General features: G+C 65.6%; 106 protein-coding genes (2 of these 106 cut by a window edge). 41 read left to right on the plus strand and 65 right to left on the minus strand.

Translation table 11 applies throughout. From position 1 onward, the window contains the following. On the minus strand, nt 1-117 hold the 5' portion of the coding sequence (gene ubiE / locus ACSYHF_RS17340) for a bifunctional demethylmenaquinone methyltransferase/2-methoxy-6-polyprenyl-1,4-benzoquinol methylase UbiE (RefSeq protein ID WP_005419407.1). It extends 645 nt beyond the left edge of the window; only the first 117 of its 762 coding nucleotides appear in the window; the start codon lies at nt 115-117; the stop codon falls past the left edge of the window. An 81-nt stretch (nt 118-198) separates the two neighbouring features. On the opposite strand from ubiE, the gene ACSYHF_RS17345 reads away from it, so the two are divergent. The 4 genes from ACSYHF_RS17345 to ACSYHF_RS17360 all read left to right on the plus strand — a co-directional run bounded on the left by ACSYHF_RS17345 (nt 199) and on the right by ACSYHF_RS17360 (nt 2,015). After that, nucleotides 199-651: a nucleoside deaminase gene (locus ACSYHF_RS17345; protein WP_005419409.1), complete on the plus strand. Its 453-nt coding sequence runs from the start codon at nt 199-201 to the stop codon at nt 649-651. A 199-nt stretch (nt 652-850) separates the two neighbouring features. Beyond that, entirely contained in the window at nt 851-1,111 is a 261-nt protein-coding gene (locus ACSYHF_RS17350) for a hypothetical protein (protein ID WP_095378282.1), read from the plus strand. 75 nt (nt 1,112-1,186) lie between these two features. After that, nucleotides 1,187-1,522 carry a hypothetical protein gene (locus ACSYHF_RS17355; RefSeq protein WP_005411085.1) on the plus strand — a complete coding sequence of 112 codons (336 nt, stop codon included), beginning with the start codon at nt 1,187-1,189 and terminating at the stop codon, nt 1,520-1,522. 70 nt (nt 1,523-1,592) lie between these two features. Then, nucleotides 1,593-2,015, plus strand: coding sequence for a low affinity iron permease family protein (locus ACSYHF_RS17360; protein WP_069139167.1), 423 nt, complete (start codon nt 1,593-1,595; stop codon nt 2,013-2,015). A gap of 83 nt (nt 2,016-2,098) precedes the next feature. On the opposite strand, the gene smeF is transcribed toward ACSYHF_RS17360, so the two are convergent. The 3 genes from smeF to smeD are packed head-to-tail and all read right to left on the minus strand — an operon-like array spanning nt 2,099 to nt 7,876. Next, complete coding sequence (gene smeF / locus ACSYHF_RS17365) at nt 2,099-3,499, minus strand: multidrug efflux RND transporter outer membrane subunit SmeF (RefSeq protein ID WP_119706120.1); 1,401 nt, start codon at nt 3,497-3,499, stop codon at nt 2,099-2,101. Between the two features lie 57 nt (nt 3,500-3,556). Continuing rightward, a complete protein-coding gene (gene smeE, locus ACSYHF_RS17370; protein WP_447575851.1) occupies nt 3,557-6,679 on the minus strand; it encodes a multidrug efflux RND transporter permease subunit SmeE in 3,123 nt (1,040 codons plus the stop codon). 12 nt (nt 6,680-6,691) lie between these two features. Continuing rightward, on the minus strand, nt 6,692-7,876 hold the full coding sequence (gene smeD, locus ACSYHF_RS17375) for a multidrug efflux RND transporter periplasmic adaptor subunit SmeD (RefSeq protein ID WP_111128243.1): 1,185 nt from the start codon (nt 7,874-7,876) through the stop codon (nt 6,692-6,694). 207 nt (nt 7,877-8,083) lie between these two features. Here smeD and smeT point away from each other — a divergent pair, with 207 nt between their 5' ends. Together smeT and ACSYHF_RS17385 are read left to right on the plus strand one after the other, a co-directional pair. Continuing rightward, nucleotides 8,084-8,743: an efflux transporter SmeDEF transcriptional repressor SmeT gene (gene smeT / locus ACSYHF_RS17380; protein ID WP_095378278.1), complete on the plus strand. Its 660-nt coding sequence runs from the start codon at nt 8,084-8,086 to the stop codon at nt 8,741-8,743. A 45-nt stretch (nt 8,744-8,788) separates the two neighbouring features. Next, nucleotides 8,789-9,781 carry a Gfo/Idh/MocA family protein gene (locus ACSYHF_RS17385; RefSeq protein WP_262232732.1) on the plus strand — a complete coding sequence of 331 codons (993 nt, stop codon included), beginning with the start codon at nt 8,789-8,791 and terminating at the stop codon, nt 9,779-9,781. A 96-nt stretch (nt 9,782-9,877) separates the two neighbouring features. Here ACSYHF_RS17385 and hslU read toward each other — a convergent pair whose 3' ends face one another. The 8 genes from hslU to ACSYHF_RS17425 all read right to left on the minus strand — a co-directional run bounded on the left by hslU (nt 9,878) and on the right by ACSYHF_RS17425 (nt 17,368). Further along, complete coding sequence (gene hslU / locus ACSYHF_RS17390; protein ID WP_262232733.1) at nt 9,878-11,251, minus strand: ATP-dependent protease ATPase subunit HslU; 1,374 nt, start codon at nt 11,249-11,251, stop codon at nt 9,878-9,880. A gap of 102 nt (nt 11,252-11,353) precedes the next feature. After that, nucleotides 11,354-11,905: an ATP-dependent protease subunit HslV gene (gene hslV / locus ACSYHF_RS17395; RefSeq protein ID WP_005411093.1), complete on the minus strand. Its 552-nt coding sequence runs from the start codon at nt 11,903-11,905 to the stop codon at nt 11,354-11,356. Between the two features lie 85 nt (nt 11,906-11,990). Next, on the minus strand, nt 11,991-12,887 hold the full coding sequence (gene xerC / locus ACSYHF_RS17400) for a tyrosine recombinase XerC (protein WP_005419436.1): 897 nt from the start codon (nt 12,885-12,887) through the stop codon (nt 11,991-11,993). A 16-nt stretch (nt 12,888-12,903) separates the two neighbouring features. Beyond that, on the minus strand, nt 12,904-13,578 hold the full coding sequence (locus ACSYHF_RS17405) for a DUF484 family protein (protein WP_005419445.1): 675 nt from the start codon (nt 13,576-13,578) through the stop codon (nt 12,904-12,906). Further along, nucleotides 13,575-14,426 (minus strand): diaminopimelate epimerase, encoded by an 852-nt coding sequence (dapF, locus tag ACSYHF_RS17410; RefSeq protein WP_338167770.1) that lies wholly within the window; start codon nt 14,424-14,426, stop codon nt 13,575-13,577. Before dapF ends, ACSYHF_RS17405 begins: the two co-directional genes overlap by 4 nt. Next, nucleotides 14,419-14,691: an LPS translocon maturation chaperone LptM gene (gene lptM, locus ACSYHF_RS17415; RefSeq protein WP_065178023.1), complete on the minus strand. Its 273-nt coding sequence runs from the start codon at nt 14,689-14,691 to the stop codon at nt 14,419-14,421. Before lptM ends, dapF begins: the two co-directional genes overlap by 8 nt. Nucleotides 14,692-14,773: 82 nt before the next feature. Beyond that, nucleotides 14,774-15,202: a YbaN family protein gene (locus ACSYHF_RS17420; protein ID WP_005419450.1), complete on the minus strand. Its 429-nt coding sequence runs from the start codon at nt 15,200-15,202 to the stop codon at nt 14,774-14,776. 54 nt (nt 15,203-15,256) lie between these two features. After that, nucleotides 15,257-17,368 carry a S9 family peptidase gene (locus ACSYHF_RS17425; RefSeq protein ID WP_032954542.1) on the minus strand — a complete coding sequence of 704 codons (2,112 nt, stop codon included), beginning with the start codon at nt 17,366-17,368 and terminating at the stop codon, nt 15,257-15,259. A 143-nt stretch (nt 17,369-17,511) separates the two neighbouring features. Between ACSYHF_RS17425 and ACSYHF_RS17430 the strand changes: the two genes are divergently transcribed. Continuing rightward, nucleotides 17,512-18,705, plus strand: coding sequence for a pyridoxal phosphate-dependent aminotransferase (locus ACSYHF_RS17430; protein WP_005419455.1), 1,194 nt, complete (start codon nt 17,512-17,514; stop codon nt 18,703-18,705). A gap of 70 nt (nt 18,706-18,775) precedes the next feature. On the opposite strand, the gene ACSYHF_RS17435 is transcribed toward ACSYHF_RS17430, so the two are convergent. Next, nucleotides 18,776-20,872: a prolyl oligopeptidase family serine peptidase gene (locus tag ACSYHF_RS17435; RefSeq protein ID WP_095378273.1), complete on the minus strand. Its 2,097-nt coding sequence runs from the start codon at nt 20,870-20,872 to the stop codon at nt 18,776-18,778. 69 nt (nt 20,873-20,941) lie between these two features. Further along, nucleotides 20,942-21,241 (minus strand): hypothetical protein, encoded by a 300-nt coding sequence (locus tag ACSYHF_RS17440; RefSeq protein WP_095378272.1) that lies wholly within the window; start codon nt 21,239-21,241, stop codon nt 20,942-20,944. 128 nt (nt 21,242-21,369) lie between these two features. Here ACSYHF_RS17440 and ACSYHF_RS17445 point away from each other — a divergent pair, with 128 nt between their 5' ends. Continuing rightward, nucleotides 21,370-21,969 carry a lipocalin family protein gene (locus tag ACSYHF_RS17445; RefSeq protein ID WP_005419460.1) on the plus strand — a complete coding sequence of 200 codons (600 nt, stop codon included), beginning with the start codon at nt 21,370-21,372 and terminating at the stop codon, nt 21,967-21,969. Nucleotides 21,970-22,062: 93 nt separating this feature from the next. Here the strand turns inward: ACSYHF_RS17445 and ACSYHF_RS17450 are convergent, their stop codons facing one another. The 3 genes from ACSYHF_RS17450 to ACSYHF_RS17460 form a co-directional block, all read right to left on the minus strand. Next, entirely contained in the window at nt 22,063-22,752 is a 690-nt protein-coding gene (locus tag ACSYHF_RS17450; protein ID WP_014038544.1) for a methionine ABC transporter permease, read from the minus strand. After that, nucleotides 22,749-23,756: a methionine ABC transporter ATP-binding protein gene (locus tag ACSYHF_RS17455; protein ID WP_033834529.1), complete on the minus strand. Its 1,008-nt coding sequence runs from the start codon at nt 23,754-23,756 to the stop codon at nt 22,749-22,751. Before ACSYHF_RS17455 ends, ACSYHF_RS17450 begins: the two co-directional genes overlap by 4 nt. 179 nt (nt 23,757-23,935) lie before the next feature. Next, nucleotides 23,936-24,832 (minus strand): DMT family transporter, encoded by an 897-nt coding sequence (locus ACSYHF_RS17460; protein ID WP_005419466.1) that lies wholly within the window; start codon nt 24,830-24,832, stop codon nt 23,936-23,938. A 143-nt stretch (nt 24,833-24,975) separates the two neighbouring features. Here ACSYHF_RS17460 and ACSYHF_RS17465 point away from each other — a divergent pair, with 143 nt between their 5' ends. The 3 genes from ACSYHF_RS17465 to ACSYHF_RS17475 all read left to right on the plus strand — a co-directional run bounded on the left by ACSYHF_RS17465 (nt 24,976) and on the right by ACSYHF_RS17475 (nt 26,925). Beyond that, on the plus strand, nt 24,976-25,458 hold the full coding sequence (locus ACSYHF_RS17465) for a YajQ family cyclic di-GMP-binding protein (protein ID WP_005419468.1): 483 nt from the start codon (nt 24,976-24,978) through the stop codon (nt 25,456-25,458). A gap of 100 nt (nt 25,459-25,558) precedes the next feature. Beyond that, entirely contained in the window at nt 25,559-26,125 is a 567-nt protein-coding gene (locus ACSYHF_RS17470; protein ID WP_033834530.1) for a DUF1415 domain-containing protein, read from the plus strand. Next, on the plus strand, nt 26,122-26,925 hold the full coding sequence (locus ACSYHF_RS17475; protein ID WP_053497564.1) for an SDR family oxidoreductase: 804 nt from the start codon (nt 26,122-26,124) through the stop codon (nt 26,923-26,925). Before ACSYHF_RS17470 ends, ACSYHF_RS17475 begins: the two co-directional genes overlap by 4 nt. A gap of 102 nt (nt 26,926-27,027) precedes the next feature. Here ACSYHF_RS17475 and ACSYHF_RS17480 read toward each other — a convergent pair whose 3' ends face one another. Then, nucleotides 27,028-29,058 carry a M3 family metallopeptidase gene (locus ACSYHF_RS17480; RefSeq protein WP_329846015.1) on the minus strand — a complete coding sequence of 677 codons (2,031 nt, stop codon included), beginning with the start codon at nt 29,056-29,058 and terminating at the stop codon, nt 27,028-27,030. A gap of 165 nt (nt 29,059-29,223) precedes the next feature. Here ACSYHF_RS17480 and ACSYHF_RS17485 point away from each other — a divergent pair, with 165 nt between their 5' ends. Further along, nucleotides 29,224-29,628: a hypothetical protein gene (locus ACSYHF_RS17485; protein WP_005419475.1), complete on the plus strand. Its 405-nt coding sequence runs from the start codon at nt 29,224-29,226 to the stop codon at nt 29,626-29,628. Nucleotides 29,629-29,789: 161 nt separating this feature from the next. Here ACSYHF_RS17485 and ACSYHF_RS17490 read toward each other — a convergent pair whose 3' ends face one another. After that, complete coding sequence (locus ACSYHF_RS17490) at nt 29,790-30,902, minus strand: PLP-dependent cysteine synthase family protein (RefSeq protein WP_329846016.1); 1,113 nt, start codon at nt 30,900-30,902, stop codon at nt 29,790-29,792. A 125-nt stretch (nt 30,903-31,027) separates the two neighbouring features. Here ACSYHF_RS17490 and gloA point away from each other — a divergent pair, with 125 nt between their 5' ends. Both gloA and ACSYHF_RS17500 read left to right on the plus strand, forming a co-directional pair. Further along, nucleotides 31,028-31,546: a lactoylglutathione lyase gene (gene gloA, locus ACSYHF_RS17495; protein ID WP_134955650.1), complete on the plus strand. Its 519-nt coding sequence runs from the start codon at nt 31,028-31,030 to the stop codon at nt 31,544-31,546. Nucleotides 31,547-31,641: 95 nt separating this feature from the next. After that, on the plus strand, nt 31,642-32,070 hold the full coding sequence (locus ACSYHF_RS17500) for a VOC family protein (RefSeq protein WP_019660719.1): 429 nt from the start codon (nt 31,642-31,644) through the stop codon (nt 32,068-32,070). A 67-nt stretch (nt 32,071-32,137) separates the two neighbouring features. On the opposite strand, the gene ACSYHF_RS17505 is transcribed toward ACSYHF_RS17500, so the two are convergent. Then, a complete protein-coding gene (locus ACSYHF_RS17505; protein WP_005411115.1) occupies nt 32,138-32,569 on the minus strand; it encodes a CBS domain-containing protein in 432 nt (143 codons plus the stop codon). A gap of 447 nt (nt 32,570-33,016) precedes the next feature. Then, a complete protein-coding gene (gene glmS, locus ACSYHF_RS17510) occupies nt 33,017-34,855 on the minus strand; it encodes a glutamine--fructose-6-phosphate transaminase (isomerizing) (protein WP_447575852.1) in 1,839 nt (612 codons plus the stop codon). A gap of 203 nt (nt 34,856-35,058) precedes the next feature. Between glmS and ACSYHF_RS17515 the strand changes: the two genes are divergently transcribed. The 7 genes from ACSYHF_RS17515 (at nt 35,059) to ACSYHF_RS17545 (ending at nt 42,841) form a co-directional block, all read left to right on the plus strand. Further along, complete coding sequence (locus ACSYHF_RS17515) at nt 35,059-36,336, plus strand: efflux RND transporter periplasmic adaptor subunit (RefSeq protein WP_005419485.1); 1,278 nt, start codon at nt 35,059-35,061, stop codon at nt 36,334-36,336. Nucleotides 36,337-36,364: 28 nt separating this feature from the next. Beyond that, nucleotides 36,365-37,087: an ABC transporter ATP-binding protein gene (locus ACSYHF_RS17520; protein ID WP_447575853.1), complete on the plus strand. Its 723-nt coding sequence runs from the start codon at nt 36,365-36,367 to the stop codon at nt 37,085-37,087. 10 nt (nt 37,088-37,097) lie between these two features. After that, a complete protein-coding gene (locus tag ACSYHF_RS17525) occupies nt 37,098-38,396 on the plus strand; it encodes an ABC transporter permease (RefSeq protein ID WP_005419489.1) in 1,299 nt (432 codons plus the stop codon). A 20-nt stretch (nt 38,397-38,416) separates the two neighbouring features. Continuing rightward, a complete protein-coding gene (locus ACSYHF_RS17530) occupies nt 38,417-39,634 on the plus strand; it encodes an ABC transporter permease (protein WP_005419491.1) in 1,218 nt (405 codons plus the stop codon). Between the two features lie 16 nt (nt 39,635-39,650). Next, a complete protein-coding gene (locus tag ACSYHF_RS17535; protein WP_447575854.1) occupies nt 39,651-40,022 on the plus strand; it encodes a hypothetical protein in 372 nt (123 codons plus the stop codon). Between the two features lie 123 nt (nt 40,023-40,145). Beyond that, complete coding sequence (locus ACSYHF_RS17540) at nt 40,146-41,492, plus strand: sigma-54-dependent transcriptional regulator (protein ID WP_447575855.1); 1,347 nt, start codon at nt 40,146-40,148, stop codon at nt 41,490-41,492. Further along, nucleotides 41,489-42,841: a sensor histidine kinase gene (locus ACSYHF_RS17545; RefSeq protein ID WP_053497583.1), complete on the plus strand. Its 1,353-nt coding sequence runs from the start codon at nt 41,489-41,491 to the stop codon at nt 42,839-42,841. Before ACSYHF_RS17540 ends, ACSYHF_RS17545 begins: the two co-directional genes overlap by 4 nt. A gap of 56 nt (nt 42,842-42,897) precedes the next feature. Here ACSYHF_RS17545 and ACSYHF_RS17550 read toward each other — a convergent pair whose 3' ends face one another. Both ACSYHF_RS17550 and glmU read right to left on the minus strand, forming a co-directional pair. Then, the gene (locus tag ACSYHF_RS17550; protein WP_095378267.1) at nt 42,898-43,431 is read right to left on the minus strand and encodes a GNAT family N-acetyltransferase; all 534 of its coding nucleotides are present in this window, start codon (nt 43,429-43,431) and stop codon (nt 42,898-42,900) included. Next, a complete protein-coding gene (glmU, locus tag ACSYHF_RS17555) occupies nt 43,400-44,767 on the minus strand; it encodes a bifunctional UDP-N-acetylglucosamine diphosphorylase/glucosamine-1-phosphate N-acetyltransferase GlmU (RefSeq protein WP_065186211.1) in 1,368 nt (455 codons plus the stop codon). Before glmU ends, ACSYHF_RS17550 begins: the two co-directional genes overlap by 32 nt. A gap of 86 nt (nt 44,768-44,853) precedes the next feature. Here glmU and ACSYHF_RS17560 point away from each other — a divergent pair, with 86 nt between their 5' ends. Then, nucleotides 44,854-45,237 carry a GtrA family protein gene (locus ACSYHF_RS17560; protein ID WP_057496520.1) on the plus strand — a complete coding sequence of 128 codons (384 nt, stop codon included), beginning with the start codon at nt 44,854-44,856 and terminating at the stop codon, nt 45,235-45,237. A 101-nt stretch (nt 45,238-45,338) separates the two neighbouring features. On the opposite strand, the gene ACSYHF_RS17565 is transcribed toward ACSYHF_RS17560, so the two are convergent. The 9 genes from ACSYHF_RS17565 to ACSYHF_RS17605 all read right to left on the minus strand — a co-directional run bounded on the left by ACSYHF_RS17565 (nt 45,339) and on the right by ACSYHF_RS17605 (nt 52,555). Next, nucleotides 45,339-45,761, minus strand: coding sequence for a F0F1 ATP synthase subunit epsilon (locus tag ACSYHF_RS17565; RefSeq protein WP_005419509.1), 423 nt, complete (start codon nt 45,759-45,761; stop codon nt 45,339-45,341). A 113-nt stretch (nt 45,762-45,874) separates the two neighbouring features. Next, nucleotides 45,875-47,281: a F0F1 ATP synthase subunit beta gene (atpD, locus tag ACSYHF_RS17570; protein ID WP_005419510.1), complete on the minus strand. Its 1,407-nt coding sequence runs from the start codon at nt 47,279-47,281 to the stop codon at nt 45,875-45,877. Nucleotides 47,282-47,318: 37 nt separating this feature from the next. Beyond that, on the minus strand, nt 47,319-48,182 hold the full coding sequence (atpG, locus tag ACSYHF_RS17575) for a F0F1 ATP synthase subunit gamma (protein ID WP_005411129.1): 864 nt from the start codon (nt 48,180-48,182) through the stop codon (nt 47,319-47,321). A gap of 97 nt (nt 48,183-48,279) precedes the next feature. Then, nucleotides 48,280-49,827 (minus strand): F0F1 ATP synthase subunit alpha, encoded by a 1,548-nt coding sequence (gene atpA, locus ACSYHF_RS17580; RefSeq protein ID WP_005419511.1) that lies wholly within the window; start codon nt 49,825-49,827, stop codon nt 48,280-48,282. Nucleotides 49,828-49,871: 44 nt separating this feature from the next. Further along, nucleotides 49,872-50,399 (minus strand): F0F1 ATP synthase subunit delta, encoded by a 528-nt coding sequence (locus tag ACSYHF_RS17585; protein WP_005411131.1) that lies wholly within the window; start codon nt 50,397-50,399, stop codon nt 49,872-49,874. A gap of 2 nt (nt 50,400-50,401) precedes the next feature. After that, the gene (locus tag ACSYHF_RS17590) at nt 50,402-50,872 is read right to left on the minus strand and encodes a F0F1 ATP synthase subunit B (RefSeq protein ID WP_005419512.1); all 471 of its coding nucleotides are present in this window, start codon (nt 50,870-50,872) and stop codon (nt 50,402-50,404) included. A gap of 106 nt (nt 50,873-50,978) precedes the next feature. Beyond that, on the minus strand, nt 50,979-51,284 hold the full coding sequence (atpE, locus tag ACSYHF_RS17595; RefSeq protein WP_005411133.1) for a F0F1 ATP synthase subunit C: 306 nt from the start codon (nt 51,282-51,284) through the stop codon (nt 50,979-50,981). Between the two features lie 73 nt (nt 51,285-51,357). Then, nucleotides 51,358-52,158: a F0F1 ATP synthase subunit A gene (gene atpB / locus ACSYHF_RS17600; RefSeq protein WP_005411134.1), complete on the minus strand. Its 801-nt coding sequence runs from the start codon at nt 52,156-52,158 to the stop codon at nt 51,358-51,360. A gap of 31 nt (nt 52,159-52,189) precedes the next feature. Beyond that, the gene (locus tag ACSYHF_RS17605) at nt 52,190-52,555 is read right to left on the minus strand and encodes a hypothetical protein (RefSeq protein WP_014648497.1); all 366 of its coding nucleotides are present in this window, start codon (nt 52,553-52,555) and stop codon (nt 52,190-52,192) included. A gap of 456 nt (nt 52,556-53,011) precedes the next feature. Here ACSYHF_RS17605 and ACSYHF_RS17610 point away from each other — a divergent pair, with 456 nt between their 5' ends. Beyond that, nucleotides 53,012-53,830: a hypothetical protein gene (locus tag ACSYHF_RS17610; protein ID WP_005419516.1), complete on the plus strand. Its 819-nt coding sequence runs from the start codon at nt 53,012-53,014 to the stop codon at nt 53,828-53,830. Nucleotides 53,831-54,474: 644 nt separating this feature from the next. On the opposite strand, the gene lpdA is transcribed toward ACSYHF_RS17610, so the two are convergent. The 3 genes from lpdA to ACSYHF_RS17625 form a co-directional block, all read right to left on the minus strand. Next, nucleotides 54,475-56,283, minus strand: coding sequence for a dihydrolipoyl dehydrogenase (lpdA, locus tag ACSYHF_RS17615; protein WP_111127537.1), 1,809 nt, complete (start codon nt 56,281-56,283; stop codon nt 54,475-54,477). Between the two features lie 106 nt (nt 56,284-56,389). Next, nucleotides 56,390-58,111 (minus strand): dihydrolipoyllysine-residue acetyltransferase, encoded by a 1,722-nt coding sequence (gene aceF / locus ACSYHF_RS17620; protein ID WP_447575856.1) that lies wholly within the window; start codon nt 58,109-58,111, stop codon nt 56,390-56,392. 167 nt (nt 58,112-58,278) lie between these two features. Further along, entirely contained in the window at nt 58,279-58,794 is a 516-nt protein-coding gene (locus ACSYHF_RS17625; protein WP_111127541.1) for a DNA-deoxyinosine glycosylase, read from the minus strand. Between the two features lie 186 nt (nt 58,795-58,980). Between ACSYHF_RS17625 and ACSYHF_RS17630 the strand changes: the two genes are divergently transcribed. The 3 genes from ACSYHF_RS17630 to glpK all read left to right on the plus strand — a co-directional run bounded on the left by ACSYHF_RS17630 (nt 58,981) and on the right by glpK (nt 62,945). Further along, on the plus strand, nt 58,981-59,616 hold the full coding sequence (locus ACSYHF_RS17630) for an OmpW/AlkL family protein (RefSeq protein ID WP_005419535.1): 636 nt from the start codon (nt 58,981-58,983) through the stop codon (nt 59,614-59,616). A gap of 242 nt (nt 59,617-59,858) precedes the next feature. After that, entirely contained in the window at nt 59,859-61,343 is a 1,485-nt protein-coding gene (gene glpD / locus ACSYHF_RS17635; RefSeq protein ID WP_134956068.1) for a glycerol-3-phosphate dehydrogenase, read from the plus strand. Nucleotides 61,344-61,445: 102 nt separating this feature from the next. Beyond that, the gene (glpK, locus tag ACSYHF_RS17640) at nt 61,446-62,945 is read left to right on the plus strand and encodes a glycerol kinase GlpK (protein WP_065178005.1); all 1,500 of its coding nucleotides are present in this window, start codon (nt 61,446-61,448) and stop codon (nt 62,943-62,945) included. Nucleotides 62,946-63,122: 177 nt separating this feature from the next. Here the strand turns inward: glpK and ACSYHF_RS17645 are convergent, their stop codons facing one another. Continuing rightward, nucleotides 63,123-63,917, minus strand: a complete 795-nt coding sequence (locus tag ACSYHF_RS17645) for a MetQ/NlpA family ABC transporter substrate-binding protein (RefSeq protein WP_053500668.1) — start codon at nt 63,915-63,917, stop codon at nt 63,123-63,125. Nucleotides 63,918-63,945: 28 nt separating this feature from the next. After that, complete coding sequence (locus ACSYHF_RS17650) at nt 63,946-64,917, minus strand: helix-turn-helix transcriptional regulator (protein ID WP_005419539.1); 972 nt, start codon at nt 64,915-64,917, stop codon at nt 63,946-63,948. A gap of 80 nt (nt 64,918-64,997) precedes the next feature. On the opposite strand from ACSYHF_RS17650, the gene ACSYHF_RS17655 reads away from it, so the two are divergent. Together ACSYHF_RS17655 and ACSYHF_RS17660 are read left to right on the plus strand one after the other, a co-directional pair. Beyond that, on the plus strand, nt 64,998-65,600 hold the full coding sequence (locus ACSYHF_RS17655; protein WP_111127543.1) for a LolA family protein: 603 nt from the start codon (nt 64,998-65,000) through the stop codon (nt 65,598-65,600). Nucleotides 65,601-65,706: 106 nt separating this feature from the next. Continuing rightward, the gene (locus ACSYHF_RS17660; RefSeq protein WP_049413237.1) at nt 65,707-66,483 is read left to right on the plus strand and encodes a DUF481 domain-containing protein; all 777 of its coding nucleotides are present in this window, start codon (nt 65,707-65,709) and stop codon (nt 66,481-66,483) included. A gap of 116 nt (nt 66,484-66,599) precedes the next feature. Here the strand turns inward: ACSYHF_RS17660 and hemC are convergent, their stop codons facing one another. The 5 genes from hemC to mdoH all read right to left on the minus strand — a co-directional run bounded on the left by hemC (nt 66,600) and on the right by mdoH (nt 72,499). Further along, nucleotides 66,600-67,511: a hydroxymethylbilane synthase gene (gene hemC, locus ACSYHF_RS17665; RefSeq protein ID WP_061479896.1), complete on the minus strand. Its 912-nt coding sequence runs from the start codon at nt 67,509-67,511 to the stop codon at nt 66,600-66,602. Between the two features lie 563 nt (nt 67,512-68,074). Further along, nucleotides 68,075-68,806 carry a LytR/AlgR family response regulator transcription factor gene (locus ACSYHF_RS17670; protein WP_053497027.1) on the minus strand — a complete coding sequence of 244 codons (732 nt, stop codon included), beginning with the start codon at nt 68,804-68,806 and terminating at the stop codon, nt 68,075-68,077. Between the two features lie 10 nt (nt 68,807-68,816). Beyond that, entirely contained in the window at nt 68,817-69,860 is a 1,044-nt protein-coding gene (locus ACSYHF_RS17675) for a sensor histidine kinase (RefSeq protein ID WP_005419547.1), read from the minus strand. A gap of 3 nt (nt 69,861-69,863) precedes the next feature. Further along, entirely contained in the window at nt 69,864-70,523 is a 660-nt protein-coding gene (locus ACSYHF_RS17680) for an alpha/beta hydrolase (RefSeq protein WP_111128044.1), read from the minus strand. A gap of 50 nt (nt 70,524-70,573) precedes the next feature. Next, nucleotides 70,574-72,499, minus strand: coding sequence for a glucans biosynthesis glucosyltransferase MdoH (gene mdoH, locus ACSYHF_RS17685; protein WP_005419550.1), 1,926 nt, complete (start codon nt 72,497-72,499; stop codon nt 70,574-70,576). Between the two features lie 496 nt (nt 72,500-72,995). Here mdoH and ACSYHF_RS17690 point away from each other — a divergent pair, with 496 nt between their 5' ends. Further along, on the plus strand, nt 72,996-75,029 hold the full coding sequence (locus ACSYHF_RS17690; RefSeq protein WP_447575857.1) for a TonB-dependent receptor domain-containing protein: 2,034 nt from the start codon (nt 72,996-72,998) through the stop codon (nt 75,027-75,029). 60 nt (nt 75,030-75,089) lie between these two features. On the opposite strand, the gene ACSYHF_RS17695 is transcribed toward ACSYHF_RS17690, so the two are convergent. Then, nucleotides 75,090-75,260: a hypothetical protein gene (locus ACSYHF_RS17695; RefSeq protein WP_188247795.1), complete on the minus strand. Its 171-nt coding sequence runs from the start codon at nt 75,258-75,260 to the stop codon at nt 75,090-75,092. 214 nt (nt 75,261-75,474) lie between these two features. On the opposite strand from ACSYHF_RS17695, the gene ACSYHF_RS17700 reads away from it, so the two are divergent. Next, entirely contained in the window at nt 75,475-75,861 is a 387-nt protein-coding gene (locus ACSYHF_RS17700) for a DUF2628 domain-containing protein (RefSeq protein WP_014648516.1), read from the plus strand. Nucleotides 75,862-75,938: 77 nt separating this feature from the next. Here the strand turns inward: ACSYHF_RS17700 and ACSYHF_RS17705 are convergent, their stop codons facing one another. The 3 genes from ACSYHF_RS17705 to ACSYHF_RS17715 form a co-directional block, all read right to left on the minus strand. After that, nucleotides 75,939-78,470: a methyl-accepting chemotaxis protein gene (locus ACSYHF_RS17705; RefSeq protein ID WP_447575858.1), complete on the minus strand. Its 2,532-nt coding sequence runs from the start codon at nt 78,468-78,470 to the stop codon at nt 75,939-75,941. 212 nt (nt 78,471-78,682) lie between these two features. Beyond that, complete coding sequence (locus ACSYHF_RS17710) at nt 78,683-79,576, minus strand: NAD-dependent epimerase/dehydratase family protein (RefSeq protein ID WP_005419556.1); 894 nt, start codon at nt 79,574-79,576, stop codon at nt 78,683-78,685. A 98-nt stretch (nt 79,577-79,674) separates the two neighbouring features. Continuing rightward, on the minus strand, nt 79,675-80,586 hold the full coding sequence (locus ACSYHF_RS17715) for a S41 family peptidase (RefSeq protein ID WP_005419557.1): 912 nt from the start codon (nt 80,584-80,586) through the stop codon (nt 79,675-79,677). A 50-nt stretch (nt 80,587-80,636) separates the two neighbouring features. Between ACSYHF_RS17715 and ACSYHF_RS17720 the strand changes: the two genes are divergently transcribed. After that, nucleotides 80,637-81,101, plus strand: coding sequence for a MarR family winged helix-turn-helix transcriptional regulator (locus ACSYHF_RS17720; RefSeq protein WP_005419558.1), 465 nt, complete (start codon nt 80,637-80,639; stop codon nt 81,099-81,101). 273 nt (nt 81,102-81,374) lie between these two features. Continuing rightward, entirely contained in the window at nt 81,375-81,677 is a 303-nt protein-coding gene (locus tag ACSYHF_RS17725) for a KGG domain-containing protein (protein WP_065177995.1), read from the plus strand. Between the two features lie 126 nt (nt 81,678-81,803). Here ACSYHF_RS17725 and ACSYHF_RS17730 read toward each other — a convergent pair whose 3' ends face one another. From ACSYHF_RS17730 to ACSYHF_RS17740, 3 genes are all read right to left on the minus strand, one after another. Continuing rightward, a complete protein-coding gene (locus ACSYHF_RS17730) occupies nt 81,804-82,154 on the minus strand; it encodes a VOC family protein (RefSeq protein WP_005419560.1) in 351 nt (116 codons plus the stop codon). A 104-nt stretch (nt 82,155-82,258) separates the two neighbouring features. Further along, on the minus strand, nt 82,259-82,459 hold the full coding sequence (locus ACSYHF_RS17735) for a hypothetical protein (RefSeq protein ID WP_111128052.1): 201 nt from the start codon (nt 82,457-82,459) through the stop codon (nt 82,259-82,261). Between the two features lie 91 nt (nt 82,460-82,550). Further along, nucleotides 82,551-83,069, minus strand: coding sequence for an SLOG cluster 4 domain-containing protein (locus ACSYHF_RS17740; protein WP_111128054.1), 519 nt, complete (start codon nt 83,067-83,069; stop codon nt 82,551-82,553). A 174-nt stretch (nt 83,070-83,243) separates the two neighbouring features. Between ACSYHF_RS17740 and ACSYHF_RS17745 the strand changes: the two genes are divergently transcribed. Further along, entirely contained in the window at nt 83,244-86,594 is a 3,351-nt protein-coding gene (locus tag ACSYHF_RS17745; RefSeq protein WP_111128055.1) for an autotransporter domain-containing protein, read from the plus strand. Nucleotides 86,595-86,664: 70 nt separating this feature from the next. Here the strand turns inward: ACSYHF_RS17745 and cml are convergent, their stop codons facing one another. Continuing rightward, on the minus strand, nt 86,665-87,852 hold the full coding sequence (cml, locus tag ACSYHF_RS17750; RefSeq protein WP_447575859.1) for a CmlA/FloR family chloramphenicol efflux MFS transporter: 1,188 nt from the start codon (nt 87,850-87,852) through the stop codon (nt 86,665-86,667). Nucleotides 87,853-88,105: 253 nt separating this feature from the next. Continuing rightward, a complete protein-coding gene (locus tag ACSYHF_RS17755; protein WP_005419568.1) occupies nt 88,106-88,558 on the minus strand; it encodes a PA2169 family four-helix-bundle protein in 453 nt (150 codons plus the stop codon). 464 nt (nt 88,559-89,022) lie between these two features. On the opposite strand from ACSYHF_RS17755, the gene ACSYHF_RS17760 reads away from it, so the two are divergent. Continuing rightward, complete coding sequence (locus ACSYHF_RS17760) at nt 89,023-89,664, plus strand: glutathione S-transferase family protein (protein WP_329916101.1); 642 nt, start codon at nt 89,023-89,025, stop codon at nt 89,662-89,664. A 23-nt stretch (nt 89,665-89,687) separates the two neighbouring features. On the opposite strand, the gene ACSYHF_RS17765 is transcribed toward ACSYHF_RS17760, so the two are convergent. After that, the gene (locus tag ACSYHF_RS17765) at nt 89,688-90,095 is read right to left on the minus strand and encodes a hypothetical protein (protein WP_111128058.1); all 408 of its coding nucleotides are present in this window, start codon (nt 90,093-90,095) and stop codon (nt 89,688-89,690) included. Nucleotides 90,096-90,144: 49 nt separating this feature from the next. Then, nucleotides 90,145-90,564, minus strand: coding sequence for an H-NS histone family protein (locus tag ACSYHF_RS17770; RefSeq protein WP_069139687.1), 420 nt, complete (start codon nt 90,562-90,564; stop codon nt 90,145-90,147). 118 nt (nt 90,565-90,682) lie between these two features. Between ACSYHF_RS17770 and ACSYHF_RS17775 the strand changes: the two genes are divergently transcribed. Further along, nucleotides 90,683-91,075: a DoxX family protein gene (locus ACSYHF_RS17775; RefSeq protein ID WP_019660763.1), complete on the plus strand. Its 393-nt coding sequence runs from the start codon at nt 90,683-90,685 to the stop codon at nt 91,073-91,075. Between the two features lie 18 nt (nt 91,076-91,093). Here the strand turns inward: ACSYHF_RS17775 and ACSYHF_RS17780 are convergent, their stop codons facing one another. Both ACSYHF_RS17780 and ACSYHF_RS17785 read right to left on the minus strand, forming a co-directional pair. Continuing rightward, on the minus strand, nt 91,094-92,869 hold the full coding sequence (locus ACSYHF_RS17780; protein ID WP_447575860.1) for a serine hydrolase domain-containing protein: 1,776 nt from the start codon (nt 92,867-92,869) through the stop codon (nt 91,094-91,096). A gap of 61 nt (nt 92,870-92,930) precedes the next feature. Continuing rightward, nucleotides 92,931-93,572 (minus strand): hypothetical protein, encoded by a 642-nt coding sequence (locus ACSYHF_RS17785; RefSeq protein WP_447575861.1) that lies wholly within the window; start codon nt 93,570-93,572, stop codon nt 92,931-92,933. A gap of 898 nt (nt 93,573-94,470) precedes the next feature. Here ACSYHF_RS17785 and ACSYHF_RS17790 point away from each other — a divergent pair. The 3 genes from ACSYHF_RS17790 to ACSYHF_RS17800 all read left to right on the plus strand — a co-directional run bounded on the left by ACSYHF_RS17790 (nt 94,471) and on the right by ACSYHF_RS17800 (nt 97,273). Next, nucleotides 94,471-95,253, plus strand: a complete 783-nt coding sequence (locus ACSYHF_RS17790) for a hypothetical protein (RefSeq protein ID WP_146256612.1) — start codon at nt 94,471-94,473, stop codon at nt 95,251-95,253. Nucleotides 95,254-95,704: 451 nt separating this feature from the next. Further along, entirely contained in the window at nt 95,705-96,109 is a 405-nt protein-coding gene (locus ACSYHF_RS17795) for a hypothetical protein (protein ID WP_005419578.1), read from the plus strand. Between the two features lie 27 nt (nt 96,110-96,136). After that, complete coding sequence (locus ACSYHF_RS17800; RefSeq protein WP_095378155.1) at nt 96,137-97,273, plus strand: XVIPCD domain-containing protein; 1,137 nt, start codon at nt 96,137-96,139, stop codon at nt 97,271-97,273. An 88-nt stretch (nt 97,274-97,361) separates the two neighbouring features. On the opposite strand, the gene ACSYHF_RS17805 is transcribed toward ACSYHF_RS17800, so the two are convergent. Together ACSYHF_RS17805 and ACSYHF_RS17810 are read right to left on the minus strand one after the other, a co-directional pair. Then, complete coding sequence (locus ACSYHF_RS17805; protein WP_447575862.1) at nt 97,362-98,372, minus strand: phage portal protein; 1,011 nt, start codon at nt 98,370-98,372, stop codon at nt 97,362-97,364. Next, nucleotides 98,372-99,109 (minus strand): phage terminase large subunit family protein, encoded by a 738-nt coding sequence (locus tag ACSYHF_RS17810; RefSeq protein ID WP_447575863.1) that lies wholly within the window; start codon nt 99,107-99,109, stop codon nt 98,372-98,374. The genes ACSYHF_RS17805 and ACSYHF_RS17810 overlap by 1 nt, the downstream gene beginning before the upstream one ends. 431 nt (nt 99,110-99,540) lie before the next feature. Between ACSYHF_RS17810 and ACSYHF_RS17815 the strand changes: the two genes are divergently transcribed. Together ACSYHF_RS17815 and ACSYHF_RS17820 are read left to right on the plus strand one after the other, a co-directional pair. Then, nucleotides 99,541-100,896 (plus strand): hypothetical protein, encoded by a 1,356-nt coding sequence (locus tag ACSYHF_RS17815; RefSeq protein ID WP_447575864.1) that lies wholly within the window; start codon nt 99,541-99,543, stop codon nt 100,894-100,896. Nucleotides 100,897-101,624: 728 nt separating this feature from the next. Then, nucleotides 101,625-102,284 (plus strand): NYN domain-containing protein, encoded by a 660-nt coding sequence (locus tag ACSYHF_RS17820; protein ID WP_447575865.1) that lies wholly within the window; start codon nt 101,625-101,627, stop codon nt 102,282-102,284. A gap of 40 nt (nt 102,285-102,324) precedes the next feature. Here the strand turns inward: ACSYHF_RS17820 and ACSYHF_RS17825 are convergent, their stop codons facing one another. Beyond that, nucleotides 102,325-102,609 carry a hypothetical protein gene (locus tag ACSYHF_RS17825; RefSeq protein WP_447575866.1) on the minus strand — a complete coding sequence of 95 codons (285 nt, stop codon included), beginning with the start codon at nt 102,607-102,609 and terminating at the stop codon, nt 102,325-102,327. A gap of 531 nt (nt 102,610-103,140) precedes the next feature. On the opposite strand from ACSYHF_RS17825, the gene ACSYHF_RS17830 reads away from it, so the two are divergent. Continuing rightward, nucleotides 103,141-103,416, plus strand: coding sequence for a hypothetical protein (locus tag ACSYHF_RS17830; protein WP_103282856.1), 276 nt, complete (start codon nt 103,141-103,143; stop codon nt 103,414-103,416). Here the strand turns inward: ACSYHF_RS17830 and ACSYHF_RS17835 are convergent. The 7 genes from ACSYHF_RS17835 to ACSYHF_RS17865 form a co-directional block, all read right to left on the minus strand. After that, nucleotides 103,413-103,862: a BLUF domain-containing protein gene (locus ACSYHF_RS17835; protein WP_447575867.1), complete on the minus strand. Its 450-nt coding sequence runs from the start codon at nt 103,860-103,862 to the stop codon at nt 103,413-103,415. The genes ACSYHF_RS17830 and ACSYHF_RS17835 overlap by 4 nt on opposite strands. 496 nt (nt 103,863-104,358) lie before the next feature. After that, a complete protein-coding gene (locus ACSYHF_RS17840) occupies nt 104,359-104,658 on the minus strand; it encodes a hypothetical protein (protein ID WP_447575868.1) in 300 nt (99 codons plus the stop codon). Nucleotides 104,659-105,248: 590 nt separating this feature from the next. Then, nucleotides 105,249-105,467 carry a hypothetical protein gene (locus ACSYHF_RS17845; RefSeq protein WP_103282862.1) on the minus strand — a complete coding sequence of 73 codons (219 nt, stop codon included), beginning with the start codon at nt 105,465-105,467 and terminating at the stop codon, nt 105,249-105,251. A 427-nt stretch (nt 105,468-105,894) separates the two neighbouring features. Continuing rightward, entirely contained in the window at nt 105,895-106,224 is a 330-nt protein-coding gene (locus ACSYHF_RS17850; protein ID WP_231109344.1) for a hypothetical protein, read from the minus strand. Nucleotides 106,225-106,443: 219 nt separating this feature from the next. Next, nucleotides 106,444-106,914 (minus strand): hypothetical protein, encoded by a 471-nt coding sequence (locus ACSYHF_RS17855; protein ID WP_447575869.1) that lies wholly within the window; start codon nt 106,912-106,914, stop codon nt 106,444-106,446. A 2-nt stretch (nt 106,915-106,916) separates the two neighbouring features. Continuing rightward, nucleotides 106,917-108,254, minus strand: coding sequence for a hypothetical protein (locus ACSYHF_RS17860; protein WP_447575870.1), 1,338 nt, complete (start codon nt 108,252-108,254; stop codon nt 106,917-106,919). 23 nt (nt 108,255-108,277) lie between these two features. After that, nucleotides 108,278-111,979, minus strand: the 3' portion of a protein-coding gene (locus ACSYHF_RS17865) for a host specificity factor TipJ family phage tail protein (protein WP_447575871.1). 1,017 nt of this gene lie beyond the right edge of the window; 3,702 of the gene's 4,719 nt are visible here — the last part of the coding sequence; the start codon falls outside the window, past its right edge; its stop codon occupies nt 108,278-108,280.

The raw sequence follows: 111,979 nt of genomic DNA on the forward strand, positions 1-111,979 counted from the left end.
GTCGTAGTTGCGCGCGACCGAGGTGAACACCTGGCCGACCAGCTTCTGCTTGTCCTTGGCGGCGACGTCGCGGAACCCGAAATGGGTGGTACCGGCTTTGTAGGGGGATTCGCTCATGGCCCCGATTATCGCACCGCCGGGGGCCAGCGGCACCCCCTGCCCGTATCATGGCGGGCCACGACTGACCGGAGCCCCCGCATGATCACCACGCCCGACTACCAGGCCCTGCTGCAGACCGCCATCGCCGAAGCCCGCCAGGGCCTGGCCGAGGGCGGCGTGCCGATCGGCGCGGCGCTGTACCACAACGACGGCCGCCTGCTCGGCTGCGGCCACAACCGCCGTGTGCAGGAAGGCGACCCGTCGGTGCACGGCGAAACCGACGCCTTCCGCAAGGCCGGCCGCCAGCGCCGCTACCAGGACACCATCATGGTCACCACCCTGGCGCCGTGCTGGTACTGCTCGGGCCTGGTGCGCCAGTTCAACATCGGCACCGTGGTGGTGGGCGAATCGCGCACGTTCCAGGGCGGCATCGACTGGCTGCGCGAAAACGGCGTCAACGTGATCGACCTCGACAATCAGGAATGCGTGGACCTGCTGGGCGATTTCATCAGCCGTCATCCCGACATCTGGAACGAGGACATCGGCGAATGAGCCACACGCACTCGTCTCTGCAACACATTTAATGAACGCTTCAGCGCCGGTGCGCCCTTGTGCCAGCGGCCTTTGCGGGCAACGGCGTGACCCCGTGCACAGTCAGCCAGGTCACGCGCACACGCTGCGGTAACACCCCACGCGGCTGACACGCCTACGGTGGGGTCACCGGGGCACCCTTTCCCCGGCGGAGCCAGCCATGTGCGCGCACGCCGTACGCCCTACGACAGACCCGATCCTCGATCCGATCCGCGAACGCTTGCAGCAGCAATATGCGCTGCACCGGCGCGGCGCGCTGTTCTGGACTGCCTATCAGCACATGCAACTGGAGCTGGTCCGCCGCCACCCGCTCGACCAGGAGCGCCTGTGCAATGCGATGGCCGACATGGCCGAGGACCTCGGTGCGGTCGAGCATGCGCAATTGATCGGCAATCGCCACGCCGGCTCCACATCCCGCTGACGCTCCATGCACCGCCACATACGCCACACTCCGATGAACCCCCACTCCCTTTCCACTCAACCGAACTGGATTGTCATGCACGCTGAAGTCCCCACCATTCCTCCGGTCATCAACGTAGACGCCGAGCTTGACCACTGGCGCCGCCAACATGCCGAAGGCGCACTGCCGCACAACTCGTTCGGCTCGTACGTGCCGTGGATCAAGTTCGCCTGTGATTCGCTGATCACCCAGCCGCGCGCCAGCGAGGCCGAACGTGATGAGATGTTCCAGACCCAGTACGCCCTGCAGATCATGCCGCGGCTGAGCGAAGCCCAGGCCCGTGAGTTCGTCGACCGTTGCTGGCAGCACGTCTACCAGAGCAGCCCGGTGCGCAGCCTGCAGGCGCCACGACTGCAGCGCATGCGCGCCTGACCGGCGCTGCACGGCGCCTGCACGGGTCACTGCCGATCATCCTCGTCACCTGAGTGGGAACACGACGACGATGAAAGCGCGCAACCTGTTCAATACGATCGCCAAGAAGGCCGCGACAGCCACCGGCTCACCGTGGACCTTCCTGGCCGCGGTAGGGATCGTGGTGATCTGGGGCATCAGTGGTCCGGTGTTCGGTTTCAACGACACCTGGCAGCTGGTGATCAACACCGGCACCACCATCATCACCTTCCTGATGGTGTTCCTGATCCAGCACACGCAGAACGCGGACACCGCCGCGATGCAGATCAAGCTGGACGAGCTGATCCGGGCGACGGCCGAAGCCAACAACGAACTGCTGGATCTGGAAGAACTGGACGAAGCGCGCCTGGAAGAGATCCGTGCCGAGTACGAGCAGATGGCCCGCGAAGCAGGCGATGCGTTGGCGCGCGTTCGCGCCTGCCATGCGGCGCGGCGCGACGATGAAGCGGTGTAGCGGGCCCCGGAATGACAATGCCGGCCAGCGGCCGGCACTACCAACGATCGTCCAGGTAGAGTCGGCCGCTGGCCGGCTTTCTCTCAGCCGCGCTCGTGCCAGCCACCACCCAGCACCTTGTACAGGGTGATGCGGTTGGCCTGCTGGGCCAACTGCGCCTGCAACTGGGTCTGCTGCGCGTTGTAGGCAGTACGTCGTGCGTCCAGCAGGGTCACGAAGCTGTCCAGGCCGGCGTCGTAGCGTGCCTGCGACAGGCGGTTGGCCTGTTCGGCCGCTTCCACCAGGCGCTGCTGTGAACTCACCTGTTCATCCAGGCTGACATTCAACGCCAGCGCATCGGCGGTTTCGCGGAAGCCCACCTGGATCGACTTCTCGTACTGCGCCAGTGCGACATCACGATCAGCGTTGGCGACGGCCAGGTTGGCGCGCAGCTTGCCGCCCTGGAAGATCGGCAGGGTGATCTTCGGCAGGAAACTCCATACGCGAGTGCCGCTGTCGAACAGGCTGGACAATTCGCTGGAGCCACTGCCAATGCTGCCGGTCAGCGAGATGCTCGGGAAGAACGCAGCACGTGCCGCGCCGATGTTGGCATTGGCGGCCAGCAGCTGGTGTTCGGCGGCCATGATGTCCGGGCGCTGCAGCAGCACATCGCTGGGCAGGCCGGCCGGCGGAGGCGCCAGTGCCAGCAACTGCGGTTCGATGCTGTCCGGCAGCAGTGCCGGGTCCAGCTGGCCACCGGCCAGCAGGGCCAGCGCGTTGCGGTCCTGGGCCAGCTGGCCGCGCAGGCGCGCGGCGTCGGTACGCGCGGTTTCCACCAGCGTGCGGGTCTGGGTCAGTTCCAGTGCCGAGCTGCCACCGCGCTCGTGGCGGGCCTCGGCCAGGCGCAGCGAATCCTCGTAGGTCCTCAGCGTGGCCTCGGCAATCTTCAGCCGCTGGGCATCGGCACCGTAGGTCAGCCACGCCGTCGCTGTCTCGGCCACCAGGCTCAGCTGCGCGTTGCGACGATTGGCAGCTACGGCAAAGTACTGCTGCAGTGCCGCTTCGCTCAGGTTGCGCACGCGGCCGAACAGGTCCAGCTCGAACTCGGCCACGCCGACACCGGCGGTGAACTGCTCGGTGACGCCAGCGTCGGTGCCTTGGCGCTGCATCTGGCCGGTGACGGCCACGCCGGGCACGCGGTCGGCGCGCTGTACGCGGTACTGGCCGCGCGCGCGTTCAACGTTGAGCACGGCCACGCGCAGGTCGCGGTTGTTCTGCAGCGACTGCTCGATCACCTGCTGCAGGCGCGCATCGGTGAAGAAGTCGCGCCAGCCGACGGCGGCGACATCGGCCACCTGGCCCTGTACAGCCTCGGCCGGCCACTGCGCCGGAATTGCCGGAGCGACGGCGGTGTTCTTCGGCACCAGAGTGGAGCAGCCGGCCAGCGCGAGCGCGGCGGCAATGGAAAGGAACAGGGATGCACTTTTCATGGGAATGACTTCCATCGGTACTGCCGGATGGCAGGAGGCAGTGCCGGCCGGCGGCCGGCACTACCGTTTCGATCACGTCGTGGATTTGCGCTTGAACACGCGCTGCACCACTACGAAGAACAGCGGTACGAAGAACACGCCGAGCACGGTGCCGACGATCATGCCGCCGAGCACGCCGGTGCCGATCGCCTGCTTGGCGCCGGAGCCGGCACCGGTGGAGATCGCCAGCGGTACCACGCCCATGCCGAAGGCCAGCGAGGTCATCACGATCGGGCGCAGGCGGTCGCGCACCGCATGCATGATCGCCTCGATCAGGCCCGCGCCCTTCTCCAGGTTTTCCTTGGCGAACTCGACGATCAGGATCGCGTTCTTGCTGGTCAGGCCTACCGTGGTCAGCATCGCCACCTGGAAATAGATGTCGCGCTCCAGGCCCTTGAAGGTATTGGCCAGCACTGCGCCGAGGATACCCAGCGGGGCCGCCAGCAGCACCGCCGTCGGCACGCTCCAGCTTTCGTACATCGCGGCCAGGCACAGGAACACGATCATCAGCGACAGCGTGTACAGCAACGGCGTCTGCGAGCCCGCCTGACGTTCCTGGTAGGACATCGCCGTCCACTCGATGCCGAAGCCCGCAGGCAGCTGCTTGGCCAGTTGCTCGATCTCGGCCATGGCATCGCCAGAGGCAATACCCGGGGCCGGTTCGCCCTGGATTTCCATCGCCGACACACCGTTGTAGCGCTCCAGGCGCGGCGAACCGTAATCCCAGTGCTTGGTGGCGAACGCGCTGAACGGCACCATCTCGCCCTTGTCGTTCTTCACAGACCAGAGGTCGAAGTCCTCCGGGACCATGCGGAACGGCTGGTCGGCCTGCACGAACACGCGCTTGACGCGGCCACGATCGACGAAATCGTCGATGTACGAGCTGCCCCAGGCAGCGGCCAGCGTGCCGTTGATCTGGTCGATCGACAGCCCCAGCGAGGTCGCCTTGGCCGCGTCGATGTCGATGCGGAACTGCGGCGTGTCTTCCTGGCCGTTCGGGCGCACGTTGGCCAGCTTCTTGCTGCCGGCTGCCAGGCCGAGCAGCTGGTTGCGCGCGGCCACCAGTGCCTCGTGGCCCTGGCCACTGTTGTCCTTGAGGAAGAAGGTGTAGCCCGAGGCGGTACCCAGTTCCGGAATGGCCGGCGGCGGGAAGGCGAAGATGAAAGCATCCTTGATCTGGCCCAGGGCTGCCATCGCACGACCGGTGATCGGCATCACGCCATTGTTGGCGTCACGCTCGCTCCAGTCCTTCAGCTTGACGAACGCCATGCCGGCGTTCTGGCCCATGCCGGCGAAGCTGAAGCCCTGCACGGAGAACACCGAATCCACCGCATCCTTCTCGTTCTGCAGGAAGTGATTCTCCAATGCCGCGATCGATTCCAGCGTGCGCTCCTGGGTGGCGCCGACCGGGGCCTGCACCAGCGCCATCAGCACGCCCTGGTCTTCGTTGGGCAGGAACGAGCTGGGCAGGCGCACGAACAGCACGCCCATCAGCACGAACAGTGCCGCCACGATGCCCATGAAGCGCCACGGACGATGGATGATGCCGCGCACACCACGCTGGTAACTTTCGCTGGTGCGGTCGAAGCCGCGGTTGAAACCGTTGAAGAAGCGACCGGCCAGGCCGCGGTGGGAAACATGATGCTCGCCCTTCTTCAACGGCTTGAGCATGGTCGCGCACAGTGCCGGGGTCAGCACGATCGCCACCAGTACCGACAACGCCATTGCAGAGACAATCGTGGCCGAGAACTGCCGGTAGATCACGCCGGTGGATCCGCTCATGAAGGCCATCGGCACGAACACCGCCGACAGCACCAGGCCGATACCCACCAGCGCACCGGTGATCTGGCCCATCGACTTGCGGGTCGCTTCAAGCGGCGACAGTCCTTCCTCGGACATGATGCGCTCGACGTTCTCCACCACCACGATGGCATCGTCCACCAGCAGGCCGATCGCCAGCACCATCGCGAACATGGTCAGCATGTTCACCGAGAAGCCCAGCATCGCCAGCACGCCGAAGGTACCCAGCAGCACCACCGGCACGGCGATGGTCGGGATCAGGGTGGCACGGAAGTTCTGCAGGAACAGGTACATCACCACGAACACCAGCACGATCGCTTCGAGCAGGGTCTGCACCACGCCCTTGATCGACACGCGCACGAACGGCGTGGTGTCGTACGGGATCTCGGCCTTCAGCCCGGCCGGGAAGAAGCTCTTCATGTCGTCCAGCGCAGCATCCACGCCGGCAGCGGTATCCAGCGCATTGGCGCCGGTGGCCAGGGTGACCGCCAGGCCGCTGGCCGGCTGGCCGTTGTAGCGGGTGACGAAGTCGTAGGACTCGGCACCCAGTTCGACGCGGGCGACATCCCCCAGGCGCAGCTCGGCACCGTCCTGCGCGCCGCGCACGATGATGTTGCGGAACTGTTCCGGGGTCTGCAGGCGCGACTGCGCGTTGATGGTGGCGTTGAGCTGCTGGCCCTTCACCGACGGCGCACCGCCGAGCTGGCCGATCGCCACCTGGGCATTCTGCGCCTTGATCGCCGCAGTCACTTCCGCGACGGACAGGCCATAGGTATGCAGCTTGTTCGGGTCCAGCCAGATGCGCATGGCGTACTTGCCACCGAATACCTGGATGTTGCCCACGCCCGGCACGCGGCTGAGGCGGTCGACGACATTGGAACCGACGTAGTCGGCGATGTCGTTGGCGTCCATGCTGCCGTTCTCGGACACGAACGCGATGACGTTCAGGAAGCCCGAGCTGGACTTGGCCACGTTGATGCCCTGCCGCTGCACTTCCTGCGGCAGCAGCGGCATGGCCAGCTGCAGCTTGTTCTGCACCTGCACCTGGGCGATGTCCGGGTTGGTGCCGCTCTCGAAGGTCAGGGTGATGGTGGCCTGGCCGTTGGACGAGCTGTTGGAGGAGAAGTAGATCAGGCCATCAAGGCCCTTCATGTTCTGCTCGATGATCTGCGTCACCGAGTCTTCGACCACCTTGGCCGATGCACCCGGGTAAGTGGCGCTGATTTCCACCGCCGGCGGTGCGACGTTGGGGTACATCGAGACCGGCAGCTTGAACAGGGCCAGGCCGCCGGCGAGCATGATGATGATGGCGATCACCCACGCGAAGATGGGTCGATCGATGAAAAAGCGTGCCATGGGGTTCTCCGCTTACTTCGCGTCGCCGGCCGGGGCGGCAGGCTGGGCATCGGCCGCCGGCTTGGCCGGTGCGTCGCCCTTTTCGGTGGCCTTGACTGGCATGCCGGGGCCGATCTTCTGCAGGCCTTCGATGATGACCTTGTCACCGGCCTTCAGGCCGTCCTCGACCAGCCACTTGTCGCCGACCGTGCGACTGACCTTGACCGGGCGCACTTCGACCTTGTTGTCCTTGCCGACCACCATCGCCGTGGTGTCGCCCTTCGGATCGCGGGCGATGCCCTGCATCGGCACCAGCACTGCATCACTGCGCACGCCGCCGCCGATCACCGCACGCACGTACATGCCCGGCATCAGCAGGCCGTCCGGGTTGTCCACCTTCACGCGCAGGCCGAAGCTGCCGGTGGTCGGATCGACGCTGACTTCGGAGAACTCCAGCGTACCCTTGTGCTCGAAGGTGCTGCCGTCTTCCATCAGGATGCTGACCGGCAGGGTCTGGTTGTCCTGCAGGCGGCCGGCGGCCAGTTCGCGGCGCAGCTGCAGCAGCTCGGCCGAAGACTGGGTCAGGTCGACATAGATCGGGTCCAGCTGCTGCACGGTAGCCAGTGCATTGGCCTGGCCGGCGCTGACCAGCGCACCCTGGGTGACGCTGGACTTGCCGATGCGGCCGCTGATCGGCGCGGTGATGCGGGCGTAGCCCAGGGTGACGTTGGCCGCATCCAACGATGCCTTCGCGGCGCCGACATCCGCCTCGGCCTGCTTCTGCGCGGCCACGGCATTTTCCAGGTCCTGCTGGCTGACCGCATCGACCTTGGCCAGCTCGGTGATGCGCTTGGCGCTCAGCCGGGCGGCGTTGGCGGTGGCCTCGGCGCGGGCCAGCTGGGCGCGGGCACTGTTGGCCTGGGCGCGGTAGCTGGCGTCTTCGATCTGGTACAGCGGCTCGCCGGCCTTGACCATGCCACCTTCGGTGAACAGGCGCTTGGCAACGATGCCATTGACCTGCGGGCGCACTTCGGCGACCAGGTAGGCGTTGGTACGGCCCGGCAGTTCGCGGGTCAGGCCCACGGTCTCGGACTTCAGCGTGACCACAGTGACGTCACCCGGGCCCTGCTCGGGGGCCTGGGGTTGGCCGCCGCAGGCAGCCACGGTCGCGGCGATCGCCAGCGACAGTGCAAAGGGTCGGATTCGGCTCAGCAACATGACGGAAAGGCTCTTAGGGGAAGGAATCTCAAATCGCGCTGATACAGGCCGAAAGCGCCAGCAGGCAACGCTCACCAGCGGGGAGTGGTAACCGGACCGGCCTGCCACGCACACGACGGGAATGATGGGAGCGAAATATACATACATGCTTGTTTGTTTGTAAACCGGTACAATTCAGCCACGTTTCACCCGCACTCGTACCCATCCATGGCCCGCAAGACCAAAGAGGACACCCAGGCAACCCGGGAAGGCATCCTTGACGCCGCCGAAGCCTGCTTCCATGAACACGGCGTGGCCCGTACCACGCTGGAGATGATCGGTGCCCGCGCCGGCTATACCCGCGGTGCGGTCTACTGGCACTTCAAGAACAAGAGCGAGGTGCTGGCCGCGATCGTCGAACGCGTGCATCTGCCTTTCATGCAGGAGCTGGAGCGCACCTCGACCGACCAGCGCGACACGCCGGTGCACGACCTGCGCGCGGTGATGATCCACTCGTTCATCGAACTGTCCGAGGACGAGCGACTGCGCAAGACCATGGAGATCATGCTGCGCAGCGATGCCTCGGCCGACACCAAGGTGCTGACCGAACTGCAGCAGGCCGGTTTCCGCGATGGACTGGACCGGATGGAACGTGCCCTGCGCCGGGCAAAGGACCTGGGCCAGCTGCGCGAGGGTGCAGACCCGAAGATCGCCGCACGCATGCTGCACGCCACCGTGCTGGGCGTACTGCACGGTGCGATGGTCGAACCGGAACTGATGGACCTCAAGCGCGATGGCATGCTCGCACTGGACATGACCCTGGCCGCCTACGTAAAGGACGGCGTGTTCGTTCCCGGCACCGTGCCCGAGCCGCTGCCCGAGGCATGAGCGGGTTCACTGCCGCCACCGCAGCCCCACTGTGAGGACAGACCCATGATCCTGGACAACGTGGTGTGGGGCTTCATCGGCTGCGGCAGCGTCACCGAGAAGAAGAGCGGCCCCGCCCTGGCCAGCACACCGGGCTCACGGGTGGCGGCGGTCATGCGCCGCAATGCCGCATTGGCCGAAGACTATGCGCGGCGCCACGCGGTGCCACGCTGGTACACGGATGCCGACGCGCTGATCGGCGATCCGGACGTGAACGCGGTGTACGTTGCAACACCGCCCTCCACGCACATGCAGTACGCATTGCAGGCGATTGCGGCGGGCAAGCCGGTCTATATCGAGAAACCCATGGCCCTGGACCTCGCCGAATGCGAGCGCATCCTGGAAGCCAGTGCACGCCGTGGCGTGCCCGTGTTCGTCGCCTACTACCGCCGCGCCCTGCCCCGATTCGCGCAGGTGAAGCAGCTGCTGGACAGCGGCGCGATCGGTACACCGCGCAGCGTTCGCGCCACCCTGCATCGGCCGCATTCGGTGAACGCCGCATCGCCGGACTTCTGGCGGACCAATCCCGCAATCTCCGGCGGCGGGCTGTTCGTCGATCTGGGCTCGCACACCCTGGACCTGCTCGATCATCTACTGGGGCCGCTGAGCGATGTGCGCGGCCTGGCCAGTTCATTGGCCGGCGCTTATGCCGCCGAGGACAGCGTTTCGATGTGCTTCCGCACTGGAGCGGGCGCGCACGGCATCGCGCAATGGAGCTTCTGCGCGTTCCGCCGCCAGGATGAGGTCGAGATCACCGGCGACCGCGGCCAGCTGCGCTTTGCGACCTTCGAGGATGTTCCGGTGGTGCTGGAGACCGGAGCCGGTGTGCAGGCCTTCGACATTCCCAACCCGTCGTCGATCCAGCAACCTTTGATTGCCTCTCTCGTGGATGAACTGCGCGGCAACGGGCACTCGCCCTCGGACGGCATCAGCGCCGCCCGCACCAGTGCGGTGATCGATCAGGTACTGCAGGCCTACCGCACGCGGCAATCGCGCTGACCGCCAACGCAAAAAGCCGCCTTTCGGCGGCCTTTTCTGTTGCAGCGGATGGCGTCAGGGCCCTCGCCGTGGCGAGGGATCCGACCGGATCGGGCGTTACAGGATGTAGCGGCTCAGGTCCGGGTCCTGCACCAGCTCACCCAGGTGTGCATCGACGTAGGCGCTGTCGATGGCCAGGGTTTCGCCATCGCGGTCCGGTGCCTCGTAGCTGAGCGAATCCAGCAGGCGCTCCAGCACCGTATGCAGGCGGCGCGCGCCGATGTTTTCCTGGCGCTCGTTCACCTGGAAGGCGATCTCGGCCAGGCGTTCGATGGCATCGGCGGTGAAACTGACCTTGACGCCCTCGGTGGCCAGCAACGCTTCGTACTGCTTGGTCAGCGCAGCCTTCGGCTCGGTCAGGATACGCACGAAATCACCCTTGCTCAGCGCACCCAGTTCGACGCGGATCGGGAAGCGGCCCTGCAGCTCCGGAATGAGGTCGCTGGGCTTGGCCAGGTGGAACGCGCCCGACGCGATGAACAGGATATGGTCGGTCTTGATCGTGCCGTACTTGGTGGACACGTTCGAGCCTTCCACCAGCGGCAGCAGGTCGCGCTGCACGCCTTCGCGGGAGACATCGCCACCGCCCACGTTGTCGCCGCGCTTGGCAACCTTGTCGATCTCGTCGATGAAGACGATGCCGTGCTGCTCGCAGGCCTCGATTGCGGCGGTACGGATGTCATCCTCGTTGACCAGCTTGCCAGCTTCTTCCTCGATCAGCAGCGGGCGCGCAGCCTTGATGGTCAGCGTGCGCTTGTGCGCCTTCGCGCCGCCGCCGAGGTTGGCGAACATCGACTTCAGCTGCTGGCCCATTTCCTCCATGCCCGGCGGGGTCATGATGTCCATGCTGACGTTGGCGGCCAGGTCGAGCTCGATCTCACGCTCGTCCAGCTCACCGTTGCGCAGCATCTTGCGGAACTTGATGCGGGTCTCGTTGTCCTGCGCCGACGGTTCGTTGCGGGCGACTTCAGGATCGAAACCGATGCCGCCGCTACGACGCGGCAGCAGCGCATCGAGGATGCGGTCTTCGGCGCGTTCTTCGGCCTGGGTACGCACGCGCACCTTGGCCTGTTCGCGATAGAGCTTGACCGCGGTGTCGGCCAGGTCACGGATGATCTGCTCGACGTCCTTGCCGACGTAGCCCACTTCGGTGAAGCGGGTGGCTTCGACCTTCACGAACGGTGCGTTGGCCAGCGTGGCCAGGCGGCGCGCGATCTCGGTCTTGCCGACACCGGTCGGGCCGATCATCAGGATGTTCTTCGGCATCACTTCATTGCGCAGCTCCGCCGGCAGCTGCATGCGGCGCCAGCGGTTGCGCAGGGCGATGGCCACCGCGCGCTTGGCGTCGTGCTGGCCCACGATATGCCGGTCCAGTTCCTGCACGATCTCGCGCGGGGTCATGGTGGCGGAGGAAACTTCGATCTTCGGCATGGTTGTGCTCACGGATTCATTGTCGGTAGTGCCGGCCGCTGGCCGGCAACCAGGCACGCGTGCGGGGGACATGAGGTTGCCGGCCAGCAGCCGGCACGACCCTCACAGCTCCTCGACCACCACGTTGCGGTTGGTGTAGATGCAGATGTCGCCGGCAATGCCGATCGCTTCACTGGCGATGGTGCGTGCATCCAGCTCGGTGTGCGCCATCAGCGCCCGCGCAGCCGAAAGGGCGTACGAACCACCGGAGCCGATGGCGATGATGCCGTCCTCCGGCTCGATCACATCACCGGTGCCGCTGATGATCAGCGAGGTTTCCTTGTCAGCCACTGCCAGCAGGGCTTCGAGCTTGCCCAGGCGGCGCTCGGTGCGCCAATCCTTGGCCAGCTCGACCGCGGCGCGCTGCAGCTGGCCGTGCTTTTCCAGCTTGGCCTCGAACAGCTCGAACAGGGTGAAGGCATCGGCGGCGGCACCGGCAAAGCCGGCCAGCACCTGGCCGTCGCGGCCAAGGCGGCGCACCTTGCGCGCGTTGCCCTTCATCACGGTGTGGCCCAGCGTGACCTGGCCGTCGCCGGCAATGGCCACGTGCTCGCCGCGACGGACGCAGACGATGGTGGTGGCGTGGAAAACGTTGGGGTTCTGACTGGGGTCCATGATGCCTCCGGGGTGACAGAACCAGAGGTGGGGACTGCGCTGCGCCCTTCAAGCCACCCGCGACCGGCTGACGCAGGGCCAACGTTCAGCTTTCTCCGCTGCCCTCGGTGCTGCGTCGACGCTTGGCGCGCGGATGCGCGGCGTCATAGACCTTGGCCAGGTGCTGGAAATCGAGGTGGGTATAGATCTGCGTGGTGGCGATGTCGGCATGGCCCAGCAGCTCCTGCACACCACGCAGGTCGCCGGACGATTCCAGGATGTGGCTGGCGAAACTGTGCCGCAGCATGTGCGGGTGCACCTGCTTGAACAGGCCCTGGCGCTGCGCCAGCTGGCGGATGCGGATCTGCACCGCACGCTGGCTGATTGGCCCGTTGCGACCGGGGAACACCGGCGATGCCGGACCACCGCCACTTTCCGCGCGCCACGCCTGCAGTGCTTCGCGTGCCGGCCGCCCGAACGGCACGCGGCGCTGGCGGTTGCCCTTGCCCAGCACGTTGACCAGCCCGCTGTCGAAATCCAGGTCGCGCCAGGTCAGCGCACAGACTTCGCTCAGACGCAGGCCGGAGGAATAGAACAGTTCCAGCAGCGCGCGGTCACGGCGGCCGAGCTCACCTTCCGGCTCCAGCTCGACCAGCTGCACCGCCTCATCGGCGTCGAGGACCTGTGGCAACCGGCGTGGCGCGCGCGGTGCCTTCAGCGTCGCTGCCGGACTGACCTCGATGTGCGCGTGCTTGAGCAGCCAGGCATAGAAGCTGCGGCAGGCCGACAGGCGGCGTTGCAGGCTCTTGGCCGACAGGCCGCGGCGATGCTCGTCGGCGACGAACTGGCGCAACGCATCGGCATCGAGCGCCTCCACCGCTACGCCACGCGGTTCGGCCCAGACCGCTAGCGCGTCCAGGTCGCGGCGGTAGGCGTCAAGCGTATGCGCCGACATCCGCCGCTCCACCTGCAGATGCTGCAGGAAGGCCTGTACCGCGCTCATCGTCGTCCGGTCCTGCTTAGTCGTGGAAGCGCTTCAGGCCAGTGGCCAGGGCGTCGCCCATCATGCGCAGGAACAGCGTACCCATGCCCGGGTAGAAGCGGTTCGGGTCGTGGCTGCCGACTGCGATCAGGCCGACGCCCGGCAACGGCAGCAGCGCGGTGGTCTGCACTTCCTCGCTGCGCACGCCGTACAGGACGGCATTCTTTTCCGGCTGCAGGCGGCCGCAGATCGGCTCGCCGTCGTTCAGGCAATCGCGGAACGGGCCCAGTTGCGGATCATCGGCAGCAATCACCTGCAGCCAGTCGGCCTGTTCCAGCCCGGCCACCGGCGCATGCACCACCAGCCGCACCAGGTCGCCGGCGAAGTCTTCCTGCAGCGATGCGGCCATCGCGCGCAGGGTATCGGCCGCGTTGTCCTGCTTCATCAGTGCCAGGGTCAGCTGGTGCGTGCGCACCGCAAGGCGTTCATTGACCTGGGCGGTGGCGCCCAGATCGGCCAACCGTCGTGCCAGCTCGCGGTTCTTCTCGCGCAGCACTTCCAGCTGGTAGCTGGCCAGCGATGCGGTCGGGCCGTCATCGCGCGGCACCACCAGGGTCAGGGCCAGGTCCGGGAACTGCTTGAGGAAGCCCGGATGTCGCCGCAACCAGGCGGCGACTTCATGGGCCCCGAGCTTGTCGACGGTTTCGGTCATGCCATCCACTCCCCTTCGAAGACGAATGCGGTCGGGCCCGCCATCACCACCGGCTGGCCATCGCCCGGCCACTGGATGCGCAGGTCACCTCCGGGCAGGCTGATGCGCGCATCGCGCTGCAGGCGGCCGCGCTGCATCAGGGTCACGGCGGCGGCGCAGGCGCCGCTGCCGCAGGCCAGGGTCTCGCCGACACCGCGCTCGAACACGCGCAGGCGGGCGTGGGCCGGGCTCATCACCTGGGCGAAGCCCACGTTCACCGAGCGCGGGAACGACGCGTGCTGCTGCAGCAGCGAACCCACGCGTTCAACCGGAGCGGCATCGATCAAGCCCACTTCGATCACCGCATGCGGGTTGCCCATCGACACCGCAGCAAAGCGGACGCTATCGCCCTGCAGCGGCAGCAGGTATTCCTCGCGCGGGTGGGCGAAGCCCATCAGCGGCACGTTGGCCGGCTCGAAGGCAGGCACGCCCATCGTCACCGCAAACTGCCCTTCACCCAGCACCTTTACCTCATGGCTGGCCAGCGGGCTGTCGATGACGAATGCATCGCCCTGCGCGCTGCCTTCGCGCACCAGCCAGGCCGCGATGCAGCGCGCGCCATTGCCGCACTGCTCGGAATTGGAACCGTCGGCGTTCCAGATGCGGTACGAGGCCACCGAGCCTTCCGCACGTGGCGCCTCGATGGTCAGGATCTGATCGCAGCCGACGCCGGTGTGGCGGTCGGCCAGGCGCGCGGCCAGTTCAGGCGTGGGCGGCGCAGTACCGTCACGCAGGTCGATCACCACGAAGTCATTGCCCGCGCCATGCATCTTGCTGAAGCGCAAGGCCCTGGAACCGGCCTTACTCATTCCCGCTGCCCGCCTTCTTCGCTGGCGCGGGTGCCGGCTGAGTGGTCGTTGCAGCCGGGTCGACGGTCGTGGTGGGGGCAACGGCGCCCTGGGCCTCCGCCGGGGTCGCCTCGGTGGCGGGCTCGGCAGCGGGTTCGACGGTTTCCTCCACCGGCACCGGCTTCTGCGGCAGTACCAGCGGGCCCTTGTTGCCGCAGGCGGCGAGGAGCAGCAGCGAGGCCGCTGCCAGCGGAATCAGGATGGCGTTTCGATGGGGGATCTTCATGCCCCGAGTATAGCCATTGGCGGCTGAGCGGTTGGTGCAGGGAATCGGGTTGCCGGCCAGCGGCCGGCACTACCGCCGGCACTCAATCTGCGGGCGGTGGCGGCAACGGCCGCGTCCAGAGCCAGATTGCGACCACGGTCATGCTGCCGATCGAGAACCACTTCACCCAGGCGATCGGCACGCACCACAGCATGATGGCGGCGCACACCGCCATGGTGATCGTGGCCATCCACTTGCCATAGCGGCTGACCGCCCCGTGTGCCTGCCAGTTGGCGATGGCCGGGCCGAAGCGCGGGTGCTGCAGCAGCCAGGTGTGCAGGCGTTCGGACCCACGTGATGCAGCCCACGCCGAGATCAGGATGAATACGGTGGTCGGAAGGCCCGGCACGAAGATGCCGACGATGCCGGTGCCCAGGCTGACATAGGCCAGCAGCCACCACGCCCAGCGGAAACGCACCACGCGCGGTGGCGTGGCGGTATCGCGGGATGCGGAGGGCTCGGGCAGGCTCATGGCCGCAAGGATAACGGTTCGGGGTGCCCGGCAACGCCCGGCCCCCCTTCGCCGTTACGGCTGGGCGATGCCCAGCTGCTGCAGCACGAACGCGTACGACTCGGACAGCTCGCGGTAGCGCTGGAAGCGCCCCGACTTGCCGCCGTGGCCGGCTTCCATGTTGGTGCGGAACAGGATCGGGTAGGGGCCGGTGTTGTGATCACGCAGCTTGGCCACCCACTTGGCCGGCTCCCAGTACTGCACCTGCGAATCCCACAGGCCGGTACCCACGAACAGCGCCGGGTACGCCTGCTGCTTCACATTGTCGTAGGGCGAGTAGGACAGCATGTAGTCGTAATACGGCTTCTGCTCCGGGTTGCCCCACTCATCGTATTCGTTGGTGGTCAGCGGAATGGTCGGGTCGAGCATGGTGGTGACCACGTCGACGAACGGGACCTGCGCCACCATCACCCGGTAATCCTGCGGGGCCTGATTGGCCACCGCGCCCATCAGCAGGCCACCGGCGCTGCCGCCGGACGCAGCGACGCGATCCTTCGCCGCCCAGCCCTGTGCGACCAGGCCGCGGGTGACGTCGATGAAGTCGTTGAAGGTGTTCTGCTTGTGCAGCAGCTTGCCGTTCTCGTACCAGTCGCGGCCCATTTCCTGGCCACCGCGGATATGGGCAATGGCATACACCACGCCGCGGTCGAGCAGGCTCACCGCGGTCTGGTTGAAGTACGGGTCCATCGACATCCCGTAGCTGCCATAGGCGTACTGGAACAGTGCGCCCTTTCCATCCTTCTGGTAGCCCTTGCGGTAGACCAGCGACACCGGCACCTTCACCCCATCGCGCGCGGTGATCCAGACGCGGTCGGTTTCGTACTTCGAGGCGTCATAGCCGATCACCGGCTGCACCTTCAGTTGGCGGCGCTCACCGGTGGCGGTGTTCAGTTCGAACACGGTGGTCGGGGTGGTCATCGAGGTGTAGACGTAGCGCAGCCACGGCGTATCGGCCTCGGTGTTGTCGCCCAGGCCCATCGAGTACGCCGGCTCATCAGCCTTCACGTAGTCGCTGCGGCCGTCCTTGTACAGCAGGCGGATGCGCTCCAGGCCCTCGGAACGTTCGGCGATGGCGGTGTAGCTGTCGAACAGCTCGAAGCCTTCGATGAACACCGCATCGTCATGCGCAATCCAGTCCTTCCACTGCGCACGCGAGGTGGCATCGGTCGGTGCGGTGACCAGCTTGAAATTCTTCGCACCGTCGTTGGTGCGGATCACCCAGCGGCCGTCGTAGTGGTCGGCGTCGTACTCGACGTCACGCTGGCGCGGGGCCAGCACGGTGAAGGTGGTCGGATCGCTGGCCGGTGCGTAGCGCTCTTCCGAGGACACGGTGCTGTGCACGCCGATGGTGATGAAGCGATCGTCGCGGGTGCGGCCGATGCCCATGTAGAAGCTGTCGTCCTTCTCTTCGTAGACGACGGTGTCGGCGCTGGCTGGAGTGCCCAGCACGTGCCTCTTCACGCGCACGGTGAGCAGCGTTTCCGGATCGTTCTCGACATACAGCACGGTGCGGTTGTCGTCGGCCCAGACCAGGTCGCCGGAGCTGCCGGTGATCACATCGGGCAGCACCTTGCCGGTGGTCAGATCCTTGAAGCGGATCGTGTACTGGCGGCGGCCGACATCATCATCGGCCCAGGCCAGCAACTGGTTGTCCTGGCTGACCTCCATCGAGCCGACGCTGAAGTAGCCCTTGCCGGCAGCCATCGTATTGACGTCCAGCAGGATTTCCTCGGCGGCCTCCATGCTGCCCTTGCGGCGTGCGTGGATGGGGTAGTCCTGGCCGGTCTCGAAACGGCTGTAGTACCAGTAGCCACGCTCGCGCGCAGGCACGCTGGAATCGTCCTGCTTGATGCGGCCGACGATCTCCTTGTACAGGGTGTCTTCCAGTGGCTTCAGCGGTGCCAGCAGCTGGTCGGCGTAGGCATTCTCGGCCTGCAGGTAGGCCAGCATGTCCTTGTTCTCGCGCTTGTCGTCGCGCAGCCAGTAATAGTCATCGTTGCGGGTCGCGCCGAACGGCGCCTTGACCACGTGCGGATGCCTGGCGGCGTCCGGCGGAACGGGCGGAGTGGCGGCGGTAGCAGTCGTGGTCATCAGGCTGGCGAGCAACAGGCAGAGGGTGGACTTCATGAAGTAGGGTTCCTGGCGCATCAATGCAATGGTCTTCGGCGGGGTCAGATCCCTTTTCCCGAAAAGCGATCTGACCCCAATCCCCGCAATGCGGCAACCCTGCGGATCGTCATGGGCCATGCCGGCCGGCGTACCATGGGCACATGAGTACCCTGCCCCACACGCCGGGCTACAGCCGGCGCAGCCATGAAATCGCCCCGTTCCATGTGATGTCCCTGCTGGCCCGCGCGCAGGCACTGGAACAGGCCGGCCACGATGTGATCCACCTGGAAATCGGCGAACCGGACTTCACTACGGCCGAACCGGTCGTGCGGGCCGGCCAGGCCGCACTGGCCGCCGGCCATACCCGCTACACCGCCGCACGTGGCCTGCCGGCCCTGCGCCAGGCGATCAGCGGTTTCTATCGCAGCCACTACGGTCTGGACATCGATCCTGAACGCATCCTGGTCACCCCGGGTGGGTCCGGTGCGCTGCTGCTGGCCAGCAGCCTGCTGGTCGATCCCGGCCGCCACTGGCTGCTGGCCGACCCCGGCTACCCCTGCAACCGCCACTTCCTGCGCCTGGTGGAAGGCGGTGCGCAACTGGTACCGGTCGGGCCGGAGACCACCTATCAGCTGACCCCGTCGCTGGTGGAACAGCACTGGAATGCCGACAGCGTCGGCGCGCTGGTCGCCTCGCCGGCCAACCCGACCGGCACCGTGCTTTCCGCCGCCGAGCTGGCGGCATTGTCGAAGACCCTGCACGCGCGCGGTGGTCACCTGGTGGTGGACGAGATCTACCACGGCCTGACCTATGGCCTGGATGCGCCCAGCGTGCTGCAGGTGGATGACAGCGCGTTCGTGCTGAACAGCTTCTCCAAGTATTTCGGCATGACCGGCTGGCGGCTGGGCTGGCTGGTGGCGCCGCCGTCCGCAGTACCGGATCTGGAGAAGCTGGCGCAGAACCTGTACATCAGCGCCTCGAGCATCGCCCAGCATGCCGCCCTCGCCTGTTTCAGCGAGGAATCGATGGCGATCTTCGAACAGCGCCGCGACGCGTTCCGCCAGCGTCGCGACTTCCTGCTGCCCGCACTGCGTGAGCTGGGCTTCCGTATCGAAGTCGAGCCACAGGGCGCGTTCTACCTGTACGCCGACGTCAGCGCGTTCACCGACGACGCGCAGGCATTCTGCGCGCATTTCCTGGAAACCGAGCACGTGGCGTTCACCCCGGGCCTGGATTTCGGCTTCCATCGTGCCAACCAGCACGTGCGCCTGGCCTATACCCAGGAGGTACCGCGATTGCAGGAGGCGGTGGCGCGGATTGCGCGCGGATTGAAGCGTTGGCAGGGACCACGTTGACGGTAGTGCCGGCCGTTGGCCCTACCGGATAAGGAAAAACGCCGCCCTGGGGCGGCGTTTTCCGTTCTGCTTACTTGCCGCCCAACCGCTCCCACAGGAAGCTGTAGGCCAGTGCCGACATGTGCGCGGCCTGCGCGTTGTTGGCGGCGCCGCCGTGACCCCCTTCGATGTTCTCGTAGTAGGTCACGTCCTTGCCGGCGTCGATCATCTTCGCCGCCATCTTGCGGGCATGGCCCGGGTGCACGCGGTCGTCGCGGGTCGAGGTGGTGAACAGCACCGGCGGGTAGTTCTTCTTCGCGTTGAACAGGTGGTACGGCGAGAAGGTCTTGATGAACTCCCAGTCACTGGTATCCGGGTTGCCGTACTCGGCCATCCACGAGGCACCCGCCAACAGGTGGCTGTAGCGCTTCATGTCCAGCAACGGCACCTGCACCACCACCGCACCGAACAGCTCCGGGTACTGGGTCAGCATGTTGCCGGTCAGCAGGCCACCGTTGCTGCCGCCCTGCACGCCCAGGTGCTTGGCGCTGGTGATCTTGCGCTTGACCAGGTCCCGCGCCACCGCGGCCATGTCTTCGTAGGCCTTGTGGCGGTTCTGCTTCAGCGCCGCCTGGTGCCAGCGCGGGCCGTACTCGCCGCCACCACGGATGTTGGCCACCACGTACACGCCGCCCTTCTCCAGCCAGGCGCGGCCCATGCCACCGGAATAGCTCGGGGTCAGCGAGATCTCGAAGCCACCGTAGCCGTACAGCAGCGTCGGATTGGAGCCATCGAGCTTCATCGCCCTGTCGTGCACCACGAAGTACGGCACGCGGGTGCCGTCCTTGCTGGTGGCGAAGTGCTGCTCGATCACCTTGCCCTTGGCGTCGAAGAAGGCCGGCATGGTCTTCAGTGTTTCCGGGGCCTGGCCGATCTCGGCCAGCGCCAGCGTGGTCGGGGTCAGGTAGTCGGTGGCGGTTAGCCACACCGCGTCGCTGTCATTGCTGTCCACTGCAGCCACGCCCAGCGTGCCGAAGGCAGGTGCGCCGACGAAGCGGCTCGTCTGCCAGCCGTTGGCGCCCGGGGTCAGCACCGACAGGCGGTTCTTGACGTCGTCCAGCACGTTCAGCACCAAGTGGCTTTTGGTCCAGGTGGCGCTGGCCAGCGAGGTGGTCGCGGTCGGGGTGAACAGCACCTCGAAGTCGCGCTTGCCGGCCAGGAAGTCGTCCAGCTTCGTCGCCAGCAGCGAACCGGACGCATAGGTCTTGCCGCCCACGGTCCACGGATCGCGCAGTTCCAGGGTCAGCCACTGCTTGTGCAGGCCCTTCTCGGCCGAGTTCGGCGCGTCGATCTTGGTCAGTGTGCCGTCGTCGCCACGCAGGTAGAGCTCGTTGTTGTAGAACGCCAGCGTGCGACTGACCAGGTTGCGCTCGAAGCCCGGGGTGTCATCGTGCATCGCCGCGATGTACATGTCTTCCGGCTTGCCTTCGTACACCGTCGTGGCCGAGGCCATCGGCGTGCCGCGCTTCCACAGCTTGGCCACGCGCGGATAGCCGGACGTGGTCATCGTGCCGGCACCGAAGTCGGTGTAGACGAACACGGTGTCGCGATCGACCCAGTTGAGGCCCCCCTTCGACTCCGGGCGGAAGAAGCCGTCCTTGATCCAGGTCTTGTTGGCCAGGTCGAACTCGCGGGTGACGTCGGCGTCGGCGCCGCCGCGCGACAGCGCGATCAGGCAACGGCTGTAATCCGGGCGCAGGCAATCGGCACCGTGCCAGACCCAGTTCTCACCCTCGGCCTTGTTCAGTGCATCCAGGTCCAGCACGGTCTCCCACTGCGGCGACGCCTTGCGGTACTCGGCCAGGGTGGTGCGCCGCCACAGGCCGCGCTCGTGCTGCTGGTCCTTCCAGAAGTTGTAGTAGTAGTCGCCGATCTTCTGCACGCCCGGAATCTTGGCATCGGAGTCGAGCACCTCGCGGATGCGGGTCTCCATCTGCTTGAAGGCCGGGGTCTGCGCCAGGCGCGCCTCGGACTTGGCATTCTGTTCCTTGACCCAGGACAGCGGCTTGTCGCCGGTGACGTCCTCCAGCCAGGCGTAGCGGTCGGTATCCTCAGCGGCCACGGCGGTCCCCACCGAGGCAGCGGTCATCATGCCGGCCAACAGGCAGGCGGAAGCGAGTCGTGACATTGCAGCTCCAGGCAGTCATAAGCCGTGGAACGCTAGCACGGAATGCCGCGGCCTCCCCCGTGTCGAAGGTCAGGCCGTGGCCGCCGGGCCGCGCCGGCGACGCGCCTGTCCACCGGTACGCCGCACCTTTGCCGGCCCCGACAGGCGCGGCAGCGGGAAGCGCAGCAGCGCCCACCAGGCCGCGAGCGGCATGCCGATCAGCCACATCGGCAGCCAGCCCAACCACGCGCTGCTGCCACGTGCCGCTGGCCAGACCAGTACCAGCGCCAGTCCGGCCAGCGCCAGTTGCCGCACGCCACGCAGCAGGCGCGGGTCGGCGCGTTCGATGATGCGTTCAGTTGCAGGGTGACGGACGGAACGTGTGTTCATGGGCCTTCTCCGGTAGACAATGCAACACAGCTTGGGCAAGCCCCTTCTCACAGATTGCGACACCATTGACGGATCGCGCACGCTCAGTCGACCATGCTCAGGCAAAGCCCTCCTGAGCCCGCTCCCGCATGACTTCGATCCGCCCGCTCTGCGCCGTGTTGCTGGCCCTGTCCCTGGCGGGCCCCGCCATGGCGGTCGGTGAGCCGCCATCACCCCGTGCCAGCGTCCCGCGCGCCGATCCGGATGCCCCGATCGACCTCAAGCGCTTCATGGGCACCTGGTACGTGATCGGCCGCGTGCCGAACTTCATCGAACGCGGGCACGTCGCCAGCGTCAACGAGTACGAGTTGCGCGACGAGCACAAGGTCGGCATCACCTACCGCTACCGCGACGGCTTCGGCGAACCCCTGCAGGAGATCCGTGCACGCGCCAGCGTCGACCCGGACAGCGGCAACCACGGCTGGCGCACCTGGTTCTACCGCGTGGTGCCGACCCACTCCCGGGTGCTGGACGTCGCCCCGGATTATTCGTGGGCACTGATCGGCTACCCGGGCCGTGAGATGGCCTGGATCTTCTCGCGCACGCCGGACATGGACAAAGCGCTGTACAAGGAGCTGGCCGAGCGCCTGCGCGACGAGTACGGCGTGAACACCGACAAGCTCAAGCGCGTGCCGCAGCATCCGGAACAGGTCGGCAAGCTGGGCTACGAAGTACCGAACGCGCGTTGACCGCACGTGGAATTGCCGGCCAGCGGCCGGCACTACCGTTTCCAGGCAATGGGGTAGAGCCGGCCGCTGGCCGGCTACCAGCAGGCGTAGCGGTTACTTGCGGCTGTAATGCGCGACCAGGCGGTCGCCGAGCATCTGCAGCAGCTGCACCAGGACCAGCAGCAGGACCACGGTGACCAGGGCCACGTCGGTGTGCGAACGCTGGTAACCGTCGCGGAACGCCAGATCGCCCAGGCCGCCGGAACCGATGGCGCCGCCCATCGCGGTGAAACCGATCAGCGCGACGGTGGTCACCGTCGCACCGGCGATCAGGCCCGGGCGCGCTTCCGGCAGCAACACGCGGGTAACCAGCTGCCAGGTAGTGGCGCCCATTGCCTGGGTAGCTTCGATCACGCCGCGGTCAACCTCGCGCAACGCGGTCTCGACCAGGCGCGCATAGAACGGTGCGGCACCAATAACCAGCGGCACAATCGCACCACGCACGCCCAGCGACGTCCCCATCAGGAACAGGGTGACCGGAATCAGCACGATCATCAGAATGATGAAAGGCACTGAACGCAGCAGGTTCACCACCAGCGCCAGCACGCCATAGGCGAACGGCCGGCGCTTCATCTGCGGTGCGCCGAACAGGTACAGCAGCACACCCAGCGGCAGGCCGATGGCCAGGGTCAGCGGCAGCGAACCGAGCAGCATCAGCAGGGTGTCGATGGTGGCCTGGCCGATGTCGGCCCACTTGCCCGCATCCAGGTGGCGGAAGAAGCCGCCGGCAGTAGCGATGATCATCGACGCAGTTCCTCAACATGCACGCCGGCGGCCACGAACGCGGCCTGCGCGGCGGACTGGTCGCCGCCCACCAGGGCGACCACCAGCTGGCCATACGGGGTGTCCTTGATCCGGTCGATGCGGCCGGACAGGATGTTGTAGTCGACCCCGGTCTGCCGCGCGACACTGCCGAGCAGGGGTTCGTAGGTGTCGCCACCGAGGAAGGTCAGGCGCACGATACGGCCGCCAACGGCATCGAAATCACGGTGCAGCGCCCCCTCGTCCACATGCTCCGACTCACTGACGAAACGGCGGGTGGTCGGATGCTGCGGGTGCAGGAACACCCGGGTGACCGGACCGGTTTCGACCATCTGGCCGGCATCGAGCACCGCAACGCGGTCGCAGACACGGCGGATCACGTCCATCTCGTGGGTGATCAGCACAATGGTCAGGCCGAGCTCGCGATTGATCTTTGACAGCAGCGACAGCACCGAAGCGGTGGTCTGCGGATCGAGCGCACTGGTGGCCTCGTCGCACAGCAGGATCTGTGGACGGGTCGCCAGCGCGCGGGCGATACCGACGCGCTGCTTCTGGCCACCGGACAGCTGCGCCGGATACTTCTGCGCATGCGCTTCCAGGCCCACGGTCTGCAGCAGCTCGGCCACGCGCGCGTCGATTTCCGTCTTCGGCGTGCCGGCCAGTTCCAGCGGGAAGGCGACATTGCCCGCCACCGTGCGCGACGACAGCAGGTTGAAGTGCTGGAAGATCATGCCGATGCGCCGACGCAGCGCGCGCAGGCCGTCCGCGTCCAGCGCGGTGACATCCTCACCACCGATCAGCAGCCGGCCACCGCTGGGTTCTTCCAGGCGGTTGATCATGCGGATCAGGGTCGACTTGCCGGCGCCGGAATGGCCGATGATGCCGAAAACCTCACCGGCCTCGATGGTCAGGTCCAACGGTTGCAGCGCGCTGATCTCGCGGCCGGCAACGGCATAGGATTTGTGCAGGCGCTGGAACTCGATCACGGGCGTGGCTCACCGGCTGGGTGACGGAAGGGGGCGTGCAGCCTACCAGCGCAGGCGGTCGCGCGCCCGCGCCATGGGCCAGAATGTTATTCCTTTTGGTTCTAACGTACCTGCTCCGGCGCGGGTTCCGGGGTCGGATCCCCGCAGGGGCTCTGACCCCGCTTCCCGGCCAAACCAGTTCAGGGATGATCCAGCGGCTTCGGTGGTTCCTGCCGGTTGACCCGCTCGCGGTGCAGCAGGTAAAGCCCCGAAGCCACGATGATCGCCGCGCCCACCCAGGTATAGCCATCGGGCAGCTGGCCCCAGAAGGCCAGGTCCCAACCGATCACCCAGACCAGCCCGCTGTACTCCAACGGCGCGATCATCGAGGCCTCGCCCAGCTGGAAGGCCCTGGTCAGGGCGATCTGGCCCAGCGCCCCGGCCAGGCCCATGCCACCGATCAGCGGCGCATGTGCCAGCTGCAGCGGCACCCAGCCGGGTAGGGCCAGCAGGCCGGCACCGATGGCCATGATCACCAGGAACCAGACCACCATCGACTGCGAGGTATCGGTGCGGGTCAGCAGGCTGACCGTGATCGCCGCAATGGCATAGGCGGTGGCCGCGGCCAGCACCATCAGCCCCGGCACCGAGATGAAGCCATCGACGCCCGGCCGCAGCACCACCAGCACGCCGACCAGGCCAATCCCGATGGCGACCCAGCGCCGTGGCCCGACCCGCTCGCCCAGCAGCGGCACCGACAATGCGGCGATCAGCAGCGGGGCCACGAAATAGATGGTGTAGGCAGTGGACAACGGCAGGTCGCGCAGGGCGAACACGAAGCAGCCGATCATCGCCATGCCCAGCGCACCACGCAGCAGGTGCAGCCCCCAGCGGCGCGGCACCAGCGAACGCGGCCCGGCGCTGGCCAGCACCCAGACCAGCACGAACGGCAACGAGGCCGCGCCGCGCAGGAAGGTTACTTCCAGGGTGGGGTAGCTGGCCGACAGCTGCTTCATGCCAGCATCCATCAGCGAGAAGCAGGCGACCGCAGCGACCATCCAGGCCACCGCGCGAGAGGGGGAGCGTTGCACGTTCATGGCCCATTATCGCCCGGTCGTCGCATTCTGTAGAGCTCGGCCGCTCTTCAAAAAGCAGCCGAGCGTGGGCTCGGTTCTACAAACGGCGGGCATGGGGCCCTCGCGATAGAATGGCTGCCACTGAATCCTGCGGAGCATCGCCCATGCCTTCCTTCGACGTCGTGTCCGAAGTCGACACCCACGAACTGACCAACGCCATCGACCAGGCCAACCGCGAACTGGCCACCCGCTTCGATTTCAAGGGCGTGGATGCCAAGTTCGAACGCGATGGCGATGTGATCAACCAGTTCGCGCCGACCGAATTCCAGCTCAAGCAGATGAACGACATCCTGCGTGCACGCCTGGCCGCGCGCGGCATCGACGTGCTCAGCCTGGAGTTCGGCGACATCGAGACCAACCTGGCCCAGGCCCGGCAGAAGATCACCGTCAAGCAGGGCATCGAGCAGAAGATCGCCAAGAAGATCGCCGCTGCGCTGAAGGAAGCCAAGCTGAAGGTTGAAAGCCAGATCAATGGCGACAAGCTGCGCGTGCAGGGCAAGAAGCGCGACGACCTGCAGGACGCCATCGCCGTGCTCAAGGCCGGCAAGTTCGAGTTGCCGCTGCAGTTCAACAATTTCCGCGATTGATCTGGCCGCCGGGCATGGCCCGGCGCCGGCACCTGCGGTACGACGGCGCGTTGCCAGCGACGCGCCTACAATGTCCGCCCCGCCAGCCGACGTGCCCGCCATGACCGACGCCCAACTGCCCACCGAGGACCCGATCGCCGCCACCCGCCTGTGGCTGGAACGCATCGTCATCGGCCTGAACCTGTGCCCGTTCGCCAAGGCGGTCTACGTGAAGGATCAGGTCCGCATCGTGCTCAGCGATGCGACCACGACGGAAGCCCTGGTTGAGCAGCTGGCCGAGGAACTGGTCCTGCTGCGTGATACGCCGGCCGAGCAGATCGATACCACGCTGATCGTGCATCCGCAGGTGCTGACCGATTTCCTCGACTACAACGACTTCCTCGACAACGCCGACGCGGCGATCGAGGCGCTGGACCTGCAGGGCATCCTGCAGGTGGCCAGCTTCCATCCGGATTACCAGTTCGAGGGCGTGGCTGCCGACGACGCCAGCAACTACACCAACCGCGCGCCCTTCCCCACCCTGCACCTGCTGCGCGAAGACAGCGTGGCGCGCGCGGTGGACGTCTATCCGGATCCGGATGTGATCGTCGAGCGCAACATCCAGACCCTGGACCGCATCGGCGTGGACGGCTGGCATCGCCGCCTGCGTGGCGAAGACCTGTCGTGAGCACGGTACCGCCGATTGCCGCTTGGCCGGCCGCGCCGCTGTCGGGCAAGGTGGTGCTGGTCACCGGCGGTGCCAACGGCATCGGCCGTGGCATCGCGCAGGCCGTGCTCGGCGCCGGTGGCCGCGTGCTGATCGGCGACCTCGACATGGAGGCCGGCGAGGCGTGCCTGGCGGAATGGCAGCGTGGTGAGGATGCCGTGTTCCAGCGCCTGGATATCACCGACGAAGCCAGCGTGCGCGCCTTCATCGCCGTGGCCCTGCAGCGTTTCGGCCGCATCGACGGGCTGGTCAACAACGCGGGGATTGCCAGCCCGCACGGCACGCTGCTGCAGGACATGGACTGGGACGAGTGGCAGCGCCGGCTGTCTTCGCTGCACGGCGCGTTCCTGTGCAGCAAGCATGCGTTGCCGGCGCTGACCGCCAGCGCCGCCGGTGCGATCATCAACATCGCCTCGACCCGCGCCTGGCAATCCGAAGCACACAGCGAAGCCTATGCCGCAGCCAAGGGCGGGCTGGTGGCCTTCACCCATGCGCTGGCGATCAGCAGCGGCCCGGCGGTGCGGGTGAACAGCATCAGTCCCGGCTGGATCGGCACCTGCGAGTGGCAGGCACCCTCACGGCGACACGCACCGGAGTATTCGGCCACCGACCATGCGCAACACCCGGTCGGCCGCGTCGGCCAGCCGGAGGACATCGGTGCGTTGGCCGTATACCTGCTGTCATCACTGTCCGGTTTCAGCACCGGCCAGGATTTCATCGTCGACGGCGGCATGACCCGGAAGATGATCTACGCCGAATGACCCGCCACCGGTAGTGCCGGCCGCTGTCCAGCATTCCGGTAGAACCACGCCATGCGTGGATGGCGGTGAAGTGCCAACCAAGGTTGGCACCTACCCGACGCCTTACGCCATGCCCGAGTGGCGAAGCAGCGCATCGATCTGCGGAGCACGGCCGCGGAAGGCCTTGAAGTTGTCCGCCGCCGGGCGGCTGCCACCGCGCGACAGGATCTCATCACGGAAGCGTGCACCGGTTTCAGCCAGTGCCTGCGGCGCTTCCTCGAAAGCGGCATAGGCGTCGGCGCTGAGTACCTCGGCCCACTTGTAGCTGTAGTAACCCGCGGCGTAACCGCCCGCAAAGATGTGGCTGAACTGGTGCGGGAAGCGGTTCCAGGCCGGCGGGTGGTTCACCGCCACTTCCGCGCGCACGCGGTCCAACAGTGCCAGCACGCTGTCCTGCGCTGGTTCGAACTGGCTGTGCAGCAGCATGTCGAACAGGCCGAACTCCAGCTGGCGGACGGTGGCCATGCCGCTGTGGAAGTTGCGCGCGGCCAGCATGCGCTCGTACAGCGCGCGCGGCAGCGGCTCGCCACTGTCCACGTGCGCGGTCATCGCCTGCAGGTGATCCCATTCCCAGCAGAAGTTCTCCATGAACTGGCTGGGCAGCTCCACCGCATCCCATTCCACGCCGTTGATGCCGGCGACGCCCAGTTCGCCGATGCGGGTCAGCAGCTGGTGCAGGCCGTGGCCCATCTCATGGAACAGCGTGGTCACTTCGTTGTGGCTGAAGGTGGCCGGCTTGCCGTTGGCACCGCGGCCGAAGTTGCACACCAGGTAAACCAGCGGCGTCTGCACGCTGCCGTCGGTGCGCACGCGACGGTTGCGGCAATCATCCATCCACGCCCCGCCGCGCTTGCCCTCGCGGGCGTACAGGTCCAGGTAGAACTGGCCAACCAGCGCACCCTGCGCATCGACCAACCGGAAGAAGCGCACATCCTCGTGCCACACCGGCGCGCTGTCCTCCTGCACGCGCAGGCCGTACAGCAGCTCGATCACCGAGAACAGGCCGCCCAGTACCTTCGGCTCGGTGAAATACTGCTTCACCTCCTGCTCGGAATAGCTGTAACGCGCCTGCTTCAGACGGTCGGCGGCGAAGGCCAGGTCCCAGGCCTGCAGGCTGTCGATGCCGAGCTGTTCGCGCGCGAACTGCTCCAGCTCGGCGCGGTCCCTGGCGGCGAACGGCTTGGCGCGCGCAGCCAGGTCACGCAGGAAACCGAGCACTTCGGCCGGGTCCTGCGCCATCTTGGTCGCCACCGAGTAATGGCCGTACGAATCGAAGCCGAGCAACGCAGCCAGTTCGGCGCGCAGGGCAAGGATGCGGTCGATGTTGCCGCTGTTGTCCAGTGCGTCATCGCCGAATTCGGACGCACGCTGGGCGCTGGCGCGGTACAGGATCTCGCGAAGGTCGCGGTCCTCGCCCCAGGTCTGCACCGGCAGGTAGCACGGCATCTGCAGGGTCAGTTTCCAGCCGGTCTTGCCGTCCTTCTGTGCTGCGGCATGCGCGGTGGCCTTCACATCATCAGGCAGGCCCTTCAGCCGCGCTTCGTCTTCGATGATCAGCGACCAGGCATCGGTGGCGTCGAGCACGTTCTGCGAGAACTTCGCCGACAGCGCCGACAGTTCTTCCTTGATCGCAGCAAAACGCTGCTGCGCCTCGGGCGCCAGCTCGGCGCCTCCCAGGCGGAAGTCGCGCAGGGTGTTGTCCAGCACCTTGCGCTGGGCTTCATCGAAATGCGCCGCCTCCGGGCTGGCGGCCAGCGCCTGGTACTGGCGGTAAAGCGCCAGGTTCTGCCCCAGCACACTGGCGAAGCGGGTCACCCGCGGCAGGTTGCTGTTGTAGGCCTCGCGCAGCTCCGGGGTGTTGACCACGCCCTGCAGGTGGCCGACCAGGCCCCAGGCGCGCCACAGGCGCTCGGTGGCATCGTCCAGCGGGGTCACGAAGGTCTGCCAGGTGACCGGCTGCACCTGCTCGGCTGCGCTGACGGCGGCTTCGGCCTCGGCCAGCAGCACATCCAGCGCCGGCGCCACGTGCTCGGGGCGGATCGCCTCGAAGCGCGGCAGGCCGGAAAAATCGAGCAGGGGGTTGGCAACGGTCACGGCAGGTCTCCAGAGTACGGGCCCGGCAGGCGGGCAGCCCGGTAGATATGGCGCTGCCAGGCATCGCTGACAAGGGGGCACGGCATTCACATCGGCCTTACGCGCGCCCCCCGAAGCTCTGGGTGCGGGGGAGTCCGCAGCGGCACGTACCGAACGAGGCCCCACATGGAAGGTCTGGCTGCAGTTGCATCCGCCTCACCGGCGCGGTCGCTGGCACTGTCTGCCAGCGCGGCCGAACTGGCCTGGATCGCCGCGCTGTGCGATGCCGGCGACGACGCCCCGCGCCACCTGCAGCAGTTGCAGGCGGTGCTGCAGCAGGGCGGCACGTTCAATGAAAGCCAGGAGTGGTACCCGTTCGAAGTAGTCGAGCGCGGCGCCAGCCAGCTGCAGCTGGGCCATGAGCGCGAGTTCGTGATCTGCGTGTTGCTGTGGTTGCAGGCATTGGCCCAGGGCCGCGCCAGCATCCTGGATCCCACCCTGCACCTGGATGACCGTGCGATGGACATCGAGGCGTTGCCTGATGCGCTTCGCGACGCGGTGCTCGATGCCTTCACCGCGGCGGGATATTGAGACGCCCCGGCGACCGGGTGGAGTCGACTTTCGCGCGCAGCGCGGGATTTTCGCGACCTGAACGTAGAGCAGTCGACTAACAGTCGACTCTACCAATCGACGCACGCCTCTGCGGTGCCCCCTGGCATCGCCAGCATGGCCCGGCGCGAGCTTCGTCCGTGCTACAGCGCTTCCAGGCTGCACCATGGCAGCTCGGGGAAGCCCTGCCCGGCCACCGCAGCGGCCAGCTGTGCATCGGCGCCGTCGACATCGATGCCCTGGCGCAGGTACCACGCCGGGTCGTAATAGCTCTGCGCGTAGCGTTCGCCGCTGTCGCACAGGATGCTGACGATGCTGCCCTGGTGGCCCGCCTCGCGCATCCATTGCGCGGCCTGCAGCACGCCGATGAAGTTGGTGCCGGTGGAGCCACCGACGCGGCGGCCGAGCTGGCGGCTGACATGGCGCATCGCGGCCAGGCTCAGCGCGTCGGGTACCTTGACCATCGCATCGACGCTGGTCGGGATGAAGCTCGGCTCCACCCGTGGCCGGCCGATGCCCTCCACGCGCGAACCACCACTGCAGGTCAGGTCGCGCCAGTCCTGTCCACCGGCCACAGCGGCCCGGTAGCCGTCGAAGAACACCGACACTTCCGGGTCCGCGCACAGGATGCGGGTATCGTGGCGGCGGTAGCTGACATAGCGGCCCAGGGTGGCGGCGGTACCGCCGGTGCCGGGGCTGCACACGATCCATTCCGGAACCGGGCTGGGCTCTTCGGCCATCTGCTTGAAGATGGACTCGGCGATGTTGTTGTTGGCACGCCAGTCGGTCGCGCGCTCAGCGTAGGTGAATTGGTCCATGAAGTGGCCACCGGTTTCACGGGCCAGCTTTTCCGAATCACAGTTGAGGTCGCAGGCACGTTCGACCAGGTGGCAGCGGCCGCCTTGGAACTCGATCGCGGCGATCTTTTCAGGCGAGGTGGTGGCCGGGATCACTGCAATGAACGGCAGGCCGAGCAGGCGCGCGAAATAGGCTTCGGACACCGCCGTCGAGCCGCTGGACGCTTCGATCACCGGTCGCCCTTCGCGCAGCCAGCCATTGGCCAGCGCATACAGGAACAGCGAGCGCGCCAGCCGGTGCTTGAGGCTGCCGGTGGGATGGCTCGACTCATCCTTCAGGTACACATCGATGCCCTCGAACCCGGGCAGCGCCAGCGGGATCAGGTGGGTATCGGCGGAGCGGTTGAAATCGGCTTCAATCTTGCGGATGGCGGCGGCCACCCATTCACGCTGCGACATGGCGGGCAATCGTTGTCAGGACGGAACGGTGCGATCCGGCCATTGTACGTCGCGGTACCGTCAGGTGCTGGCCGGTAGAATGCCCCCATCCGGCCGGCAACGGCCCTGTCTGAAGGACCTCCCCCATGACCATTCCCGCCCTGCGCGATGTCCCCGGCGTCGCCGCCCAGGCCCCGGCCGAAACCACCGGCTTCGTGTTCAACCACACCATGCTGCGTGTGAAGGACATCACCGCCTCGCTGGACTTCTACACCCGCGTGCTCGGCTACCAGCTGATCGACAAGCGCGACTTCCCGGAGGCCCAGTTCAGCCTGTACTTCCTGGCCTACGTCCCTGCCGGCGTGGTGGTACCGGAAGACGACAGCCAGCGCCGCGTGTGGATGGCCGGCCTGCCGGGCGTGCTGGAACTGACCCATAACCACGGCACCGAAACCCAGGACGGTGCGGTCTATCACGACGGCAACAGCGACCCGCGCGGCTTCGGCCACATCTGCGTGTCGGTGCCGGACATCGAGGCGGCCTGCCAGCGCTTCGAGGACCTCGGGGTAACCTTCCAGAAGCGACTGACCGACGGCCGCATGAAGAACCTGGCCTTCATCAAGGACCCGGACGGCTACTGGGTCGAGATCATCGCCAACGTCTGACCCCGAAAAGGGGACGGAGGGGATTAAGCCGTTTCTGGCACTATTGTGCTGGAAGCGACTTAATCCCCTCCGTCCCCTTTTTCTGTGAGGTTCGTATGGAAACGATGGAACTGCACCGTGGCCGCCTGATCGACCACATCCAGCTGGTGGTGCGTGACCTGGCCGCCAGCCGCCGCTTCTACCAGGCAGTGTTCGATACGATCGGCATCCCACTGGGCGGCGAAGGGCCAGACTTCTTCTGGGCCGACGAGCTGTTCATTTCCAGTGCCAGCAGCCGTGCCGCCGCCGGCCAGCTGACCGGCCGCCACCATCTCGCCTTCCAGGCCCGCGACAGCGCCACCGTTGATGCCTTCCACACTGCCGCGATCGCCGCCGGCGGTACCGACAATGGCGCGCCAGGCGAACGCCCCTACCACCCGGGCTACTACGGCGCCTTCGTGCTCGACCCCGATGGCAACAACATCGAAGTGGTCTATCACGGGCCGGCGAACTACAGCGCCGATTCGGTGAAGGTCACTTTCTGATATCACCGGCGCCGTGAACGAAGAAGCCGGGCAATGCCCGGCTTCTCTGCATCCAGCGCTGCGGCCCTCAGTGGGCGGCCATGTAGATGTCCTGCAGCACCGCCTTTTCCAGTTCCAGCTCGCCCAGCAGGTTCTTCACGATATCGCCCAGGCTGAGGATGCCGACCAGGCGAGTGCCTTCAGTGACCATCAGGTGACGGCGCCGCGAGTACGTCATCAACGACATGGCCTGTTTCAGCGTGGCTTCCGGCGCAATGCCCTCCAGACCGGTGGACGGCAGGCTGGAAATCACCCGGCGGCCGGCCTGCGGGCCGTCGTCGGCCAGGGTGCGCACGATGTCCTTCTCGGAAATGATGCCGACCGGGGCATCGTCCTTCATCACCACCAGCGCAGCGATCCTGTTCGCGCTCATCTTGTGGGCGGCGGCACCGATCGTGTCTTCGGCATCGATGGTGATGACAGCTTCTTTCTTGGATTGCAGGAGTTCGCGGACGTTCATTCTTGTTTCCTGGTGCAGGTCACTGAAGTCAAAAAAGTGTGCTCTTCCGATACGCCCCCTCCCCGGGAACAGACCTTTCAGCGCACGTCTGGCGCACCCGGCTGCCGCTTGGAATGGCTCGGCAGACGACGTGCTGCAACGCCAACGAGGCGGGTTCAACGACTCAACCCGAACCTCGGCCAGATCGATTCTACGACTGCGACCCTCGGTCACTACCGGCATCGATAGGACAGTTCGTCGTGGGAACCAACTGACGATCCAGAGAATGGCACCGCGGCTGAAACCGCCGCTGAATACAGGCGGCTTCGCGCATTAAAGAATGACTACCTGCTGCCGACGACGGACAGAACGCCCGGCGGCTGTCCCACTTCGCACTGCGTCCGGCACAAACGAAAGGGGCCTCGCAGGCCCCTTTCGCATGCAGCATCCCACAGCTCCGGGAATGCCTTACTCCACCGTCACGCTCTTGGCCAGGTTGCGCGGCTTGTCCACGTCGGTGCCGCGCGCCAGCGCGGTGTGGTAGGCCAGCAGCTGCACCGGGATGGTGTGCACGATCGGGCTGAGCACGCCCGCATGGCGCGGCGTGCGGATCACATGTACGCCTTCGGACTCATTGAAGTTGCTGTCCTGGTCGGCGAACACGAACAGCTCGCCACCACGCGCACGCACTTCCTGCATGTTCGACTTCACCTTCTCCAGCAGGCTGTCGTTGGGGGCGATCACCACCACCGGCATGTCCTCGTCCACCAGCGCCAGCGGACCATGCTTCAGCTCACCGGCCGGGTAGGCCTCGGCGTGGATGTAGGAGATTTCCTTGAGCTTGAGCGCGCCCTCCAGCGCGATCGGGTAATGCAGGCCGCGGCCAAGGAACAATGCGCTGCTCTTGCGCGTGAAACGCTCGGCCCAGGCGGCGATCTGTGGCTCCATGTTCAGCGCGTGCTGCACGCTGCCCGGCAGGAAGCGCAGCTGTTCCAGATAGTCCGCTTCCTGCGCCGCGTCGATGCGGCCATGCAGCTTGCCCAGCACCACGGTCAACTGGAACAGCGCGGCCAGCTGGGTGGTGAAGGCCTTGGTCGAGGCCACGCCGATCTCGGCGCCGGCGCGGGTGTAGCAGACCAGTTCGCTGGCGCGCGGAATCGCACTTTCCGGCACGTTGCAGATCGACAGCGTGTGCTTGTGGCCCAGCGATTTGGCGTACTTCAGCGCTTCCATCGTATCCAGCGTTTCGCCGGACTGCGAGATGGTCACGATCAGATGCTTGGGGTTCGCGTAGGCCGCGCGATAGCGGTACTCGCTGGCGATTTCCACGCTGCACGGCAGGCCGGCGATGGCCTCGATCCAGTAGCGCGCGGTCAGGCCCGAGTAGTAGCTGGTGCCGCAGGCGATGATCTGCACGCCTTCGATGCCCGACAGCACCGCTTCGGCGTTCTTGCCGAACAGCCCGGCCGGGAAACCACCGGCATCGATCGCCGCCTCGATGGTGTCGCCCAGCGCGCGCGGCTGCTCGTGGATTTCCTTCTGCATGAAGTGGCGGTACGGGCCCAGCTCCAGCGATGCCAGCGACACGTCGGACAGATGCACATCGCGCTCGACCGGCTGGTCGTGCTCATCGAAAATGCGCACGCCGTCGCGACGGATCTCGGCGGTGTCGCCCTCTTCCAGGAAGATCACCTTGCGCGTGGCCGAGATCACGGCCGAGACGTCGGAGGCGACGAAGTTCTCTCCCTCGCCCAGGCCGACCAGCAGCGGGCAGCCCATGCGCGCGCAGACGAAGCGCTCCGGCTCGGCGCGGCTGACCACGGCCAGCGCGTAGGCACCGGTCAGCTCCTTCACCGTGTGCTGCAGCGCCACCAGCAGGTCGTCGCCGCCCTTCAGATGATGGTGGATCAGGTGCGCGATGACCTCGGTGTCGGTCTGCGATTCAAACGTGTAGCCCAGCGCGCGCAGCTTCTCGCGCTGCTCTTCGTGGTTCTCGATGATGCCGTTGTGCACCAGGGCCACACCGTGGCTGATGTGCGGATGTGCATTGGCCTCGGTGACACCGCCGTGGGTGGCCCAGCGGGTGTGGCCGATGCCCAGCACCGCATTGAAGCCCTCGGCCTCGGCCGCCGTGGCCATTTCCGACACTCGACCGGTACGACGGACGCGACGGACTTCGGGGCGCTCGGCGTGGTCGATCACTGCGATGCCCGAGGAGTCGTAACCACGGTACTCGAGCCGCTTCAGGCCTTCGATCAGTACCGGCACCACATCGCGATCAGCGATTGCACCCACGATTCCACACATGTCACGCGATTCCTTGGAGACGATCGGCGCATTCTAGCCCGCCTGCCTGGCTTCCCCCTCCTGTCCGCTTAATGAAAGTGTCCGGAAAGGTGTCCGCGGACACCCGGACACTCCCCCGAAATCCCCAACCCCTTGACCTGAAAGGAAATAAAGTTGGCACGCTACGTGCTTGGTATTGGCTACCACCGTCAGGCACGCACCCGATGATCCGCGACACTTCCGCACAGGACCAGATCGTTTCCTCCGCCCCGGCCGGCACCACCCGCGCAAGCTGGCATCGCTACCGCTGGCCGGCGCTGGGCGCCATTGCGCTGCTCGCCGGCATCGGCTGGGCGGTCCATGCCTGGTCCAATGCCAGCCGCTCCTTCGACAGCAGCCGCGTGCGCATCGCCGAGGTGAAGCGGGGCGACCTGGTCCGTGACATCGCCGCCGACGGCCGCGTGATCGCCGCCAACAGCCCGATCCTGTACGCGATCTCGGCCGGCACCGTGGACCTGAAGGTCGTCGCCGGTGACGTGGTCAAGAAGGGCCAGGAGCTGGCGATCATCGACAGCCCGGAACTGCGCAGCAAGCTGGCCCAGGAACAGGCAACGCTGGCCGGCCTGGAAGCCGAGGCCAGCCGCGCCGCGCTGGACGCGACCCTGGCCCGTGCCAAGTCACGCAAGGAAACTGACCAGGCCACCATCGAACGCCAGGCCGCCGACCGCGACCTGCAGCGCTACCAGCGCGGCTACGACGGCGGTGCGGTGCCGCAGATCGACCTGGCCAAGGCGAAGGACTCACTGAAGAAGGCCGACATCACCCTGGCCAACGCCACCACCGACGCGCGCCTGCAGAGCCAGGGCGCCGACCTGGATGCCCGCAACAAGCGCCTGCTGGCCGACCGCCAGAAGGCCGTGGTGGCCGAAGTGCAACGCCAGGTCGATGCACTGACCCTGCGCGCCCCGTTCGATGGCCAGGTCGGCCAGGTCCAGGCGGTGCAGTCCACCAACCTGGCCGCCAACGCGCCGGTGCTGGGCGTGGTCGACCTGTCCAAGTTCGAGGTCGAGATCAAGGTGCCGGAGAGCTTCGCCCGCGACCTGGCGATCGGCATGCCGGCCCAGCTGACCGGCGGCAACGGCCAGCCGTTCCCGGGCGAGATCAGCGCGGTATCACCGGAAGTCGTCAACGGCGAGGTCAACGCCCGCGTGCGCTTCGCCAGCGCGCAGCCGGAAGGCCTGCGCCAGAGCCAGCGGATGTCGGTGCGCGTGCTGCTCGATACCCGCAAGAACGTGCTGAAGGTCGAGCGCGGCCCGTTCGTCGAACAGGGCAACGGCATGGCCTACGTGATGGATGGCCGCACCGCCGTGCGCCGCCCGGTGGAACTGGGCGTCAGCAGCCTGGGCGAAGTGGAAATCAAGTCGGGTGTGCAGCCGGGCGACCGCATCGTGGTCTCCGGCAGCGACCTGTTCAAGGACGCCGAACGCGTCTCCGTCAACTGATACCTGAATCCTGGAGAGAGGACACCCCATGTACATGCTCGAAATGCGTTCGGTCGCCAAGGTCTTCCGCACCGAACAGGTGGAAACCCACGCGTTGCGCTCCCTGGAACTGCAGGTCAAGGAAGGCGAGTTCGTCGCCGTCACCGGCCCGTCCGGTTCCGGCAAGACCACCTTCCTCAACATCGCCGGCCTGCTGGAAACCTTCACCAGCGGCACCTACGTGCTCGACGGCCAGGACGTGAGCACGCTGGGCGATGATGCGCGCAGCCGCCTGCGCAACCAGAAGATCGGCTTCATCTTCCAGGGCTTCAACCTGATCCCCGACCTCAACCTGTTCGACAACGTCGACGTGCCGCTGCGCTATCGGAAGATGAGCGCCAACGAACGCCGCGAACGCATCGAGAAGGCGCTGACCCAGGTCGGCCTGGGCTCGCGCATGAAGCACTACCCGAATGAGCTGTCCGGCGGTCAGCAGCAGCGTGCGGCGATCGCGCGTGCACTGGCCGGCAGCCCGCGCCTGCTGCTGGCCGACGAACCGACCGGCAACCTGGATACGCAGATGGCGCGCGGCGTGATGGAACTGCTGGAGGAGATCAACGCTGCCGGCACCACCATCGTGATGGTCACCCACGATCCGGAACTGGCCGCGCGCGCGCAGCGCAACGTGCACATCGTCGACGGCCAGGTCACCGACCTGGTGCGCGAGCCGGTGCTGGCCACGCCGCGCCACATCGTCGCCGTCAACGAGTGAGGGCATTCCCATGTTCGCCTACTACGCCCGATTGGCGGTACGCAGTTTCCGCCGCAACAAGGTCCTGACTGCGCTGATGGTGGTGGCCATCGCCCTCGGCATCGGTGCCTCGATGACCACCCTGACCGTGTTCCACGTGCTGTCCGGCGACCCGATCCCCGGCAAGAGTGACCGGCTGTTCTATGTGCAGCTCGATGCCGCGACCGGCGCCTATGTCGCGGGCGAGGAGCCGGAAACACAGTTGACCCGCTTCGACGGTGAAGCCCTGCTGCGCGAAGCCAAGGGCGAGCGCCAGGCGCTGATGAGCGGCGGCGGCGGCACCATCGAACCGGACAACAGCACCCTCAAGCCCTTCAGCATCGACACCCGCTGGACCTCGGCCGATTTCTTCCCGATGTTCGAGGTGCCCATGCAGTACGGCCGCCCGTGGACGCGCGAGGACGACGAAGGCCGCGCACGCGTGGTGGTCATCTCCAAGGCGCTCAACGACAAGCTTTACCAGGGCGCCAACAGCGTAGGCCGCGACCTGCGCATGGAAGGCCAGAGCTACCGCATCGTCGGCGTGATGAAGGAGTGGAGCCCGGAGCCGCACTTCTACGACCTGACCACCGGCAGCTACGGCAAGAACGAGGACCTGCTGCTGCCGATTTCCACGTCCTTCGACCTGAAACTGGGCAGCAACGGCAACATGAACTGCTTCGGCGAAAATCCCGACGGCAACAGCTACTCGCTCAATGCGCCGTGCGCGTGGCTGCAGTACTGGGTGGAGATGGACCCGGCCAAGGCCGCCGACTACCGCCGCTACCTGGAGAACTATTCGAGCCAGCAGCGCCAGGCCGGCCGCTTCAAGCACCCGCCGAACGTGCGCCTGCGCACCGTGATGGAATGGCTGGACTTCAACGGCGCGGTGCCCAGCGATGTGCGCCTGCAGCTGTGGCTGGCACTGGGTTTCCTGGGGGTCTGCCTGGTCAACACGGTGGGCCTGCTGCTGGCCAAGTTCCTGCGCCGCAGTGGTGAGATCGGCGTGCGCCGCGCACTCGGTGCCAGCCGTGGCCAGATCTTCTTGCAGTGCCTGGTGGAAGCCGGCGCGGTCGGCGTGGTCGGGGGCGTGCTGGGCATCGGCCTGGCCCTGCTGGGCCTGTTCGCGGTGCGCCAGCAACCGGTGGAGTACGCAAAGCTGGCCCACCTGGACGGCAACATGCTGCTGCTTGCGCTGGGCTTGACCCTGTTCGCCAGCCTTGCCGCCGGTTTCCTGCCTGCCTGGCGCGCCATGCAGGTCACTCCGGCCATCCAGCTCAAGTCGCAGTAAGCACCCGAACGAGGACTCCCATGGACATCCGCCCCATCCTCAGCACGCTGCGCCGGCACAAGACTGCCGCTGCCCTGATCGTGCTGGAAGTCGCACTGACCTGCGCCATCGTCTGCAACGCGCTGTTCCTGGTCAGCCAGCGCGTGGAGAAGATCAGCATGCCCAGCGGCATCGCCGAGAACGAACTGGTGATGCTCCGCGTCAGCGGCATCGGCAAGCAGACCGATGCCATGGCCCGCACCCGTGAGGACCTGGCGTCATTGCGTGCGCTTCCCGGCGTCAGCAACGTCACCATCATCAACCAGGTGCCTTTCCGCAACGGCTCGTCCAGCAGCAGCATCTCGCGGGAGATCGACCAGGAACGGCCGACCACCAACGCCTCGATGTACACCCTGTCCGAGAACGGGCTGGCCACGATGGGCATCAACCTGATCGCCGGCCGCGATTTCCTGCCCGGTGAGTACCAGAACTTCGAAGACGCCAGCAAGGGGGGCGCCAAGGAAAACGCCATCCCGGTCATCCTCACCCAGGCCACCGCCGCCAAGATGGAACCCAACGGCAGCGCGCTGGGCAAGACCTACTACATGGGCAAGCAGCCGCTGCATGTGGTCGGCATCGTCGACACGCTGAGCACGCCCAACGGCTGGAATGACAACTGGACGAACTCCATGCTGCTGCCCATGCGGCGCACCTTCGACGAGGGTGGCACCTATGTGCTGCGCACTTCGCCGGAACGCCGCCAGGAGGTGCTTGACGCGGGGGCTGCTGTACTGGAGCGCAATGACCCCAACCGGCTGATGCGCGACAAGCTGACCTATGAAGACCAGCGCAAGGACTTCTTCAAGAACGACCGCGCGATGGTTGGCCTGCTGATCACCGTCAGCGTCTCGCTGCTGGTGGTCACGGCACTGGGCATCATCGGCCTGGCCAGCTTCTGGGTGCAGCAGCGCAGCAAGCAGATCGGCATTCGCCGTGCGCTGGGCGCCACCCGCGGCCAGATCCTGCGCTACTTCCAGACCGAGAACTTCCTGCTGGCCTCGCTGGGGATCGTGCTGGGCATGCTGGCAGCCTACGCGATCAACCTGGCACTGATGAACCTCTACGAGCTGCCACGCATGCCCCTGTACTACCTGCCGCTGGGCGCGCTTCTGCTGTGGGTGCTGGGCCAGATCGCGGTGTTCGGGCCGGCCCGGCGCGCGGCAGCGGTCCCGCCCGCAGTCGCCACGCGGGGCGCGTGAGGTGCGTGCCTGCCGAATGCTGTTGATGGCACTGCTGCCACTGCCGGCGCTGGCCGGCGGTGGCAGCTCGCAGACGCTGGAATGGCGCCAGGATGATGCCCGCCTGGCGCTCCGTTCGACCGAGGGCCAGGTACGGGTGGAAGCCGTGCGTCCGGAAGCCCGCTTCGGCGTGCGCAGCGGCGACCGCATCCTGCGCTTGGACGATACGGCCGTGCGGCGGATCGAGCATCTTGCCGATGCACTGCGGCATTCCAGTGCCCCGACTGCGTACCTGTTGCTGCGCCGCGACGAACGCGAGCTCACCGTCCCGGTGGACGCCACTTCGTGGCGGCTGGCGCTGGCCGCTCCGCCACCGCCGGCACCACCGCCTCCACCAGCGCGGCGCTGAAACCAGCCCGCCCTCGTCGCCACGGCTTTGGCTATGCTTGATGGGTGGCGCCGGGCTCTCCCGGCGTATGGATACGAACACGGCTCCATCGGCGCCGCCCATCCCTTTCTGCAGAACTGCTTGATGCCTTCGATCCTGATCATCGACGACAACGCCAGCGTGCGCACCGCGCTGGACGTGCTGTTCTCCCTGCATGACATCGACACCCTGCAGGCGCAGAGCCCGGCCGAAGGGCTGGCCCTGCTCGAGTCGCAGCCGGTCGACCTGGTGATCCAGGACATGAATTTCAGCGAGGACACCACCTCCGGCGAAGAAGGCGAAGACCTGTTCGCACAGATCCGCGCACGCCACCCGGACCTGCCGGTGATCCTGCTCACCGCCTGGACCCACCTGAGCAGCGCGGTGGACCTGGTCAAGGCCGGTGCCGCCGACTACCTGGCCAAGCCCTGGGACGACCGCAAGCTGCTGACCACGGTCAACAACCTGCTCGAGCTGTCCGAGGCGCGGCGCGAGCTGGACCGCCGCCGCAGCCGTGAGCTGCGCCAGCGCAATGCGCTGGAAGAAAAGTACGAGCTGTGTGGTGCGGTCTTCGCCGATCCGGCCAGCGAGCGCGTCATTGCCCTGGCCTGCCAGGTCGCGCGCTCCGACCTGCCGGTGCTGATCACCGGTCCCAATGGTGCCGGCAAGGAGAAGATCGCGCAGATCATCCAGGCCAACTCGCTGGTGGCCAAGGGCCCGTTCATCACGGTCAACTGCGGCGCCCTGCCCTCGGAACTGATCGAGGCCGAACTGTTCGGTGCCGAAGCCGGCGCATATACCGGCGCCAACAAGGCACGCGAGGGCAAGTTCGAAGCCGCCGACGGCGGCACGCTGTTCCTGGATGAGATCGGCAACCTGTCGCTGGGCGGCCAGATGAAGCTCCTGCGTGTGCTGGAAACGGGGCGCTTCGAGCGTCTTGGCTCCAATCGCGAGCGCCAGGTCAAAGTCCGCGTGGTCAGCGCGACCAATGCCGACCTGCCGGCGATGATCCGCGACGGCACCTTCCGCGAAGACCTGTACTACCGCCTCAATACGGTGGAACTGGTACTGCCACCATTGGCCGAGCGCCCGGGCGACATCGTGCCCCTGGCCGAGCGCTTCCTGACCGCCGGCAAGCCACTTTCCAGCGCCGCCACCGCGGCCTTGCAACGGCACCCCTGGCCCGGCAACGTGCGCGAACTGCGCAACGTGATCCAGCGGGCCGAGCTGCTGGCGACCGGCAACCGCATCGAAGTGGCCGACCTGAACCTGCCGCGTGCCGCACCTGCACCGCGACCGGCAGCCAGTGCCGGCAATGATCCTGACCGTGCGCGCATCGAGGATGTGCTGGCGCGCAACCACGGCGTCATCGCCCAGGCCGCCGCCGAACTCGGCCTGAGCCGCCAGGCACTGTACCGGCGCATGGACCGGCACGGCATCCCACGCGAATGAAACGGCGCTCGTTCACCTTCCGCCTGTTCCTGCGCCTGCTGCCGGTGCTGGCGCTGGCCGCCGCGTTGCCGTGGCTGCTGGCCTACTGGATGGACCATGGCTGGGTGGTGACCACGGTGTCGGCGCTGATCCTGCTGTCGCTGATGTGGTGGACCCTGCGCCGTGCAACCGCGCCGGTACGTTCATTGATGCGCGCATTGGCCGGCACCACCAGCAGCTACCGCGACGGTGAGTACAACTTCGGTGTGTACTGGCCAGGCAACGACGAACTGGGTGACCTGGTGCAGGCGCACCGCGAACTGGGCGACGTGCTGCGCGAGCAGCGGCAAGGCCTGGTGCAGCGCGAACTGCTGCTGGACACCATGGTACAGAACACCCCGGTGGCGATGCTGCTGATTGCTTCCGGCGGCGATGGCATCGCCCGCGTGGTGTTCTCCAACCTGGCCGCGCGCAAGCTGCTGCATGGCGGCTGGAAGCTGGAAGGCCAGCGCCTGGAAGAGGTGCTGGAACAGGTGCCGGTGGAGCTGCGCGATGCCATCGCCCGTGGCGGCGACAGCCTGTTCGCGGTGCATGCGGAAGGCGAAGACGGCGATGAGGACGACGAACAGGTCTATCACCTCTCACGCCGATCTTTCCAGCTCAACGGCCGCCCGCACGACCTGCTGCTGGTACGCCTGCTCACCGCCGAACTGCGCCGCCAGGAAGTGCAGACGTGGAAGAAGGTGATCCGGGTGATCAGCCACGAGCTCAACAACTCGCTGGCGCCGATCGCCTCGCTGGCCCATTCCGGCGGCGTGCTGGTACAGCGCGAGCGCTTCGATCGGCTGCCGGAGATCTTCACCACCATCGAAGACCGCGCGCGCCACCTGGAAGGCTTCATCCGTGGCTATGCGCGCTTCGCCAAGCTGCCGCAACCGCAACTGCAGACCGTGCACTGGGCACCCTTCCTGTCCAGCCTGCGCCAGCAGATTCCGTTCGGCATGGAACGTGAACCGGACGAGGAACTGAGCAGCCGGATCGACATCGCGCAGTTCGGGCAGGCGCTGTTGAACCTGCTGAAGAACGCGCATGAAGCCTGTGCCGAAGCCGATCCGCCCAATGATGACGTGCAGGTGCAGCTGACGCGGTTGCCGCAGTGGCTGCGCCTGGATGTGCTGGACCGTGGCAAGGGCATGAACGAGCAGGTGCTGCAGAACGCGCTGATGCCGTTCTATTCGACCAAGCGCAACGGTACCGGGTTGGGACTGGCACTGACCCGCGAGATCGTGGAGGCACACGGTGGGCGGGTGTCGCTGCAGAACCGCGGTGATGGCGGGCTGTGCGTGTCGATCCTGTTGCCGGTGGGGTGAGCGGGCCAATCGGGTAGATCCACGCCATGCGTGGATGTGCCGACCAAGGTCGACACCTACCAGACCCGCCGCATCGCCACCCGCAGGTGCATCGGAAACCCGAGCGCAGCCTCTTCGGCCATGACGGCGCGCAGGCCATCGTTCCACTCCGCCTCCGGCACTTCAACGAACCCTTCGCTGGCGTAGAAGGCTGCATTCCACGGCACATCGCTCAAGGTGGTCAGCACCGCTGCAGCAAAGCCAGTGGCCCTGGCCTGCGCCAAGGCATGCCGCAGCAATGCACGGCCATGGCCACGACGCGCGTGCGCTGGATCCACATCCATCTGCAGGACATGGAACTCGCCTGCCAGGTCGCCGGCCAGCAGGTAGCCGGCAACACCGCCGGCGGCGCCATCCACCACCCACAGCTGCCCACGCTCAAGGCCTTCCTGCAGCGTCGGCAGGTCCAGGCCGTGGCTGGCAAACACCGGATAGGCCTCGTGACCCCTCAGCAGTTCGCCGGCACGTTGTTCGATCGCCGGCAGCACACCCAGCTCATCGGTGCGCGGAACCCGTGGCTCAGGACTTCTTGACCGGGCGCTTCCAGCCATCGATGGTTTCCTGTCGTGCACGTGCCAGCGTCAGCTTGCCGTCCGGCGCGGTGCGGGTGATGACCGACCCGGCAGCGATGGTCGCGCCCTCGCCGATGGTGATCGGTGCCACCAGCGAGCTGTTGGAGCCGATGAAGGCGTTGTCGCCGATGGTGGTGGTCGACTTGTTCACGCCATCGTAGTTGCAGGTGATGGTGCCGGCACCGATGTTCACCCTGCTGCCGATCACCGCGTCACCCAGGTAGGTGAGATGGTTGGCCTTGCTGCCGACGCCGAGGGTGACCTTCTTGGTTTCGACGAAGTTGCCGACGTGTACGCCATCGGCCAGCACGGTACCCGGCCGCAAGCGTGCGAACGGGCCGATCTGCGCGGCACCTTCGGTCACCACGCCTTCCAGGTCGCAATGCGCGCGCACTTCGGTGCCGGGCCCCAGGTTGACGTCCTTCAGCCGGTTGAACGGGCCTACGGTAACGCCGTCACCGAGCACGACGTTGCCTTCAAGAACAACGTCGACATCAATCAGTACATCGCTGCCCACGGTGACGGTGCCACGAATATCCAGTCGTGCCGGGTCACGCACGCGCGCGCCCTGAGCGCACAGTGCACGCACCGCACGGCGCTGCCAGGCGCGCTCCAGCTGCGACAGCTGCCATGGATCATTCGCCCCCTCGGCCTCCTGTGCATCGGCGACCAGGGCCATCTCGGCCGGGGTGTACTCATGCGCGGCGAACGCGAACACATCGGTAAGGTAGTACTCGCCCTGCGCATTGCTGTTGGACAGCTGCGACAACCAGCGGCGCAGCGCGGTCGACTCTGCGGCGATGATGCCGGTGTTGATCGTGCGCACGCGCAGCTGGTCGTCGGTGGCGTCCTTCTGCTCGACGATGGAGCCCACCTTGCCCTCTGCATCGCGCAGCACCCGGCCGTACCCGGTCGGGTCATCGACATCGGCCACCAGCACTGCCAGCCGGCCCGGCTGCGCCAGCAGGTCGCGCAGGGTCTGCGCGCGGATCAGCGGCACATCGCCGTACAACACCAGCACCTGCGCAGCGTCGGGAACCTGCGGCATTGCCTGCGCCACTGCGTGGCCGGTACCGAGCTGCTGGACCTGTTCGGCCCACTGCAGGTCGGGCTGGCCGGCGAAGTACTGACGCACCGCCTCGCCACCATGGCCGTAAACCACGTGGATGGCCGCCGGCTGCAGCTCGCGGGCCGTATCGATCACGTGCGCCAGCATCGGCTGGCCGGCGATCGGCTGCAGCACCTTCGGCAGCACCGACTTCATGCGCTTGCCGGCGCCGGCGGCGAGGATGATGACGTGCAGGGCTTGGGTCATGGGAGCAGCAGTCCGTAGTTCGTTGCCGGTGATTCTAGAGCGTGGGCCGTTAACATGGGCATCCCTCCTCCTCTTCCGGCCTGCCGATGAGCCTCGTCCGCCAGGGAAGCGCCTACCTCGTCATCGGGCTCGTGCAGCTGCTGGTGGACTGGCTGGTGTTCGTGCTCGCCACCGCGCTGGGCATGCCGGTGGCACCGGCCAACATCACCGGGCGCCTGGCCGGCATGCTGCTGGGCTTCTGGCTCAACGGCCGCTACACCTTTGCCGAAGCCGGCAGCCATCGGCTGGGCTGGAAGCGTTTTGCCCGCTTCTTCGTGCTCTGGCTGCTGATGACCGCGGCAAGCACGCTGCTGGTGAGCCTGGTCGATCACGCCCTCGGGCTGCAGTACACCTGGCTGGCCAAGCCGCTGGTGGAAGGCGGGCTGGCCTGCGTGTCGTTCCTGCTGATGCGCTATGTGGTGTATCGCTGATACGAGGCGGGATCCGGATCGGCATGCAAGTCGGCGCTGCCCCGCCAGACAAACAAAAACGCCGGCACAGGGCCGGCGTTCTCGTGGATGCAGCGCGAACCTCAGTGCTTGAGATTCTTGCGCAGGCGTTCCAGTGCCTGCAGCTGGACGACGGCTTCAGCCAGCTTCTGCTGGGCTTCGGCCACTTCCATCGCTTCGCCACGGTTGGCCAGGATGCGCTCGGCTTCTTCCTTGGCCTTGCGGACCGAGGCTTCGTCGATGTCCTGCGCGCGGATCGCGGTGTCGGCCAGCACGGTCACCACCTGCGGCTGCACTTCCAGGATACCGCCGGAGATGGCGAAATCCAGCTGCTCGCCGTTCGGCGTGGTCACTACCACCTTGCCCGGCTTCAGGCGGGTGATCAGCGGCGCGTGCTTGGGCGCGATGCCCAGTTCACCCAGCTCACCGGTGGCCACGACCAGGGTCGCTTCGCCACGGAAGATTTCCTGCTCGGCGCTGACGATGTCGCAACGGATCGTGCTCATGCAAATCTCTTCGCTGTTCGCGGTGGCGCAATGCCACCGTGGGGGTCCACCGGCGCGGGCGGTTGCCCGGCGCCGGCGTCAGGTCGGGCTGGATCGCTCCCGCCCGTCCCGGATCAGGCCTTCTCGGCCATCTTCTTGGCCTTCTCGACCGCTTCTTCGATGCCGCCGACCATGTAGAACGCCTGCTCCGGCAGGTGGTCGTACTCGCCATCGACGATGGCCTTGAAGCCACGGATGGTGTCCTTCAGCGGCACGTACTTGCCCGGCGAACCGGTGAACACTTCGGCCACGTGGAACGGCTGGCTGAAGAAGCGCTCGATCTTACGGGCGCGCGACACGGCCTGCTTGTCCTCTTCGGACAGTTCGTCCATGCCCAGGATCGCGATGATGTCCTTCAGTTCCTTGTACTTCTGCAGGGTCTGCTGGACGCGCTGGGCGGTGTCGTAGTGCTCGTGGCCGATGACCAGCGGATCCATCTGGCGGCTGGTGGAGTCCAGCGGATCGACGGCCGGGTAGATACCCAGCGAGGCGATCGAACGCGACAGGGTGACGGTCGAGTCCAGGTGGGCGAAGGTGGTCGCCGGCGACGGGTCGGTCAGGTCGTCCGCGGGAACGTAGACGGCCTGGATCGAGGTGATCGAGCCGTTCTTGGTCGAGGTGATGCGCTCCTGCAGGACGCCCATTTCCTCGGCCAGGGTCGGCTGGTAACCCACCGCGGACGGCATACGGCCCAGCAGTGCCGACACTTCGGTACCGGCCAGGGTGTAGCGGTAGATGTTGTCGACGAACAACAGGACGTCCTTGCCCTTGCCGTTTTCGTCCTTCTCGTCGCGGAAGTACTCGGCCATGGTCAGGCCGGTCAGCGCGACGCGCAGGCGGTTGCCCGGCGGCTCGTTCATCTGGCCGTACACCATCGCCACCTTGTCCAGGACGTTGGAGTCCTTCATTTCGTGGTAGAAGTCGTTGCCCTCACGGGTACGCTCACCCACGCCGGCGAACACGGACAGGCCGCTGTGCGCCTTGGCGATGTTGTTGATCAGCTCCATCATGTTGACGGTCTTGCCGACGCCGGCGCCGCCGAACAGGCCGACCTTGCCGCCCTTGGCGAACGGGCACATCAGGTCGATGACCTTGATGCCGGTTTCCAGCAGCTCGGTGGCCGGGGACTGGTCTTCATACGACGGCGCAGCGCGGTGGATTTCCCAGTTGTCGCTGGCAGCGACCGGGCCGGCTTCGTCGATCGGACGGCCCAGCACGTCCATGATGCGGCCCAGGGTGCCGGCGCCGACCGGCACCGAGATGCCGCGGCCGGTGTTGACGGCAACCAGGTTGCGCTTCAGGCCGTCGGTGGAACCGAGGGCGATGGTACGCACCACGCCGTCGCCCAGCTGCTGCTGGACTTCGAGGGTGATCTCGGTGTTTTCGACCTTCAGTGCGTCGTACACCTTCGGCACCGATTCACGCGGGAATTCGACGTCGACGACCGCGCCGATGATCTGAACGATCTTGCCCTGACTCATTGCTGCATCCTCTAATGTGTGCTTTGAACGAACGCGGTCAGACTGCTGCCGCGCCGCCGACGATTTCGGAGATTTCCTGGGTGATCGCTGCCTGGCGCGCCTTGTTGTAGACGAGCTGCAGGGTGCCGATCAGCTTGTTGGCGTTGTCGCTCGCCGCCTTCATCGCGACCATGCGTGCGGCATGCTCGGAGGCGACGTTTTCCAGCAGTGCCTGGTACACCAGCGACTCGATGTAACGCGTCATCACGTGCTCGAGCACGGTCGCGGCATCGGGTTCGTACAGGTAATCCCAGTCGTGGTGAGCGACCTGCTTCTCGGCTGGCGGCAGCGGCAGCAGCTGATCGAAGCTGGCCTTCTGCACCATGGTGTTCACGAAGCGGTTGTAGACCAGGTACACGCGGTCGATCTTGCCTTCGGTGAAGGCGTCGAGCATGACCTTGATCACACCGATCAGCGATTCCAGCTTCGGCACGTCGCCGATGTGGGTCACGCTGCCGACCATGTTGACCTTCACGCGGCGGAAGAAGGTCGATGCCTTCTGGCCGATGGTCACCAGGTCCACTTCGGCACCCTTGTCCTGCCATGCCTTGGCTTCGCCCAGCATCTTGCGGAACAGGTTGTTGTTCAGGCCGCCGGCCAGACCGCGATCGGAGGAGATCACGATGAAACCGACCCGCTTGACCTGCTCGCGCTCGACCAGGAACGGATGCTGGTAGTCGGTGCTGGCCTGGGCCAGGTGACCGATCACCTGCTTCATCGCCTGCGCGTACGGACGCGAGGTCTTCATCCGATCCTGCGCCTTGCGGATCTTGGAGGCCGAGACCATTTCCAGGGCGCGCGTCACCTTGCGGGTGTTCTGCACGCTCTTGATCTTGGTTTTGATTTCGCGTCCGCTTGCCATCTCTTGTTTCCCGTGGCGCGGGGCTGATGCCCCGCGTTGTTCAACCGTTTGTCATCTGGTCCAGCGGAGCCTGGGGCTCCGCTCTACAGGACCGCGATTACCAGCTGCCGGTGGTCTTGAACTCGGCGATGCCCTTCTTGAAGGCACCTTCGATGTCGTTGTCCCAACCGCCGGTAGCGTTGACCTTGCTGATCAGCTCGCCCTGGGTATTGGCGAAGTGGGCGTGCAGGCCTTCTTCGAACGCCAGCAGCTTGTTGACCGGCACGTCATCGAGGTAGCCCTCGTTGACGGCGTAGATCGACAGCGCCTGGTTGGCGATCGACATGGGCGCGTACTGCTTCTGCTTCATCAGCTCGGTGACGCGCTGGCCACGCTCCAGCTGCTTGCGGGTCGCTTCGTCCAGGTCCGAGGCGAACTGCGCGAACGCAGCCAGCTCACGGTACTGGGCCAGCGAGATACGGATACCGCCCGACAGCTTCTTGATGATCTTGGTCTGGGCCGAGCCACCGACGCGCGACACCGAGATACCGGCGTTCACGGCCGGGCGGATGCCGGCGTTGAACAGGTCGGTTTCCAGGAAGATCTGGCCGTCGGTGATCGAGATCACGTTGGTCGGAACGAAGGCGGACACGTCGCCGGCCTGGGTTTCGATGATCGGCAGCGCGGTCAGCGAACCGGTCTTGCCGGTGACCTTGCCTTCGGTGAACTTCTCGACATATTCCTCGGACACGCGGGCTGCACGCTCGAGCAGACGGGAGTGCAGGTAGAACACGTCACCCGGGTAGGCTTCGCGGCCCGGCGGGCGCTTCAGCAGCAGGGAGATCTGGCGGTAGGCGACGGCCTGCTTGGACAGATCGTCGTACACGATCAGCGCGTCTTCGCCGCGGTCCATGAAGTACTCACCCATGGTGCAGCCCGAGTAGGCGCTGATGTACTGCATGGCAGCCGATTCGGAAGCGGTCGCGGCCACCACGATGGTGTGGGCCAGCGCGCCGTTCTCTTCCAGCTTGCGCACGATGTTGGCGATGGTCGACGCCTTCTGGCCGATCGCAACGTACACGCACTTGATGCCGGTGCCCTTCTGGTTGATCACCGCATCGATCGCCATGGCGGTCTTGCCGGTCTGGCGGTCACCGATGATCAGCTCGCGCTGGCCACGGCCGATCGGGATCATCGAGTCGACCGACTTGTAACCGGTCTGCACCGGCTGGTCGACCGACTTGCGCCAGATCACGCCCGGAGCAACGCGCTCCACCGGAGCGGTCAGGTCGGTGCCCAGCGGGCCCTTGCCGTCGATCGGCTCGCCCAGCGCGTTCACGACGCGGCCCAGCAGTTCCGGACCGACCGGCACTTCCAGGATGCGGCCGGTGGTCTTGGCGACGTCGCCTTCGCGCAGGTGCTCGTAGTCACCCAGGACCACGGCGCCGACCGAGTCGCGCTCCAGGTTCAGGGCCAGGGCGAAGGTGTTGTTCGGCAGTTCGATCATTTCGCCCTGCATCACGTCGGCCAGACCGAAGATGCGCACGATGCCGTCGGACACGCTGGTCACGGTGCCTTCGTTGCGCGATTCCGCGGCCAGCTTGACCTTCTCGATGCGGTTCTTGATCAGTTCGCTGATTTCGGAGGGGTTGAGCGTGGTTGCCATCGTCAAGTCCTAGTGCCGGCAGCGGGGCCGGACGTTAAATGAATTCAGTTAGCGAGCGCGGTCTGCAGACGGGCCAGCTTGCCCTTCAGCGAACCATCGATGACCACGTCGCCGGCGTCGATCACGGCGCCGCCGATCAGCGAAGCATCGACCGCAGTGGTCACGTCGACCTCGCGGTTGAAGCGCTTGCGCAGCGCGACCTTGATCGCGTCCAGCTCGCCGGCCGACAGCTCGGCAGCCGAGGTGACGGTGGCCTTGACCACGTGCTCGGCTTCGGCGCGCAGGGCGTCGAACATGCCGGAGATTTCCGGCAGCAGCGGCAGACGATGCGATTCGGCCAGGATGGCCAGGAAGCGCGAGTAGGTCTCGCCGTGGGACACCGGCGCCAGCAGGGCGACGGCGTCGTCACGACCCAGCTCCGGGTTGGCGAGCAGGGCCGCCACGCGCGGGTCGGCGGCGACGTGGGCGGAGAACGCCAGGGCGTCCGACCACGGCGCGAACGCGCCTTCGTCGCGCGCGGTCGCGAACGCGGCGCGGGCGTACGGGCGGGCAAGCGTGAGGGCCTGGCTCATCCTTAGATCTCCGAGGCCAGCTCGTCGAGCAGCGCCTTGTGGGCGTTGGCGTCGATTTCGCGCTTGAGCAGCTTTTCGGCACCGGTCACGGCCAGCGCGGACACCTGCTTGCGCAGATCTTCACGGGCACGGTTGGCGGCGGCGTCGATTTCAGCCTGGGCCAGTTCCTTCTGACGGGTGGCTTCGGTGATCGCTTCGTTGCGGGCAGCATCAACGATCTGGTTGGCACGCGCATGGGCCTGATCGATGATCTCGTTGGCCTTGGTGCGGGCTTCCTTCAGCGCTTCGTTGACCTTCTCCTGCGCCTGGGCCAGATCTTTCTGGCTGCGGTCGGCAGCAGCGAGGCCTTCAGCAATCTTCTGCTGGCGCTCTTCGATCGCGTTCATCAGCGGCGGCCAGATCTTGGTCGCGATGATCCAGATCAGACCAGCGAAGGCCAGCGCCTGCGCAAGAAGGGTGAAATTGATATTCATTGTTAGCTCGATCGCTGGTTTCGGGGTGGACGCGCCGCCGAAGCGGCACATCCGGCCTTCATCCGAAACCGGGTGCATCAGCACCCGGTCGTCTCAAACCGCTGTATCAGCCGGCCAGAGCCTTGGTGACGGCGCCAGCGAAGGCAGCCGACAGCGGGTTGGCGAAGGCCAGCAGCAGGCCAACGGCGACCGAGATGATGAACGCGGCGTCGATCAGGCCGGCGGTGATGAACATGCGGACCTGCAGGACCGGGATCAGTTCCGGCTGGCGGGCGGCCGACTCCAGGAACTTACCAGCCATGATGGCCAGACCCAGACCGGCGCCCAGCGCGGCCAGGCCGATCATGATGCCGACGGCAAGGGCGGTGGAGCTCTGAATCTGCGCGAAGTTGGTCAGGACGGCGAAGTACATGGTTATCTCCAGGAACTTAAGTTGCTAAGGGTGATGAAACGGATGAAGGTTGAAACGCGTTGAAGCTTGAAACTCAGTGAGCGTCTTCCGACAGGCTCAGGTACACGATCGACAGCATCATGAAGATGAAGGCCTGCAGCGGGATCACCAGCAGGTGGAACAGCATCCAGCCGAGGCCGAACACACCACCGGCAATGGCACCGAAGAAACCGGCACCACCCAGCACCCAGATCAGCAGGAACACGATTTCGCCGCCGAACATGTTGCCGAACAGTCGCATCGCCAGCGAGATCGGCTTGCTCAGCCACTCGACGATGTTGAGGATCAGGTTGAACGGCATCATCCACTTGCCGAACGGCGCCGTCAGGAATTCCTTGATGAAGCCGCCCAGGCCCTTCGACTTCAGTGCGAAGAACAGCATCAGGAAGAACACGCTGATGGCCATGCCCAGGGTGGCATTGACGTCAGCGGTCGGGACCGGCTTCCAGTAGTGCACGCCCGCCCATTCCAGCGGCTTGGCGATGAAATCGGCCGGGATCATCTTCAGCAGATTCATCAGCAGAATCCAGAAGAAGATGGTGATGGCGATCGGCGTGACCAGCTTGCTCTTGCCGTGGTAGGTGTCCTTGGCCTGGCGGTCGACGAACTCCAGGCAGATCTCGACGAAGGCCTGCCACTTGCCCGGCACGCCGGCGGTGGCCTTGCGGGTGCCCAGCCAGAACGCGACAACGATCACCAGGCCCATCAGGACCGCGGTGAGGAAGGTATCGACGTGGATATGCCAGAACATACCCTCACCCTTGCCGACCGGCGCGGTCAGGTTGTGCAGGTGATGCTGGATGTAGCTGGTAGGGGTTAGAGCCTCGCCCGCCATGTGTCCGGAACCTTCAGTTAATTGAATTCTGTCAACGCCTGGCCATCGCCAGGACCTGGAACATCAAGCCGACGGCGATACCGGCCAACAGCGCCAATGCAGGCAGCTTGAAGACCAGGAACCCCACCAGCAGGACGCCGAAAACCACGACCCACTTGGCCACGATCGCAATGATCAGGCGAGCCATCGCCGATCCTGCGGCCACCGCACCACCCCCCAGCGCCATCCTTGCCGCCACCCAGCCACCGGCCGAAATGGCCACACCGGACGCCAGCGCGCCGAGGGCATATTTCGGACCGACCAGCAGGAAGGCCAGGGCCAGGACAGCGACCGCGGCCAGCGGGTAGACCGCGGCGCGCAGCATCAGTCGCCGACCCGCATCAACGGAGTTCAGCACAGGACGTCCCGCGTGGTTGCAAGTGGAAGGCTGAGGCGGCTACAGCAGGGGGGCCTCATCGAGCCGCCAAATTATAGCAATGGGACAATTTGCGAGACAACCGCTGCCTGTTCATCCCGGGAAGCCGCAAGTTGCGGTAACGGTTACATTTTTGCGTACCACCCGGGGGACAATGACGTCCGCATGATGCTGCACCGCAGTATTGAACTTTGGTCGCAGGCGAGGAACTTTCGCCGGATGCGCGGGTCCGATCTTTCGACCTGCCTGCAGCATCCTCGTCGGCTCCACCCCGCAGGTCCCACGATGGCCCCGAAGCCCGTCTCCGGGGCCATCTTTTTGCATCGTCGCGACAGCACTGAACCGTGCACATGCCGTGGACCATACGTTCACGGATGGTGGACGGGCCTGTCCGGCACAGTGGTCTTCATTCTGATGAACCACTGCAAGGACTCTTCGATGCGCCCCGTACCCACCCTGCTCGCTCTCTCCCTGATCGCCGCCGGCGCCTCGTTCGCCACCGCTGCCCACGCCGCCGAAGGCGACGACCGCTTTGCCCTGCGCCTGGGTGCGATGAACATCGACTCGGACAACACGCTCCGCGGCAAGACCAATGTCGCCGGGCAGGACATCGGCTTCTCCGAGGACTTCAAGCTGGGTGGCAAGGAGTGGGAGCCGCGCATTGACGGCATGTTCCGCATCAGCAACCGCCAGCGCCTGCTGTTCAACTATTTCAAGTACGACAAGGACCGCCGCGAGACCCTCGGCCAGGACATCTCCTTCGGTGACGTCAACGTGCCGTCCGGCAGCTTCGTCAAGGGCGAACTGAAGTACCAGGTGGCCAGCCTGGTCTATGACTACTCGGTGGTGGACACCGATACGTTCGACCTCGGCCTGCAGCTGGGTGCCGAGTACGCCAAGGTCAGCACCAAGGCCTACGCCGACCTCGGCACCGTGTACGAAGGCCAGTTCCTCAACGAGAAGACCGACGGCGTGGCGCCGGTGGTCGGTGCGCGATTGAGCTTCACCCCGTCCGAGAAGTGGATGATCACCCTGCAGGGCCAGTACCTCAACACGCGCTGGGGCAGCTTCGATGACTACAAGGGCGATCTGAGCCGCGCCAACGCCATCGTCGATTACCGCTTCACCAGGAACTTCGGTGTGTTCGCCGGCTACGACTGGTTCAAGCTCGATGCGGACAAGAAGGGCAGCGACGGCACCATCGGCCTGAAGCAGGAGTTCAAGGGCCCGGTGGCCGGCGTCAGCTTCGTGTTCTGACACCCGCCCCTTCCACGGCACTCTCTCTCCTGGCGCGGCCTCCGGAACATCGGGGCCGCGCTTTTTTGATTGCACGGTCAAGCAGAAGCGGGTTGGTCGAGCGCGGGGGGCAGAGGGGCTTGCGTGCGAATGTCCCCCGGCGCCGGCCTGCGGCCGTCACCTCCTCCTTTACTTCGCACGCAAGCCCCTCTGCCCCCCGCGTGTCAGGCATCCAGGCGGCCCAGGCAGTGGCTCTGGACTGTCCGCAAGCCGAGCCGCTGCGTGGGTGGCCGGCGTCTGGACAAAGCAAAGGAGGAGGCGACCACCGCAGGCGGACGACGGGGGACATTTGTCCAGACGCCTGCCACCTGCGCAGCAGCCCAGACCTTCACGGTGGCAGTTGCCGTAGACGCAGGCGTGGTCGAGCGCTGGAGGGAGCGGGGGCTGGCTGCGAATGTCCCCCGGCGCCGGCCTGCGGCCGTCACCTCCTCCTTTACTTCGCACCCAGCCCCCGCTCCCTCCGCGTGTCAGGCATCCAGGCGGCCCAGGCAGTGGCTCTCGACTACCCGCGCTGCGGCCCGAACGCTCGCAAAGAGAGTGATCGAGGCTCAACAAAAAAACCCCGGCAAATGCCGGGGCTTTTCATTTGGAACGGCGCAGGCGCCTTACTTCTTCTTCGGCATGTACAGATCGGTGATCGTGCCGTCGTAGATTTCCGAGGCCATCGCCACCGATTCGCTCAGTGTCGGGTGCGCATGGATGGTGTGGCCGATGTCTTCGGCTTCGGCACCCATCTCGATCGCCAGGCCGATCTCGGCCAGCAGGTCACCGGCATGCACGCCGACGATCGCGCCGCCGATGATGCGGTGGGTCTCCTCATCGAAGATCAGCTTGGTGAAGCCCTCGGTGCGACCGATGCCGATCGCGCGGCCGCTGGCGGCCCACGGGAACTTGGCCACGCCGACCTTCAGGCCCTTGGCCTTGGCTTCGGTCTCGGTCACGCCCACCCAGGCGATTTCCGGGTTGGTGTAGGCCACCGACGGAATCACACGGGCGACCCACTCCTTCTTGTGGCCAGCAGCCACTTCAGCCGCCAGCTTGCCTTCGTGCGTTGCCTTGTGCGCCAGCATCGGGTTGCCGACGATGTCGCCGATGGCAAAGATGTGCGGCACGTTGGTGCGCATCTGGCGATCAACCGGGATGAAGCCACGCTCGGTGACCTGCACACCGGCCTTCTCGGCATCGATCTTCTTGCCGTTCGGCGAACGCCCGACGGCCACCAGAACACGGTCGAAAGTGCCCTGCGCCAGCGCCGGTGCCTGGCCTTCCTCGGCCGCCTCGAAGGTCACGGTGATGCCCTTGGCATCGGCGGTGACGCCCGAGGCCTTGGTCTTCAGGTGCACTTCGATGCCCTGCTTCTTCAGGCGGTCGGCCAGCGGCTTGACCAGGTCCTTGTCGGCGCCCGGCATCAGCTGGTCCATGAACTCGACCACGGTGACCTTGCTGCCCAGTGCGCTGTACACAGTGGCCATTTCCAGGCCGATGATGCCGCCGCCGACGACCAGCAGCGAGCCCGGCACTTCGGCCAGCTCCAGCGCGTCGGTGGAATCCATCACGCGCTTGTCGTCCCACGGGAAGTTCGGCAGCTTCACCGCCTGCGAACCAGCGGCAATGATGCACTTCTGGAAGCGCAGCAGCTGGGTGCTGCCGTCTGCGGCGGTGATCTCCAGTTCGTTGGCCGAGAGGAACCTGCCGACGCCCTGCACGTTGCGGACCTTGCGCTGCTTGGCCATGCCGGCCAGGCCCTTGGTCAGCTGGTTGACGACCTTTTCCTTGTACTGGCGCAGCTTGTCCAGGGTGATGGTCGGCTTGCCGAACTCGACGCCGAAATCGCCGGCGTGGGCCACTTCGTCGATCACCGCGGCAGCGTGCAGCAGCGCCTTGGACGGAATGCAACCGACGTTGAGGCAGACGCCGCCGAGGCTGGCGTAGCGCTCGACCAGCACCGTATCCAGGCCGACGTCGGCGGCGCGGAAGGCGGCGGTGTAGCCGCCCGGGCCGGAGCCCAGCACGACCATTTCGCACTCGATGTCGGCCGGCTTGCCACTGGACAGCGCCGGCTTCGGTGCAACCGGCTCGGCCGGGGCGCGGTGCGAGGGGGTCACCGGCGGCTTGCTGGCCGGAGCGGCCGCAGCCGGAGCCGGCGCAGCGGCCTTGGCCGGGGCATCGGCGGCGCCTTCAGCGTCCAGCACCACGACCACGGCGCCTTCGGACAGGGTATCGCCCAGCTTGACCTTGATCTCCTTGACCACGCCGGCCGCCGAGGACGGCACTTCCAGGGTGGCCTTGTCCGACTCCAGGGTCACCAGGCCCTGGTCCTTCTTCACCGTGTCGCCGACGGCGACCAACACTTCGATCACCGGAACATCGCTGTAATCGCCGATGTCGGGAACCTTGACTTCAATCGTGGCCATGGTGGTTTTCCTTGTGCCCGGCCGGCATGGCCGGCGGGCTGTCACTGCATCTGTTCACGCGGCCGCGCCAGGGGCAGCGGCCGCACGGTGGGGGCGAAGCGATGCCTTACAGCAGCACGCGGCGCATGTCGGCCAGCACCTGCGACAGGTACGTGGTGAAGCGTGCGGCCAGGGCGCCGTCGATGACGCGGTGGTCGTAGCTCAGCGACAGCGGCAGCATCAACTTCGGCGCGAACTCCTTGCCATTCCAGACCGGCTGGATGGAGGACTTGGACACGCCCAGGATGGCCACTTCCGGTGCATTGACGATCGGAGTGAACGCGGTGCCGCCAATGCCGCCCAGCGAGCTGATCGAGAAGCAGCCGCCGCTCATGTCGGCCGGGCCCAGCTTGCCGTCGCGCGCCTTCTTGGCCAGCTCGCCGGTTTCCTGCGCGATCTGCACCACGCCCTTCTTGTCCACGTCGCGGATGACCGGCACGACCAGGCCGTTCGGCGTATCGGCGGCAAAGCCGATGTGGAAGTACTTCTTCAGGGTCAGGTTCTCACCGCTGGCGTCGAGCGAGGCGTTGAATTCCGGGAACTTCTTCAGCGCCGCGGCGCTGGCCTTGATCAGGAAGGCAAGCATGGTCAGCTTGATGCCGGCCTTCTCGTTTTCCTTGTTCAGCGCCACGCGCAGGCCTTCCAGGTCGGTGATGTCGGCCTGTTCGAACTGGGTGACGTGCGGGATCATCGCCCAGTTGCGGGCCAGGTTCGCGCCGGAGATCTTCTTGATGCGCGACAGCGGCTGGACTTCGGTCTCGCCGAACTTGCTGAAGTCGACCTTCGGCCACGGCAGCAGGTTCAGGCCACCACCGGCGGCGACGGCGCCACCGGCAGCTGCTGGCACACCACCACTGAGTGCGGCCTTGACGAACTTCTGCACGTCAGCCTTGGTGATGCGGCCCCCCTTCTCGGTGCCGTTGATCTGCAGCAGGTCCACGCCCAGCTCGCGGGCGAACACGCGCACCGCCGGGGTGGCGTACGGCACCTTGGCCGGCAGCACGCCATCGGCGTTGAACTGCACCGGCGGGCTGGACGGGGTGCCGGCCGAAGCGATCTCGCGCGCCGCCAGCTTGTCCGGCTGTGCCGGCACAGCGACCGGCTCGACCTTGGTGGCGGTCTCGGCGGCAGCCGGGGCAGCAGCAGCGGCGGCCTTGCTCGGGGCCGGCGCCGCAGCACCCTCGGCCTCGATGATGGCGACCACGGCACCCTGCGACAGGGTGTCGCCCACCTTGACCTTGATCTCCTTGACCACACCGGCCACTGACGACGGCACCTCCATCGTGGCCTTGTCGCTTTCCAGCGTGACCAGACCCTGGTCCTTCTTGACCGTGTCGCCGACGGCGACCAGCACTTCGATGACCGGGATGCCGGCGTAGTCGCCGATGTCCGGCACCAGCGCTTCCACTGCGCCACCGCTGGCGGCCGGAGTGGCCGGAGCGGCCGCCGCAGCGGCGGCCGGGGCCGGCGCGCTCTGGGTGGCGGCAGCCGGGGCAGCGGACTTGGCCGGTGCCGGTGCGGCGGCGGCCGGCGCGGCGGCTTCGCCTTCGGCCACTTCGATCAGCGCCACGACCTTGCCTTCGGACAGGCTGTCGCCCACCTTGACCTTCAGTTCCTTGACCACGCCTGCCACCGAGGACGGCACTTCCATCGTCGCCTTGTCGCTTTCCAGCGTCACCAGGCCCTGGTCCTTCTTGACCGTGTCGCCGACGGCGACAAGCACCTCGATTACCGGGATATCGCTGTAGTCACCGATATCGGGGACAAGTGCTTCCTTGATTTCGGCCATGGGGATAACTCCGGCAATCTGGTGTAGGGAAACGTCTATTGTGCGGCCAGCGGGGTCCAGCGCCAACCGTTACAGGTGTTTTCAGTACGCACGCAGCCGGGACAGGCTGTTGCCCACGGGTCCCGGCCGCGACCAGTCGGTAGCGTATTGTCCGGACGATGTCCGCTTCATGTCGCCAGTGCGTCTGCAACCGGCTGCCAGGCCTGGCGCAGGCGCGGCAACGACCACGCCGCATTGGCCGGGCTGGTCGAGGGCAATGCAACCACCTGTGGCGGGGCCTCCAGCTGCGGCAGCACCCAGCGCTGGAACGCCTGCCATGATGCAGCGCCATTGCAGCCGATCAGCGTCAGCTCAGGCAACGTGGCGATCAGTTCCGGCAGTGCATTGGCCACTTCCGTGCCACGCACGATGTCCGCGTCCAGGCTGCCTCGGCGCTCGCAGCGACCGATCACATCCCACAGACCGATGCCCGCGGCATTCAATGCCTGCAGCCGCGCGGCGTAGGCCAGATCCGCGTCGAAACCACAGATGTCGGCCATCAGCGGCCAGAAGCGGTTGCGCGGATGGGCGTAATAGCGCTGCTCCTGCAGGGACGCCACGCCCGGCATCGAGCCCAGCAGCAGCACCCGGCACTCCAGGTTCACCTGCGCTTGCAGGCCAATGCACAACGTTGCTGTGCTCACATCTTCTCCAACTGCATGAATGTCCCCGAGCGCCAGAAACCCCATGAATACAGGCGTTCCGTACCCGTCGCTGAACAAGGAAAACTATTTTTTAACGTGCGTCGGATTCGATTCATGTTGGGGCGACTACGGTGTGCTCGCCCCGCAACCGGGGGCCCAAAACAAGAAACATTAGGAGATACCCCCATGCGCTCCATCCGTATCCTGAGTCTCGCCCTGCTGACCTCCGCCGCCTTCGCGCCGGCCGCTTTCGCCCAGGACAGCAGCAGCACCGACACCGCGTCGGGCAAGCATTTTGCCGTTGTTGGCGGCATCTCGCTGCTGGAACCGAAGAACGACCCGATCTCCGGCGTGAAGAAGACCGATGGTGGCCCGGCGCCGACCGTCAGCTTCAGCTACTACATCAACGACAACTGGGCCGTTGAACTGTGGGGCGCCGCCGACAAGTTCGACAACAAGTTCAAGGGCCCGAACAACGCCCGCCTCGGCTCGGTCGAGCAGCAGCCGGTCGCGCTGAGCGGCCAGTACCACTTCGGCCAGGCTGACAACGTGTTCCGTCCGTTCGTGGGCGTCGGCTACTACCAGTCGAGCTTCAGCAACGAGAAGCTGGGCAACGGCGCTGACACCGACATCCGCTTCAAGGATGCCAAGGGCGTGATCGGCACCGTCGGCGTCGACATGAACATCAACTCCACCTGGTTCGCCCGTGCTGACGCCCGCTACATGCGCGCCCGCCCGGACATCAAGGTTGGCGGCGAGAAGATCGGCGAAGCCAAGATGGATCCGTGGACCGTCGGCTTCGGCATCGGCGCCCGCTTCTGATCCAGGCTGCACCTGCTTCACTGATGCAACGCGACGGGCCCTTCGGGGCCCGTCGTCGTTTCCGTCACCGGCGTTCTGTAGAGTCGAGCCCATGCTCGACTGCCTTTTTGTAGAGTCGAGCCAAGCCCCCTATCCCGAGTCGAGCGGCGGGCTCCGCGCGCATTGCGATGCGTTACGTTCAATGGCGCCCACGGTCAATGGTGGCGCGGCTCGGCTCTACAGACACAGGACGCGGAGACACGATGGACGACGTCGACCTGCTGGTGATCGGTGGCGGCATCAACGGTGCCGGCATCGCCCGTGACGCCAGCGGCCGCGGCCTGCGCGTGCTGCTGTGCGAGCAGCACGACCTTGCCGCGCATACTTCCAGCGCCAGCAGCAAGCTGATCCACGGCGGCCTGCGCTACCTGGAACAGGGCGAGCTCGGGCTGGTGCGCAAGGCGCTGGGCGAACGCGAGGTGGTACGCCGGCAGGCGCCCCATCTGGTCCATCCATTGCGCTTCGTGCTGCCGTGGGAACCCCATCTGCGCCCACGCTGGATGCTACGCGCGGGACTGTGGCTGTATGACCACCTGGGCCGTCGCAGCCCGGCATTTCCCGCCTCGCGCGCCCTGGACCTTCAGCGCGATCCGCTCGGCCCCTGGCTTTCCCCGGATCTGCGGCAGGCCTTCAGCTACGCCGACGCGCAGGTCGATGACGCGCGACTGGTGCTGCTCAACGCCCTGGATGCCGCGCAGCGGGGCGCACAGGTGCGTGTGCGCAGCCGCTGCATCGACCTGCAGCCCTTGCAGGGCCGGTGGCAGGCGGTGCTGGAATCCGCTGATGGCCAGCAGCAGGTGACCGCGCGCGCCGTCGCCAATGCGGCAGGGCCGTGGGCCGGCGGCCTGCTGGAACGGATGGAGGCACGCAGTGGCGGCCCCGCGCTGCGGCTGGTACAAGGCAGCCACATCGTCCTGCGCCGGCCCTGGCCCGATGACAGCGCGTGCCTGCTGCAGCAACCCGATGGACGCGTGGTGTTCCTGTTGCCCTTCGCCCACGACCACCTGCTGGTTGGCACCACCGACACCGACTATCGCGGCGACCCGGCGCGCTGCAGCGTGCTGCCTTCAGAGGTGGCGTACCTGTGCGAAGCGGCCAATCGCTACCTGCATGAACCCATCGCGCCGGAAGATGTGGTCTGGCAGTTCGCCGGTGTCCGCCCGCTGCTGGCTGATCCCGATCCGCGCGCGGCAAGACTCAGCCGCGATTACCGCCTGCAGCTGCAGGTGGACCCGGCACCGGCGCTGCATGTGCTGGGCGGCAAGCTGACCACCTACCGGGTCTTGGCCGAGGAAGCGCTGGAGCTGCTGCGGTCCGCCCTGCCGCAGATGGGAGCGGCGTGGACAGCAAACGGAGACCCGCTGCCAGGCAGCGACTGGGGCGACGCCGCGCAGGCGGGCGCGCATCTGCAGGTATCGGCACCCTGGTTGCCCGCAGGTATCGCGCGACGCTGGGCCGGGGCCTATGGCAGTCGCAGCGCGGAACTGCTGCAGGGTGTACGGGGCCTGCACGATCTTGGCGAGGCGTTTGGCGGCGGCCTGCATGCCCGGGAAGTGGCCTTTCTGCGCGAGCAAGAGTGGGCGCGCACTGCCGAGGACGTGCTGTGGCGAAGGAGCAAGCTGGGGTTGCGGCTGGACGCTGCGCAGGTGACACGGCTGCAGGCGTGGATCGAACACTCCACGCTGTAGAGCCGAGCCATGCTCGGCTGCGTTGTGCAAATGCAGCCGAGCATGGCTCGGCTCTACAGAGAGAAAGGTAAGTTACCCTGACTGCTCTACCGGAGACGCTGCATGACGCCCCGCTACGTGCTGGCCATCGACCAGGGCACCACCAGTTCGCGCGCGATCCTGTTCGACCGTGCCGGCGACATCATCGGCAGCGCGCAACGCGAGTTCGCGCAGATCTTCCCGCAACCCGGCTGGGTCGAGCATGACCCGCGCGAGATCCTCACCAGCGTCTATGCCACGCTGACCGAACTGCTCAGTCGCGGGCAGATCGACCCGCGCCATATCGCCGCACTGGGCATCACCAACCAGCGCGAAACCACCGTGGTCTGGGACCGTGCCACCGGCCAGCCGATCCACAACGCCATCGTCTGGCAATCGCGGCAGAGCCACGCCATCTGTGAACGACTGAAGTCCGAAGGCCATGAAGCGCTGATCCGCGAGCGGACCGGCCTGCTGATCGATGCCTATTTTTCTGCGACCAAGGTGCGCTGGATCCTCGACCACGTGGAAGGTGCGCAGCAGCGCGCCGAACGTGGCGAGCTGCTGTTTGGCACCATCGACAGCTGGCTGGTGTGGAACCTCAGCGGCGGCCAGGCGCATGTGACCGACTACAGCAACGCGGCGCGCACGCTGTTGTTCAACATCCACACGCTGGACTGGGATGACGATCTGCTGGCCCTGCTCGACATCCCGCGCGCGATGCTGCCGCAGGTGCGCGACTCCAGTGCGGTGTACGCACACACCCGGCCGCAGTTCTTCTTCGACCACCCGATCCCGATCGCCGGCATCGCCGGTGACCAGCAGGCGGCACTGTTCGGCCAGGCCTGTTTCCAGCCGGGCATGGTCAAGAACACCTATGGCACCGGTTGCTTCATGTTGATGCATACCGGCGCGCAGGCGGTACGGTCGCGCAACGGCCTGCTGACCACCATTGCCTGGGGCCTGGACGGGCGCGTGGAGTATGCGCTGGAAGGCTCGATCTTCATCGCCGGCTCGGTGGTGCAGTGGCTGCGCGACGGACTGCGCATGATCGAACGCGCCAGCGACAGCCAGGCACTGGCCGCGCAGGTGCCCGACAGCGGCGGCGCCTATCTGGTGCCGGCGTTTGTCGGCCTGGGTGCGCCCTATTGGCGCAGTGATGTGCGCGGTGCGATGTTTGGCTTGACCCGTGGCACGGGCAAGGCGCATTTCGTGCGCGCCGCGCTGGAAGCGATGGCCTACCAGACCCGCGACGTGCTCGATGCCATGCAGTCCGATGCGGGCATCGCACTGACCGAGCTGCGCGCTGATGGCGGTGCGATCGGCAACGACTTCCTGGCCGGCTTCCAGGCAGACATCCTCGGTGTGCCGCTGCTGCGGCCGCGGTTGACCGAAACCACCGCGCTCGGTGCGGCCTATCTGGCCGGCCTGGCCGTCGGGTTCTGGTCAAGCCGCGAACAGATCGCTGCACAGTGGGGCCTGGACCGGCGCTTCGAGCCACAGATGGAGGTGTCGCGGCGCGAGAAGCTGTATGCGGGATGGCAGCAGGCAGTTGCCGCCACCCTCGCCTTCCACGTCGATTGAAACTGCAATGCCCTGCCCTGCTGCGGCACGTGGAGTGACACGGAAGAGCCGAGCGATGCTCGGCTGCCGTTGGTGAAATGCCGGAAGCAGCAGAGCCGAGCGTGGGCTCGGCTCTACAGGAAAGGCAGTGTCGACCAAGGTCGACACCCACCATTCAAATCAACAGATCAGCCGCAATCAGAACGCCGGCAGCACCGCGCCCTTGTACTTGCTCTCGATGAAGGCCTTCACCTGCGGGCTGGTCAGGGCCTTGGCCAGCTTCTGCACACGGGCGTCGTCCTTGTTGTCCGGGCGCGCGACCAGGAAGTTCACGTACGGCGAATCCTTGCTCTCGATCGCCAGCGCATCCTTGGTCGGGTTGAGGCCGGCGTCCAGCGCATAGTTGGTGTTGATCAGGGCCAGATCGACCTGGTCCAGCACGCGCGGCAGCATCGCCGAGTCCAGCTCGCGGAACTTCAGGTTCTTCGGGTTGGCGGTGATGTCACGCTGGGTCGACAGCGCGTTGGCCGGGTCCTTCAGCTCGATCACGCCGGCCTTGTGCAGCAGGATCAGCGCGCGGCTGTTGTTGCTCGGATCGTTCGGGATCACCACGTCGGCACCGTCGCGCAGCTCGGCCAGCGACTTGACCTTGCGCGAGTACGCACCGAACGGCTCGATGTGCACGCCGATCACCTTCACCAGGTCGGTCTTGCGGTCGCGGTTGTAGGCATCCAGGTACGGCTCGGTCTGGAAGTAGTTGGCGTCCACCTGCTTCTGCACCAGCTGGTCGTTGGGCTGCACGTAGTCGTTGAATACGCGCACGTCCAGGTCCACGCCTTCCTGCTTGAGGATCGGCTTGACTACCTCGAGGATCTCGGCATGCGGCACGGCCGTGGCGGCCACCACCAGCTTCTGCGAGGGCTCGCCGGACTTGCCGCAGGCGGTCAGGGCCAGCGCAGCGGCGAGCAGGGACAGCAACAGGGTCTTCTTCATGGGGGACGGGGTTCTCGGGGGGGGAGTGTCAGGATTTTTCGTAGTTGCTCAGGGCCAGCTCAAGCAGCGCCTTGGCCTGCTCGCGCAGCATGATCGGCTCGATGATCTCGGCATCCGAACCATAGTGCAGCACGTCCATCAGCAACTCTCGCGAGACGCTGTACGGCACCTTCAGTTCGTAGCGGCCATCGGCCAGGAAACGACCCTGCTGCTTGGAATGCCAGTGCTCGTCGGCCACCCAGCGCGCAGCCTTGGCGCTGAACAGGATGGTCGCCCAGCCCTTCGGCGCACCCGAAAAAATGCCATAGCTGGCGCCGAGCTGCTCGTCCAGCTCGCTGTCGGCGACATCGCGGGCGGCACTGTCGATTACCCGTGCCTTGTGGATGCGGTCCACCGCGAAACTGCGCAGCGCCTCGCGGTCATGGTCCCAGGCATCCAGGTACCAGTTGTCGCGATAATGGGTCAGGCGCTGCGGCGAGACGGTGCGCTTGGTCGGCTCGTCGGTGGAGCGGGCGCGGTACTCGAACGCCAGCTGGCGGCGCTCCAGCACCGCCGAGGCCACGCTGCGGAAGCTGCCTTCATCGAACTTGCGGCCACGGTGCGGAATCACCCGCACGCGGTCGACCGGCCAGCTGGAGACACCGGCCTGGGCTGCCAACAGGCTCTCGATGCGCTGCTGCAGCGGGGCCAGCACCGACGACAGCACGCCACCGCCGGTGCGCGCCAGCAGGTGCTGCGAGGCCAGCAGGGCATGCAGCTCCTCCGAGCTGAGCCAAAGGCCGGGCAGCTCGAAGCGATCGCTCTCGTCGGCCTGGTAGCGGAAGCCGGCCTCGCCGTCGCCCTCGATCGGTGCCATCAGCGCATCGCGCAGGAAGGCCAGGTCGCGGTAGACGGTGGCACGGGAACAACCGAGCTTGTCCTGCAGGGTCGCCACCGTCACCGGATAGCGCGCGGACTTGAGCAGACGATGCAGGGCGGTGATGCGTTCGTATCGGTCCATACCCCCGATTATGTCCGAGTCGCGGGTCTTGTGTGGGACGTTTGGGCTATCGTGGTCGCCCCCACCCCATGGAATGCCCGATGCGCCGGTTGCCTGCCCTGTCCCTGCTGGCCTGCCTGCTGCTGGCCGCCTGCGATCGCGCGCCGGCGCCGGCGGGCACCGAGGCCCCGGTACCTGCCGCCGATCCGGCACAGGCGGTGCTGGGCGCCAGCCAGCGTTTCGCCGCCCTGCGCAGCTTCCACGCCGAACTGGAAGTGCTGGGCGCGCCGCAGCGGATACGCAGCGCCATGGACTTCGTTGCACCCGACCGTTTCCGGGTGGAGACCCCGGCCGGGCCGCAGACCATCATCGGCGACACCCTGTTCCTGCAGGCCGACGGTGCGATCCGCCAGGTGCCGGCCCCGCCCGGCCTGCTCGAGCAGTGGCGCAACCCGCTGCCGGCCGACGCCCTGCCCGCCGACCTGAAGGCCGAAGATCTCGGCAGCCAGGCGCTGGACGGGGTCAAGACCCGTCACTACCGGCTGCGCGGCAACCAGCCCGGCGAACGCCTGGAGTACTGGGTGGATGCCCAGGGCCTGCCACGCCAGATCGTGCGCAGCGGCAGCAGCAATGGCCGCAGCTTCCAGCTGCGCCTGCGCTATTCGCGCTTCAACGACCCCGCATTGCGTGTCGATCTGCCCTGAATAGGCGATCGCGGCAACGTTCGCTGAAGCACGCTTTGGATCGATTCGGACCGCCATCACGCTTCCAGTATCATCACCGGCTGTTAACCGTTCCGGAGAAGCCTCGATGTCCCTGCGCGTGTCCCTGCTGATCCCCCTGCTGCTGTGTGCGCCGCTCGCATACGCGCAGGATGCCTCCGAACTGGCGGCGATGTCCTCGCCGTGGAGTGGCAGCGGCGGCGAGCTCGGCTTTGCCTCGGCACGCGGCAACAGCAGCACCGAGAGCTTCAACGGCCGCCTGCGCCTGCGCTACACCGACGGCGACTGGGTGCACAGCATGGACCTGTTCGGCCTGCGCTCCAGCTCCAAGGTGACCGAGACCAATGACGACGGCACCACCACCCGCCGCAGCAACACCACCGCCAACCGCTACACCGGCAGTGCGGGCAGCGCGCTGCAGCTGGGCGAGCACCGCCAGCTGACGGCCACGGTGCGTACCGAGCGCGACGACTTCGCCACCTACGACCGCCAGAGCTCGTTCGGTCTGGGTTACGGCACCCGACTGTGGAACACCGAGCGCTTTTCGTTCGACGCGCAGATCGGCCCCGGCGTGCGCCGTACCCACAGCACCGAGGATGACCGCACCCGTACCGGCATGATCGGCCGTGGCCTGTTCGACCTGAAGTACTCGCTGACCGACAACACCGACCTGGTGAACACGCTGCTGGTCGAGTCCGGTTCGTACAACACCTTCGGCCAGAACGACTTCGGTGTCTCGGTGAGCATGAACGAGCACCTGGCGCTGAAGGCCGGCTGGCAGGCGCGTTACAACAGCGACGTCGCTGTCGACAAGCGCAAGACCGATACGCTGACCACGATGAACGTGGTCTACAAGTTCAAATAAGAAACGGGCGCCAAGGCGCCCGTTCTTCATTTCGGTAGTGCCGGCCGCTGGCCGGCAACAGCGTTCAATCGGCGGCATGAGGTTGCCGGCCAGCGGCCGGCACTACCTGCGGTGCCTCAGACGTTCAGCAGTTCGCCAGCACCATCGTCCAGCAGCAGCTTCGCCACCTGCTGGCCCAGCGCTTCCGGATCGCGGGCCGGACCCACCGCTTCGGCACGCACGGCGCGGCCGTCACTGGCGCTGCCGACCAGGCCCTGCAGGTGCAGGTCGTCGCCCTGCCACTGCGCGATCGCCGCCACCGGCACGTGGCAGCTGCCATGCAGCGCGCGGTTCATGGCCCGCTCGGCTTCCACGCAGGCGCGCGTGGCGGCGTCATCAAGCGTGGCGAACAGCGCCATCAGGCGCGTGTTGCCTCCGTCGCACTCTACCGCCACCGCGCCCTGCGCCGGCGCCGGCAGCCATTGTGGCGGCTGCAGGCGCGCGACGATGCGCTCGCCCAGGCCCAGGCGCTCCAGGCCGGCCACGGCCAGCACGATGGCGTCGTAGCCACCGTTGTCGAGCTTGGCCAGGCGGGTGTTGACGTTGCCACGCAGGTCCAGCAGCTCCAGGTCCGGGCGCAGCGCGCGCAGCTGGGCCTGGCGGCGCAGCGACGAGGTGCCGACCCGCGCGCCGATCGGCAGCGCGTCCAGCGAGGCGTACAGATTGGAGACGAAACCATCGGCCGGGTCGTGCCGGGTCAGCATCGCCGGCAGTGCGAAGGGCGCGTCCAGTTCCATCGGCACATCCTTCAGCGAGTGCACGGCGCAGTCGGCCTCACCCCGCAGCATGGCCAGCTCCAGTTCCTTCAGGAACAGGCCCTTGCCACCGATGGCGGCCAGCGAGCGGTCCAGCACCTCGTCACCGCGGGTGCTCATCGGCACCAGTTCCACGTGCAGGCCGGGGTGGGCCTGGCGCAGGCGGTCGGCGACGTGTTCGCTCTGCCAGAGGGCGAGCGGGCTCTTGCGGGTAGCGATGCGGACAGTTTCCATCCGGTCATTATCGCGCCTTCGGCGCGGATACGGCCAACGGCGGAGCCCCTCGTGGCTGGTGCATCGGCTGGATCTATCGCGCTTGGCCGGGCGGGGTGGGTTCGCGGGGGACGCCGTGAATCCGTCCGTGGAGGCTTGGCCGCGGCATCCATGCCGCGGACACCCCCGCGAACCCACCCCACCCGGCCTTTGACAGGTTCCGTGTGCGCCAGCCACGGAAGATCAAAAAAAAAGAGTGCAGAAACAAAGGCAACAGCCGGCGGCTTCCGGGGTCAGATCCCTTTTCCGCAGGAAAAGGGATCTGACCCCTCTTCCCCCCTCGATAACAACAATGCCTTTGCCGTCCGTCACCGGGAAATTCGCGAGGGTGAGGCGGGATGGGCGGGCGGGACCGTTGGCGCCATGGATGGCGCCATCGAGCCCCCATGGATGGGTTTACGGCGTGTCCCGCCCGCCCATCCCGCCTCACCCAACACGCAACAACACAGAGCCGACAACCCGCTGTTGCTGTTGCTGTTGCTGTTGATTTCACAGCAGTCGCGGCCGCAGGCCGCGCGGAACTCTCACAAGTGCCGCAGTTCCTGCTTCAGCGTCGCCACGCACCGGCGGCTGACTTCCAGCGGCTGCTTGCCATGCCGCAATACCGCCTGCACCTGCCCGCCCGAGCCTCGACGCAGCTCCACCAGCTCGTGGCGTGCCACCAGGCAGTTGCGATGGATGCGGATGAAACGGCTGGCGAACTCTTCTTCCAGCGACTTCAGCGATTCCTCGATCAGGTCCTCGCCGCGCGCGTGGTGCACCACCACGTACTTCTCCTCGGCCTGCAGGTAGTGGATATCGTCCAGCGGAATCAGGCGCAGGCTGCCGCGCAGGCGTGCGCACAGCACGCTGCGTGCCTGCTGCCCGCTGTGCTCCTGCGGCCGGCCATCGCGGCCGGCCAGGAACGTGCGCGCACGTGCGATCGCCGCCGCCAACCGTTCGGCACGCACTGGCTTCATCAGGTAGTCGATCGCTGCAGCCTCGAACGCCGACAGCGCATGCGCATCGTAGGCGGTGCAGAACACCACCGCAGGCCGAGGTTCGAAGCTGGCCAGGTGGCGGGCCGCTTCCAGGCCATCCAGCCCGGGCATCGCGATATCCAGCAGGACCAGGTCCGGCTGCAGCTCCGCGCACGCGTGCAGGGCCTGCTCACCGTTGCCGGCCTCGGCCACCACGTCCACGCCGTCCTGTGCCGCCAACAGGCTGCGCAGGCGCTCGCGCGCCAGCGGTTCGTCGTCGGCGATGACTACCCTCACGATCGTTCCCTCACTGGATCGGCACTGTCACCTGGCAGGCATAGTAGCCCTCGCTCCAGCCAGCCGTCATCCGCGCGGTGCTGCCGAAGCGCCAGGCCAGCCGATGGCCGATGCTGTGCTGGGCATGACCGGCGCCGCGTGCCAGCGCCAGCCCCGGCGCCTGCGGATCGGGTGCCGGGTTGCGTACGCGGATCTGCAGTTCATTGCCCTCGCGCGCCAGCTGCAGTTCGATGGTGCCGCCGTCGGGCAGGCGCGAGATGCCATGCAGCACCGCGTTTTCCACCAGCGGCTGCAGTACCAGCCTTGGCAAGGGCAGGTCCCATGGCAGCGGCTCGTCGCGCTGCCAACGCACCTGCAGGCGTTCACCCAGGCGCAGCGATTCGATCGACAGGTAGCGCTCGGCCAGCTCGCATTCGTCGCGAAGGGTGGAATCGCCCTCGCCCGCCCCCAGCGCGGCACGGAACAGATCGGACAGGTCCAGCACCGCGCGCTCGGCGACTGCCGGGTCACGATGCAGCAGGCTGGCGATCAGGTTCATGCTGTTGAACAGGAAATGCGGGCGGATACGCGCCTGCAGCGCGTCGGCCTGCGCGCGCGCGTTGGCCTGCACCTGCGCGGCCCAGCGATCGCTTACGTAGAAGTAGCGCAGCGCCAGCGCGGCGATCAGCGCCGTGGTTGCCGCGCTGCCGAGGGTGAAACGCCAGAAGCTGATGCCGCTGGCGAAGCTGTCGCCCAGCACCGCGTACAGCGCGTGCACGATGCCGGCGCAGACCACCGCGATCAGGGTTGCCAGCACGGTCGCCGCAATGGCGCCCAGCACCGGCGGCAGCCGCGACAGGGTCTGCCGCAGCAGGCAAAGGCTGGCGGTCACCGCCAGCGCCAGCCACAGCGCGAATCCGCTGGCCGACAGCAGTTCGCCGAAGGTCCAGTGACGGCTGCCGTCCGGCGCCAGCGCCAGTACCACCACCACCAGCTCGGCCAGGCCGAGCATCGCCGCCAGCCGTGGCAGGCGGCACAGTTCCGGCATCCACGGCGGTGTGCTGGCCGGCGACATGGCTCAGGCGGCGCCCAGGCGTTCCTGCAGCCAGTCACCCAGTGCCTGGATCTCCTCGGCACAGACCTGGTGGGCCATTGGGTAACTGTGCCACGCCACATCCAGGCCCAGCGTATGCAGCGCCTGCGCGCTGTGCGCTGCGACGGCCTGAGGGATCACCGGGTCGCCACTGCCATGGGCCATGAACACCGGCACCTGCACCGCGCCGTCAACACGCGTGGCGCTGTCGGCTTCGGGCAGATAGGTGGACAGCGCGATCAGGCCGGCCAGCGGTGCGGTACGCGAGAGCGCGGCCGTCAGGATGATCGCCCCACCCTGCGAGAAGCCTGCCAGGAAGATCTTCTCCGGCGCGATGCCGCGCTCGATCTCGCGCGCGATCAGTGCGTCCAGCTGCACCACCGATTCCTGCACGCCGGCCATGTCGGCGCGCGAACGGAAGTCCATGCCCACGATGTCGTACCAGCCGCGCATCGGCACGCCGTTGTTGATCGTGATCGGCCGCACGGGTGCGTGCGGGAACACGAAGCGCAGCGCCGGCCAGTGCGGCCGCACCAGTTCCGGCACGATCGGCGCGAAATCATGGCCGTCGGCGCCGAGGCCGTGCAACCAGATCACCGACCACTGCGGCGAGGCGCCGGTTTCCTGTTCCACCGTTTGCAGCATGATGCGGCTCCTTCAAGTTCGAGCCGCATTATGCCGCTGGCGCGGGGCAATCAGTACAGCGGCGGTTGCTCGGCCGCTTCCCGCCGCAGCTGCGCGGCGCGTACCAGCACCGGTGGCGGGATGTTCTCTTCGGGGATATCGAGCAGGCCGAGGCGATGCAGGAAAGCACCGGGGCCGCGCGAGGAGGTCAGCGCCACCACCGGAACGGCCAGAACCATGCCGATCACCACCGGCGCCATCCAGGCCGCCAGCGACGGCGATACCGCCCAGGCCAGCACGCCCATGAAGGCGCCGAACACACCCAGGCCACCGTAGCCACGGATCAACGCCATCCATGAGATGCCGCCGTCGTCACGCTGCTGCGCGTCCCAGCCGGAATCGCGCCCGGACAACACTTCGGCCACGCCGCGTGACTGCACGTACATCACCACCGGCGCCATCAGCGCGGCGAGCACGGTTTCCACCAGCATCGATACGAAGGCACGGATCGGACCGCCACAACCGCGGCGGTCGACCGGGTCCAGCAGCATTGCCAGGTAGCCGAGCACCTTGGGCAGCAGCAGCACCGCCATGGTGGCGGCGAACAGGCGCACCACCTGCTCTTCATCCTGTGCGCGCCAGTACACGCTGGGCGACAGGTGCAGCAGGGCGTTGAAATCGATGCCTTCCTGGAACAGCGGGATGGCGATGCCGATCAGCATCAGCATCGCCCACATCGGTGCGGTGAAATAGTGGCCGATGCCGATCAGCATGTGCGTGCGGCTGATCCAGTGCAGCCCGCGGCTGCCGACCACCTTGCCGTGCTGCAGGTTGCCCTGGCACCAGCGCCGGTCGCGCACCAGCAGGTCGGTCAGCGTCGGCGGGCCTTCCTCGTAACTGCCACCGAGGTAGGGCACCATGTGCGCGGCCCAGCCGCCACGACGCATCAGCGCCGCTTCGACGAAATCGTGGCTGAGCACGTGGCCGCCGAACGGCTTGCGCCCCGGCAGCGCCGGCAGGCCGGCGTGGTCGGCGAAGGCGCGGGTGCGAATGATGGCGTTGTGGCCCCAGTAGTTGCTCTCGGCGCCGTGCCACCAGGCCACGCCGCGGGCGATCACCGGCCCGTACACGCGGCCACCGAACTGCTGCATGCGCGCGAACAGGGTGCGGCCGCCGATCACCGACGGCAGGGTCTGGATCAGTCCGACGTCGGCGTTGTGTTCCATGCCGGCCACCAGGCGCACGATGCTGTCGCCGGTCATCAGGCTGTCGGCGTCAAGGATCAGCATCTGCGGGTAGGCACCGCCGAAGCGGCGGACCCAGTCGGCGATGTTGCCGGCCTTGCGCCCGCTGTTGTCACCACGGCGACGATAGAACAGGCGCGTCTGCCCCTCCGGCACACGCTCGCGCAGCTCGGCGAACACCTGTTCCTCGGCAGCGGCGATGTCCTCGCGGCGGGTGTCGCTGAGCACGAAGAAGTCGAAGCGGTCGAGCTGGCCGGTGGCCGCCACCGACTCGTAGATCGCCTGCAGGCCCGCCAGCAGGCGGCGCGGGTCTTCGTTGTAGGTCGGCATCAACAGCGCGGTACGGCTGTGCACGGCCGGCAACGGCTTGTCCGGGTCGATGCCCAGGCGATAGCCCCGGTCGAACACAGCGGTCAGGAAGCCGGCCAGGGCGCTGGCAAAGGAGAGCGCGATCCAGGCAAACAGGCCGACGAACAGCACCAGCAGGCAGGCTTCGAGCACGCTGATGCCATTGGCCGACAGCACCCGCCACATCATCCGCGTAGCCACGGCGGTCATGCCGAGCGTGCCACCAAACAGGTACAGCCGGCGCAGGCCGATCAGGCGCGGCGAGGTGCGATGCCGCCGGACCTTCAGTGCGCCTTCGCGCAGGGTCTGTTCGGGCATCGGCAACGGCGATTCAGCGGGCAGCAGCGCCCAGCCGGCATCGAGCCGGGGCGTTCCTGCTTCCGCATGGATGGTCTGCACCCCCATCGTCGCTTACTCCGCGCCGTCGGCACGGCCGGCCATCCCGGCCGGGCTGCATGCACCAAGGTTCCCGGCGCGCTTTCCCGGCGCCCGCACTTGTCCTGGCTGTGTCGGCCTCACGCCGCACAGTCGATGTCTGTCACTACCGGAACCCACACGATCTCCAACGGGGCGGAATCGAAAATGCGGCCCAGTCTAGGGCCCAGAATGTAAGCCGGGTGCGAAGGTCTACACCGGGATTTGTCCCCATTCAGCAAATAGCAGGCGATCACGCCAGGGCGTGGCCAGATGTCACTGCATCGCCCCCGGTACTGGATCGTAACAAACGCGAACGGTTATCATTTAATCAACCAGGCAGGTCACCGTCTTCCGCGCGGCCGCGACCCACCCAGCTGCGCCGGTCCAGACCGCGCACCCGACGACCCACGGAAGGGGGGGCTGCCTGCTGTCTGCCTGCGCCTGCTGCTTCCACCGGGTCACCCCACCTCCCATGGAAGCCGTCATGTCCCTGTCGTCCCGTTCCCGTTCCGCGCGCCTGCCGCGCACCCGCCTTGCCACCGTCTGCCTGCTGGCCCTGCCCGGCCTGGCCGCCGCAGAGGCCGCCGCCGATGCCTCCACCAAGGACCTGGATACCGTGGTGGTCACGGCTTCAGGCAGCCAGCAGTGGATCAAGGATGCCCCGGCCAGCATCAGCGTGATCACTCGTGAGGACATCGAGCGCCAGCCGGTACCGGACCTGGCCGCCCTGCTCAGCCGCGTACCGGGCGTGACCGGCGGCCTCAGCGCCGTCGGCGAGCAGTCCAAGATCAAGCTGCGTGGCATGCCGTCCAACTACACGCTGGTGCTGGTGGACGGCAAGCGCATGGGCAGCTCGGCCTCGACCAACTATCGCCCCGACCTCGGCCGCCAGGACCTGAACTGGATCTCGCCGGACCAGATCGAGCGCATCGAAGTGGTGCGCGGGCCGATGTCGTCGCTGTATGGCTCCGATGCGATGGGCGGGGTGATCAACATCATCACCCGGCGCATCGGCGACGAATGGAACGGCAGCGCCACCCACAGCTACACCCGCCCGGCTGACGGCAAGCGCGGCGATACCCAGCAGATCGGCGCCACGTTCTCCGGGCCGCTGGGCGAACGCTTCGGCCTGCGCATCGGTGCCAACAGCATGCGCCGCGATTCGGACCGCTCCAACGGCGGTGTCTCCGGCAATGCCTACGCGGGCGAAAAGGACCGCAATGTCGATGCGTTGCTGCAGTGGAAGCTGAGCGACGCACAGGAACTGTCGCTGGAAGCCGGGCACGGCGTGCAGCAGGCCTTCATCGATGCGTCGCTGGAAAAGCAGGACGAAGGTGCCTGGGGTGCCAGTGAGCTCAAGCGCAGCTCGCTGGCGCTCAACCACAATGGCAAGTGGCGCTTCGGCAATTCGAAGATCAGTGCGTACTGGACCGAGTACAGGAACGACATCGGTGCTGCCGGCCGTTCCGAAGCCACCGATACGATCATCGAGGGCAGCCTGACCACGCCGTTCACCCTCGGCGTTGAACACCAGTTCGCCGTAGGCGGCCAATGGAAGCGGCAGGAGCTGACCAACACCGACACCATCGGCCGCGCGCCGATCGACTATGCCGGCAACGCGGTCAGCGGCTCCACTCTGGACGTGGACACCTGGGCGCTGTTTGCCGAGGACGAGCTGAAACTGCACCGCACCCTGGCCCTGACCGTGGGCGCGCGCCTGGACCATCACGAGCAGTTCGGCGGCCACGTCAGCCCGCGTGCGTACCTGGTCTGGCACCCTGCCGAACAGTGGACGATCCGCGGTGGCGTCTCCAAGGGCTTCCGTGCGCCCAGCCTGACCGAGAACTCGGCCAGTGCCGCTACCCAGTCCGGGGGCCGCGGCTGCACCTCGCTGATTCCGCTGGGCTACACCCGTGGCGGGTGCTACATGGCCGGCAACCCGGACCTGGATCCGGAGACCAGCACCAACCGCGAGATCGGCATCAGCTTCGACAATGACCTGATCGATGTCGGCGTGACCTATTTCCACACCGACTTCCGGAACAAGATCGAGTACGCACCGCTGGGCCGGTTCAACGGCATCTGGTGGACGCGCATGAACAACGTACAGCGCGCGCGCACCCGCGGCATGGAAGGCAACCTCAACGTCCGCTTCGGCGAGCAGTGGCGCTGGCGCACCTCGGCGACCTGGATGAAGGAAGCCAGGAACCTGACCACCGGCCGCAACCTGATCGATACACCGGAGTTCTCCGGCTATTCGTCGCTGGACTGGGCGCCCAGCACGGTGTTTTCCGGCAGCCTGTCGGCGCAGTACACCGGCAGGCAGACCGGCACCGCCACGACCTTCCTCAAGGCCTATACGCTGTATGACCTGACCGCGGCATGGAACGTCAACGAAGTGCTGACCCTGCGCGGTGGCGTCAGCAACCTGGCCGACAAGAAGCTGTATGCGGAAGGCTCCACCGACTACTTCGTCGCCGGGCGCAGCTACTTCCTGAGCATGACCGCGCGGTTCTGACCGGCGGCACGCGCCGTGATCGCGCTGGCGACATGCCAGCGCGATCGACGGTGTTGCGGGTTACTCGCGTTCCAGCGCGGTCGGTGCCGCATCCCGCGTGGCGGCCGTGCGCGCACGGTCCATCGCCACCGCCAGTTGCTGGCGTGCGAGCAGTTGTTGTGCCTGCACCACTTCAGGTGTCGGCAGGAGCACCGGTCCCGGTGCGTTTTCCGGTGTAGCAGCTGTGGTCATGCAACCTCCATGGACATCCCGCCGCCGCACGGGTTCAGCCGGGGCGGCAGCGGAACTGCGCACCCTATCCTAAAAACAAGGCGGGCGGGTGACGGCGCGGCGCTTGGCCGCAGGCGCGCGAACAAGGCAGGCGTCACATTCTTGACGCTAGCGCTTGGATCCTGAATAGGACTTGTCCTATCATGAAAACGTTTTCTCACAGGGATGTTTCCCAATGAATACCACTGACCTGTCCCAGTTCAGCCCGAAGTGGCAGTTCCGCTTCAACTTCTTCCGCCAGCACGGCGCCCCCAAGAACCCCGGCTTCAAGCAGGCCTGGAAGGCACTGTCCTTTGGTGACCGCCTGAAGATCAACCTGAACTTCTTCGCGTTGTTCTTCGGTGCCATCTACCTGCTGATTCTCGGCATGTGGCGCAAGGCACTGGTGGTGATCGGCATCAACATTGCGCTGGCCATCGTCAGCATGTTCCTGCCGGATGTCGTCGGGCGCATGCTGTTCATCGCCATGAACCTGCTGGTCGCCTCCAGCACCAACTACAGCTACTACCTGGAAAAGGTGGAAGGACGCGCCAGCTGGAATCCGTTTGAAGGAATGTTCTGAGCCATCAGACCTGCGCAGGATGCGCGGCAAGGATGCATGCGACGCCCGGCAGCCGCCGGGCGTCTTCGTTTCCGGCATCAGGCCACGCGGCGGGCCATGCCCTCCGGCTCGGCCTGCAGGCGGAAGCGCGACACCGCCACTGCCAGCTGCTCGGCCTGCTCCTCCATCGCACGGGCGGCGGCACTGGCTTCCTCCACCAGCGCGGCGTTCTGCTGGGTGGTTTCGTCCATCTGCACTACGGTCTGGTTGACCTGCTCGATGCCGGCAGACTGTTCGCGCGACGCGGCCGAGATCTCGGCCATGATCTCGTTGACCCGGCCGACCTGACCGACGATGTCCTGCATGGTGCGCCCCGCACCGTGCACCAGCTGCGCGCCGGCACCGACCTGGGCCACCGAGGCGTCGATCAGCTCCTTGATCTCCTTGGCAGCACCCGCCGAGCGCTGCGCCAGCGCCCGCACTTCACTGGCCACCACTGCGAAGCCACGGCCCTGTTCACCGGCGCGCGCCGCTTCCACTGCGGCGTTCAACGCCAGGATGTTGGTCTGGAACGCAATGCCATCGATCACCGAGATGATCTCGGCGATGCGCTGCGAAGACGCCTCGATCTGCTCCATGGTGTGCACCACCTGGCTGACCACCTGGCCGCCTTCGCTGGCCACGCCCGCTGCGGAACCGGCCAGCGTATTTGCCTGCAGCGCATGGTCGGCGTTCTGGCGCACGGTGGAGGTCAGTTCTTCCATCGACGCGGCGGTTTCCTCCAGGTTGGCGGCCTGCTGCTCGGTGCGGCGCGACAGGTCACTGTTGCCGGCGGCGATCTCACCGGCGGCCAGGCGGATGCTGGCCGCCGACTGCTGGATCTGGCCGACGATCTGGGTCAGCTGCTGCACGGTGCTGTTGGCATCGTCGCGCATCACCGCAAACACGCCGTGGAAGTCGCCCTGCATGCGCGCACTGAGGTCACCGGCGGCGATCGCGCGCAGCAGCGTCGACAGTGCCGCCAGGTTGTGGTCGCTGACCTGCATCATTGTGTTCAGGGTCTCCACCATGCGGCGGAAATCATGTTCGAAGCGCAGTGCATCACCGCGCACGGCGAAGTCACCGGCGGCGGCGGCGGCGGCCAGTTGCTGGATCTGCTCGTTGATCGCGGCCAGGTTGCGCTTGGTGGTCGCCATTGCGGCAGTGAACACCGCCTTCTCGCCCGGCAGCACTTCCATGTCCACGCTGAGGTCGCCCACGGCATAGCGCTGCATCACTTCAACCAGGCGCTGGGTGACCGCATTGCTGGAGGCCACCAGCTGGTTGCTGTCGGCCACCATGCGGCCGTACTCGCCCGGGAAGGCCGCAGCATCCATGCGATAGCTGAGTTCACCGGCATCGTGCCGGCGCGCCATTTCGGCCTGCGCAGCCATCACCGACTGCAACTGCCCACGCATGCCCTGCATTGCGTCCAGCAGGCGCCCCACTTCGTCGTTGCTGCGCGCCGGCAGCGTGCTGTCCAGCTTGCCGGCGGCGACATCACCGGCCACGCGTACCGCTTCGGCCAACGGGCGGATCGCCAGGCGGCGCAGCAGCACGTAGACGCCGGCGCTGAGGGTCAGCGCGGCGATCACGCCGACCAGCAGGGTCAGCCACAGCAGCTGGCGTGCCTCAGACACGATCACCGCATGCGGCATCACCACGCCCAGCGCGAAGCGTTGCGGGGCGTCGCCCACGCGCAGCGGCACATACACGCGTACGTTGCCGGCCGCGTCGGGGCTGAAGGCCTCGAACGGACGGTCGGCGGCGATGTCGGCCAGCATGCTGCGGGTCAGGGCATCGTTGCGCGGCTTGCCGATCTCGGCGGCATTGGCCGAGGCCAGCACCACGCCCTTGGGCGACAGCAGTTCGACGCGGCCAGCCCCCATCGGCTTCAGCGTTGACAGGTGCTTCTGCAGCGCTGCCAGCGAGAAGTCGACGGTGAACACGCCCAGGAATCTGCCGTTCTCGATGATCGGCGTGCTCAGGGTGCTCATGAGCACCTTCTGGCCGGCGATGTCATAGGCGTAAGGTTCGCTGACCTTGGGCAGCTTGTCGCGGCTGGGCACCATGTACCAGTCACCGGAACCGCTGGCAGTCTCGGTGTAGTCGGTCATCACCGACTGCTGCGGTTTGCCGTCTTGCCAGGCCCAGTAGCTCATGTAGCGGCCGGTGGCATCGTGTGCTTCGGAATTGACGAACTCCGCATCCTTGCCGTCGAAGGCATCGGCCTCCCACATGGTGCTCTTGCCCAGCCATTGAGGATGAGCACGCAGCTGTTCGCCGAGCACCGCCGCCAGGCTGGCGCGGTCGGGTATGTCACCACGGGCACGCTGGGCCAGCACGGCCTCGACCATGGCGTCATTGCTGGCGAAAGCGGTGCCCAGATCAGCTGCCACCTGGCGCGCCTCGGCGTTGGCCTCGCTGGTCATGGTCTGGCGCGAGGCGCTGATCAGACTGGCGCTGGCCTGTCGGTAGATCAGGAAGGCGGTCAGGCCGAAGCACAGCAGCGCGATCACGGCGGTGCCCAGCATCAACTTGTGGGCGATGCTGCCTGGGCGTTGGGCAGTGGCAGAGCGGGAAGAAGACATGGGAGGGTCCGCAAGGCAGTTCAGGACGACCGGCACCACGAGGGCACCGCGCAGGCGCGCGATCTGTCGCGCAGGCCACCGGCCGCCGGGGCGCGCCCGGCGCTGGAAGCGCACTGGGTTAGCGGCCGCCCGCCAACGAGGTTGAGGCGGGCGGCCTGCACATTCCTGAATCCGCTCAGGCTCGGCTCAGCGCCCCCCCCCTCGCGATGCCCTCACTCGGCCACGCGGTCCTTGATCCACTGTGCCCGCGGCAGTACCTCGATGCTGCCGACGGCATACTGCTGCAGCACGTCGTCTGGCCCGAAGCACGGTTGCCAGCCCAGCTCGCTGCGCAGGCGGGCACTGTCGTAGACACGGTCGATGCTCAATGGCAGCGGCCAACCACGGCGTTCGAACTCGGCCAGCAGCTGCGGCGCGCGACGGGCCAGCACGCTGCGCGGGTGCGTGGCCAGCTCCAGGCAGTCCTCGCGCCGGAACGGCGTCGGCGCACAGGCGAGGTAGCGCGCGAACGGGGCGCCTTCGTCGAGCAGCAGTGCAGCATGTGCGCTGGCCACATCGCGGGCGTCGATGCCGCGATGCAGGCGGAACATCGCCATCCGTTCGGGCGGTTCCGGGAAACACCGGCCCATGCGCAGCACGCGAACGCTGAAGCCCGGCGTGGCGGCGGCTTCGGCCAGGGTCTCTGCCTGCAGCTTGGTACGGTGGTAGATCGTGCGCGGCAGCGGCTCGGTGTCTTCGTCGATCCAACGGCAGCCACCGGCCACCACGGCATGGCCATACAACGCAGTGGTGCTGGTCAGCACGAAGCGCCGTGCTCCTGCTTCGCGTGCAGCCTGCAGCAGGTGTGCGGTGGCCTCCACGTTGATCTGCTGGAACACCGCATCCGGCACCAGGCCGACATGCGGGGCATGCAGGGCCGCGGTATGGATGACTGCATCCATGCCCTGCACCGCGCGCGCGACGGCCTGCCGATCGCTGACATCGGCAATGATGCGCGTGGTGGCAAACGGACTGCGGTCCAGCCCCACCACTTCGTGGGCGGCCGCCAACGCACCGAAGATCGCGCGCCCGATGCGGCCGGAACTGCCGGTCAACAGAATCTTCATTGAGTCCATTCACTCGAAGCGCCCGGGAACTACCGGGATGCTTCGATTCTAGGCATGCAATCGCGCATCCGCGATAGGACAGCCATGCAATCGTGCGTTCATCTTGACGACTTCGCAGGCGCCAGCAGTTGCCGCGCGATGAACAGCGGATCGTCGCCGCCGGCCACATCGGGCCTCACGCCAGTACGTTCCCAGTTTCCACCGGTACGCAGATTGATGGGTTGCCGGTCGGGAATACTGATCTGATAGCCATCGGGCAGCAGCACAGGATCACCAAACATATGCGCGGCACCGCCACTGCGCGTGCCGACAATCCGCGCGCGGCCCAGTGCCTGCAGCGAATAGGCGACGAACTCGGCCGCCGAACCGGTGCGGCGGTCGATCAGCACCACCAGCGGTTTCAGGTACGCAGGCAGGCTGGCAGGCGGCAGCAGTACCGGCGTGCGCCGGCCGCGCTGGTCCAGCTGCTGCACCGCGTCGATCTTCGCGTCCAGCAGCGTGCGTACCAGCAGGTCGGCACTTGCATCGTCGCCGCCCCCGTTCTGGCGCAGATCCAGCACCAGGCCATCGGTCTCGGCCAGCAGGGCAAGGGCCGCAGCGAACTTCGGGCGCGCCAGATCCAGCGGATAGAAGGTACTCAGGCGCAGGTAACCAATGTTGCCCTCCATCACCCGCACCTCGCGCACGCCGGCACCATTGCTGCGGGCATCGGCGCGCCAGGCCATCAACCAATCGTCCTGGCCGGCCGCTGCGTCCACGCGTTCAACGTGGAAGTGGCCATCGAACATGTCCAGGTCCTGGTTCAGGCGTGCGCTGAACGCAACCGGATCCGAACAGCTGTCCGCATAGCGCTGCTGCACCGACCAGGTGCGCAGGGCATCGGCGATACGGGCGCCCTCCGCCTCGTCAAGGTACTGCGCCTGCACGGCGGTGGCCGCCGCGCGCAGCACTCCGTCCTGCGCCGGGCAGGCCGCTGCCAGCAAAGCAGCGAGCATCCAAGACACGGTCATCAACCACCTCCGCGTTGAAGATATATAAGTGCTTATATATCATTCTGGTCATGGATCTCCAACACGCCACGCTCGGTACGTTGCTGCGCGCCCTGCTCGACCAGCTGGACCCGGCGGTCGAACAGGCCTACCGGGACCTGCAACTGGACTACCGGCCCCGCTACACGCCGGTGCTGCGCACGCTGATGGCGCAGGGCCCCTGCCGGATCAAGGACCTGGCATCGGCCTGCGGGCTCAGCCATTCGGCGCTCAGCCAGACCGCGGCGGCGATGGTGCGTGATGGTTGGCTGCACGCGTCCAGCGGCGACGACGGACGTGAACGCATCCTGCAGTTGAGCCCCCGCGCACAGCGCGCGATGCCTGCGCTGCAGGCGCAATGGCAGGCCACTGCCGTAGCGGCGCGCAGCCTCGATGCCGATCTGGGGCAGCCGCTGGAGCAGGTGCTGCGCGACGCCCTTGCAGCGCTCGCACAGCGGCCCTTCGCGCAGCGCCTGCAGGACGCCCGCCGGCCCTGAAGCCTTCTGCTCTGCGGCCATTTCGATTTCGCTGAGGAAGGTCCAGCCGCCGTTGCCCAGGCGCAGCTCCAGCGTGCGCACTGCGCGGCCGGCTGTCCGGCCTAGGTGAAGGGTGCAGTTCGTCCTAGCCACGCAGGGCGGCGCGCGCAGCAGCGTACCTGCGCCGTGAAAAGCAGTACGGTGCGACGTGAAGGCAGCCGCACCGATGCGGACACTCCGTTAGCCGGGCACCGGCAAGGATGAGCTTCCCTTCCATGCAACGGGAGCCTTCCCATGGCCGGCCAGCACCACGGCACTTCCCATCGTGGCTTCGCCTCGATGGACCAGGACAAGCAGCGCGCGATCGCCGCAAAGGGAGGACGCGCCGCGCATGCGTCCGGCAATGCACATGAGTTCAGCCCAGCCGAGGCACGCGTGGCCGGCCGCAAGGGCGGCGAGGCGATCAGCCGCAACCGCCAGCACATGGCAGCGATCGGCCGCGAAGGCGGGCACGCTCGCCACGCCAATGCACGGCAACAGCGGCAAGCGGCCGAAGCGACGCCAACGAGGGACGGTCCACAACGCCAGCAGAGCTGACCGCGGCGCGTTCAGGCGCGCCTGTGCTACCGGAGCAGCCCGAATGCCGCGAGCAGGGCCAGCACGCCGTTAGACGGTCATCGTCCCGCGCGCACCGTCAGGCGTGGCTGAGGCACCATCCACCGCTCAGGCGTGGGCGAGGATGTTCAACAGCCGACCGAACGGATCGCGGACGAAGAAGCGCCGCACGCCCCAGGGTTCGTCGGCCGGGCCATATTCCAGCGCGATGCCGGCCGCGCGCATGCGCTGCAGCACGTCCTGCAGATTGTCCACTTCGATCGACAGGTCCGGCACCGGCGTGCCCGAGCCTCCTTCACTGGCGAAGCTGACCTGGGCCAGCGCACTGCTCTGCCCGCCATGGGTGACGATCCAGCCATGGTCCATCACCACCGGCATGCCGAGCAGCTCGCCATAGAACGCAGCGGCACGTGAGGGATCGGACGTGGCGATGTTGGCGACGACACGCTTGACGGCCATGTTCCACTCCACCAGGAAGAATGTGTCGAGACTGCCCGACCTTGCGCACGAACAGAAGAGCCCCGCCACGGACGAGGCCCGTCTTCAGCCGAGCATGGCTGGGCTTACACCGCGCCGCAGCGCTCCATGACACATCGATCGTATTCGTACTGGCATTCCATGGCATCACCACCACCGGACACACATGCCTGGTAAGCCTTCCAGCAGGGCAGATCGCAGGGCTGGACCGGTCCGGCCACGGCCACCGAGCCGCTGCAGGCCAACGCCAACACAACACCGGCGATCACTTTCCTGAAAGTACGCATCGACATCGCTCCTTGATTAGCCTGGTGAGCCCAGGCCGGGCCACCTTAGCGCTGCACACGGGACGCTGGGTGAAGGCCGATGCCGCTCGACTCAGCGGTGCAGCAACCCCAGCACACGCAGCTGTCCGGCCAGCTCATCAATGTTGCGCCACGGCAGGATCGGCGAATTGCCGCGCTCGTCCGGCGGGTTGTCCGGCAGCGCATCGGACCAGCCACCGGCCCCCACAAGCGGCAGCAGCGGCCGCTTGTGCAGCCAGGCCAGGCAAACCTCCGAGATCGTACCGGCGCGCCCGCCGATCACGATGCAGGCATCACCGGCCAGGGCCATGATCAGGTTGCGCGCATCGCCCATGCCACAGGGCACCACCACCGTGGCGGGCCAATCGGCTACCGGCATGCCGCTTTCCGGGATCACGCTGAGCACCTGGCCACCGGCGGCTACTGCCTGCTCGGCAGCTACCCGCGTAGCGGCACTGCCACAGCCGCTGACCAGCGTGATGCCCTGCACGGCCAGGAAACGCCCTGCTTCAGCTGCGCGCTCGAACGCGTCGCTGCCAGGATCGGCACTACCCAATATCGCCAACTGTGGTTTACGCAATGCGTTACGCATGGACGGCCCCAAGGCCTCGGCAAGAAAGGTCGCGGTGCCCGGCCCGGCGGAGCCACGTCTTGCACCGATCACAGAAGATTAACACGTTCATAAAAATCCCTTCACATTACTGGGGGATATCGCCATGCCTTTGCGTTAACGGCCTTGATGTCCGTCAACCAAGGAAGTTGTCCGATGAATCACCCGCTGTACGGCCGTTCGTCCCGCTCCCTGTCGCACCGCCCGCTGGCGCTTGCCGTCGCCAGCTCGCTGCTGCTGGCCGCTGCACTGCCGGCCATGGCCAGCGAATCACTCGAGGCCTGGCAGCAGCAGCGCCAGATGCAGGCTGCATGGGCACAGCCTGCTGCCAACGCTGCACCCGCAGCGACGGCCGCTGCACCTGCCGCCAGCAGCACCGCCGTTCTTGGCAACCCGGGCGATCCGGCCAGCTGGCGCAGCGATGAGTTCAACGCCGATTGGGGCCTGGGTGCGATGGGCGCGGACTACGCCTATGCACGCGGCCTGACCGGCAAGGGTGTGCGCCTGGCGCTGTTCGACTCGGGGTCCGCACTGGCGCATCCGGAGTTTGCAGGACGCAATACCTCCAGCATCACCATCGGTGCCGACTGCCCGACGCCGGGTGTGGTCGCGGGGACCGGTGCCTGCGGGCAGACCCGCGGCGAACAGCCCGGCTACAACTACTATGGCCTCGGTGCCGGCGTTCCGGCCGCACTCGCGGCACGCCTGATCGCGGCCGGCCAGCCCTATGGCTTCAGCTACGCCGACCACGGAACGCATGTGCTTGGCACCATCGGCGCAAACCGCAATGGCACCGGCATGCATGGCGTGGCCTTTGGTGCGGATCTCACCGCCGCCCGCGTGTTCGGCGACACCTACTATGAGTGGCGCCTGGATCCGGACAACTACTATCGCCCGCGCGCGGTGTACCGCACCGATCCGGATGACGCCGCCACGCTGGACATGTATGCACAGATCCAGGCGCAGGGCGTGCGTGCCATCAACCACAGCTGGGGCATCTCCACGCGCAACATGACCGCCGCCGCGCTGGACCAGCAGTACGCCAACATCGGTGCCGACTACGGCGTGTACGGCAGCATCTACGCCAGCAATGGCGATACACCGGGCTCCACCCTCATCCAGGTCTGGTCGGCTGGCAACGGCAGCGGCGCCGTCGCCGGAATCACGGCCGCCATGCCGCGCTGGAAGCCCGAACTGGAACCGTACTGGCTGGCCGTGGCCAACGTCCGCCGGCCCAACGCCGCTGCGGGCGAAACGGACTACGTGATCGATGGAAGTTCCAGCATCTGTGGCGTTGCCGCCAACTGGTGCATCTCGGCACCCGGCACCGACATCGTCAGCACCATCGTTTCCGGGGATATCCAGGGCCGCATCGAAAACACCTCCGCCTACGTGCGGCTGATCATCGACAGCGAGAACACCCAGTATGTCTATGGCACCAAGACGGGCACATCGATGGCGGCGCCGCACATCACTGGCGCGCTCGGCCTGCTGATGGAGCGCTTCCCCTATCTGGACAACGCCCAGGTCCGCGACGTGCTGCTGACCACCGCACGCGACCTGGGTGCAGCGGGCATCGATCCGATCTACGGCTGGGGCATGGTGGATCTGAAGAAGGCCATCGAAGGCTATGGCTCGCTGCGCGTGGACACCAACGTGGTGATGAACCAGAAAGCCGGCGGCCTGAAAGTCTGGGAAGGCGATGCCTGGGACAACTGGACCAACGACATCGGTGGCCCTGGCAAGCTGACCAAATCCGGTATCGGCTGGCTGCGCCTGAGCGGCAACAACAGCTTCAACGGCGCGGTACTGCAGGACGGTACGCTGGAATTGAACGGCACCAACACCCTCACCTCGGCAGTCGAGGTACAGGGTGGCCAGTTGCTGCTCAACGGCAGCCTGGTCTCCACCGCACTGACCACTACCGGTGGCGTGAGCACGGTCAGCGCCAGCGGCGTGCTGAACAACAGCAACCTGGTGATCAGCGGCGGCGTGGTGTCCTTCAACGGCACGCAGACCGGCGGCACCACCACGGTCGGCGCCAATGGCCTGCTGAAGGGCGTCGGCACGCTCGGCAATACCCGCGTGGACGGCCTCATCGCGCCGGGCAACTCGATCGGCACGCTGACCATCAACGGCAACTACGTGCAGGGCGCCACTGGCGTCTATGCCGCCGAGCTGGCCCCGGGTGGCCGCAGTGACCAGTTGCACGTGACCGGCACCGCCACCCTTGGCGGCACGCTGGTCGCGCTGCCGGAGCCGGGCGTGTACTACCTCGGCGAGCAGTTCAACTTCCTGCGTGCCGACGGAGGCGTCAACGGCCAGTTCGCCAAGACCGACTTCAGCGCGTTTTCCCCGTTCCTGCAGTTCAGCCTGGCCTACGGTACCAACGGCACGCGCATCGACGTCGCCCGTGGCGCTTCACTGACCACGGCTGCCAACACGCCCAACCAGCGTGCAGTGGCAGCGGCCGCCGACCTGCTGCCGATCGCCCAGGGTCTGCCCAAACCGCTGACGCAGCTGTTCCCGCAGCAGCTCGGAGGCGTGCTCGACGGCCTCAGCGGCGAGCTGCATCCGGCCACGGCCATCGCCCTGGTCGAGGGCAGCCGCTACGTGCGCGATGCCGCGTTGTCACGCCGTGCCGGCGCCGCCGCACCCGGTAGCGACGTGGGTGACGCGACGGGTGCATGGGTGCAGGCCATCGGTGGCAACAGCAAGCTGGACGGTGATGTCAACACTGCCCGCACCGAAGCCAACAGCAACGGCCTGCTGGTCGGCATCGACCGCGAGTTCTCCGGCTGGCAGGTCGGCGTGTTGGCCGGCACGGGCCGCACCGACGTGAAGCAGCAGGAGCGTCGCGCCAAGTCGAAGATCGACAACACCCACTTCGGTGCCTACGCCAGCCACAACTGGGGCGGTTTCGGCCTGCGCGGTGGTGTGGCGTGGAGCAAGCACGAGGTGAAGAGTACGCGTGATGTCGCCTTCGCAGGCTTCAGCGACAGCCTGAGCGCGCGCTACGACGCCCGCACCCGCCAGGCCTTCATCGAAGCCGGCTACCGCTTCGGTGGCCCGGAAGCCGGGCTGGAGCCCTACCTGCAGGTCGCACGTGTCGAAGTGGACCTCAAGCGCGTCAACGAACACGGTGGAGCAGCGGCACTGCAGGGCAAGGTGGACGATACCGGAACCACGATTGCCACTGCCGGCGTGCGCTTCGACAAGGGACTGAAGGCTTCGTTCCAGCAGGAGAGCTGGCTGCACCTGCGCGGTGGCGTCGGCTATCGCCGCGCTTCCGGTGATCGCAGCCAGGTCGCCAACCTGGCCTTCGCCAACGGAAGCACGACGTTTGCGGTCAACGGCGCGCCGATCGCCGACAACGCGGTGGTGGCCGAACTGGGCCTGTCGGCCTGGCTGACCGAGCGCCAGCAGCTGGAACTGGGCTACAGCGGCCAGTACGGCAGTGAAAGCCGCGACCACAGTGCGAATGTGCGCTGGTCGGTGCGCTTCTAGTTCCCGTCACGTGTTCTCATGAAGGATTGGGGCGGCCTGATGGCCGCCCTTTTTTTATCACCGGCCGAGGCTAGCGGCAGCCGCGCAACATCGCCGCGGCGACCAGGCTGGCCACTGGCAGCAACAGCCCATAGGCCACCAGCGGCCATACCGTATCGCCCGGCAGCAGCACCGTAGCCAGTGTTCCGAAGCAGGCCACGATCAGGCTCTGCATCGCGTAGTAGAGCGCCACCGCCATACCCGACGCATCGGCAAACTCACTCAACGCGCCGTTGGCAGCCACCGAAACCACCATCACCAGCCCCACCGCGATGCCCCACATGGGCAGCACGACGCTGGCGAATGACAGTGGCAACTCCGCAGCGAGCGCCATCAACAACACACCCGCCACCATCACGCACAGGCCACGCACGAATGTGCCAGGCACCGCCCAGCGCGCGATGAACGTCTTCGCCATGCGCGACATGAGGATCATCACCAGTGCCACCGTCGCGAACGCCAGGCTGAAGGTGATCTGGGAGTACTGCATGCGCTCGACCAGCACGCGCGGTGCGATCGAGAAGAACACGAAGAACGTGCCCATCGCGGCACTGAATCCCAGCGTGTAGACCCAGAAGGCACCACTGCGAAGAATTTTCTGCAGTGCCGGTCCAGCGTCCCTGCGCCCTGCGGGTCGGGTTTCCTGCCACAGGCGTTGCGCACGCAGGCCGGCGACCAGGCCAAGCACACCCAGCAGCACGAAGATCGCACGCCAGCCCGCTGCCGCAGCCACCAGTGCACCCAGCATCGGCCCCAGTGCCGGCACGAAGGCCAGCATCGAAGCGAACAGTCCATACAAGGACGCCCCCTGCGGTGCATCCGCGTACACGTCGCGGACGGTGGCAAACGTCGCTACCAGCGCTGCCGACGCGCCAATCGCCTGCACTGTGCGCCAGGCCAGGAAGATCCCGCTATTGCTGGACAGCGCCAGCGCAAACGAGGCGACAGTGAACAGCAGCGCCCCCAGCAACAGCACCGGGCGGCGCCCGATCCGGTCGGACAACGGGCCGAACAACAGTTGACCGACGCCGAGCACCAGCAGGTAGATGCTCAGCGTCAATTGCACCCGCGCAGGCGATGTTCCCAAGGCGCCGGGCATCAAGGGCACCACAGGTAGATAGATATCCATGGCCAGCGAGGCCAGGAGGTCGAACGGCGCCATCAGCGCAATGGCCGATGGCAGGGTATGGCCCCAACGCGGGGCCTGTCGATTGAACATGGGGAGTCTCCGCCCAGAGTGAGTCCGGCGGTGATCCATCCACTTCGCATGCATCGCAGGGATGTTCACCGCAACAACGTCTGCGTCGTTGTTGCGGCTCAGCGAACTGTCTGCGGACCGTTCCCGTTGTTCATGGTGCTCATTGTTGGCAGTGCGGAACCGGCAAGAGTGTAGCAGCGACCGATTCAGGGTGGCCGGGGCAGCGGTGCCGCCCCGGCCGCGGCGTCCCTGGGGAGTGGGACGCCGCTGATCGTCAGGCCGCCTTCATCGCATGCTTGCGCGCGCGCATCACGTTGTGGCATTCCTGCACTTCCGGCAACAGCTGGGTGACTTCCTGGCGTACCGCCGGCGGCAGCTCGTTGTCCTTCAGCACGTCCTTGAACGCGCCCAGCAGGCGGTCCTCCGACTCTTCCAGCTCGGCCACATAGCCATAGTTGGTGTCACCGAAGGCTGCACGCACCTTGCCGTAGAACTGCTGCATCGAACCCACCACGGTGCCATGCTCGGCCGGCTTGCCGCCGCTGGCAGCCACCGAACCACTCAGCGCCGCGACGATGCGGCCCTTGACGCCGGCGATGCGGGTGAACAAGGCCGACAGCTCGGCATCCTTCACCTTGGTCGCCGCTTCTTCATAGAACGACTTGCCGTCACGAGCGATCTCGATCAGGTCGTTGAGGCGATGTTCGATGGTGGACTGGGTGCTCATGGCGTTGCTCCTGTATCTTCGTTTCAGGGGAGAAAAGCAGCTTCGACTGCGCTGCCTGCGTATCCACTGTGGACATGCTCGTGTGGTTCCCGGGTGAGCAGCGATTGATACGCACTTCACGTCACCCAACCCGCACTGACTGCTTCACGCCACAGTGGCGCGTGGATCACATCGAGCGAGCCCGGGCAGGCTCACCAAGGTACGAAAAGGATGATCAGCACGATCACCAGGACCGCGGCGAGCGCTCCCATCAGCACGTTTCTCTGGCGCCAACTGGGTTTCGGTTTTCCGGGAGTATTCATGCCTGCTACCTGTCTCTGCGGTTGACCCCGGCAGACTGATGGATCGGCGACGGTGCGTGCGTGCAGGACACGTGCAGGCGACGTGCAGAGCACCGGCACCCATGTCGATTTCCGGCACACTCGCTCGTCAGATCATCAAAGCCCTCCTTGATTGCGGACCCCATGCCTCCCATCCTCACCGCCTTCGCCACCTCCCCCGACCGTGGCCAGGGCCTGGCCCGTGACATGCGCGTGCGCTGGGCACTGGAGGAACTGTCGGTAGCCTATGACGTACAACTGCTCACCTTCACCGAGATGAAGCAGCCCGTACACCTGGCACGCAATCCGTTCGGGCAGATTCCCACCTGGCAGGAGGGCGACCGGACCCTGTTCGAATCCGGCGCCATCGTCCTGCATCTGGCCGAACAGCACCCCGGCCTGCTGCCGCGCGATCCGGACGCCCGCATGCGCGCGATCATGTGGGTGTTCGCTGCGCTGAACACGGTGGAGCCCCCCATCGTTGAGCGCTCCATGGCCTGGGTGCTGGAGCGCGAGCAGCCGTGGTACGCACAGCGGCTGCCGCTGCTGGATGAGCGGGTTCGGGCGCGACTGGCGCAACTGTCGACATGGCTGGCCAAGGCGCCGTGGCTGGACGGCGATTTCAGCGTGGGCGACCTGATGATGGTCTCGGTGCTGCTGCGCCTGAAGAGCAGCGGGCTGCTCGACGAGTCTCCGACGGTGGCCGCCTATGTGGCCCGCGCGACGCAGCGGCCCGCCTACCAGCGCGCCTTCGCCGCGCAGCTGGCGGTGTTCCAGAACGGGTAGTTCCACGCCATGCGTGGAAACACTCAGCGCAAGCTGCGCCGGCAGGCGGCCTGCACCAGCATCAGCTGCGCCACCAGGATCAGCATCGCGCAGCCTGACAGCAGCCACGGGTCGATGTACCACTGCCCATTGAAACTGAAGTCGCCTGCGGAAATGCGTTTCCAACCGTTGAAGTGCTGCATCGCTGCCACCACGAACGCGAAGCCACCCGCGGTGTACGACAACCAGGGCACGATGAGGCTCCCCGGGCGCGCGAACAGCGTCAGCAGGCCGAGCACGCCGATGACCGTGCGCTGCACGCGGCAGTACGGGCAGACATAGGCCATCCCGCTCCATTCCACCGCCCAGGCCAGCAGGCTGACCAACATGCCCGCCACTGCGGCGGCGTGCAGGACTTTCGGCGTGATCGTCATGCCACTCTCGTGTGCCATCCCGTGCTCCTTGGTTGAAAGACCCGGGCAGGGTAGCAGTGCTGCAGCGTCATCCCTTCTTGATGACGGTCCGCTTGCCGATGGTGCTGGTTTTGCCAGCGGTCGGCCTGGCCAAGCCAGGAATCAGGAAATCGGTGACCTTGTGGCCCATCGACACCTTGGACGCCAACCAGCGCGGCATGCGCCCGCGACCGGTCCAGGTCAGGCGCTTGTATTCCGGGTCGCGATACTTGGGCGCGACTTTGCCGGATTTACGGCGGACGGCTTTTCGGGCGGGCGCAGGTGTTTCCGAGGCTTGGCCGCCAAAGAGTTCTTCAAGGGTGTAGCCGGCTTCGGCGGCGGCGGCCTTCAGCATCCGCCGCACCGCACTGGCCGGACGGCGGCTGGAAATCAGCTGTTTCCGCTGTTCAGCGGCAACCACCAGGGCACCCAGCTCGCGAAGGCTGAGCGATTCAATATCGATCGTCATGCGGGAAAGGTCTACTGCAGCGCGGCAGCTGTCAAGGCGCCCTGCCCGGCGCGTAGACGCGGGCTTCACCGCCGGTGGGCTCCGATCGCCTGCGTCGGCCATCTCCGAGGACCTCGACGTGAGCACTTCATCGCATTCGCTCGCCTACCTGCTTGCACGCATCCTGCTGATGGCCCTGTTCCTGGTCTCCGGGCTGGGCAAGCTCGGCGATCTCAGTGGTACCCAGGGCTACATGGAGGCAATGGGAGTTCCCGGCATCCTGCTCTGGCCGACCATCGCCTTCGAAATCGGCAGCGGCCTGTGCATCCTGCTCGGCTTCCAGACCCGGCTGGTGGCGGTCGTGCTCGCAGGCTTCAGCCTGGTCACCGCTTTCATCTTCCACCACAACTTCGCCGATCAGACCCAGCAGATCATGTTCCTGAAGAACCTGGGCCTCGCCGGCGGCTTCCTGCTGCTGGCGTGCACCGGGGCGGGACGTTACAGCATCGATGGGCGTGGGCGGCGCGGATGAGCGCGCGGCATGCCGCCATCACCCCTGGCCCATGGGCGCGACGCGCCGCAGGCGCAGGTTGCGCCATGTCGGCTGGGAGCCGCGAAAATCCACCGCTTCGCCATCGCTGGTGAACAACAATCCTGGCTCCACCTCAGCAACCAGGCGGATGCCATCGATGTACAGCCAGCCGTGTCGTTGCTCCAGCACAACGAACATCGATGGTTTGCCCCATTGGTCAACGCGATAGCGTCCCAGCCAGGGTTGCCAATGGGGCGCCTGCGGCCCGGTGGGCCCATCGATGGGATCGTTCTGGTCCAGGCCATCCTCGCCGTTGCTGCATTCCAGGTACGCCGGCAGCATGTCCGTCGCCGCATGGTAACGGTACGTCGCAACCTCTCCATCGGTGTCCACAGTGAAAAGTTGATCGCCGTCGATGGCCGCAAAGCGGGTACCCTCGGCGTGCGCCCCTCGATGCAGTTGCAGCTCCCCGTTTCCGGCAACCCCGATCTTCGCCTTGCCGCTGCGCCCGATCCAGCTTCCCGCCATCTGCTGCATCTGGTCCTGGTTCAACCTGATCGGCGCCAGGCTTGATAGGGGCACACGCGGCTGACGGGGCCCGAAACGCGCCGACAACAGCTGATCGAGCAGACGCTCGCCGATGCCGTACCCCGCAGACGTCGCGCGATTGAACATCGCGGCAAATCCAGCGTTTGCCTGCCTGCAGTAGGTGAACACGCACCCGAATCCGAAGCCCCCGCCGCGGTGGTGCAGCAGCCGCACCGGTGTACTGCCGTAGAGGCGTTCGCTGCGCATGACACCGAGCCCGTAGTCGCCGCCCAGGCCGAAACCATGCATCTCGTCCCAGAGACGGGGCTCAAGCAGTTGCTGCGCACCGGATCGGCCGCCACCGAGCAGGAAGCCAAGATACTTCGCCATGTCGGCGGCACTGGTCCACACGCCTCCCGACACCACCAGCGGCGTCACCGGCGGTACCTGCGTATGGCCATCCTGGGTTCCCAGTGCCCGCACCTTGCTTGCCAGGTAGACCGACGCATCGGCCGTACTGTCGTGCATTCCCAGCGGCTCGAAGATCCGGCGCTGCAGCCAGGCCGGATAGCTGATGCCCGCAACCTGCTCAAGGACATGACCGGCAAGGTCGAAGCCCAGGTTGGAGTAGCGATAGCGCGTACCCACCGGAAAGCGCAGCCATGTCTGCGAGATGCTGCGGACGTGCGCATCAAAGCTCGGCGACGCCGGTTCGTAGTTGTTGCCCAGGGGCGCCTCGTGCGTGAATCCCGCGCGATTGGCAAGCAGCAGGCGCAGGCTGATGCGCTCCTGTGGAGCATGCTCGAAGCGGCTGCGCACCGTGAACGACGGCAGATAGCGGGTAATGGGCGCGTCCAGATCAAGGATGCCGTCCTGCACGGCCAACAGCACCGCCACCGCCGCGAAGTTCTTCGAGGTGGACTGGATGCTGAACATCGTGCTGGCGTCTACGGGCACGCTGCCCTGGCCTGATACGTGACCGAAGCCTTCAGTCCAGCGCACCTGCCCGCCTTCGACCAGGCAGACGGCAGCGGCACCGATGCCGCTGCCGTCCATGGCCGAGCGGATCACGCCGCGTTCCGCGTCGATCAGGCTCGCGGTGGTGACGCTTGGCCGCGCTGGGGTGGCAACACCGGTGGGAATGAGCGTGGCCGCCGGAACAGCCGCGGCATTGGCCAGGAAGGTGCGACGACTGAGCGTAACAGGCATCAGATCACTCCACTTCAGGATGCCGCCATCTTCCCGCCAGCAGAAATGGCAGGGCATGTGTCATTCGGCACAGAGTGCGGTGATCGATGGCGCTGCGCCTTCGCTGGCTGAGCAGGCCTCAGCCCGGAGGGTCCGGCAAGCGGATTCTCTGCGCCGAAACAAAGGCGCGGGACTCGCTCCAATAGGCCTGTGGCGGTTCCCGCAGCTCTGGTCGCGCCCAGTAGTCGTTGCCATGCAATGCGCTCATCACATGGCACCAGCCGTCACGCGGATCGTGAACCTGAAGTCGCCCGCGATGATGGCGCGGATGATACGCGTAGTGACCAAGCGCCTCCTGGCGCGCTTCATCCGGCGAACGACCCGCCTGATGGACCAGCGTCCATGCACGCATGTGGCGTGCATGCGCGAGCGCGCCCAGGTACTCGTCCTCATCCAGCAGTGGCACCTGCTCACCGCGGGCCAGGCACAGTGCGTCCGATTCGGCTTCGTAGTCCAGCGACGGCTCCGCCAGTTCCGGGTGCTGCTGCCAATACCCTTCGCCCTTCATGTGCAGCATCGCCCAGTGCCAGGGCTCGTCGTGGAAGATCAGCGCGTGTTCGTATTCGCGGCCGGGGCTCTGGTCGGGATAGCGCTTCCGCGCCTGTTCGAGTGCCTGCGCCTCGGGCACCTGGCCATAGTGGACCAGACACCAGGCGAACAGGTGCCGGCTGTCTTCGATTTCGGTGGCGAAGTCTTCCACCGGTGTATCGGTGTTGGGCATGGTCGATCCCTGTGTGCGGATCAGATGGTACCGACGCTCCGGGTCGCGCGGGGGGCGGGAGCAATGAGACCTGCAACAGGTCGTGCGAGGTCGCGTGGGGGCCCATCACGATTCGAATCTGGAATCGACGGATTATGGGACCTCTACAGCGCTTCCACGCGCCTCCACAGACCTTCCAGCCGTAAACCACGCGGCTGATTCCCAGGCCCCGCGACCATCTTCGCTCATCTTTGTGCACCTCCTTCCGCTGACAAAAGGTCGCCGAGCGGTCGCCAATGGGCGCAATGAAGGGAATGCTCGGAGAGAACGGACTGGCCACCTTGCCGATCGCCCAACGGGCCTCGGATCCAGCGTCGCATGGTGTGGGCTGCCCGGATGTGCGGAAGCTCGCCGGCGGTGGGCCCAGGTTCCGCTACAGATACACCAAGGCCAACGGTCAACGCGATCGCGTCGCGGCCGCACCAGGAGGGAGGGCGCAACCTTCGCGATGAGATCGCAACTGCGGCGGCCGCCGTCGGGCTAGCGAGAGAACAAGCCAATTGCTACCGCGGCACGGAATGGCCATTTTGCCACTCATGCGCTCGCCTTCCGAGGAAGGGTATTTGTCGCTTTACGTCCACCGATGCGTGACTGAGAACACGCAAGAGCAAAGCGTAGCCCGCTGCAACGAATTTCTGGTTGACAGTGAATATCACCCCGCAATATGAAATCCCGGGAATCGAGAGGCAGGGGATCAGCGCCGAAATCAGCTATCACCACGGCCCGAGGTCAGTCCATCGCAAAGCTCCGCGACGACAAGGGAAAAGGAATCAAGTGAAGATCAGTAGAATTCTCATATATGGAATGTTCGTCATCGGCGTAGTCGCAACCATTTCCTGGTTGGCCTGCAGACCATCCGATGTCAGAAAGCAAAGGAGATGAGGTTCCTCTCAGTGAAAAAAGCACTTCGTCAACGGATATCGCATCTGAATCAAGCATTCATCAATCCTTGCGTTCGCCACACCAATCCATCGAATCAACAGTGGCTTTGGGTGGCAAGGCATTTCTGCTCAAGATCGAAACACCTCACTACGAAGGCGACGCCTCGGAATACATTGACAGGCGCATCGCGGCTGCACGGGCCGGCGATGCCCAGTCGAGCTATGAGATCCATAACCGCATTGCCAGTTGCAAGCGGGCGCTTAACTCAGGTGATGCCGATGAGTACAAGGCCTACGCATCAGTGGAAATCGACCAGGAGATTGGCCACTGCCAAGGGCTGATAGGGCGAACGGAACTCGGAGATGAGAATTGGCTCTCTCTTGCTGCCGCCCAAGGGTCGGTCGAAGCGAGACTGATTTTCGCCAAAGACCCGAAAGCCATCATTGGAAACTTGACTGAAGCGCTCAAGGATCCGGAACGGATAACCAATTATCGAAGGGATGCGATTGATTATCTAAATGAGTCGGTATCACAGGGAAGCGTCGACTCGATTGAAGCCCTTGCTGACATCCATGACCGAGGGATCATTGCCGACAAATCCCCTGAAAAGAGCCTTGCATACTGGCTCGCATATCAGCGCGCGCACCCCAATAGCCAATCAGCGGCATCCATTGCGAGACTCTCCGAACTGCTGCAGCCCAACCAGATAGAGCGATCCAACGAGATGTCTGAGGCCATATACAGATCCTGCTGCTTGTAACCCAACAGAAGTTTCCTACTCACCCAACATGGCGCACGATGAAAGCAGTGATTTCGAAGAAATGGTTGATTGCAACCTCCCTGGTTGTCGCGATTGCTTCCTCTTGCCCACCCCGTGCTCGCCCCTTCCAACTAAACGAATAATCTAACACTGCGCGAAATCTCCCAAAATCGCTATCCGGTGGGGGTTCCGACCCGTGCATCACAAGACGTTGTGCTAGATTCGGGACAGTGTTCCTGGCGCGAGAGGTACCTTCATGGATGCATGGCTCGACAAATGCGCTACTTCATCAAGGCGCGGAGATCGGAGTCACCTCCGGCTTGCAGCGTATCGCTGCCTCTCAATAGCCGTTTCAGCGTTGATACTGTCAGCGTGTTCGAGCGGTGCCTCACCAACCCCATCGCATAAATCTAATCAAAGACAGTCCGTCAAATCAGGGAGTGAAATTGGTATGGAGCGATTCAAGAACGACATCGAGCGCCTGTCTAGTGTACGTTTTGATGATGTCGACGCGTTAAATGAACAGCTCCACACGCATCTGGGAGAGCCGACACGCCAGGACGTGATTGACGAACGGATCGCAGAACACGGAATGTTGGGCGACCTTGAGGTCCGGAACATCAGGCTGAGAAGTGCTGCTGACGATCCTGCGCTCGCGAACCTGATCTTTGAGATCGCACCACCAAGCATTGCGCTCGAGGAAATCATCTGGGAAAACTCGACCAAACATCCATCTCGGCCTGACGCGCCTGGCTCTCGCCCTTACTGGTCTGCGCAGGTGAACGATGCAAAGGTCGTGCTCGGACTCGATTCCGATAACGTGACGCTGACCTACATATCGATCAGTCAGCGCTGATCCCTGTTATTGCGAAGGAGCCGGAGCATGGAGCGTACTGAAGAATCTGGACTGCCGCAGCCGCAGGAGGGAGGCCGCCCAGGAGCCACACGGCGTCCTGCATCGCCATTGGACGACCCCTCCTTGGCGCCGCTTCTAGCAAAATCCCCAACACTTCAGGCGGGCCTCACCCAGGCGAGGCGTGAAGGTATCGTTATCCAATGGGGGGCAGCCGGTGAAGGCACTTATCTTATACCCGGCGTCAAGATCGTTATTGACGAGAATGCGATTGGGCAAGGCTCAAGGATCGCAAGTTCTCTTGCTCACGAAGTTGGGCACCATCTCTTCACCGAACCCGAAAATCGAACTTCTAAGCAAGCCTATGTGAACAGCGAGCTGCGAGGAGAAGCCGCCGCGACTCTCAGCAATGTCCAGGTCCAGCGTGAGATCGTTGCAGCTGGCGGTCCAGATATTGGCGTTTCCGGCACAGGTAATCGTCCACAACAATACGGAACCATTGCGGCGGAACTCCAGGCCGGACGGATCAACCGTAACCAAGCACTTGGACAGATCGCTGAGGTGTTCAAGACAGAGGCTCCGTCTGTTGGTCCTCATGCGACATACGAACTCTACTATGGCGACTACTACGACCGGGAAATAGCACCCACGCAACGGCGGCGTAGGCCAGATCCAGAATTTGACGCCGAGCGCATTGCGGTTGCGGAAAGAGTCGGTTCGGACAGCGACGACTCGCCCTCACGGCAGCGAGCATCCTCCTCAGCCCCTGAACTCGGCGATGCTGACCGCTCTCTCTACATGCAGATTAGGGCAGGTGTGGAACGCCTGGACGCAGAGCATGGGAAACCTTGGGACGAGTCGAGTCAGCGCATGTCTGCAAGCTTGCTGGTACTGGCGAAGGAGCAGAGCCTTTCACGGGTTGACCATGTTGTCTTGAACAATCCGACAGAGAACCTAGCTCGAGGTGAGAGGGTCTTCATAGTCGAGGGAGCAATGGACGATCCCGCCCATCGTCGAGGCCATATGAATACGATGGATGCGCTTCGCGCACCGGAGGCGGAATCGCTCCATCGCGCTGATGCGTTGAGCCAATCACAAGCAGCGAGCCTTGAACAACAACCGGCACAGCAGGCGCATACGCAAGACGGGCCATCGTTCTCGAGATAAAGCCGTCACTGTGCTATCGGCGCCATTCATTCCACCGCCTTGGCCCACAAGTGAGCGCCCACGCTGCAGCTCGGGCGCTCTCGAATCATCATGCGGTCGCCTCCAGTTCGAAGGGTTCGAAGCGGATCACGTCCTGGCCCAGCCACTCGTTAATAGCTGCCATGCGCGCCTGCAGCGGCGCCAGTTCCATCGCCGCCCACACGCCCGCCGCGTCGCGGATCGACCCAAACCCGCCACTGTTCTGCGGCACGATACCCAGAAGCTGCGGTGGCACCCGGAGCACCGCCAACATGTCATCGCGGGTCACACTCTTGATCCCGGTGAACTCATCTCGGACCGCCACCTCACTGACCGGGGTCACCTGCAAGCCGTCCTTCTTCCCATTGGGCGAGTGCACGAACAGGTTCTTGAAATTGCCCGGCCCGCGCGACTGCCGCAGCGCGTCGCGCAACGCGTCCACGTCCAAGCCCTCGGGTTGGGGGTCGGTCATGTAGAGAATGTAGCCGGCGTGCGAACCGTTGTTGTAATACTTCCGGCGGAACAGCGTGGCCGACTCGTTCAGCAGCGCGGCCTGTACGGCTGGCATCCACTCCGGCAGGCCGTAGATCTCCTGATCAGCATCTGCCTCTCGCAGCTGGAACACCTCACCGGCGGGAAACTCATGCTCTACCCGTGCGGCACGCACCGGGAAGAACTCACCGGGCTGCACGCCACGGCGCACGTACTGCGCCAGCGGGACGGCCAGGCTGTGCGCGGCGCCTGACATGGCGCGGCGACGCTCGACATACCCCATGCCGAAGGTGGTGTAGTCCAGCGCCAGCTGCGAGAACGCCTCGCGGCTCAGCAGCCGGTGCGGCCGGAACGTGCGCACCAGCATGTTGCGTTTGAACGTCAGGCCACTGTGCAGGTACGGGTTGGAGCGCGTGGTGCGCGACAGCCCTTGCAGATCCACCGGCGGCTCGAAGTAGCGGCCATTGCGCCAGCATTCGAGGTAGTCGAGGAAGCCGCGTGATTCCAGCACAGGGCTGGCCTCGCCAAAGGTGAAGGCTTCGATACTCACCGGCGGCGCGGCGATGGCGCTCTGGTCGGTGTCGGTCATCAGAAAATCTCCATGGTGCCGCGCGCAGCCCGTCCGCCTTCCAGCGGCTCGCTCTGCAGCGCGTGCGTGAGTGCCCAAGCCAAGTCAGCATGGCCGGTGGTACGCGAGCGCCCGGCGGTGTAGGTCACCTGGCGCCCGCTCGGGGTGATGGTTTTCTGGATCGCCAGCAGTGACTGCGTGAGGTCGATCCAGCCGGCGTCGTATTCCTGCCGTTCGTCATTGATTACGTCATAGGCTTTCAGCACCAGCCGCGTTTTCACCTCGGGCGAATAGTTGAAGACAGTCACGCCGGGGAAGAACTGGCGCACCAGCTGAGCAACGCAGGTGCCCATGCCGGTCGCATCCACGCCGATGTAGGTCACCCAATAGCGCTTGGTGATCTGCTCGATGAACGCCGCCTGGTCTTTGAACTCCATGCCCTTGAACTGGTGGCGTTCCAGCACGCGGAACTTGCCCCCAGGCACCAGCGGCGGGGCCACAACCACGATGCCCGCGCTGTCGCCGGTCTCAGCCGGGTCGTAGCCGATCCACACGGCGCGGTCGCCGTAGGGCCGGACGGCAAACGGCTTGTAATCGACCTGGCAGGGCTGCAGCATCGTGAGCGGGAACACACTGGCGCTGTCGTCCACGAACTCGCACATCAGCAGGTTGGCGAACTCCTCGGCGCTGTAGTCACGGCGCAGTTCCTCGATATCGAACAGGTCACAGCCACGGTCCGCCGCGTCCAGCACGGTCACGATCTGGCGCCAGATGGCGTCCTCGCAGGGCCTGCCACCCATCAGGCGCGCATGGCTCACGTCCAACACCGAGGGCAACCGTGGCGACAAGCAGGATGCGGCCGGGCACAATCGCCCACCACTACGGGCCGCTACGATCACGACTTGCCAGTCGTGAAACCACCTCGCAAGCGTTGAGTTTTCCCGCGAATTTTCCCGCCGGCACAAAAAAGGCACTTGGGCGTAAGCCTAAGTGCCTGTTTTTTTTATGGTGGGCCCACCAGGATTCGAACCTGGAACCAAGGGATTATGAGGCCTCTATAGGGCTTCCACAACCTTCCACAGACGTCCCGGCTTTAAGCTAAGTCGTTGATTTTCTCAGGTTGTGCGACCACCTGCGCCCATCATCGTCCACCTCTTTCCATGGACAAACGGTCACCGAGCGGTCACCAATGGGCGCATCAAAGGGAATGCTTACAGCGAAGGGACTGGCCGCACTGCCGGCCGGCGAATGGGCCTCAGATCCGGCGCCGCGCGGCGCGGGCTGCCTGGACGTGCGCAAGCTGGCCGGCGGGCAGCTGCGGTTCTACTACAGGTACACGAAGTCCAACGGGCAGCGCGACCGTCTGCTGATCGGCACCGGCCTGGCGCTGACCGCGGCACGCGAAGCGGCGGCGGCGTTGTCACGGCGGTATCAGGCCGGCGAACGGGATCTGCGCGACGCGATCGCGGCCGAGGCAGCGGCAGTGGACCGCGCGAAGGCTGAGGCCCTGGCCGAATCGACACGCCGATCTGGTGCAACGCTTGGCGCTCTGATGACAGCCTACGTCCAGAGCTTGGAGGACGCTGGCAAGGTCTCTGCCGCCGCGACGCGCGCTTCCATCAAGCGCCACATCGAGGATCCGTGGCCAGCCCTCTGGGCGCGCCCGGCGTCCGAGCTTGAGCTGGATGACCTGCTTCCGATCCTGTCGCGACTGGTGCGCGCCAAGAAGCTGCGCGAGGGCGGCAAGATCCGGTCGTATCTGCGGGCGGCGTATGCAGCAGCGATCGCAGCGAAGCAGGATGCGGCAGCTCCCGACGCTCTGCGCGTGCTCAACGTATCCAGAAACCCGGCGCGCGACCTGGCCACGCTCGACAGCGGGCAGCCGCGCGACCGGGTTTTGTCGGTGGCCGAGCTTCGTGCCTACTGGCGCCGGATCGAGGCGATGCCCGGGAGGGAGGGCGCTCTGGTGCGCTTCCACCTGCTGACCGGCGGGCAGCGCATTGCACAGCTGATGCGGCTGAAGTGGTCTGATCACGATCACGACACGGACACCGGCACCGGATCCGTCCGCTTGCTCGACATCAAGGGGCGTCGCCGCGTGCCTCGCGTGCACCTGGTGCCACTGCTCCCGCTGATGGCTGCGGATCTCGCCGTCTTGCGCGGCGATGATGACAGTGAAGGCGGCGGCGACGGCGCCAGGCCGCACCTGTTCTCGCTCACCGCCGGAAAGGCGCCGGCCACCTATGACGAGTTCCGGGGAATCATGGATCCGGTGGTGGCTGGCATGGTGGCCGCCGGCGAGCTGACATCGCCGTTCACGCCGGGCGATCTACGACGCACGGTGGAGACTCGGCTCGCTGCGCTGGGCCTGTCGGAAGAAGTTCGTGGCCACCTGCAATCCCACGGCCTGAGTGGCGTCCAGAAGCGGCATTACAACTTCTTCGAGTACGACGCGGAGAAACGCGCTGCGGTGGAGGCCCTGTACGAACTGCTTACCGGCGCCGGTGCGACGGTGGTGCCGATGCGCAAGGGCCTGAGCCGTTAGAACGGCAGGTCCTCAGGCAGATCCAGGCCTACCAGGCGGCCTGCGGCACGTTGATGACTGCTGGCCGTAGCGCGGAGACGTTGCGCGCTCTGCCGGCGGCGCGCGCGGCAACGCCAACTTCCGGAGGTATCTCGTTCGAGGTCCGACGCCTGCTGCAGCTTGGCCGCAGCCTTGGCCTCCAATGAGGCCGGATCCTTTTGCCAGTTCGCCATTGCTGCAGATTGCCGGTTCAGCGTCGCGGAAGACGCGACCGGCTTTGAGCACGTCAGCAATCAAAACAGCGATCAGCCAGGGGCGGGTGTTCAAGTACCCACTTTGAGAGCCCGGCAGGAGATCTTTTGAATCTAAGTTATTGTCCAACATAGGGAAATGCGAAATCCGTCACGCCACTTACTGAACCTTAAATGAACAAATATTGGATATCTTCCTATCGCCAAAACCACAACATGTAGGGAAGAACCCGTCCCTACCCCAACATCTTGACGATTCCTGTGGACAATCCTGTGGATATTTAGAGTTGTCGAGGGTCCAGAATGACTTGCGACGTTTGAGCGGGATCGGAATAATTCGTCCACGGAAGGGCCAGAGGCCCCATCCCAAAGAAAACACGGCCGTTTGCAGGTGACATATAAGAGAGGCTCGACCTCCACCTGCAACCGGCTTTTTTTTGCCCAAAGGAAGGGGATACCGTGGGTAAGAGGTACGCGCTGTTATTGGATGCGGGGTTCGTGAAGCGCAAGATCAAGCGAGATCTTGGCGGAGTGACCGCCTCGAACATTGAGCGACTGGTTGCCTCTATCCGCAAGCATGAAGCTGTATCGGGATTTGAACTTCACCGCATCTACTACTACGACGCCGCTCCCTTAGGAAGATCAGTCGATCACCCGCTCACGGGAGAGTCCATCGAGTACGGCAGTACAGATGTGTTCAACGAGAACGTGGCACTGCTCAAAGAGGTGGCGAAGCTCCCGCACTTTGCTCTCCGCAAAGGAGAGTGTACGCATGATGGTTGGAGCGCCCAATTCAAGAAATTGAAGCGTTCCTCTACAAGGTTTGATTCTGAAAGCAGCACGCTTCAAGTTCGCTCAACTGACTTGAAGCCGGTGATACGCCAGAAAGGCGTAGACATGCGAATTGGAATGGATATCGCTGCCTTGACCCTGAAGAAGCATGTAGACGTGATCGCGATGGTTACGGCAGACAGCGATTTCGTGCCGGCGATGAAGTTTGCCAGACGTGAGGGCGCGCAGCTCCACCTCTTCACCCTCGCGCATGGGGTAAAGGAAGAGATGTCCGAGAACTGCGACCTTTTGATTCCAGCCAGCGCACGATCGTTGGTCGATCTGCTACCCGTTGATCCTTCGGCGACAGCCCCACACGCTTGCTGAAGTACCGCGTCCCGCCTACCGAACGTGGCCTGGTCCCGGCCTACCTAATCCAGCCGAACGGCGGTTTCAGGTCTGCCTTGGCCAGCCGGTTGCCGCGGACCTTCTCCTGCCAGGTCAGGATGGTGGCCACGTCCTCCCGCAGCCTGGCCTCGTGCCTGGTCACCCACAGCTCGGCCCCCGCGCGGCCCTTCTCGTAGCTGCTGCACACCCGGAACGGACCGCCCGGACCATGCCGGTGCCGATCCAGCGAGGCAATCCAGATGCCGTCGTTCACTCGGCGGATCATTGCCACCACCCACACGCTGTGGCAGGCGATCACAGTCAACGGGTCATCCGGGAGGCTGGCAGACCTGGTCGTCCAATGGAAGTCGGCGGGGAGCGGCATGGCCGGGAGGATACGGCCGGCCGTCGCAGATCGTGCGACGGCGGTCGATGCTTCAGCTCGCTGTGATGAACAGTTCACGCTGGTTGGCACACACTGCAGCCTCACGGCTCTTCTCCGGTGCAATATCCCTTGCTCCCGTGTCCAGCCCCTCAGCGGCACGGCTATGCATCCTCCCAATGCCTTCAGGATCCACTCGATCCTGCCCCTGCTTGCGCCAAATGGCGCAATCATCCGCCTGGAGCAGGTGCGCTCAACCTGCAAGAACTGTGGGCTTAGGTCATCACTGGCCCACGATGCTGGATTCCATACGGACGTCAGGGGCACGACTCTGAAGTGCCCAGCTTGCGGATCCACAGGATTGATGGATGAAATAGAGATCTGGCATCACTGGCTTGAGCAATGCCGTCGTGAACGACTACTGGCGCTCTTCGACCCAACGCCCGACCATCCACTCGATACCGAGGACCCGAAATGAACGATGCCGTCTCTGAACTTCTGGACCGCCTCCACTCCTGTGAAGTTGCGATTGAAGTCCACCGTGGCTATCTGAAAGCAATGGAATACGCGCTGCGGATTTCTGTACTCACCCATCCAGAGCCAGAGCGGTTGAACCTAGCGTGGCTCCAGCTGCTGCCCAGCATCGCTGCGAGGCACAAAGATGACGGCGGCGAGCTCTTCGCTGCCGCCTTCCAACAATCTCTGACGGTTCTTACTGAGCAGATAGGCGCCGAGAGCATGCCTTCCTAAGCTGCCACGGCGAATGGCGTCACGAACGCTGTCAGTAGATCCATCGCCGTTGCGTTCGTGTCGTCCGCGTTGCCGCGCTGATTGAACCGGGTCCAGTCCGCGTGGGCCAATCGCCGCAACTCTTCCGGCTCCACGGGAAGCCACTTCATGGGCCAGAACAGCAGTCGGCGCTGTCCCACCCTGCCCCTCTGCAGCTCGACAACACCGTTGTGGCTGCTGGCGCCCAGCACTCGGGAATAGGACACCGAAAGCCCGTCTTCCGGTCCCTCCAGATACTGGAGGAACCGTTCGCCATCGAAGAGGAGCACCCCCGTAACCCCAGCATTACGGTTGAACCGGGCCGCGTCGTCCACAACTTGATCCAGCTTTCCGTTGGACAGGCCCAGCCTGTCGCCGGCGATCTCGTCGCCAGCGCTGCTCACGTATACGACAGCCCTGATGGGCATGGCACACCTCCTTGACGAGGGACCAGCTTACTAGCAACAGGTTCGTGTCAACGCGAGGTGGCGGACGAGCCCTGAACGCGTCAGGTTCGCATGTTGCTGAATTCGGAACTTCGTCACATGATGCAGGCCCAACGAAATGCACCATGTACGAACGTTCTCGGTACTAAGCAATGCCCGACACTGGCCTTTTCTACGTTCTGGATATACATGTGTTGCGCCGCGACGAAGGCAATATCGAACGCGTGAACACAATCAGCATCCGCTGCAACCACTGCCGACACATCACGCATTCCAAAACACCTGGCTTGGAGACCATGCCAGGAGGCACCCTGCTCGCATGCGCAGGATGCGGGAAGCGGCAAGCGGCAAGCGGCAAGCGGTCAGTAACGCGCGCTTGGTCGAATTCGACCACATCCTAAGGCTCGACGACCCGGCAACACATGCTGCCAAGGCCAGTCTTCGTGGCCAAATAGGGTGACATAATCAGCGTCGCACCTCAGCCGTCGGCTGGGTGCCTCCCAGCCAAACTCCCCATCGTGAAGGCATACCCGGCTTCTTCCAGAAGTGCTCTCATGCGCAGCTCCACACGACGGGGGGAAGGCAGTCCATTTGGTGCATAGAGAGCATATACGTAGCCAGCGCCGTCAATGATTTCGCGGCGGACTGCGCACTCGGTTGATTCCGTAGCTTCGCGCCAGACAGACATTAGCCTAGCCGGGCTGATCGACTGCCCATTGCGAAGTCGGAAGAAAAGCCAACGCACGCCTGGCGCTTGAGCTGGATCTAATCTAGCCATTGCGAGCCCCGGATTCGTCTGGATAGATCATTGAGAACTTGAGGATCCAGGCGGGGGCGCTCATCTTTCGAGGCACGTGGCAGATCTATGCGCTCACTACCGTTCACTAGAGCGGGGAGATCTGACTGCAGATCTATCCACCACTCGGAAGGAAGCCGGAGCCCAGTACCCGTTCGATCGTAGATGCATATCGGGAAATTCATAGCGTTGCTCCTAGATGTAACGAGCATACGCTTGCGCAATGTCAGGCCGGAATGCGACTGCTACAAGGCTGACGCATCAACTCTCTTTGCACATATGAACACGTGTGCTTCGTCTCGCTGAACTTTCAGGAACGACTCAAGCCAGCAAAGAGCAGCGCCTCGATTGGCGATCACCCTTCCCAGCTTTTCAGTCAAACACCGCGCGCACTCCATCCCTCCAGGACTCTGTCCGTGACAGGTTCGGCACTGAGCCATCGTCGTCGTGCTCGCCGGGCGCGATTGATACATGATCTTGGTCATCAAGTTCACAGCTTGAGCATGGGACGACATATCAACGTTCCTATTGATACAGAAGGAGCCGCGCTGGGCGCGGCCACTCCTTAGACGTCAACGGCGGCTATCGCGACCAGCACTGCCCTTTTGGTCCTGACCGTGGGTCGACTGTTCACGCTCCTTGCTTCCCGGCTGCTGCTGTTGCTGGCCTTGCTTTCCGGCGAGGTCTTCACCGCCAAGCTCGTTCCCGTCCACCTGACCCTGCTGGCCTGGCTGCTTCTTCTCGCCATCCGAGTTGGGACGGTCGTTTTGGTTCTGGGGAGAATTGTTCATGTCTTACTCCGATGCAGCCATCTGCTGCCAACCCACAGTGCTCCCCACCGCGTTACGCAGCCGTGCCGGATTGGCGCAACTATGAACAAGTGTCATGAACAGGCCGATGTTCTGAAGGGTGTACAGTGCAGTCCCGATAGGAGCAGAACATGGAACGCATGAGGAACAAGGACTTCGTTGACGTCGAACGCGAGCTCACCCACTGGAATTTGGCATTCAACTCTGGTGCCCTACCTGCTGTTAGCTTTCGCCATGAGGTTGACCCCGTCATCCGGATCGCATGTGACATCTACGTCAGGGACCCGCATGGAACACGCGCAGAATGGTTGGACGACCTCGAGGGCAGACTTGCGGCCCGATCCAGTCTTCGTGGTCACCCTGGCGCAGCGGATATTGCAGGTCAATGCTGGTCGCGCCTCTCTTGCTCCTAGGAGTTTTCTTCCCGCGAGGCTGCGTCGTTTCCTTCTCGCATGAGTTGATCATTCAGCACGTGAACGATGGACATGACCGCATCGGCGAGCGCTCTTGAGTCGCTGATTGACCCGTAAAAATAGATCCTGGAGCCTTCAACCCGGACTTCTGCCAAGGAGAGCTGAGACGCCAGCGCCTCGCACTTCCTCACGAAGAGTTCAGTCCAGCGGGCTCCTGGCGCAAGATCCAACAACGCAATGATGGCCTCATCAGTGGAGGAATCGACGCGCTCATGCAGCTGCGGCACATCGAAACCGACAATTCTCGGAAGCATGGAAGCGCTCAACGGTTGATCCTTTTGCTCACAGTTGGTTTGAGTATCCTCCACAATACTCGGATCCACCATCTGGCAAAGCCCACCTCCTTACGCCAAACCCGCCCCCGTGTCTCGATAGCCGGTCTATTCAACGATGGCCATGGCCGTCCTAAGGGAGGCGGGGGTGATCTGGGCGGAATAGCACATGGATGCCATCTCGCCGCAAGCGCCGTTGCCGCCGCATAAGGATCAAGTCACGGGCTGCGGTGCCAGTCCATCCAGCGGCAGCTCCGCCTTCTCCGGCCAGGCGAACGTCTCCGGCTGCGGCAACAGCGCGCGCACCTGCTCCCAGGTCTCGATGCCGTGCGGCGGCGCCAGCACCAGCTGCTCCAGCGCCTGGTTCACAGCATCGCGCCAGGCCACCATCGCCCGCGCCTCCGCGCGATATCGGGCCACGCCGCTGTTGTAGTAACTGGCGCACGACTCGATGCCGTCGTAACCGCGCTCTACCGCCTCGGCGCGCATCCACGCGAACGCCTGGTCACGGATGTAGCGGTAGTGCGCGGGCGTGTGCAGCTCGAAGCCCAGGCCGGGCGATGACGCCGGCAGCGGTGTGTTCTGTTCCAGCCATTCGGTCGGCCACAGGTAGTGCCCGCGCGGGATGAAAGCACCGGTTTCGACGCAGCGAATGACGTCCGGATCATCGGTAAGCTGGTACATGATTAAATCTCCGCGTCTGCAGTCCAATTGAAACGCGTCAGGTATGACCCGTTTACAGTCAAACCCGAACCAAATACGCCATTCACCGCAAACCCCCTACTTGAAGCGCTGTCAAAGCTCCAAGAGGCGTTAGAATTCCACACTGCGCCGTTCCACAAAGCCGCGCCATTACCCTGCGAATTTGCGTCATTGCTGGTGTAGAGCAGCAACGCAGGGGTGGCGCGCATTTCGACCGGGAAATGGACTGTGCCTGTACGTACATCTGAGCCGCTCCACGCGGTCGCCCCTTGTGCTGTCGCTGCCGCAAGCGCAACGGCGGGGGTGGTGCCTACGGGGAATGACTTGCAATAGAAGCGCTGGCAGAGAGTCAATTCCAGTCCATCAGGTCGGTACTCGAAAGCGCTTGCTGAAGAACCTTCTTCGACCTGCACCTGCGTGAAATGCACATCACCAGCTTGCGCACCAAGCGATGCGTTGCGAGCGTTAAAGTTGCTTCCGCCTGTTGCCCAAAGAGTCAGAATCAGAGAACTGTTGGCACCCACAGTCTTACCGCTGATAGACGGAATCTGCACGGTATGAGTGACCGTATTGATTCCAGCTGCGAGGCTGTACTTCGCAGCACCGATCCCCGAAACCTGCACACTTCCGCCAGCACCGAAGCTTTGACCAAATTCGATGGCAATCTGTCGGCCTGCCGCGCCACTGTTGAACACCTTCAAACTCACGGTTACCGTTCGACCCGCGAGCGTGGTCACATTCTCCATTCGTTGTTCAAGCACAACGTAATGGTTTGCAGCATCAGTCACAGCACCGTATGTGATTTTGGCAAGATAGATACATTCGGTATCGAATGCACCTGGCGTTACCGTGTTCCGTGACAAGCTCGGCGTTGCCACGCCGCCCGCGTTGAAGTACCAACGGTCGACGGAGTAGCCCGGCGCAGTGAAGTTGGTCCCGCGCTGCCACCAGCGCATCGAACCGTTGATGAGCCGGTTCTTTCCGATGAAGCGTGCACCGAGCGCAGTGTCGGCGTTCTGGCGTGCGGTCACTTCCGCTGCGACAGCCTGCGAAAGCGCGGTATCTGCGCCCGTGCGCAGCAGTGTCTCCTGCTGCAAGCCCGTTTTCAGGTCGGCCACGTCCTGGCCGATGTTCGATGACCCACCTTCCAATGCCGAAAGGCGTCCCTCGGCATCCGCGAAGTTGTCGTTGCAGGTTGCAAAGGCGGTGAACGCGTCGTCGCCTGGGCGGCCATCCGGCTGGATGGTGGTTTGATCGATGAGTTTCTGAGGCATGTGTGTTCTCTGCTGTTGATCGCCCACGGCAAAAAGCGGGCCGGACATGCCGGCCCGCGCCTTGTGCGGTTTCAGTTCTCGACCGAGATGATCGACAGGCTCTGCGTGATGGACTGCTGCTGGAAGGAACCGGAGGTGTGCGTCACGGTCTGCTCGGTGAAGCTGGTGATAACCGCGCGGTAGGTCATCGTCTGCGCACTGGTGCTGGTGTCGTTCACGGTGAATGACCCACCCCAGGTGGACGTGGCGTTGTCCGGGCCGTCCTGCTCGTTGAGGATCATCACCGAACCGCTGACGTTCAGTACCTGCCAAAGCGATTCAGCACCCTCCCCCACCCGGCGGTAGACCTCCACACGCGCCGTGTTCTGGCCCGCGCCCGCGACAAAGCCGTCGCTGCCATAGGTGGTCTTGGTCCGGATGTGCCGGCGGGAGAAGCTGACAGTGACGCTCCGCACGCGGCCATTGGTGGCGAACGGGCCGTTGACCAGCTCCACGCCGACTGTCTGCGTGGTCGTCGTCTGGACCGCGTTACGCAGGATGCCCGCCGACAGCTGGCCACCGAAGTAGGCACTGCCGTTGGCGTCCATCCACATGACCGCGTTGGACTTCGCCGCGGCCCCGGCGCCGACGTTCGGCCCGAAGTAGTCAACCAGGTTGTCGCCGGCAGCGCCGAAGTTGGTACCGATGATGCGTTGGGCGGCCCCCTTCCAGACGCGCAGGAAGCCGTCGCGCCACTCCATGCCCTCGCTGGCCCCGGGCGAGATGACCTCGAACGTATTGCTGGCGAAACGGGTGTTGATGACCTGGCCGTTGTTGTCGATGACCATGCCGCCGATCAGCGGTCCGGCACCGCTGTTGGCGATGACGTTCAGGAACGCCCGGGCCAACACCTGGGTCAGGCCGTTCTCGTTCTGCACGACGCGGGCCTCCATGCCCTGGACCACTTCGGCGCTGGCCTTGCCGGACACCTCCGCCTTCACCGACGCAAGCTGGCCCGTGACGGCCTCGATGCCGTTCTCGGTGACGGCCACGCGGGCGTCAATGCGCTCCACGTAGTCGGATGATGCCTTGCCCTCCAGCTCTGCGCCCACGTGCTCGATCTGTTCAGCTTGGCTGGCCTGCTCGGTTGCGATCAGTTCGATGGACTTCGTGGCACTGGCCTTGAAGGCGCCCAGCTCGACGTTGAGCGAATCGACGGTCCTGGCCACCGCCCGATCACCCTGGACGATGACCGACTGCCAGGTGCGCACGCCGGCGTAGACGTTCCGATCACCCGCGTTCCAATCGCGGTCACCAGCGTGCTTGTACGTGATCTGCGCTTCCAGCGACGATGTGCGATCTCCGACCGCGCGCAGGCCCTCTTCGGTTTCCTCCACCCGGCCGCTGACCGCGTCGACCGCCTCGACCGACGCTACCTTGCCGTCACCGGCCGGCATACGCGCGACGATGGCGTTGATGCGGCCGACCTCGGCCGCCAGGTCCGAAGCGTTCTGGTAGGCCATGTCGATCGACGCAGCCAACGCCTCGCCCACGCCAGAGAAGTTGCCCACCAGCTGCCAATCATCCGGGGAGGCACCAGGCTCGGCGTCGGTGTTCTCGCGCAGCGCCCGGTACAGCTTCCCGTCGTGCCGGGTGAAGTCGCCCACCGGGTAGGTCTTCCCAGCCTCCCATTCGTCGGCCTCGGTCAGATCCGCGACGATCGCTCCGATGGCATCGGCGTGCGCAATGGCCGCCGCCATCGCGTCGTTGGCCTTCTTTGTTGCGTCGGCCGCGGCTTCACTCGCGACACGGGCATCCTCGTTGAACCGCTCGATCTTCTCCTGGTCGATGCGCTGCTGCGCGTCGATGAGCTCCTGAATGGTCTTGTCGATCACCTGGCCGAGGTTGGCGCCGAGCTTCTTGGTAATGACACGGGCCTCGGTGGACAACTCCCCCGACGTGTTCACACTCCGGCAGGCGAAAGTCCAGTCGCCCGACTCCGGTACAACGGCTTCGAAGGGCACTGCGTGGTAGCCGCTGCCCCCGATCGGGATCATCTGCTCCCATTCCGGTCGCAGCACCGCACCCTGCATGTACCGGATCTCGACGCCGGCAAAGTCTGGCGACTGGATGCTGTTGGCCAGGAAGCCCCAGGTGTACATGCGCACGCCGCCGGACAGCTCGTCCACGTCGAAGAAGTCCACCAGGCGCGGCGGGACATCCGCACCGGCCGTGATGTAGGTCACCGACGCTGCGACGCCGGCCCGGCCGTCGGGGCTGAACGGTCGGACCACCACGGTGTACTGGTCCGCATGGCTGATGCGCCAGGTGGCCGTACGGGTGGTGGTCTGGGCCACCTCGGAGAGCACACCGTCGCTGCCCGCGGCCAGCACAACGATGTTGCCGACCGGGCCGCTGATCTCGAAGGTGACGGTCAGCTCGGTGAACACCGTATCGCCCTGCACCACCTGCTGCTCAGTGATGGCCAGGCCGCTGGCAATCGGGCGGCTGGTGATCGGATTGGTATTGATCGGCGGGACGTATTCGCCGGTGAGCACGTAGTTCCAGAACTCCGGCGGTTCGGGCACCACGGACACCTTGGCGCCTTTCAGGTCGCTCTCGGGCTCGATGCCGACCACGCGGACCCGGTACCCCGGCGTCTGCTTGAAGTCGTAGATCCAGATGGTGTCGTGAGCCGGGTTATCCAGTGTGTCGCCAGGCAGCGGCGCATCGCCTGGCCAGGAACCGGTCAGGCGGATGGTGTCGCTGGTGCCGGTGAACGGCTGCACGCCGAACACGCGGTACACCCGTTCGCCGGGGATGCGCAGGCCGATCCAGGCGTTGCCGTTGGTCGGTGCCTGGACCGCCTCGTCCAGCCGCAGCGTGACAACGCCGTTGGCCGCGGTGGCCGAAACGATCCGGCCGCCGGCGCCCCACTGCGTCAGGTCGTGCTGCAGGGCCAGCAGGGACAGGCGACGATAGCTCAGGTGCTCGATGTCCGTGCTGTAGGTGATGTCCTTGTACTGGTAGAGGGACTGCGCCAGGTGGTAGCGAGCCATCCGCGCGGCGTGAGCCTCGTTGGTGATGCCCTCGCCCTCCACCGTGGCCGGGTTAAGCATGGTGGTTACGCCGGGCGCGGCCACGCGCAGGGTCTTGGTCGTCCAATCGGTGGCGTCGTAGTAGCTGTACTCGATCCCGTCGGCGGCGTTGGCCAGGGTGTAGTCAACCTGGAATTGCCCCTTCTTGATGGTGGCCATGTTGACCACGCCGGACAGCGGCTGCTCCGACCCGGCCCACACCACCGACAGGCGGCCGCCGGCCCAGGTGATCTGGCCGAACCCGGCCAGCGCGACGGCGTTGAGCACGTCGTCGTGGTTGCGGACGTCCTTGATGTAGTTCGAGTAGCCGTAGCCGTTGGCCTGGCAGAACAGCATGAAGGCCTTCAGTGCCTCGATATCGATCTGGACGTCGTCCAGGCCGATGCCGGCGATCAGCTTGCCGTGCTCGTCCCTGAAGCCGCGGGCATAGGCCAGGATCAGTGCGCCCGGGTTGTTGGTCTCCTTCGTCGCCCACCCCGCCTCCGCCCAGACCGGTGCCGGCTCGGCGTAGGCGACGCAGCGGATCTCGTCCGGCTGGCCGTTGAGCTGCCCGGTTGCCTTGATCCGGATGCCGATTCGGGCCAGACCAGCGTAGTCGGCGGTGTCCTTCTGGATGCTGGTCAGGGTGGACCAGGTGAAGTCGCTGGTGGCGCCGCTGCCGTCAGTGTTGTGGCCGGCAATGCGGACCCGCACTTC

Source organism: Stenotrophomonas maltophilia group sp. P373 (genome assembly GCF_053295075.1).

What these genes read in the sequence shown, in the direction of transcription:
- ACSYHF_RS17345 (WP_005419409.1), top strand. Translation starts at nt 199, where the DNA reads ATGATCACCACGCCCGACTACCAGGCCCTGCTGCAGACCGCCATCGCC.
- ACSYHF_RS17350 (WP_095378282.1), top strand. Translation starts at nt 851, where the DNA reads ATGTGCGCGCACGCCGTACGCCCTACGACAGACCCGATCCTCGATCCG.
- ACSYHF_RS17355 (WP_005411085.1), top strand. Translation starts at nt 1,187, where the DNA reads ATGCACGCTGAAGTCCCCACCATTCCTCCGGTCATCAACGTAGACGCC.
- ACSYHF_RS17360 (WP_069139167.1), top strand. Translation starts at nt 1,593, where the DNA reads ATGAAAGCGCGCAACCTGTTCAATACGATCGCCAAGAAGGCCGCGACA.
- smeF (WP_119706120.1), bottom strand. Translation starts at nt 3,499, where the DNA reads ATGGAAGTCATTCCCATGAAAAGTGCATCCCTGTTCCTTTCCATTGCC.
- smeE (WP_447575851.1), bottom strand. Translation starts at nt 6,679, where the DNA reads ATGGCACGCTTTTTCATCGATCGACCCATCTTCGCGTGGGTGATCGCC.
- smeD (WP_111128243.1), bottom strand. Translation starts at nt 7,876, where the DNA reads ATGTTGCTGAGCCGAATCCGACCCTTTGCACTGTCGCTGGCGATCGCC.
- smeT (WP_095378278.1), top strand. Translation starts at nt 8,084, where the DNA reads ATGGCCCGCAAGACCAAAGAGGACACCCAGGCAACCCGGGAAGGCATC.
- ACSYHF_RS17385 (WP_262232732.1), top strand. Translation starts at nt 8,789, where the DNA reads ATGATCCTGGACAACGTGGTGTGGGGCTTCATCGGCTGCGGCAGCGTC.
- hslU (WP_262232733.1), bottom strand. Translation starts at nt 11,251, where the DNA reads ATGCCGAAGATCGAAGTTTCCTCCGCCACCATGACCCCGCGCGAGATC.
- hslV (WP_005411093.1), bottom strand. Translation starts at nt 11,905, where the DNA reads ATGGACCCCAGTCAGAACCCCAACGTTTTCCACGCCACCACCATCGTC.
- xerC (WP_005419436.1), bottom strand. Translation starts at nt 12,887, where the DNA reads ATGAGCGCGGTACAGGCCTTCCTGCAGCATCTGCAGGTGGAGCGGCGG.
- ACSYHF_RS17405 (WP_005419445.1), bottom strand. Translation starts at nt 13,578, where the DNA reads ATGACCGAAACCGTCGACAAGCTCGGGGCCCATGAAGTCGCCGCCTGG.
- dapF (WP_338167770.1), bottom strand. Translation starts at nt 14,426, where the DNA reads ATGAGTAAGGCCGGTTCCAGGGCCTTGCGCTTCAGCAAGATGCATGGC.
- lptM (WP_065178023.1), bottom strand. Translation starts at nt 14,691, where the DNA reads ATGAAGATCCCCCATCGAAACGCCATCCTGATTCCGCTGGCAGCGGCC.
- ACSYHF_RS17420 (WP_005419450.1), bottom strand. Translation starts at nt 15,202, where the DNA reads ATGAGCCTGCCCGAGCCCTCCGCATCCCGCGATACCGCCACGCCACCG.
- ACSYHF_RS17425 (WP_032954542.1), bottom strand. Translation starts at nt 17,368, where the DNA reads ATGAAGTCCACCCTCTGCCTGTTGCTCGCCAGCCTGATGACCACGACT.
- ACSYHF_RS17430 (WP_005419455.1), top strand. Translation starts at nt 17,512, where the DNA reads ATGAGTACCCTGCCCCACACGCCGGGCTACAGCCGGCGCAGCCATGAA.
- ACSYHF_RS17435 (WP_095378273.1), bottom strand. Translation starts at nt 20,872, where the DNA reads ATGTCACGACTCGCTTCCGCCTGCCTGTTGGCCGGCATGATGACCGCT.
- ACSYHF_RS17440 (WP_095378272.1), bottom strand. Translation starts at nt 21,241, where the DNA reads ATGAACACACGTTCCGTCCGTCACCCTGCAACTGAACGCATCATCGAA.
- ACSYHF_RS17445 (WP_005419460.1), top strand. Translation starts at nt 21,370, where the DNA reads ATGACTTCGATCCGCCCGCTCTGCGCCGTGTTGCTGGCCCTGTCCCTG.
- ACSYHF_RS17450 (WP_014038544.1), bottom strand. Translation starts at nt 22,752, where the DNA reads ATGATCATCGCTACTGCCGGCGGCTTCTTCCGCCACCTGGATGCGGGC.
- ACSYHF_RS17460 (WP_005419466.1), bottom strand. Translation starts at nt 24,832, where the DNA reads ATGAACGTGCAACGCTCCCCCTCTCGCGCGGTGGCCTGGATGGTCGCT.
- ACSYHF_RS17465 (WP_005419468.1), top strand. Translation starts at nt 24,976, where the DNA reads ATGCCTTCCTTCGACGTCGTGTCCGAAGTCGACACCCACGAACTGACC.
- ACSYHF_RS17470 (WP_033834530.1), top strand. Translation starts at nt 25,559, where the DNA reads ATGACCGACGCCCAACTGCCCACCGAGGACCCGATCGCCGCCACCCGC.
- ACSYHF_RS17485 (WP_005419475.1), top strand. Translation starts at nt 29,224, where the DNA reads ATGGAAGGTCTGGCTGCAGTTGCATCCGCCTCACCGGCGCGGTCGCTG.
- ACSYHF_RS17490 (WP_329846016.1), bottom strand. Translation starts at nt 30,902, where the DNA reads ATGTCGCAGCGTGAATGGGTGGCCGCCGCCATCCGCAAGATTGAAGCC.
- gloA (WP_134955650.1), top strand. Translation starts at nt 31,028, where the DNA reads ATGACCATTCCCGCCCTGCGCGATGTCCCCGGCGTCGCCGCCCAGGCC.
- ACSYHF_RS17500 (WP_019660719.1), top strand. Translation starts at nt 31,642, where the DNA reads ATGGAAACGATGGAACTGCACCGTGGCCGCCTGATCGACCACATCCAG.
- ACSYHF_RS17505 (WP_005411115.1), bottom strand. Translation starts at nt 32,569, where the DNA reads ATGAACGTCCGCGAACTCCTGCAATCCAAGAAAGAAGCTGTCATCACC.
- glmS (WP_447575852.1), bottom strand. Translation starts at nt 34,855, where the DNA reads ATGTGTGGAATCGTGGGTGCAATCGCTGATCGCGATGTGGTGCCGGTA.
- ACSYHF_RS17515 (WP_005419485.1), top strand. Translation starts at nt 35,059, where the DNA reads ATGATCCGCGACACTTCCGCACAGGACCAGATCGTTTCCTCCGCCCCG.
- ACSYHF_RS17520 (WP_447575853.1), top strand. Translation starts at nt 36,365, where the DNA reads ATGTACATGCTCGAAATGCGTTCGGTCGCCAAGGTCTTCCGCACCGAA.
- ACSYHF_RS17525 (WP_005419489.1), top strand. Translation starts at nt 37,098, where the DNA reads ATGTTCGCCTACTACGCCCGATTGGCGGTACGCAGTTTCCGCCGCAAC.
- ACSYHF_RS17530 (WP_005419491.1), top strand. Translation starts at nt 38,417, where the DNA reads ATGGACATCCGCCCCATCCTCAGCACGCTGCGCCGGCACAAGACTGCC.
- ACSYHF_RS17535 (WP_447575854.1), top strand. Translation starts at nt 39,651, where the DNA reads ATGCTGTTGATGGCACTGCTGCCACTGCCGGCGCTGGCCGGCGGTGGC.
- ACSYHF_RS17540 (WP_447575855.1), top strand. Translation starts at nt 40,146, where the DNA reads ATGCCTTCGATCCTGATCATCGACGACAACGCCAGCGTGCGCACCGCG.
- ACSYHF_RS17545 (WP_053497583.1), top strand. Translation starts at nt 41,489, where the DNA reads ATGAAACGGCGCTCGTTCACCTTCCGCCTGTTCCTGCGCCTGCTGCCG.
- ACSYHF_RS17550 (WP_095378267.1), bottom strand. Translation starts at nt 43,431, where the DNA reads ATGGCTGGAAGCGCCCGGTCAAGAAGTCCTGAGCCACGGGTTCCGCGC.
- glmU (WP_065186211.1), bottom strand. Translation starts at nt 44,767, where the DNA reads ATGACCCAAGCCCTGCACGTCATCATCCTCGCCGCCGGCGCCGGCAAG.
- ACSYHF_RS17560 (WP_057496520.1), top strand. Translation starts at nt 44,854, where the DNA reads ATGAGCCTCGTCCGCCAGGGAAGCGCCTACCTCGTCATCGGGCTCGTG.
- ACSYHF_RS17565 (WP_005419509.1), bottom strand. Translation starts at nt 45,761, where the DNA reads ATGAGCACGATCCGTTGCGACATCGTCAGCGCCGAGCAGGAAATCTTC.
- atpD (WP_005419510.1), bottom strand. Translation starts at nt 47,281, where the DNA reads ATGAGTCAGGGCAAGATCGTTCAGATCATCGGCGCGGTCGTCGACGTC.
- atpG (WP_005411129.1), bottom strand. Translation starts at nt 48,182, where the DNA reads ATGGCAAGCGGACGCGAAATCAAAACCAAGATCAAGAGCGTGCAGAAC.
- atpA (WP_005419511.1), bottom strand. Translation starts at nt 49,827, where the DNA reads ATGGCAACCACGCTCAACCCCTCCGAAATCAGCGAACTGATCAAGAAC.
- ACSYHF_RS17585 (WP_005411131.1), bottom strand. Translation starts at nt 50,399, where the DNA reads ATGAGCCAGGCCCTCACGCTTGCCCGCCCGTACGCCCGCGCCGCGTTC.
- ACSYHF_RS17590 (WP_005419512.1), bottom strand. Translation starts at nt 50,872, where the DNA reads ATGAATATCAATTTCACCCTTCTTGCGCAGGCGCTGGCCTTCGCTGGT.
- atpE (WP_005411133.1), bottom strand. Translation starts at nt 51,284, where the DNA reads ATGTACTTCGCCGTCCTGACCAACTTCGCGCAGATTCAGAGCTCCACC.
- atpB (WP_005411134.1), bottom strand. Translation starts at nt 52,158, where the DNA reads ATGGCGGGCGAGGCTCTAACCCCTACCAGCTACATCCAGCATCACCTG.
- ACSYHF_RS17610 (WP_005419516.1), top strand. Translation starts at nt 53,012, where the DNA reads ATGCGCCCCGTACCCACCCTGCTCGCTCTCTCCCTGATCGCCGCCGGC.
- lpdA (WP_111127537.1), bottom strand. Translation starts at nt 56,283, where the DNA reads ATGGCCACGATTGAAGTCAAGGTTCCCGACATCGGCGATTACAGCGAT.
- aceF (WP_447575856.1), bottom strand. Translation starts at nt 58,111, where the DNA reads ATGGCCGAAATCAAGGAAGCACTTGTCCCCGATATCGGTGACTACAGC.
- ACSYHF_RS17630 (WP_005419535.1), top strand. Translation starts at nt 58,981, where the DNA reads ATGCGCTCCATCCGTATCCTGAGTCTCGCCCTGCTGACCTCCGCCGCC.
- glpD (WP_134956068.1), top strand. Translation starts at nt 59,859, where the DNA reads ATGGACGACGTCGACCTGCTGGTGATCGGTGGCGGCATCAACGGTGCC.
- glpK (WP_065178005.1), top strand. Translation starts at nt 61,446, where the DNA reads ATGACGCCCCGCTACGTGCTGGCCATCGACCAGGGCACCACCAGTTCG.
- ACSYHF_RS17645 (WP_053500668.1), bottom strand. Translation starts at nt 63,917, where the DNA reads ATGAAGAAGACCCTGTTGCTGTCCCTGCTCGCCGCTGCGCTGGCCCTG.
- ACSYHF_RS17650 (WP_005419539.1), bottom strand. Translation starts at nt 64,917, where the DNA reads ATGGACCGATACGAACGCATCACCGCCCTGCATCGTCTGCTCAAGTCC.
- ACSYHF_RS17655 (WP_111127543.1), top strand. Translation starts at nt 64,998, where the DNA reads ATGCGCCGGTTGCCTGCCCTGTCCCTGCTGGCCTGCCTGCTGCTGGCC.
- ACSYHF_RS17660 (WP_049413237.1), top strand. Translation starts at nt 65,707, where the DNA reads ATGTCCCTGCGCGTGTCCCTGCTGATCCCCCTGCTGCTGTGTGCGCCG.
- hemC (WP_061479896.1), bottom strand. Translation starts at nt 67,511, where the DNA reads ATGGAAACTGTCCGCATCGCTACCCGCAAGAGCCCGCTCGCCCTCTGG.
- ACSYHF_RS17675 (WP_005419547.1), bottom strand. Translation starts at nt 69,860, where the DNA reads ATGTCGCCGGCCAGCACACCGCCGTGGATGCCGGAACTGTGCCGCCTG.
- ACSYHF_RS17680 (WP_111128044.1), bottom strand. Translation starts at nt 70,523, where the DNA reads ATGCTGCAAACGGTGGAACAGGAAACCGGCGCCTCGCCGCAGTGGTCG.
- mdoH (WP_005419550.1), bottom strand. Translation starts at nt 72,499, where the DNA reads ATGGGGGTGCAGACCATCCATGCGGAAGCAGGAACGCCCCGGCTCGAT.
- ACSYHF_RS17690 (WP_447575857.1), top strand. Translation starts at nt 72,996, where the DNA reads ATGTCCCTGTCGTCCCGTTCCCGTTCCGCGCGCCTGCCGCGCACCCGC.
- ACSYHF_RS17695 (WP_188247795.1), bottom strand. Translation starts at nt 75,260, where the DNA reads ATGACCACAGCTGCTACACCGGAAAACGCACCGGGACCGGTGCTCCTG.
- ACSYHF_RS17700 (WP_014648516.1), top strand. Translation starts at nt 75,475, where the DNA reads ATGAATACCACTGACCTGTCCCAGTTCAGCCCGAAGTGGCAGTTCCGC.
- ACSYHF_RS17705 (WP_447575858.1), bottom strand. Translation starts at nt 78,470, where the DNA reads ATGTCTTCTTCCCGCTCTGCCACTGCCCAACGCCCAGGCAGCATCGCC.
- ACSYHF_RS17710 (WP_005419556.1), bottom strand. Translation starts at nt 79,576, where the DNA reads ATGAAGATTCTGTTGACCGGCAGTTCCGGCCGCATCGGGCGCGCGATC.
- ACSYHF_RS17715 (WP_005419557.1), bottom strand. Translation starts at nt 80,586, where the DNA reads ATGACCGTGTCTTGGATGCTCGCTGCTTTGCTGGCAGCGGCCTGCCCG.
- ACSYHF_RS17720 (WP_005419558.1), top strand. Translation starts at nt 80,637, where the DNA reads ATGGATCTCCAACACGCCACGCTCGGTACGTTGCTGCGCGCCCTGCTC.
- ACSYHF_RS17725 (WP_065177995.1), top strand. Translation starts at nt 81,375, where the DNA reads ATGGCCGGCCAGCACCACGGCACTTCCCATCGTGGCTTCGCCTCGATG.
- ACSYHF_RS17730 (WP_005419560.1), bottom strand. Translation starts at nt 82,154, where the DNA reads ATGGCCGTCAAGCGTGTCGTCGCCAACATCGCCACGTCCGATCCCTCA.
- ACSYHF_RS17735 (WP_111128052.1), bottom strand. Translation starts at nt 82,459, where the DNA reads ATGCGTACTTTCAGGAAAGTGATCGCCGGTGTTGTGTTGGCGTTGGCC.
- ACSYHF_RS17740 (WP_111128054.1), bottom strand. Translation starts at nt 83,069, where the DNA reads ATGCGTAACGCATTGCGTAAACCACAGTTGGCGATATTGGGTAGTGCC.
- ACSYHF_RS17745 (WP_111128055.1), top strand. Translation starts at nt 83,244, where the DNA reads ATGAATCACCCGCTGTACGGCCGTTCGTCCCGCTCCCTGTCGCACCGC.
- cml (WP_447575859.1), bottom strand. Translation starts at nt 87,852, where the DNA reads ATGTTCAATCGACAGGCCCCGCGTTGGGGCCATACCCTGCCATCGGCC.
- ACSYHF_RS17755 (WP_005419568.1), bottom strand. Translation starts at nt 88,558, where the DNA reads ATGAGCACCCAGTCCACCATCGAACATCGCCTCAACGACCTGATCGAG.
- ACSYHF_RS17760 (WP_329916101.1), top strand. Translation starts at nt 89,023, where the DNA reads ATGCCTCCCATCCTCACCGCCTTCGCCACCTCCCCCGACCGTGGCCAG.
- ACSYHF_RS17765 (WP_111128058.1), bottom strand. Translation starts at nt 90,095, where the DNA reads ATGGCACACGAGAGTGGCATGACGATCACGCCGAAAGTCCTGCACGCC.
- ACSYHF_RS17770 (WP_069139687.1), bottom strand. Translation starts at nt 90,564, where the DNA reads ATGACGATCGATATTGAATCGCTCAGCCTTCGCGAGCTGGGTGCCCTG.
- ACSYHF_RS17780 (WP_447575860.1), bottom strand. Translation starts at nt 92,869, where the DNA reads ATGCCCTGCCATTTCTGCTGGCGGGAAGATGGCGGCATCCTGAAGTGG.
- ACSYHF_RS17785 (WP_447575861.1), bottom strand. Translation starts at nt 93,572, where the DNA reads ATGCCCAACACCGATACACCGGTGGAAGACTTCGCCACCGAAATCGAA.
- ACSYHF_RS17790 (WP_146256612.1), top strand. Translation starts at nt 94,471, where the DNA reads ATGTCAGAAAGCAAAGGAGATGAGGTTCCTCTCAGTGAAAAAAGCACT.
- ACSYHF_RS17795 (WP_005419578.1), top strand. Translation starts at nt 95,705, where the DNA reads ATGGAGCGATTCAAGAACGACATCGAGCGCCTGTCTAGTGTACGTTTT.
- ACSYHF_RS17800 (WP_095378155.1), top strand. Translation starts at nt 96,137, where the DNA reads ATGGAGCGTACTGAAGAATCTGGACTGCCGCAGCCGCAGGAGGGAGGC.
- ACSYHF_RS17805 (WP_447575862.1), bottom strand. Translation starts at nt 98,372, where the DNA reads ATGACCGACACCGACCAGAGCGCCATCGCCGCGCCGCCGGTGAGTATC.
- ACSYHF_RS17815 (WP_447575864.1), top strand. Translation starts at nt 99,541, where the DNA reads ATGGGCGCATCAAAGGGAATGCTTACAGCGAAGGGACTGGCCGCACTG.
- ACSYHF_RS17830 (WP_103282856.1), top strand. Translation starts at nt 103,141, where the DNA reads ATGAACGATGCCGTCTCTGAACTTCTGGACCGCCTCCACTCCTGTGAA.
- ACSYHF_RS17835 (WP_447575867.1), bottom strand. Translation starts at nt 103,862, where the DNA reads ATGCCCATCAGGGCTGTCGTATACGTGAGCAGCGCTGGCGACGAGATC.
- ACSYHF_RS17840 (WP_447575868.1), bottom strand. Translation starts at nt 104,658, where the DNA reads ATGGCTAGATTAGATCCAGCTCAAGCGCCAGGCGTGCGTTGGCTTTTC.
- ACSYHF_RS17845 (WP_103282862.1), bottom strand. Translation starts at nt 105,467, where the DNA reads ATGAACAATTCTCCCCAGAACCAAAACGACCGTCCCAACTCGGATGGC.
- ACSYHF_RS17855 (WP_447575869.1), bottom strand. Translation starts at nt 106,914, where the DNA reads ATGTACCAGCTTACCGATGATCCGGACGTCATTCGCTGCGTCGAAACC.
- ACSYHF_RS17860 (WP_447575870.1), bottom strand. Translation starts at nt 108,254, where the DNA reads ATGTCCGGCCCGCTTTTTGCCGTGGGCGATCAACAGCAGAGAACACAC.